This window comes from Bacillus sp. AR13-1 (genome assembly GCF_008042285.1).
GTDB classification, from domain to species: Bacteria; Bacillota; Bacilli; order Bacillales; family Bacillaceae_G; genus Bacillus_A; species Bacillus_A mycoides.
Window position 1 is genome coordinate 57,672 of sequence record NZ_QNUA01000043.1, and the last position, 92,586, is coordinate 150,257.

Sequence of the window (92,586 nt, forward strand, 5' to 3'; positions counted from 1 at the left end):
AAGTAACGAAGGCGTAACTCAATTTCATGAACAATTAATGGATGTTGTAAATGAACCTTCAGAAGAAATTGTGAAGGCAAATGGAATTCAATCGGTACTGCACAATTTAGAAAACGTAACAACTTCTATGTCGTACGCAGCGATGCAAACAGGAAATAGTGAAGAATGGGCAAGAAAAAAAGAGAAACTATTACAACTGTTTGAAAAGGGTATTGTCGTTGTGAAACATACAGAAGAGACGAAAGTAGCTAAAAAACAGCCTGTTGTGAAACAAGCTATTTCTGTAAAGAAAGAAGAAGTAGTTATAAAAAAAGAAAACCAGGAATCTGTACCATTTATTATTCAAAAAGTAATTCGGATGTTAGAACAAAACGATGTGGAACAATATTTCATTCATGCATATGCTGAAAAATTAAAAGTGAAGTTTGAGAATGCAACGATGATTACAGAAGAAGAAGTCATCGGATACATATTGGAAGATATGAGATCTCATTTTAATACTGAAAACGTATTTGAGAAAGAGGTACAAACAATTGCATTAATCGGTCCAACTGGCGTTGGAAAAACGACGACACTTGCGAAAATGGCATGGCAGTTTCACGGTAAGAAAAAAACGGTTGGTTTTATTACGACAGATCACTCTCGCATCGGGACAGTGCAGCAACTGCAAGATTACGTAAAAACAACTGGAGCAGAAGTTATCGCTGTGCGAGATGAACCCGCAATGGCAAGGGCACTTACTTATTTTAAAGAAGAAGCTCGCGTCGATTATATTTTAATAGATACAGCCGGTAAAAATTATCGTACGTCAGATACAGTTGAAGAAATGATTGAGACGATGGGGCAAGTAGAGCCAGATTATATTTGTTTAACGTTATCTGCTTCTATGAAAAGTAAAGATATGATTGAAATCATTACGAATTTTAAAGATATTCATATTGATGGAATCGTATTTACGAAATTTGATGAAACAGCGAGTAGTGGTGAATTGTTAAAAATTCCAGCAGTATCATCAGCACCAATTGTATTAATGACAGACGGACAAGACGTGAAGCAACATATACATATCGCTACAGCTGAACATTTAGCAAAACAAATGTTACAAACATCGTAAGAAAAGAGGTGAAGAATAAGGCGCTTGCCTTATTCAAACAAGTATGAACGGTCTTTATATAGGTTCTATGGGTATGATGAATTACATGCAGCATATTAATGTTCATTCGAATAACGTTGCAAATGCCCAAACGACAGGATTTAAAGCAGAAAACATGACGTCTAAAGTATTTGATGTGCAAGACACATATCGCCGCGGAGACGGAGCTACGACAAATATCGGTTCGGTCGATTACGCTGTCGTACCAGCTGCGACGCATGTGAACTTAGTACAAGGAAATATACAAATGACAAATAGTGCTACAGATTTCTTTTTAGACGACGGTGCGGCTGGCACATCATCATTTTTTGTTACATCTAAAAATGATGAAACATTTTTAACGAGAGACGGTAGCTTTACATTAAATAGTGATCGTTATTTACAAACAGCATCTGGTGCTTTCGTAATGGGTGAGAATAATGAACGTATTCGTATTCCAGAAGGAGCAAAGGTAGCTGTACAAGCAGACGGTACATTATACGATGAAGTAACACAAAATAATATTGCCCGTCTGCAAACGAAAACAGTAGACGTAGAAACGAACGCTCGCCTCGTACAACGTGAAAATAAAAGTTTTACACTAGCAGAAGGAAACGTTGCTGATTTACCGAATGGAACAGGGGCAGTACGTAATCATATGCTAGAAAATTCAAATGTGGATATGACGAAAGAAATGGCTGACCTTATGACGAATCAAAAAATGATTCAAGCATCGCAGCGCATCATGACTTCGTTTGATAAAATTTATGAAAAAGAAGCGAATGAAATATTGAGATAAAGGACTTCCAATTAGTGGTGGTCTTTTTTTTATCCCGCAAAAGCTCGATTGGTGAAGGCTAATAATCAGAGGATGGGAGCTCCTCCTCTGATTAAAGTTTCACTTTATTGTTGCTTTTATTATAGTTACACCATAAAATGATAATGATTATCAATATCATTTTATCTTTAATAAGAATAGAAGCTGTGAGGGTCGTATCATTTGTTTAACTAGGTAAATTAAAAATAAGGGGAAGGTGTGTACATATGTCTACAAAAAAACAGCTTTGCATTGGACTATGTTTGATTTCTAGAAAGAAAGAACAAGAGAGTATGTTTAATTCAGGGATAGATGAACAAGTAGAGTTGGCACTACAGGCAGAAAAGGCCAAGTTAGATTTTGTTTTTAAAGCGGATTATTTAGTGGCACATCCAGATTTAATTGCACGTAATAAGGGGAATGTAATTTTAGATCCAACACTATTGTTTACTGCTATTGCTTATGCAACAGAAAAAATTGGAGTCGTTACGACCGCTTCAACATCATTTTATCCACCATATATACTAGCGAGGCAACTACAATCTTTAAATTGGATTAGTAACGGCCGAGTAGGATGGAACATTGTCACATCAATTGATGGTGCTGAAAACTTTGGTGAGGCAGGGATGCCACCATCTGAGGAACGATACGCGAAAGCGACAGAATGTACAGAGTTAGTAAGAAAACTTTGGAGGAGTCATCCTTATGAAGTTTTGAAAGAAGACAATGCAGATGTAATTAGAGAGATGGTACAGCCAATTGAGCATCGTGGTGAGCATTTTGAGGTGAAAGGTCCACTTAATATCCCGCAACATATTTCTGGGGAAATGCCTTTATTTCAAGCGGGTGCTTCAGAGTCAGGCCGGAATTTCGCGGCTTCTGTTGCAGATGCGATTTTTGCCGCAATGCCAGATGTAGAATCAGGAATCGAACTTCGTCAAGATTTAAGAAGAAGAGCAGAAAAGCATGGCCGAAAGCAAGAGGATATACGTGTATTGCCTGGTTTATATTTCTTTATTGGTGATTCATATGAAGAAGCACTAGAAATGCACAGGCAAGCTCATCAACATCTTACAAAAGAGAAGAGGTACGCTTTACTTGAAATGGTTCTCGGGTTAGACGTTAGAGGGATACCGTTAGAAAGTAAGGTTACTGAACATATGCTACCAAGTAGAAATCAAGCTGTACGTAGTAAAACACATGCCGAATTATTACGGAATTTCATCATAAAAAATGAACCAACTGTTGAGCAAATACTAGAACGACCAGAAGTTGTTGGTTCTGCTCATTGGGTCGCTATAGGCACACCACAAGATGTTTGTAAGCAAATTATGGAAAGATTTGAGGCAGGGGCACTAGATGGATTTATTGCAATTCCAGGGGGACCTCCAAAATCATTGGATTTATTCTTTAGTGAAGTCATTCCTTTATTCGTGAGAGCAGGTGTATTTAGAGAAGAGTATACAGGTTCAACCTTACGTGAGCATTTGGAGGGTAATATATCAAATGCTCTACAGTTGAAATAATTCATTATGCACAAAAAGCCTTTCAAAAGAAGGCTTTTTATTTCGAATAAAAATTCGGAATTGTCAGTTGACTTATAGAGGCTTCTTTTTTATATTAGTAGGTATAGCAATAACTACTAATGGAAAGTGAAATCGTAGTTTTGAAATTAGAGCTATATAAATTGTGAGGGGTTACCGATGGATGAAATAATAAAGGAGTTACAAAAGTTAGGTTTTTCCCAGTATGAATGTAAAGCGTATATTGGTTTATTAAAACATTCCCCAGTAACAGGTTATGAAGTGAGTAAACAAACAGGCGTACCTCGTTCGATGATTTATGAAGTACTTGGCAAGTTGATGGATAAAGGAGCGGTGCATATCGTTCCTTCTGAACCAGTGAAATATGTACCAGTGCCAGCTACGGAATTAATGGATCGAATGCGAAAAGATTTTGAAAAGTCCTTTGAATTTCTAGACCGAAAATTAAATCGTTTAGAACAAGAGCGACAAATTGATGTAATTTCGCATATTCGCTCAAATGATCGTGTTTTGAAAGAAATATGCAATATAATTAATAGAGCAAAAGAAGAGTTATGGATTTCTGTATGGGAAGATCAAGTGCACGAGATTGAGCCATTCATTCATCAAAAGGAAGCGGAAGGCGTACATATTTTTTCGATTTTATTTGGTGCTCCAGAAACAAAAATAGGAGCGACATTTCACCATAATTATATGACACCTCACGTCGTTGAAAAGAGAATGGGTGGTCATTTAACTGTTATCGCGCGTGATGGGGAAGAAGTATTAATTGCTAACTTTTCAAATGATAGCACTTCATGGGCCGTTACAACGTATGATCCAGCTTTAGTTCTCGTCGCTACAGAATATGTTCGGCACGACATTATGGTGGAAGAGATTACGAAGGAGTTTGGAGCTGATAAATTAGATACATTATGGCGTGAAAACATAGATTTAGTTCATGTCGTAACAGGAAAACGTACTATAGAAGAAATGGAGGGAGATAATGGTGAATAAAGCTCAAGCACATATGACACTGCAGAGCGATGATTCATTTCAGCAAGGTGTAAAGGATTGTTTACCAACTGTATTTGGATATTTGAGCATCGGTATAGCGGCTGGTGTTATTGCGAAAACAGCAGGTTTCTCGATCATAGAAATTGCTTTTATGTCCACATTAATTTACGCAGGTTCTGCTCAGTTTATATTAGCGGGTATGTATGCAGCGGGTGCCCCAGCCTCGGCAATTATTTTTACTGTGTTCTTTGTTAATTTACGTCACTTATTAATGAGTGCTGCACTCGCACCTTACTTCACCAAGATACCTCTTTTTAAAAATTTAATAATTGGTTCGCAAATTACAGATGAAACTTTCGGCGTTGCAGTGCAACAAGCAGCACAAAAAGGCCATTTAGGCGAGAAATGGATGATGGGACTTAATGTAACAGCATATTTAAATTGGATTTTAGCTACAGTTCTCGGAGGGCTTTTTGGAGAGTGGATACCAGATCCTCATACGTACGGAATGGATTATGCGTTACCAGCGATGTTTATCGGATTATTTGTACTTCAGCTAATAAGTAGTAAACCGAAACTAGCCATTCATCTAAGTGTAGCAATTGTAGCGATTATTATCGCATACGTTTCACACTTATTTATGCCAGATAGTATAGCAGTTATTATCGCAACACTTTTAGCTGCGACAATCGGGGTGGTGATTGAAAAATGGAAGTAAGAGTGGACGTATTATTACTTTTACTAGCAGCCGGAGCTGTCACACTCGTACCACGTATTTTACCTCTTCTCGTATTTAGTAAACTACAAATTCCAGACTGGGGTTTAAAATGGTTAAATTACATACCAATTGCGATATTAGCAGCACTTTTAGCACAAGTATTATTTATGCATGAGACAGTGCAGTGGGATTATATCATTGCGGCAATTCCTACATTTTTCGTAGCGATATATACTCGTAGTTTATTAGGAACAGTATTAACAGGAGTCATTGTAATTATTTTGTTACGTTTATTTTTCTAAAAAGGATTCAGCTCATATAATAGCGAAAGGTGTAATAACATGAAATATATAGGGGTGGTGTTATGATACTTTTAACGATAGGCGCTATTTTATTAACGGTATTCATTTTCTTTATTATCGGTTTTATTACGTTTATGATGGTGGTTGATAAGGCGACACCTCAAATTTACTACACACCTTGTGAATCAGTAACAGTGAAATCTAAAGGTAAAAATAGAAGGAAGAAAAGTTGATGTTGGGCTTTTCTTCCTTTTATTTTTACATTCCCGAAAGAACTAACAACAATAATCCAAATAGAAAACTAATAGAAGAAAGGAAACCGATAGATATGGAAAAAATACGATTGTTCTTCCATTCGCGTGCGAAAATAATAAAGCCTAAAACGCAAAGGAAAAACCAAATAGGTAGAAATATAAATCGACTAACTTTCTCAGGTAGTAATGAATAAAAATTTGTTAAATATAATATCCAATTCGTAAAAAATAGAGCACATACGATGAATGATTGTGAGTATGGTAGGTTTAGAAAATTTCCTTTTTTAACTGTCATAAAAATGAGAGCTAATGCTGAAATGAAGGGTATTATTAGGAATATGAGTAAAAGTAATGTAAGTGACATATAAAACTCCTTTATCATATTATTTGCGTAAGAAACGAATCTATTAGGTTGTATGCTTGCTTTGTAGAGTGCTCGTTATATTTTTCAGTGTACGGATTTAAAAATCCATGTTCACCGTGTAGTTGATTTATTTCTAATAAAGGATTATTTTGTTGCTGCAATGTTTGGATTAAAGAGGATACTGAAAAACTAGCTTCTTGTTCAGGAAAAATAAGTAATGTAGCACATGTAGGTTTAATGTGAACATAGTCACGTATACGGGAACCGTAACATCCAATGATAAAATCTATTTTTGGATTGTTACTACAGAGCCAAGCGATGGTAGCCCCAACACTAAAGCCGATAAGTCCTATATGCGTGTAATCATTTGAAAGGGTAGAAATTACCTCATTAATTTGTTCTTTCCCATAATCAAATCCAATATGATTCATAAAATATTGATATGCTTTTTCTTCATCACTATAATGAAATGAATTTTGTAATTGTAGAAGGTTAGGACAGAATACATCTAATATAGATGTAGTGAAGTGATCTATAACATGATGCATATGATCATTCACACCGTATATTTCATGAACAACAACGAGAGCTAGTTTTTTCTTCATAGTTACAATGTACCTCTATGAAACTTATATTCTTTCTCAACAAGGCAGATGCGCAGGTGGAAGTTTTCATACCATTGCTCACGGCCTCTTGTTTTCGCTTCTTTATGTAAGGCGTTCTTTTTCCAATTTTCAATTGCTTCAAGTGACTCCCAATAAGAAATTGTAATGCCGAGTCCCGAATTATCACGTGCGCTTTCGACATCTAAAAATCCAGGTTGCTGTTTCGCAAGTTCCTCCATTTTTTCGGAAACGGTACTATAATCTGTTGTATCATTTGATAGATTTGAAGTGAATATAACTGCATAATAGGGCTTGTTTTTTTCTAAATCATATTTCATTATTTTTCCCCCTTAATGTATAGTGCGAATAATTAATTCATAGTTTGTATTTTAGCAGGTTAAAAAAAGAAGTAGAAGATTCTTATTTTTTTAGGTGTTGTAAAACAGAGGATAGAAGGGATTTATATTAAGTAATCTAAAGTAAGAAAAATGCCACTTCAAAAAAAAGAAGTGGCATTTTTTATATTTCCTCTAAGCTATTAACTGGAACCGTTAATTCGCGTTTTGGATTTGTTACTTCATATATGCGGGCGGTTTCGTTGCTTTCATCGACGTGTTGAATCATAACAGGCATGCCTTGAAAACTGACATTGGCTTCTTCAGATGACTCGGAAAGCTCTTTTGCGCGTTGTATATTCATTTATATTCCTCCCATCATTATTATCTTTGCAAAAAAGGAGGAATAATATACCATTTCGAGACATTTTTAAAGTTTTTGTATTATTTGTAATGTTTCTTTAATAAAAGAAGAAAAGATGGAATCCGGGTAGGATTGTATCTTTTGAGCGGCTTCTGTAGCTTCCTCCAGAGCCCTTTTTTTATCGTTAAGTTTTACATAACAAAGGGCACGATATGCACCTGCTGTTGTAAGCCACGCTTGATCAAGTGGATGGTTCATATAATCCGGCATGATATCACGTTGCAATGCTTGTAAAGCTTCCTCGTAACGTTTCAATCCGTATAAAGCTTTTCCTTTTTCAAGATAATACAATCCGTCGTCTTGAAAAAGTGGCTCATCTTTTAGTTTCTCTCGAAATTGTTCTAGATGTTTTAATGCGATTGTATATTCATTAGTAATCGTGTTGTAGTAGTAAGCTTTTAAAATATCAATAATCGCAATGGATAGAGTATCTTCTGTAAAAATGGCAAATTGCTCAGATTTTTTTATGTAATATAAATATTGTTCTTTATCAGCTGTAATGACTTTTTGGTAAGATAAAATCCGATAAAATTCGTCTGTTTTAAAATATACTTGATGCTTTTTTGAAAACTCGAGTGCCTCTAATATTGTTTTTTCACATGTTTCATAATCGCCGCATGCTAGTAAAATGATGGCTTCATATAAACATAACTCGATATGTATAATGAGATCCATTTCTAAATGTTTCTCCTCATAATCATTTCTAATACTAGCTATAAGTTGTAAACATTCACCATACTTTTTACGTGTGAATATCGTAAAGGATAATTTTAATTTTGTTTCCGTACTGTCCCGGTATAACGTATATTTTTCAAAAATAGAAGTAGCCTTTTCAACGTAATATTCAATGTTGTAATCTTTCATAATCGCCGCAGCTGTTACAAATTGTTTATATAAACGAGCGGTATTTAAAGTAGAAGGTAGCTCTTTTTGAACGATAGGTAGTAAAGTCTCATATACTTCATCACATTTATTTGCCTTTATTAGTTGTTCCATTTGTTGAATGATTTCTATAATTTCTACATCATCTTCTTCTAGTAAAAAACTCGTTTCGCATCCAAGTTTTTCAGCGATGTATTGTAATGTTTTCATGGAAGGTGTAGCTTTTCCATTTTCAATTTGACTTAACATACTTTTTGTCAGTTCTGAACCTGCTAATTCAGTTTGAGTAAGCTTTTTTTCTTTTCGTAACGTTTTAATTTTCTCGCCGAGAGTAGCCATCATATGCTCCTTTATAATCAAAAAGTTAAATATAATTAAACTTTTCGTTGTAAAAATTGGAAAGTTTTATATATAATAAGTTTAACACAATTTAACTTTTAAAGGGAGAGTGTCATAATGGGGGATGTAAGTATAGGTCAAAATGATTGGAAAAAGAAGATTGCAACGAGAAATATTATTTTAATGATGATTGGAAAAATGACGTCCTTGTTAGGGGCGGGTATTTATACGTTTGCAATGGGATTATACGTATTAAAGACAACTGGTTCAGGAATGGGGTTTGCAACTACTCTTATTTGCGGATCAATACCAAGAATGATCTGTGGCCCAATTGCAGGTGCTGTAGCTGACCGTGTGAACCGAAGATGGCTTGTAATTGGCACTGATTTATTAAGTAGCTTAACAATGCTTATCATGTTTAGTCTTGCTACTATATTTGGACCATCACTTCTGTTTATTTATGTATCAGCGGCATTATTATCAATTTGTGCAAGTTTTTATTCTGTTTCATTAACTTCGTCTATTCCTAATTTAGTAGATGAGGAGCGTATTCAAAAAGCGAGTGCTTTAAATCAGACGGCATCATCTTTATCGAATATTATAGCGCCGATTATTGGAGGAGTTGTATTTGGTTTCTTTTCAATCAAAACATTTTTCCTGTTAAATAGTATTACATTCTTTTTAGCAGTTATTGTACAATTATTCATCGTATTTGATTTATATAAAAAAGAATTGGCCGAAAGTAAAGAGCATTTCTTGACGAGTATAAAAGAAGGTTTTTCATATGTGAAACGACAGCATGAAATATATGGTTTAATGAAAATTGCAGTAGGGGTAAACTTTTTTGCGAGTGCACTTTTCGTTTCGCTTCCATATATTATTATTAAAAATTTGCATTTATCCTCGAAGCAACTCGGTGTTGTAGAGGGAATGTTAGCAGTCGGGATGCTAATTGGTGCAATTGTTTTATCAGTACGTAAAGAAGTGAATAATCCGTTTCGCTCTGTTTATATTGGACTGTTTTTATTTGCGGGCTTGAGTTTATGCACAGTCTTTCCGTTGTTAGTTATCATTCCGAAAGTAGCAAGTTTTATTTACTATATCACTTTTATGATTTTAACTGGTATATCAATGATGGTTGTAAATATCCCGATGCAAGTACATATGCAAAAGACGACAGATCCAAACTATTTAGGACGTGTATTCGGTCTACTTGAAACAATTTCTACTGCAATCGCACCGCTTGGAATGATTGTATATGGATTATTATTAGATATGTTACCGACTAGCATTGTTATGATGACATTAGGTGGAGGGTTATTATTAGTTGTATTAGTTGGAGTAAGAAAGCAAGTGGCGAAAAAGCAAGTGGATGTGTCGGCCTAAAAATAAGAAAGTAATAAAAAATTGACTGGAAATAATAAAAATGACCAAATTAGTATTTTAGTTTTTGAAACTCCTTTTCATGTATGTTACAGTAAAGTGAGCAGGCAAAGAAAAGGAGAAAACATCATGAGAAAATTAAGTTTTGTAATGCTTTTTCTGTTAGTCGTAATGACTGGATGTAGTAATTATGACACGTATATTGAAACAGGTATGCAATCATTGAAAAATGAAAAATATAGTGATGCGATTATGTGGTTTGAAAAAGCGGAAAAAGAGAAATCAGGAAATGAAGCGAAGGCATATAAAGAAGTCGCTCAGTTACTAGATCGCGGTGCGACAGCATTAAAAGACGGTAAGTATTTAGAAACGAAAGATATTGCAAATGAAGTGTTACAAAAGAAAAAAGATGATGCACTTGAAAAAGCTGTGACATCAAATGCAGAGAATATGCTTCAAAAAGCAAAAGATGTGGAAGAGAAAGTAAATGAAAGAGTAGCGAAACGAAAAAAGGTAAATGAAGAAGGAATCGATAAATTAATTAAAGCTGTTGATAGTATAGATGATGTAAAAGAAAAAGAGAAAAAAGTTTCAGAAGCATTAGATAAGGCTGAAGAGGCACAAGCAAAAATTGAGGATAAGAAAAACAAATAGAGTTATAGTTTAAAAGGCTGTCGTGTATAACGACAGCCTTTTAATTTTTTTCTGCAAAAGAAGTAATGCTATGTAGTAAAAAAGAAATTATTTTAGAATTCCATCTGTCCTCATGATGAATGGTATAAATATTACGCTGAAATTCAAAATCAGGGATCGGTATATAGCATAGCTCATTTCGTTGTACTTCTTGCTCAATAGCAAGTTTTGAAATAAAGGCAACGCCATTACCATATTTTAAAATTTGTTTCATCGTTTCTAATGAATCTAGTTCAATTTCTGATTGGAATGTAATGTTATGTGCTAACGTCCATTGTGTAAGTAAATCTCTCGTTGTAGATGGGTTACGATGCAATAATATACGTTCTTTTTCGATATCTTGTAATGATACATTTGTTCTTTTAGAAAGATGATGTTCTTTGGCAAAGGCAAGAACAAGTGTATCAGGCATTACATTCATTTGTTTTAGAAGTGGTTCGTCAAAAGGCGCCGCAGAAATTATCCCGAGATCAATTTCATGATTTTGTAGCATCGTTCGAATTTCAGGAGCTGTTTTTACTATGAGTGTTATTTTTATACTTGGAAATTCGCATTGAAATTGGTGAACAACTGCTGGTAAAAGATAAGTCGCTGGTACATAACTAGCACCAATTGTTATAGCGCCTTTATTAAAATCTTTAAACTCTTGCGTGACCCGCCTAGCTTCTTTCATAAGTGCATCTATTTTACAAGCATAATGATGCAATGCCTCGCCAGCTTCTGTTAAGAAATACCTTCCGGAACGTAATTCAAATAAAGGCACACCAAGTTCCTCTTCTAAGCTTTTTATATGAAACGTAATAGTAGGTTGTTTAACGCCAAGTTTTTCTGCAACAATAGTAAGCTTTTTGTATTTCTTAATAAGCACTACAATTTCTAATTTTAAGAGATTCATGATAAGTTGGCCCCTTTTTCTTCTAACTATAGAAAAAATCTATAGAAATAAATAGTTTATTAGAGATTTTTTAATTTAATCTTTACAGTACATTAACATTCAGTATAAAACTTCCAGATAGAATGAAAGCAGGTTAAGAATGAGGGGAGAGAGGTGAAACGATGGATATTAAAATTCATGGATTAGAAAAGGCATTTGGGAAAACACAGGCGTTAAAGCCGTTACAGATTGTAATGAAAAAAGGGGAATTCACCACACTTTTAGGACCTTCAGGATGCGGGAAAACGACTTTACTTAGAATGATTGCAGGGCTTGAGGAACCGGATAAAGGTGAAATATATTTTGGAGATAAGTGCATGTATTCTTCTGCTAAAAAGATAAAAACATCTCCTCATGAGCGGAATATCGGCATGGTATTTCAAGATTTTGCTTTATGGCCGCATATGACTGTATTTGAAAATGTTGCATTTGGTTTAAGGGCTACAAAGCAAACGAATCACTTAAGAGAAAAGGTAGAAGATGCGATAAAGCGAGTTCGTTTGCAAGGTATGGAGAAAAGATATCCGCATGAACTCTCAGGTGGACAGCAGCAACGTGTCGCATTTGCTAGAGCAATTGTAACGAAACCTCATTTTATTTTGTTCGATGAACCGTTAAGTGCACTCGATGCAATTTTGCGAGAAGAAATGCGATTAGAACTTATGGACATCGTTCATTCAATTGGTTTAACGGCATTGTATGTAACACATGATCAAACAGAAGCTATGTCAATGTCAGACCAAATTATTGTCATGAAGCAGGGTGAAGTATTACAAAAAGGAACACCAGAAGACATTTATGTGAAACCGTCTCATGAATTTGTTGCAAAATTTATTGGTAAGGCAAATTGGCTTGTAGAGGGGAAAAAAATGATTCGTCCAGAGCATGTGAGCTGGACAAAAAATGACTTGTGCGAAATGTATACAGGTGAAGTTCAGCACGTTACATATGTAGGAGAACGTTATGAAGTAAAAGTAAATATGGGGACACTCGGTGTATGGACAGCTTATCACAATAGTAAGCTAAGCGTTGGTAAACCGGTATCGTTATATGTACCAAAAAAATGTATTTATCATATAGGGGGAGAATCGTATGAAGAAATTCAGTTCGCTTAAGTCTTTATTTGTATGTACTTTACTATTTTCTGCTGTAGTAACAGGTTGTAGCTCAAAGACAGGCAGTGTAGATGCAAAAAATAAAAATGCTAATGAAAAGAAAATCGTTGTATATAGTGCAGGACCAAAAGGATTAGCAGAAAAAATTCAAAAGGACTTTGAAAAGAAAACAGGGATAAAAGTAGAAATGTTTCAAGGAACAACAGGTAAGATTTTAGCAAGAATGGAGGCTGAAAAGAAAAATCCAGTCGTTGACGTTGTCGTACTTGCTTCTTTACCAGCGATGGAAGGATTAAAAAAAGATGGGCAAACGTTAGCTTATAAAGAAGCAAAACAAGCTGATAAGCTTCGTTCTGAATGGTCGGATGATAAAGGACATTATTTTGGATATAGTGCTTCAGCATTAGGAATTGTGTATAACACAAAAAATGTGAAGACAGCACCTGAAGATTGGAGCGATATAACGAAAGGAGAATGGAAAGGGAAAGTGAATCTTCCAGATCCAGCACTTTCAGGTTCAGCTTTAGACTTTGTAACAGGATATGTGAAAAAGAATGGACAAGATGGATGGAATTTATTTGAACAGCTTAAGAAAAATGAAGTTACAGTAGCTGGGGCAAACCAAGAAGCGTTAGACCCAGTTGTAACAGGAGCGAAAGATATGGTAATCGCGGGTGTTGACTATATGACGTACAGTGCAAAAGCAAAGGGTGAACCGGTTGATATCGTATATCCAAAAAGCGGAACAGTCATTAGTCCACGTGCAGCAGGCATTATGAAGGATAGTAAAAATGTAGAAGGTGCAAAAGAGTTTATTGATTATTTATTATCAGATGATGTGCAAAAACAAGTTTCTAAAGCGTATTTGTTGCCAGGTAGAAAAGATATAAAAGCTGAAAATAGACCGAATGTAGAAGAGATTCCAGTATTAAATATTGATTGGAAAACAGTTGAGAAAGAACAAGATGAAATAGCAAAACAATTTAAGAAAGTATTTCAATAAGATGGTGATTACATGGTAAATCGATTCGTATCAGTAAGACAAGTTGGAATGACAGTAGCGTTGTTACTTGTGGCGATGTTAATCGTCATTCCGATTTTTCTCATTTTATTTTCTAGTGTATATGAAAATAGCAGTTGGAATTTTTTAAAGCCTTTTGAAGTCATGCAGAGTGGTGGATTAGCTGGAATTTTTCTAAATTCGATGCTTCTAGGTGTACTCGTTGTAATAGGAGCTACAATATTTGCGTTTCCATTGGCGTTCATTATGAGCAAAACAGATGTAGGAAAGTATAGTAAGTTAGATATTGTTTTTATGATCCCATTTATGACCCCGCCCTATATCGGATCGATGGGCTGGATTTTGTTCATGCAACCTAACGGTTATTTTGAACAATTTTTTCCGGCTTTAAAGCCGATTTCATCATCGTTTTTTAGTTTAGGCGGTATGGTTTTAATTATGAGTCTGCATTTATTCCCATTCCTTTACTTCATGTTGAAAAACACGTTACTTCAGATTGGGAGTAGTAAAGAAGAAGCTGCAGCAGTTCATGGTGGAAGTTTTTTCTATCGTTTAAGAAAAATAATACTACCGTTATTGTTATCAAGTTATGTAATGGGCGCTTTACTCATTTTCGTAAAGACGATTGCTGAATTTGGAACACCAGCTACATTCGGACGTAGAATAGGATTCCATGTGTTAACATCTGAGATTCATAAATTTATCTCTAGTTGGCCGATTGATTTTGGCAGTGCCACAGCATTATCTTCTTTATTACTTAGTGCGTGTATGCTCATTTGGTATATGCAAAATGTATTGAATCGAAAGTATACATATGCAATGGTTAGTGGAAAAGGTGTGAAATCTAAAAGGTATACTTTGTCTATATTTGCGCGCGTTATAGCATGGGTTTATGTAATTGGTTTACTAATAGTAGCAATTGGAATCCCATACTTTTCTATACTTATTGCTTCTTTGTCGAAGTTAAGAGGCGGTGGCTTACATTTTAATAACTTTACAACAAGCCATTATGAAGCATTATTTACAATTGGTTCTCCGGGATTAGAAGCTTTATGGAACAGTTTTCTTTTTTCACTCGTAACGGCGATTGTTGCTGTAATTATTGGCGTATTTTTGGCGCTTATGATTCGAAAGGGGAAAAAGTCCTCTGAAAAATGGCTTGATATGTGCGGCATGTTACCGAATATGGTACCAGGAATAGTGATGGTTGTAGGGCTTATTTTATTTTGGAATTCACCCTATATGCCTATGTCAATTTACAATACACCAGTCATGGTTATCGTAACGTATGTTGTTCTCTTTTTACCTTATACGGTGCAGTATGTAAAAGCATCGCTCGGACAAATTGATGATTCTCTTGTACAGGCAGGAAGTATTTTTTCCGGGAATTACATTTATATTTTTAGAAAAATAATATTGCCGCTTATTATTCCAGGAATTCTTGCTGGATGGGCGATGACATTTACGATTTCGATACGAGAGTTAGTAGCATCGCTTCTCGTACTACCTCCATCAGTAGAAACGTCAGCAACGTTTATTTTTGCTCAATTTGAACAAGGAGAAGTATCTATAGGAATGGCAATGGCTGTTGTTTCTGTTGGGCTTACAACAATGTGCTTATTACTTCTGCAACATATGGAGCAAAAACGAAAAGGGGTAGCATGATGAGGATGGAAGTATGGGGAGGAGCGGGAGAATACGGTCGTTCCTGCTATTTTGTAAAAAATAAAGAGACAAAAATAGTATTTGATTGTGGTATTAATCGATCATATGAGGATAGTTATCCCAAAATAGAAAGAGAAGTTGTTCCATTTTTGGATGCAGTATTTTTATCACATATTCATGAAGACCATACGATGGGTTTACCTTTATTGACGAAGTATGGATATAAGAAAAAAATTTGGACGACTCGTTATACGAAGGAGCAACTTCCAGCTTATTTTGAAAAATGGGGAAACTACAATCTTTCAAAAGGGTGGAATTTACCTTATAACGATCAAAATATTAAAGATTTAAATTATGTATGTATTGATGAGATTAGTAATCCAAATGAATGGATACAGATTACACCAACGTTGAGGTTTCAATGGGGGTATAGTGGGCATGTATTAGGAGCTGTTTGGTTTTTAGTGGATATGTGTAATACATACGTATTTTATTCTGGTGATTATTCAGCAGAATCTAATATACTACGAGCTAATTTACCTGAAAATTTGCGAAGCGATATAAAAATTGCAATTGTAGATGCCGCTTATCACACTGATGATGTTTCACAAAAGGAACGAGTGGACGAATTATGTGCAGAAATTGAACGAGTTGCGCACAATAAAGGAATGGCATTACTACCACTGCCTCCACTTGGTAGGGCGCAAGATATAGTATTGTATTTATATGAACGATATAAAGATTTTCCGCTTATAGTAGATAAAGAAATTTTGGTTGGTTTTGAAGAAATGTTCATATATAAAGATTGGCTAAAAAATAATGAAAAACTTGAACGAGTTGTGGAGAGTTTAAAAAGAAACATAATAGTTATGGATAATGACATTTGTATGCAAAATAGTTACGGAATAGTTGTAATGAGTGATGCGAATATGCAAACGAAACGAGCGCAGTTGTATTATGAACAACTTCGGCATAAAGAACGAAATTCCATTATCTTTACTGGACATATTGCTAAAGGAAGTTTTGCAGAAAAAGTTTTGAAGGAACGTGTAGGTAAAGAATGTAGGGTGAAGCGAGTTCCATATAAAGTTCATCAAAGTATAAGTGACGTTAAGGAAATGTTAAATACACTATTACCAGAACATACGGTGTTAGTACATGCTTTGAAAGAGGATACGGATCGATTGCAGGAAAAGCTTAGCATAGCAGGATATGAAAATGTATATTCGCTTACTATGGAACGTATAGAAGTAATTTAAAATGTAAAGGAGATCGGTATATGAAAAAAGTATTTGTATTCGTAAGTATTTTCTTTTGTTGTTTCCTTTATAACGTTAAGGAAGGTTTTGCTGCTAGTCCAATGAAACCTAGCTTTGAAGTGAAGTTATTATTAAAGCCAGAACAAGTATTAGGTTATAACAAAGAGATGAACCAAGAGGTACTAGAATATTTCCAGGCTGGTACAAATTATGAAAGAATACAAGTGCAATTTTTAGATACAGCGAATAAAAATTTAAGTAATGAAGGTTGGTTTGCGAGAATTCGAAAGAAAGAATTTAGTAAAGATTTTGAGCTAACATATAAAAAAAGATATCCTATTCCAAATGGTGTAATTCAAGATGCACTAGGAGTAGCTAAAAAAGATGGATTTGATAGTAAAACTGATAGTTATGAGGCGGAAATAGATTGGGGATTTGAGAAGAAAACATTAAGTATTTCAAATAAGAAAAGTTATAGTGCTAAAGGATATGGGATACTTGATTTACCAAATGAACAAGCTGCTCAAAATATGTTAATAGAAAAGTTACCAGGAAAAATGAACAAATGGTTGTATACGAATTGGGGAGAAGAGATGCTGAAGGATTCTCACATTTATGGTCCTGTATTAATGAAACGGTATACAGGTGAATTTGAAAATATAAAAACGAATATTGAAATTTGGCCATTAAGTAATACGGGGAAGATAGAAGATGACTTCGTAATAGAAGTGTCGTTTAAAACAAATGAGGAAAGTATCGCGACAAAACAAAGAGAATTATTAATGGCGAGTATAGAGAAAAAAGGATGGTTGTTACCGAAAGATAGTTTGAAGACAGAGCTTATTTTTCAGTAAATAGGAAAGAAGGAATCTATGTGCCATGGATTCCTTCTTCTAATATATGAGCATTAAGCTAAATCAGCTGACACGAACATATCATTATTTTGAAGGTTTTTAGAGCGTAAACTATAAGCAACTACCTTCTTTTTATGTTGTTTTACTACATCAACATGCTCTTCATGACTATAAATATAAAATGTAAAATCTTTTTTGCCACGTTTTGCATTGATAATTAAAGGAGTGCCTTCATTGTGTGGTGGTGCATAATAGCGATCTAAAAATAATCCTTCGTTAAAATCATGAATAATTTTGGATTTCTTTTCGCCTTCTAAGTTATTTCCATTGATTGTAACAGTCACATTCTCTTCTTCAAGTTGTGGATGTGTTTCGTACTTGCTAATAATGGATTCAATAGCAGAGTTAGGAAGGCTAGAAACAATAATTTTAAATGCCCCAAATACAACTAACATTACAATAAACCAAGTCGTCATAGTATTCATCCCCTTTATCCCACAGTAACGGTCCGTAAAATCCTGGTTGGTGCGGGCTAATAATCAGTGTGGGATAGATACCCCGTACTGACTAAAATTTCACTTTATCCTATTTAACAATATAACTCATGTGGTAATAGTACATATGGTGAAGTTTTGTATAATTTGTGAAAAATATGCCATTTTCACGAACGAAATATTAGAAAAATCAATTTTGTTACAAAAAGTTGAAATCGAAGTATTTTAAAAGAAAAAGGTTTATAATAAAAATATAACTAATAACAACATTACTAATTATAAGGAAGTGTAACTATGAGTACTGTAACAATCGTATATGGTATTATTCTTTCTACAATTATTGTTTTATTTATTGTCGGGGTATCGCGTTATATTCATAAGTGGAAAGAAGGAGTTGCGAAATTAAATCACATTGAAGAAGAACTTAGTGATTTAATGTTACATCATGGTAAGTAAAAAGTTTATTTTTTAACTAAATAATGTGAAAAAAATCACAAAACATGCTCTCATCATGAAGGCATGTTTTTTTGTTATGTTGTTAATAGGCACATTTATAAAATTTCCCCATACGATACAGTGTAAAATCAGAAATGTTCGGAGCGGGAAAGAGGGATTGAATGAGTAATTCAGGTTATGTTACAGATAATAAAAATTTAAAGAAAAGCTCAGGAACGCCAAATCTTTTCTTTGATTCGAGAAAAAATGTCTTTTTTAAAAGAGATGAGAAAAACGTTGCATATGAAGTTACCTCAACGCAGTTACCTGCGATGATAGGAGGGGCGTTTGTTGATTTGTTTATGGCAAAAGGGCATATGCGGGAACCACATTGGCATCCGAATGCGTGGGAATTAGATGTTGTTGTATCAGGAGAAGTAGTTACATCCATTTTAAATCCCGAAACGAATCAATTGCAAAATTATCATGTGAAAGCGGGGCAAACTGTCTTTATTCCAATGGGATGGTGGCATTGGATTACAGCGGTAACAGAAGAAGTACAATTACATTTGTTCTTTAATAACGATCAGTTTGAAACAGCAGAGGGATCAGACATACTTAGATTAACACCGCCAGAAGTATTTCAAGCTGCATACGGTGTAAGTGCAGAAAAATTAGGAAAGGACCTTTCGCCAATTAAGGAGTCAGTTGTAATTGGTCCTCCTAACTCAAATCGACTAAATAGAGTTAAAGAAAGTGACGACTCAAATATAGTTGTTACGTTAAATGGACAAATAACATCATGTGAAATAGAGTAACTCTTTCTTTTTTTAGGAAGAGTTACTCTATTTTGTATAATTTTGTATTTTTATTCGTTATAATTATTATATAGAAGGGAATTTATAGAGGGGGCATATTGTGAACATATTAAAGATTATAGGAATTGTTGCAGGAGTGATTGTAGTAGCTGTTATAGCTTTCTTTGTTATTATGAAGTACTATTTGTCAAAAGAAGATCCTGATTACGTATTAAACTACATAAAAGAACATAAAGGTGATGAAACATGTTCATTACTTATTAGAAAAAACGGTGAAGTAGTAACATCTGTAAATGAAAATAAAAAATTACCATTAGCAAGTACGGCAAAAATCGTAATAGCAGTTGAATTTGCTAAGCAAGTGTCAGAAGGAAAAATAAGTCGAGATGAACAAATTTCATTGCAGGATTTAGAAAAATATTATGTTAAAAACACTGATGGTGGAGCGCATCCTGACTGGTTAGAAGATTCAAAAGTGAGAGAGTTAGTGCAAAATGGACAGATTGCTTTAGAAGAAGTGGCTAAAGGGATGATTCATTATAGTTCTAATGCGAATACAACATATTTGTTAGATAAGCTTGGAATAGAAAGAGTAAATGATAGTTTAAAAGAGTTAGAACTTACTAGTCATGACAAGTTCTCTTCGTATACTGCTTCACTATATATGAGAGGGTATGTAGAAAAAGAGCTTAATGAGCCAGAAAATCAATCGTTAGAAATGATACGTAACATGTCTAATGATGAATATAATAAACACGTGTTACAAATACATGAATGGATGAAAGATGAAAGTGAATGGAAGAAACGTGATATACCATTAAAAATAGATATGGAATTCCAGCGTATTTGGTCAGATCGATTAGTGAGTGCAAATGCTAAAGATTATTTGAGTTTAATGGAAAAGATAAATAGTAGAAATTATTTTCCAAAATCAATGCAAGATGAAATTGATAATGTTTTTAAAGGAACAGTTGAAAATAGTAAGTTGGAATATGCTGGTCAAAAAGGTGGTTCTACCGCATTCGTATTGACAAAAAGTTTGTATACTACAGATAAGAAAGGGAATAAGGTAGAAGTTGTAATTATGTTTAACGATATAGAAGATCAAGTTGCATATCAAAAGCTGAGAAATAATATAGATTATTTTATTCAAGATGCTATAACAGATGAAGATTTCAGAAGAAAGTTATAATGGAATAATTTTATTATGTAAACAAAAGAGCGCTTTTTAAAAGGTGCTCTTTTCTATTCATGATACAGGATTTCCTATTTACTGCATGGAATATAGATTGAAACTAAGAAAGGAAGTTGAATAATGACTACAGTATATTTCGTTCGCCACGCTCACTCTACATATACAAAGGAAGAAAGGGAACGTCCCTTATCTGAAGAAGGAGAGATTGATGCAGGTAATGTAACAAGTTTGTTAAAGGATAAAAACATTGATGTTGTTATTTCTAGCCCGTATAAAAGGGCGATTCAAACCGTGCAAGGAATTGCGAATACATATAATTTATCAATACAACTGGAAGAAGATTTACGGGAAAGGTTATTAAGTAAAGAGCCAGTAACAGATTTTAACGATGCTATTCAGAAGGTATGGGAAGACTGGACTTTTGCATACGAATGCGGAGAATCAAATGATGTAGCGCAAAGACGCGCTGTAATATGTATGCAAAATATATTAAAAAAATATAAAGGTAAGAATATTGTAATAGGTACTCATGGGAATATTATGGTATTACTAATGAATTATTTTGATTCGAAATATGGTTTTCAGTTTTGGAAAACCCTTCATATGCCAGATGTGTATAAATTAACTTTTGATAATAATTGTTTCAGTTCTGCTGAAAGAATACAGTCTACAGATTATCAGATAAATAATTTGTAAAAGTTTATCAAAAAAAGAGGAAAGGGAGAAGGTATTGTAGAAGTATGACTTTGTAACATAAAAAATATTGGTTAAAGGAGGCTGTTTACATGTTTGAAAAAGAGAAAGAAGGGCTTATTGAAGTTCACAACGTATATGAAATCGCACCAGCAGATGGAGCAATTATAGGTATGGCAACGGAAGAAGAAATGGAGATTGCTGCTGAACTAGAGTTACAGTACTATGCCCATTCTCGTTTATTAGAAGCAAATATTCAGTTAGACGGTTCCTCCTATAAAGAGTTACTTCAGGAGTTCCAGGAGTACGAAAGAAAATCAATGAACTTTTGGAGAGCAATACATAAACGTTTAGCTGTGCCGTGGGCATGGGTACTACGTATTGATGTTGCGAACGGTCCTATATATGTAAGCAATGGGAGTTCGTATTATGAAGAAGTCGATGATGAAGAAGACTATGAATAGATAAGTAAGGAAGCAGCTTTAGTTGCTTCCTTTTTTTATTTACAATAAGTGAATGGCTTCAATGATAGCATCTGGACGATCGTTTTCTATCCCGTGACTAGCATGTTCAGCCAAAATGTATTGGCTGTTTATTGAGAGAGTTAATTGTTCACGAATAAGTTCTTGCCACATATCTTCAAGTTGTGTAGCTTCTTCTTTTGGCATACCGCCCTCAATCAATTGAGCAATAGAATATTGAGGATCTCTACCGATAACGATTAATGGTATTTCTAATGTTTTATGTTGTTTTTTTATTGAGCGAGCACAATTTTTCCACTCGGACAGTTCAGAAGCTGTCGCTTTATATAAGGAAGGAGATGTAGAAAATTTGATATGCTGTTTTGTTGTATTGACGAGCATAGGTTTTAGTTCAGTATAAAGCGCGTCTGCATCCATGTTGGAGTAGGTATGATATTTTTGTAGCCACATATCATCAGAATCAGTTTGATCAGAAACCGGTAAATGCAGTTCATCTAATCGGTGTAAGTTCATGGAAGTAGAATCAACTAAAAGAAGTGCTTGCAGCCTATCTTCATGTAACATTGCAAAATGTTGTGCGCATAAACCTCCATAGGAATGACCGATTAAAATGATTGGCTCATAAATATCTAGTTCATGTAGTAACATATGTAGTTCTTTTATAACTTGCATTGTTGTACGTCGATTAGTTCCTAGCTCACTTTTTCCGTAACCTGGGCGATGATATGAAATGACTGTGAATTTTTGTGAAAGCTTTTCTATAATAGGAAGCCAATCGTAAAATGAGCAGCCCATTCCTGTTTGAATGACTACAGTTTGTTTACTGTTACCTCTTATATATACTTCTACAGTTTGTCCAAATATCTCTACTGATCTATTAATAGTAATTCCCCCTAAGCTTGAAATATTTTTTGGCAAGTAAAGACGATACACCAGGCACATATGCCTAAGAGTATAGATGTACTAAGTGAAAAGGAGTTCTTTAAACCGATATAAACAATAAATAATAGTAGTGCGGATGCAGGAAATCCATATAATACGCCTAAAGCGAATTGACTTAATTCTTGTTTACTCCCACCTTCGAAAGAAATCCAAAATAGGCTTAGTAAACTAACGAGTGGAAGGGCAGCGATAAAGCCGCCTATCGTACTATAATGTTTAGCGACTTCAGTAATAACGCCGATAATAAGTGCCGAAACGATTACTTTAACGAGGAAATGCATATTTTGCCTCCTTCGCTAATAACGAAAAGGCTTTTTCAATTAATTGTTGTTCTTCTTTTGATAACTGTGATTCTAATATTTTTATCTTTTCTTTATCTAGTAAAGTATGCTTTTCTAATACTTCAATGCCTTCTTTCGTTAAAGTAAGGTTTACAACTCTTTCATCGTGCTTGTTTCTTTCTTTTATAATAAATCCTTTTTGAATAAGGCGCTTTACGTGTTCAGATGCTGTGTTATGAGAGAGACTAAGCTCAGTAGCAACTTTTCCAATTGTTATATCTTTCTCACGAGAAACGATTTGTAAAATACGAATAGCTTGGTGAGAAAGGTTGTCTTCATATTCATATCGTAAGTGATAATAAATACTTTCCCAATGTTGATTAATGTCTTTCATAATGATAAATCCTCCTATTTTTATATCGTATAGTAAGATATATTCGTTGATTCAGAAGTAAAATCCTTTTATTTTCATTAAAAATGTTGAAAAAGTTTATTTTTATTGAAATATAAGGTAATCTATGTGTAAAGGTATACATTTAGCAAGAGAGAGGATGATAGCTGTGAATACATTTAAATGGATTAGTCATGAAAAGATGTATGTAGATCAAATACATGTTGAAAAATGTGGTCCTCTTTCAGTCGGCGTATATGGAGGAAATCAAGAGAGTGATGCATATGAAAGAGGAGATGCAGTGCTAGCTTGGTGGGATCCGAAATTAGAATTTGAATTTGTTATGATTTTTGATACACATCATAAAACGAAAAATATACATTATATAATAGAAGCGATTTCAGAAAGAGAAGAAAAACTAAAAGAGTTATTTTCATACCCAATCCATTTAGCTTTTCATCATACACATATGTATTTATTAGCGTTATTTACAGATGAGCTCTTTATCGAGAAATGTGACCAAGATGATGAGGAACTTGCATGTTTAATTTGTTTACGAAAAGGCGAGTTCTTATATTGGCTATCAGTTGGTGATTGCTTCGCGTATTTATTCCATTCAGAGCAAACGAAAAATGGAAAAGGTAGGCTAAATAAGCGTAAGAACTATGAATACATAGGAAGAAAAAATGTTTTTGCAGCGAATACACCTTGTTTTACATCAGGGGTAAGGGGATTAGAAAAAGGTCAGAATCACATTGTAATGGCAACGGATGGTATTTTAGAGTGTGATAAACTAAAGTTTGATGATGATCAATCTTTAGTAGAAATATTACACGACGGATCTTGTTTACAGATTGAGCCTGTATTAACAAATGTACTTCAGTGGAAAGGTAGAGATTGTGCCACTATTATTGGATGGTCCATCGATACTGAAAATAGACAATGTGCCAATTAATAAATGAAAGAGAGTTCAAGGGTTTTTGTCCTTGAACTCTTTTTTGTTAAGCAATATGAATATGATACGTTTTTAACCATTCATTTACTTGTAGCATATACTCCATAGCACTTCTTGCTTCAAAATTGGTAATCTCTTTGTTACTTTGATCAGCAAGTGCAAGTAATATGGAATGGTTAATGAGTGAGAAAACAGGATTGTTTTTATTGCTGCACATATCAAGCGTTAAATTGCGGATTGTTTGTAAATAGTGTGGATCCTGTGAAGTAGGATAAGCGCTTTTTCTTCTATTTCGCACATCGTCAGGTAAAGCCGGTTTCAGTGCTCTACGTAAAATACCTTTTTCAATATTATCAATACTTTTGACGTTAAAAGGTACGTTCCATAAATATTCAACTAATCTATAATCACAAAACGGTACACGAACTTCAAATCCGACAGCCATACTCATACGGTCTTTACGGTCGAGTAAGAACGGAAGGAATCGTGTTAAAAATAAATAAAACATTTGACGTTGTTTCGCGGATTTTTTACTTTCACCTTCAAGAGTAGGTACTTCAAGAGCAGCCTCATGGAATCGTTTATTAATATACTGCTCAGGATTACATTGAGTTGTTACGTCGTTTAATAATAAAGAAGATGTGTTTTTCCAGTTTGTTAACCACGGAAACTTATCTACATATAATAGTTCTTCTTGATGAAACCAAGGATATCCCCCGAATACTTCATCAGCAGATTCCCCAGATAAAGCTACGGTTGCATCTTTTTTCATTTCGCAAAATAGTAAATAAAGTGAAGTTTCCATTTCGCCAGCACTGGGTAAATCTTTCGCGTGAAGGGGAACGAATAAGTGATTTGCTAACTCTTCAGCATTCACAATAATGTCATGATGCGATGTCCCTACATGTTCAGAAACGCGTTTTACCCAAGGAGCATCTAAACCAGTACGAGCAAATGTCAGCTCGAAATCTTTGGCGCTATTTACAAAGTCAACGGAATACGTATGAAGTGTTTTATTTTCCGCTGCAAATTCTTTCCCCGCTAGTGCAGTAATACCGCTAGAATCTAATCCTCCTGATAACATACAGACGAGGGGAACATCGGCAATTAATTGTCTTTTTACTGTATCTTGTAAGATAGATAGAATATGAGAAGATGTGTCTTGGATAGAGTCTGTATGGATCTTACTTTCTAAATTCCAATACTTCTTAACTACTTTTTTATCACGTGTGAATGTTATAGAATGTCCAGCACGAACTTCTTGAATATGTTTAAAGACGCCACATCCTGGAGTTCGAAATAAGCCTAATCCAAATATTTCATTTATTCCATCCGCATCAATTTCAGCAGGAACAGATGGATGAGCTAATAACGCTTTTATTTCAGATCCGAAAATAATACTGTCATTTCTTTCCGTATAAAAAAGTGGTTTTACACCTAAATGATCGCGTGCTAAAAATAATTGTTGCTTCTGATCATCCCATAAGGCGAAAGCGAAAATTCCGTTTAAATGTTGTACGCAGTCTTCTTTCCATTCTAAATAAGCATGTAGTAACACTTCTGTATCTGAATGAGTTTCAAATGCATGCCCACATTTTTGAAGCTGCTCTCTCAGCTCACGAAAATTATAAATTTCTCCATTATAAGTAAGAGCATACGTATAATCACAGGCACGGAATGTTTTTGGCTGCGTCCCGCCTTCTGGGTCAATAACAATTAAACGCCGGTGTGCAAAGGCCGCACGAGGAGAAAACCAAAATCCTTCAGCATCAGGACCACGATGCTGAATACTATTTGCCATCTTTTCTAAAATAACATGTTCATTTGAAAGATCTTTCTTCCAATCTACCCAACCTGTAATTCCACACATACAAATTTCATCTCCTAATTTAAAATTATAAAAGTAGATTAATTAAATGAAATGTACACTAGGTTAAAGAGTGTCTGCATAAATAGTGTACTACACTAATTGAATTACAGACTTGAGAAAATTTTCTTTGAATACATAGTTATGTGAGACAATAGCTAAGGGAAAGTATTCCATTACATACAAAAAATAAAAAAGATGAGAGAAAATATTTTTTTAGACGTTATATAGGGTGTAAAAGCTTTTACAAAAAAATAAGGGGAATCGCTACATGAAATCAAATGAGAAAAATTTTATAAAAAGATTACAACGGCAAAAAGAAGATGCGCTAGAATTTGTTGTCGATACATACTTACCGCTCATAAAGGGGATAACGCACAAAGTACTTCTTCCAGTTCAAAATGATGGATTGATAGAGGAATGTGTAAACGACATATTTCTTTCCATTTGGAATAACGCAAATAAGTTTCATGGAGAGCCGAGTGATTTTAAAAAATGGATTGCAGCGATTGCAAAGTTTAAGGCGATTGATTATTACCGGAAAGCGACTAGAACAGTAGAAATTATTTCAGATGAGTTTCATATTAGTACAGAAAAATCGGCAGAAGATGAATTAATCGTTATGGAAGATAGGGAAGAGTTATTGAAGCTTATTAATCAATTAGAACCGTTAGATCAAAAGGTGTTCATTATGAAATATCTTCTCGGTATGAAGACAGAGGAAATCGGTGACAAGTTAGGATTAACCAGGGCGGCGATCGATAATCGTGTGTACCGGGGAAAAAAGAAACTACAACAAAATGCTACGAATATTAGTTTTGGAGGTAGTGCAATATGAAAGACATTTATGAACTATTAAATGACATTGATATAGATGAAAAAGAACTTGAGGAAATTGAGGCTTCTGAAATTGAAAAAGAAAAAGTAAAACGTAATGTAAAACAATCGATACGTATGAAGAAAAAGATGAAAAGTTGGAAAAAGGGTGTCGCTGCTGCATCTATTTTAGTAGGATTATCAGTTGCAACGCTTGGTATCGGGTTTCCTACATATGCTGGAGGATTGCCAATTGTAGGTGATATATTCCGATTTTTAGATAATGGTAGAACAGGACTATATGAAAATTATAAAGCTGATGTAGAGAAGACAACGGAGCTTCATTATAATTATAAACAATACGCAATAGTACTAAATATGATAAAAGAAAGCAATGGAATTAAGATAACGATAAATGATGCGACTTTCGATGGGAAGACAGTATCGATAAACTATTCTATAGAAAGTAACAGAGATTTAGGCAAAAATCCAAGTACATTAGATTTTTTAACTATTAAAGGAGCAGGTGCCCAATCAGGAAGCAATAAAATTACTAAAGTCGCTGATAGAAAATATACAGGTGTAATAAAAACAAGTAGCGATCTAGTTAGTAGTAAAGAAACTACAGTGAACATTGAATGGAGTATAAAAAGTATAGATATTTTAGAAACAGAAGAAACGATAAAGGGGGATTGGAATTTTAAGATTAATCTAAGAGGAATAGAAAATAAAGAGCAATTGATTAGAGGTAGTACAGAAAAAGATGGTGTAAAAGTAAATATGGAGAGAATGGAAATAACACCAATGTCGTTTATTTTATACTACAACCAAGAAGTATCTCAAGAAATAAGGGGTGTATGGGATGGAGTGGATATCGATTTAGAAGTGAGGGATGATTTAGGTAATCAGTATTCTGGGGAAGGAAATGGAGGCTCAGGTGAGGATTCTTATAATTTTAATTGGAGTAAAACATTCCAACAACTCAATGAGAATGCAACCAAGCTAATAATAACGCCTCACGTTAATTTAAGAATTCACACTCCTGAAAATTATGGTTCGGTAACAATAGTTGGAGGACAAGTAAAGGAGAGTTTCGTGTCTCGAAAACTGGGTGGCAATAAGGGTATTGTGTTAGATGATATTGTCATTGATTTAAAGAAATAAATAAAGAGACTGCCTTAAATGAAGGCAGTCTCTTTTTCGTTAAAAACTAGTTACGAGTAACGCATGCGGATGCTGCGTTTTATACTCATCTTTCCACGGAATATTTAGTTGTTCCCACGATTCGCCGCTATCATTGGATTGAAAGACGCCATTATTATTTAAAGTGTAAAACGTATGTGGTTCTGCTGGATTTGTTGCAAACATTGAAATGACTGTACCAATTGCAGATGGTAGTCCTTGCTGCACTTGCTCGAACGGAGTATCTTTCGTTTTCCGATAAATATAAGATTCATAAGGAATACGGTGATGAGCAAGGTCGGCACTTGGTGCGGCAGAAACGAGAATTGTATCGCAATCAGCCGGATCGATAGCCATGCTGTATAAATAATGATGCTCAAGTCCGTCACTACATGAGATCCAGCTGTTTCCACTGTTATAACTTTCAAGATATGCACGATCAGGTCCGCCCATAAATCCGTCACCACATGATGCATAAAGGCGATTTGGAGCTTCAGGGTGCATAAGCAGTTGATGAGCATCAATAGGAGCACCGAACTTTTTATCAATCCATGTATGCCCTCTATCATTACTTTGAATAACAGCACCAGCTTCGATTGAAACATGGAGTGTATTTGGATTGTTTGGATCAACTGTAATCCAGCGTACGTGATGGGTAAAAGGTCTAGGCGGAAAAGCCCACGTATAGGAAGATAATAATGATTTCATATTTTTAAGTTCAGTCCACGTTTCACCACCATTTTCTGAACGGAATAAAGCACTAGGTTCTGTACCGACATAAACGACACCATATCCGTTAACTTGTTCATTAGGGCTTATCGTAATGGAAGTAATCGAAGAATGTAAAATACCATCCTCTTTAGGGAAATCAAAGTAACGATATGAATCTCCAATTGGTCTCCACGAATCCCCGCCATCGTCACTTAGCCATAAACCTCGTCCAAATGTGCCGCAATAAACACGATTTGTTTGGAATGGATCAACCACAATACAGGTAGGTTGCATATTTTGTAAATGATATGTGGTTTCATAGTTACCATATTGTTCTTTTACTACAACAAGTTCACGCTCCATGCAGAGAAATAGTCGTTTCAATTTTGTAGCCCCCTTAAAAATTCTTTCATTAGTAAACAATATGAAAATAAAAAAGAAGTAGTCTTGTTTTTAGTTGAGAAAAAGGACTTGTTTGAAAAGTAGCGAAGTTTGTATACAGAGGAAGCGGGATAAAGTGAAACTTTAATCAGTGGGGTATTGTTCATCTTCTACGGATTAGTAGCATTCACTATCGGGCGTTAATGGGGGATAAAGATAGGGAATGTGTTTCATACTAACATACAGATATTGCACTTAAAGGAGTATTTGTATGGGACACTCACATGATCACGGTCATTCAAAAAATAAAAAAGCGTTATTAATTGCCTTCTTATTAACAACAAGTTTTATGATTGCTGAAGTTATTGGCGGATTTGTAACAAATAGCTTAGCACTATTGTCTGACGCAGGGCATATGTTAAGTGATGCAGTATCCTTAGCTTTAAGTTTACTTGCGTTCAAGCTTGGGGAAAAAACGGCAACGGCCGCGAAAACATATGGGTATAAGTGAGTCGAAATGTTAGCAGCATTATGTAATGGTGTCGTTCTTATTGTCATTTCAGTATATATTTTTATTGAAGCAATTCGTCGTTTTAAGGAACCAGTTGAAATCGCTAGTAATGGAATGCTCATTATTGCTGTGCTTGGTCTGCTTATTAATATTGTATCAGCTTGGATATTAATGAGAGGCGGAGATGTGAAAGGTAATTTAAATTTAAGAAGTGCGTTCTTACATGTACTAGGCGATTTATTAGGTTCAGTTGGAGCGATTATTGCTGCGTTACTTATTAAATTTTTTGGATGGACTGCTGCAGATGCGGTTGCTAGTATTCTTGTGTCTATTTTAGTCATTATAAGTGGATGGCGTGTAACACGTGATACAGTTCATATATTAATGGAAGGTGCACCGCAGCACATAGATGCTGAAGAGGTGAAAAATACATTATTAAATATTACTATTGTAAAAGAAGTTCATGATTTACATATATGGTCTGTAACATCAGATTTTCAAGTATTAACTTGCCATCTTATTATCGAAGGTAATGAAACGCAAAGCGTATTGAAAGAAGCAACGGATGTATTAAAGGGGAAATTTCATGTAGAACATGTCACCATTCAAGTTGAAATAGAAGGTGAATTTAACCATAATGAGACAACTTGCAAAGTATGAAAGAAAAAGGGTATGAAAAAGTGTCATAACATTTTTCGCGTGGCATACATATATATAATGTGGCCACAAATACTTTGTAAGGTAAATATTTCATAAGATTACTTTACTTATTAAGAATCATCTTTTATAATCAAAAGTGGTAATTGATAAAGATTATCATTTTCAATGATCGTAGAAAGGAGTTTTTTAAAAGATGAGTAGTCAACTCCGTTTTGCTGTTGAAAATCGTAAGAGACATTTAATTGATGAGTTAATTGGAGCAGGGGTGTTTAAGATTCGCGACCGACAATTATACGAGCTGTCTTTAGAGGAATTGGAAAAAGAGTACGAGCATATTGAAGATTACGCAAATATTCAGGCATAGCATATAGATTATTAAAGAAGGAGCTGGTTACACTTTTGTGTAACCAGCTTTATTATTTCATAGAAATTATTTTTTGTATTTCTTTCATTGGACGGAGCCAGTTTTGAGACATCATTTGTTCCATTCGTTTTTCATCCTGTTTTTGTAGTGCTTGAATTATAGAGTGATGTTCTTTAATAGATTGACTTGCAGGCACGAAGTTTTGGAAAAATAAATATTCAAGGCGTAAAATGTGAAGTTGCATATTTTCTAGAAAAGGTTCAATATATCGGTTTTTAGCAATAGAAGTAATTGTATTGTGAAATCGTATATCTAGTTCTAAAGCTTTTTTTGAATCTTTTTCATGTATAGATTGTTGAAAAGCATCATTTATCTCGGAAAGTAGTTTAATATCAGCGTCTGTAACTTTTTGCAGTGCTTGCTTTCCTATAATTGAGTGAAGACCAGCTATCGTCTCATAAATGATAGATACGTCGTCTAACTTAATAGGCGCGATTTTCGTTTTTTGCCCAGGTACCATTTCAACTAATCCAGAAAGCTCTAAAATTTGTAAAGCTTCTCTAACAGGTGTTCTGCTTACTCCTAGTGCTTCTGCCAATTCCCCATCATTTATTTTTTCATCAGGTCGTAAAACACCTTCTATAATCCAATCTTGCAGTTGATTTAAAACGAGTGACTTTGCTGAAACTCTTCCTGGTTTTTTATAATTTTGAGGGACAGGCATAGTGAATTCAATCCTTTCATTGTATATGTTTCTTTTTCGTATTAACAAGCTTTAATTTTGGTTTTCCTTTATCCGGTTTTTGGCTTAATATGAGCACCATTACAATTACACAAAAAGCACCTAATAACTGAAAAGATTGAAACGGTACGTGCAAAATAAGCACAGAAGAAATAATAGCTGCGAGTGGTTCTGTACAGCCAAATAATGTTGTTTCTTTAGGCGTAAGGTATCTTATGCTATCTAAGTATAAATAAAATGCGATGAGTGTCCCGAAAATGACGACAAATGTAATGAGCGGGAGGGTACTTAGTTTTACATATTTCATAGTTGATAATAAAATGAATTCGTTTGTGGAAATAAAGTGTAAAATCGTTATGCCAATCCCCCCAATGATCATCCCCCATCCAACGATAACGGATGAAGACCACTTTTCTAACAATTCTTTTGAATACAAACTATAAAATGCAAGAGATAGTCCAGATAAAATGCCCCAAATGATAGCAGGTGTAGATACAGCTAAGTTATGAACAGAACCGTTTGTTAATAGGAGAAAGGTCCCTACTAATGAGAGGGTAATTGAAATATAATCAATTTTTGATGGACGAACGCTCCATTTGAAAAGTAAGTATACAGTGATAAATATAGGGGCTAAATATTGTAACAAAGTTGCAACAGCAGCGTTTCCTTCTTTAATAGAAGCGAAGTACGTGTACTGTACAGCAAGCATGCCTAAAAGACCGAACAAAATTATCTTATTTGCATCAGACTTTTGTTTCCAAATTCCAAATATTTCTTTTTTGTTCGCTCCGAATGATGACATAATGAGCAAAATAGCACCGGATATAAGCAAACGGATTGTAACTAACCATTCAGTAGAAACGTTTTCGTATTGAAAAAGTTGTTGCGCAGCTGTTCCGGACAATCCCCATAAACAAGCACCGATTATGACCATTATAATTCCTTTTAATCGATTTGGATCCATAAAATATATAGTCCTCCTTTCAAAAAAATATATATTAGATACAATATGCAATATATCACGAAATGGAGTGTTAATAAACTGAAATTTCTAATTAAAAATAAAATTGTTTAGTAAGAACGATCATCTTTTTTGTGTATAGTAAAATATCGTAGGGGAGAGTTATATGCTAGCAGGATTTTTGGTTTGTTTATTTGTTGGATTACTTATCATTTTTTTAGGCTATCAAATACATGTGAAAAAGAGATTGTTTTTGTTGGCAGGCTATCAGGAAGAAACGTTTGTTGGAGATAAAAATAAATTAGCGAAGCTTTCAGGTGTGTTTTCCTATATAGTCGGAGTTGCTACTATACTATTACCGTTTGGCTTAGAAAAAATAGGTGATGTAGTTGGTATCGTATATGCTATCTTAATTGTTTTAGGTACAATTGTGTTTCTTATTAAAGCAAATATGTTAAATAAGAGTACTACAAAGTGAAAAAGGCTCCATGCTACGGAAGCCTTTTTATTATGAAGTGAAAGTAAAAGCGGGAATAGGATCAACAAATGTATTTCAATCTTGTTTCATTTCTTTTTCTGTTAATAGAACGATTCATATCGATGCCGATAAATACAAGTTCAGTTATTTGATCTCCATATCGTTCATCCAAGTTTTTCAATGCTTCTGGTTCTAAGGAATGCTATTTCCACTTGTGAAAATAAGTAAAGTAGAGAAGATTAAGAAGCCAGCAAATCCATATGTATATGATGCTTTACCCCAGTAAGAATGGGGTAATTCTTCATCTTTTTATGAAATATAATCATAATCGCGGCGCCAAAAAAATAAAGATAAGAGTAATTTGGTTTGTTAAAAATATGTGTATAAGGAGATACGTGATGAACTGGGTTACTCATAAACCATCGTTTGAATTTGAAAATTTTAGTCCTATTATTCGGTCACAATCTGCGTGGAGTGGGCATTTAGATTTCGCATATGATTTAGTAAGATTTGAAGAACCAGCAACTTTAGTTGAGTTAGGTACGCATTTAGGTGCTTCCTTTTTTAGTTTTTGCCAGGGGGTAAAAGATGGTGGGTTAGCCACAAAATGTTTTGCTGTAGATACTTGGGCTGGAGATGGGCATACAGGTCCATATGGAGAAGGGGTTTTTCAAATAGTAGAAAAAGTGGTGAGGGATAACTACCTGAATATAGGGAATTTAATTCGGTCTACTTTTGATGATGCTCTGGATGAGTTTCAAGATGAAACGATAAATCTTTTGCATATTGATGGCTATCATACGTATGAAGCTGTTTCTCATGATTATAAAACATGGTTACCTAAAGTTGCGAAAAACGGTATTGTATTATTTCATGATATTGAAGTTAAAAACGGTGATTTCGGTGTGTATAAGTTTTGGGATGAGGTCAAGGTGAAATACCCTCATTTTCAGTTTGGGCATTCATATGGACTCGGAGTTTTATTTCCGAAAGGTTGTAGCGATAAGTTTTCGGAAATACTTAAAAATAAAGAAGAGATACAAAATATGTATAAATAAAAGAGGCGCATGCATCGATTAAATGATGTGTGCTCTTTTTTTATGTGGAAATATATTATTACATATGAGGTGAAAGCGGTAGTAAAAAGTTTTGTTGAGGCAAATATTAAAAAGGTTATTATGGGTTAATAATTAGTGGGGATGGATAAAACCCTCATTGATTAAAGTTTTATTTCATTAGGTGTTTTTATCTAAATAAATAAAAATACAACATTTTTTATATTTTTCATTGCGAAAAGCGCAATCTACTTTTACAATAGAAAGGGTTGTGAATATATTATACTGAAAAAATAAATCGAAATAATATGAAAATTTTGTTTTGTCTTCGCTAATTGTATACTACATACACGTAAGACTACATACATCATGTTATCGACTTGTAAGGAGAGAAAAAAATGAAAAGTGTAAGATTACCATCGATGCTAGAAATTATTATTCTTTTATGCCTATTTCTTGCTGTCGTCTTTTCCTTCCAAACGATTTTTGATCTCCCAATTCAATTAGCGCTATTTATTTCATGGTTTTTAGTTATTGCGCTTGGATTAAGATTAGGATTTCGTTATCAAGAATTGCAAGATGCAATTACGAAAGGGATTTCTAATGGATTAGAAGCAATTCTTATTTTAGTTGCAGTTGGGGCTTTAATTGGAACGTGGATTGCTGGTGGGGTTGTACCTACATTAATTTATTATGGATTAGAATTCATTCACCCTAGCATATTCTTATTGGCAACTTTAATTATTTGTTCAATCACTTCTATCGCGACAGGAACATCATGGGGAACAGTTGGAACTGCAGGTATTGCTATGATGGCGATAGGTGAAGGGCTTGGATTACCACTTCCGCTTGTTGCGGGTGCAGTCCTTTCAGGAGCTTATTTCGGAGACAAATTATCTCCACTTTCTGATAGCACAGTTCTTGCAGCTTCTATGGCGAAAGTAGATGTTATCGCTCACGTTCGAGCTATGCTCGTATTAGACGTTCCAGCTTATATTATTACCAGCATTATGTTTACTGTTGCTGGATGGATGTATGGCGGGGATAATGTAGATTTAAATAGAGTTGAGTTTTTAAAAGAATCTTTATTAAAGCACTTTGATATTAAAATATGGATGCTTGTTCCAGCGGTAATTGTTATTGTGCTATTGGCGATGAAGAAACCATCTATGCCAACAATTGCTATGGGAGCTTTAATCGGTGCAATTTGGGCAACACTTTTCCAAGGAATGAACTTTGGAGAGGCAATTGGAACAGCATATAACGGATTCTCAATTCAATCTGGTGTCGAGTTTGTCGATAAGTTATTAAACCGTGGTGGAATTAATGGTATGCTTGGTTCAGTAGCTGTTATTATTTTCGGATTAGGTTTTGGTGGATTACTTGAAAAGTTAGGTGTTCTAAAGGTAATCGTATCGAAATTTGAGAAGAAATTAAATTCTGCAGGTAATGTAACATTGTCTACATTAATCGTTGCATTTTTAGCTAACATATTTGGTTGTGCGATGTACGTATCACTTATTTTAACACCAAAAATTATGGAAGATAGCTATGATAAATTAAAAATAGATCGCCGCGTATTAGCACGTAACTCAGAAGTAGGTGGAACTTTGACTTCTGGTATGGTTCCATGGTCTGATAATGGTATTTTTATGGCTGGTATTTTAGGTGTATCAACATTATCATACGTTCCATTTATGTGGCTAAGCTTCGTATCACTCATTTTAGCAGTTATTTATGGATATACAGGCAAGTTCATTTGGTATGTAGATGATGCGGATAAAGGAAAGCAAGCATCATAAAAAAATTACCTTCTGCGGTGGCGGAAGGTAATTTTTTTTATATGTATTAATGAGAATTCTTATCATTTGATAGAAAGTCTGTTAAAATAAAAGATGTAGGTATTTTATTTTCAAGGGGATGAAAAAATGGAGTACAGAATTGAAAGAGATACATTAGGAGAAATGAAAGTTCCAGCTGATAAATTATGGGCAGCACAAACGCAGCGTAGTAAGGAAAATTTTCCGATTGGAACAGAGCATATGCCGCTTGAAATTGTAAAAGCATTTGCGATTTTAAAGAAGAGTGCAGCGCTTAGTAATCAAAAATTAGGAAAGCTATCAGAAGAGAAGACGCAAGCAATTGTGGAAGCTGCTGATGAAGTTATCGCAGAAAAATGGAATGAACATTTTCCACTTGTCGTATGGCAAACGGGTAGTGGTACACAATCGAATATGAATGTAAATGAAGTAATTGCAAACCGCGGTAATCAAATTTTGAAAGAAAAGGGATCTGACGTACATATTCATCCGAATGATGACGTGAACATGTCTCAAAGTTCAAATGATACGTTCCCAACAGCACTTCATGTAGCGTGTGTAATTGCGGTAGAAAACCATGTATTGCCAGCTATTACGAAATTAAAAGAAACATTAGCAGAAAAAGTAACTGCATTTGAACATATTATTAAAATCGGTCGTACGCATTTACAAGATGCAACACCTTTAACGTTAGGACAAGAAATTAGCGGATGGCACCGTATGCTTGAAAAAACAGAGCGTATGATTGCAGATAGCAATACATATATGAAAGAATTAGCAATTGGTGGTACTGCGGTTGGAACTGGAATTAATGCGCACCCTAAATTTGGTGAGATGGTAGCAGAAGAAATTAGTCTGTTTACAGGTAAACAATTTGTTTCTGCACCAAATAAATTCCATGCGTTAACGAGCCATGATGAAGTTGTATTTGCACATGGAGCATTAAAAGCATTAGCTGCTGATTTAATGAAGATAGCTAACGATGTGCGCTGGCTTGCAAGTGGTCCACGAAGTGGTCTTGGGGAAATTATTATCCCTGCAAATGAACCAGGAAGCTCTATTATGCCAGGTAAAGTAAATCCAACGCAAAGTGAAGCATTAACAATGGTTGTAGCACAAGTTATGGGGAATGACACAACAATCGGATTTGCTGCGAGCCAAGGTAATTTTGAGCTAAACGTATTCAAACCAGTTATTGCTTACAACTTCCTGCAATCTGCTCACTTATTAGCTGATGCAACCGTTTCGTTTAATGATAAATGTGCAGTTGGTATTGAAGCAGATGAAGAAGTAATTAATGAAAATGTAAATCGTTCATTAATGCTTGTAACAGCGCTAAACCCACATATCGGGTATGAAAATGCCGCGAAAATTGCAAAGCATGCCCATAAAGAAGGGTTAACTTTAAAAGAAGCAGCATTGCAATCTGGACTACTAACAGAAGAGCAATTTGATGAGATTGTAGATCCGAAAAAAATGATTGCTCCGAAAGAGTAATAGAAAAAGCCAAGGTTCTTAGTTTAGAATCTTGGCTTTTTTATCCCGCTATTTGCCGGGCAGTAAAACTCCTACCTCAAAATTCGGCTGAAGCAAAGAAGTTAGGTGGGAGCCCTGCTGCCCATAAACGCCCGATTGGTGAAGGCTAATAATCAGTGGGGGATGAACAAAACCTCCACTGATTAAAGTTTCACTTTATCGCATATTAATTTTTAATTCCTTGCGGAAAAGTAAATACACATAAAGGGTCATATTTTTTACTGATTTTTCTTAATTTGTTCGCATGTGTCCCGTAATAAGCGTTCATATAATCTTTCAAATCGCTGTATGGGAAATTGATGAATGAGCCTTCTGTTATAGATTCTATATAGTCAAATCGGCTTTCTAACCATTGGGAATTATCCTTTTTAACAATCGGATCTTCCCATATAGTTTGGATTCCTAGAATATAATGTGCATCGCGGTAATAAAAAGCGCTCGCATCTTTACCTACATCTTGAATTTTTCCTCCAAGGGGGTAGAGACTTATAGCTGCAAAAATACTACCGGAAGCTCTATCTTCAATAAGACTAATAATTTTTTCGATTTCTTCCTCGTTATATTGTTTATGAACGAACCGGCCTATAGATTTAAATTGTTCAGACGAGGGATATGAAGATTCTACAATGGCCATTGCTTCAAGAAAACTGATATATTGTAAATTCATCTTCACCCCGTTTATATTGAGTAAATCTTGTAGAATGAACGCTGCATCTTCTGGGGTACCGTAATATAAACCTCGTCCATATATTGCAAGTCCTTCCACAGCAGAGTTGTATATGCTCGCACCGATTGTCATCTTACTATTTAAATTTACTAGCCAGCTTTGCCATGTGTGAAGAAATTCCTTTTGGATGTCTACTGAAGCGTTAGGCCAATATAGTTCAACGAAAGTAACTTTATCAACTATTGGAGGGAGCTTAAAAGTTAGCGAAACAACGATGCCAAAATTTCCGCCACCTGCCCCGCGACAAGCCCAAAATAAGTCTTTATGGCAAGTTTCATTAGCTGTAATTACTTTACCTTTATAGTCAATTAATTCTAACTCTATTAAATTGTCACAACCAAGGCCGAAATACCTACTAGAATAGCCCCAACCGCCACCTAAAGTGTATCCACTTACTCCAACAGTTGGACAAGTTCCTCCTGGAAATGGATAACCTTTTGAAGAGATAAAGTCATAGATTTGTTTATTTTGAGCACCACCTTGAATGACTAATGTATTTTTATGTTCATTAAGCTGCATACAGTTCATTTTACTTATATCAATTACGAGGACATTGTTTCCGACAGAATATCCTTCGTAATGGTGTCCACCAGAACGAATGCGAATAGCAATTTCATTTTTTCTCGCCCAAATAATCGCATTACTAACATCCCATTTCGTAAAACAATAAATGATAGCTAAAGGAAACTTTTGAATAGCCCGATTCCATTCTTGTCTAGCTTCTTCGTACTCACAATCATATCTTGTAATAATTTCACCTGTTAATCCTTCATAACTTAACTCATACATAATAAGCACCTTTCATTCATTTTGTGTAGTAGTTTGTTTTTCTAGAAATAGTGTATGTTCGTATCGTTTGTTTGTGATGAAGGCGTAGTATCTTTATGTAATAAAAAATAGACTAACTATTGGGGAGTTAGCCTGAGGGGAGAATAAATATGTAAACGGCGGTTTTACTTGGGGAGGATATTCAATTCTTATATAGTTATCCTAATAGCATTGAACTGTCTCAAACAAAATTATTCATTTGAGGTGCTATTGATTATTTTCACATTTGGCCAGTTTTCTTTTAAGAGTGAAATGAATTTCTCCTCTTCTTGTGGTACGAAAGATGTTACTGAGTCGAATAAATTATAATGAACTTCTATTTGTTGTCTTGTCCAATTTTCTGAACGAAGCTTTTTACCAGAGTATTTAATGTGGCGTATATTTTCAAATGGAATTTCAGTACGGAGTATGAAACCATGTTTAACAATAAGGGCAGATTCCGTTATTTTGTAATGAGAAAAATAGAAAGAAGAGAGATTCACGATATTTAAGAGCATCATGAGAGTGAAAAAAATAGAATTCTCATTTTGAAAGAATAGAGAAATAAAAAAAACGACTAAAAATAATGAGATTAAAATGATATGAAATGGATTTTTTTTCGCTTTAAATTTCAAGTAAATCACCTCGGTATACCAGTCATTAAAATAATTAAATCACAATATTGTAATGAAACGTAAAAATATGCAACATTACATATTCTTACGTTTCATTATTCGTGTAAACTTTTTTTGATGGGGTAAATTTGAATGGAGTTTTCAAAAGTGGAGTTGCATAAAATGATTTGCAGAAAAAGTATTAAAGTAATAGTCATAATTAGTTGTATGATGATTAGTGGTTGTTCAAATAGATTCGTTGAGGATGGAAATCGAAAACATGTATTTGTAAAAGCAAGTAAAGTTTTAGTAGAGGTTGTTTATAAAATATATAAAAGGTAAAAAGTGTTTTCGTATATGGAAACACCTTTTTTGTAGTTAAAATTGAATGCTGAAGTTTTGGAATGTGTGAATGCCGGTTCCATGTTGAATTAGGTTTGTAGCACTTAAATATTGAACAGCATATTTCACATCTTAATAATAAGTGGTTTCTAAAAACACATTCGCTGTTTGTTGGGATAAGTCCTTTTTATAATGCATAAATAGATATTTTTATAAAAGTTTGTAAAATAGGTAAACGAAATATTGAATTGTTTGCTTTTGGTATGGTAAGATGATGGAGTGGTAATAAACGGTATCGTAATTTGTTTATGGTTTTAATAAACCCTTTGGAGGAATGTTTAGTATGAGTGATATTTCAGAGAAGTTTTGGGATGCGTCGATAGAGGAATTGAAGAAAGGGTATGTATTTGACGAGGAAGCAGAGGAGTATGTTTGTTTAGCTTGTGGAGAAACGTTTATTAAAGGGGTTATTTATCAAGAAAATCAAGTTTTGTATGAAGCAGAGAAGTTTGTACAGTTGCATATTCAAAATGAGCATACATCTATGTTTGAATATTTATTAAATCTTGATAAAAAGTTTACAGGCTTAACTGATTTGCAAAAGAAAATGGTTCAGTTTTTCCATATGGGACTTAACGATAAAGAGATTGTAAAAGAAATGGATGGCGGGAGCACATCGACGATTCGCAATCATCGATTTACATTGCGCGAGAAAATGAAGCAAGCGAAAGTATTTTTAGCGTTAATGGAATTGTCAGAAGAAAAATCAAAAGTTCAAACTAAATTTGTACCGATTCATAGAACAGCTACGATGGTGGATGATAGATACAATATTACAGAGGAAGAAAATGCTGAAGTTTTAACAGTGCATTTTACAGAAGGTTTGGATGGACCGCTTTCTAAATTTCCAAAAAAGCAAAAGCGTAAATTGATTATATTACGTCATTTAGTGAAGAAATTCGATAGTAATAAAAAGTATACTGAAAAAGAAGTGAATACAGTTTTAGAAAATATATATCCGGATTTTGTAACTTTGAGAAGATATTTAATCGAATATGGTTTTTTAGATAGAACAGCTGATGGAAGCCAATATTGGGTGAAGTTATAAGAATGAAGAGAAGAAAATGAATAGATGCACATAATAAAAACAACTATACAAAGAGATAGAGGATTACAGATATGAAAAATATGTTAAAGTTCTATGATGAATTTGAAAATAGTGAGTGGAAGAGGCAATTACTTTGACGAGCAAACAGTATAGAAATGGTTGGAGTAATTACAACTATTTGAGCACGGATTTAACTGTGCAGATTTTAAATAAAAGGAGAAATGAAATTTGAAACCACCTACAGATAACAATAAAGAAGGTGTAGAGTCACAGAAGTCAGAAACAGAACATAAGCCGATATGGAAATCGATGTCCATGTTTTTAGTGCCGTTACTTTTAAGTAATGTATTACAATCAGTTGGACAGTTATTTGGAATGGTAGTAGTAGGAAGATGGCTAGGCGTAAATGATCTAGCAGCTATATCGGCATTTTTCCCGTTATTTTTCCTACTCGTTTCATTTGTAATTGGAATTGGTTCCGGTAGTTCAATTTTAATTGGTCAGGCATTTGGTGCTAAAAATGAGGAGCGCTTAAAAGCTATCGTTGGTACGACGCTTACGTTTACTTTTATTATCGGAGTCGTGTTGGCGATAATAGGTAGTATTTTTGCGATGGATATTATGCGTCTTATGGGAACGCCAGAAAATATTATTGAAATAAGTGTGCATTACGCAAGAATTTTATTTATATCTATGCCAGTGTTATTCTTATATTTTGCATATACAACATTTATGAGAGGTACAGGAGATTCAAAAACGCCATTTTACTTTTTAATCGTAAGTACAGCGCTAAATATGATTTTATTACCAATTCTTATTTTTGGCTGGTTAGGAGCTCCGAAATTAGATGTTTACGGAGCAGCCTATGCTTCAGTTATATCTACAGTTATTACGTTTATTGTCATGCTAGTGTATTTAAAGAAGAAAAATCATCCACTACAATTAGACGGGACAGTAAGAAAATATCTTCGTATGGACTGGGAGTTATTAAAATTATTGTTACGCCTCGGTATTCCAGCGAGTATTAATATGATATTAGTTTCATTATCAGAGATCGCGGTAATCGCATTTGTAAATCGGTACGGTTCAGATGCAACAGCGGCGTATGGTGTTGTGAACCAAGTTGCAAGTTATGTACAAATGCCAGCGGTTAGCCTCGGCATTACCGTATCAATTTTTGCAGCGCAATCAATTGGTGCGAACCAATTTGATCGATTACAGAAAGTTGTTAAGGCCGGAATTATTATGAATTATATCATTGGTGGTGTATTAATATCTCTTATTTACTTGTTCTCAAGAGATATTTTAGCACTATTTTTAACAAGTCAAAATACAATTGACATTGCTCATAGTCTAATCATGATTACATTATGGAGCTACTTAATTTTCGGTCATGCACAAATTATTAGTGCGACAATGCGAGCAAGTGGTACTGTACTATGGCCAACTGTAATCAGTGTTGTATCAATTTGGCTTGTTGAAGTACCTGTGGCGTATTATCTTTCTTACCATACGAGCCTTGGAATAGAAGGGATATGGATTGGGTATCCAGCTGCATTCATTGTCAGCTTAATATTACAGTATGCATATTATAAGCTTTCATGGCAGAAGAAACGAATTACACGATTAGTGAGTTAAAAGATGAAAATGTCCCTAAGTCATTATACTTAGGGACATTTTTTTATGAATGCTTATAAATAACTTTTTAAAGTTATGTCAAAATGTTGTCTAATGAGTTCTCCATTATTCATATAAAACTCCCAAGCTGTATCTGGCTCACCGATAATTTCAAATGAACCTTCTGTAATATATAAAGCGCAATTATCTTCTAATGCAATACCTTCTATATTACCTTGGTGAGTTTGTAAAAACGTATGGAAGGCATTCATTCTATTTAATTGATTGTAATGGGGACAAAATCTTTTGTTAACAATACCCCAGCCACTACTTTCTATATAACCGGAACCTTCATAATCTGAACGAATGCTAGATGTGAACCAGCACATAGCACCGGCACTATATCCTGCAATAAGTGTTCCACGTTTTAAAGCAAATAGTAACTTTTCATCTAGTTTATGTTCTTTCCATTGTTCAAGCATGTGAACGTAATTTCCACCGCCAAGGTAAATTAAATCGGCAGAATGAATCATCTCATCTATTTCATATTTAGTAGGTGTTTCGGTTGAAATGCGTAAAATTTGAACCTCACAATGTAATTGCTTTTCAAATGTTGCTAAAAATAACTTTATATATCCTTCATCATCACGACTAGCTGTAGGAATGAATAATACTTTTGGGTATTGTTTATTCGTTAATTCTATAAGTCGTTCATTAATATGCAAGTGATTTGGATCTTGTAAATCACCGCCACCAATGACTGCTAATTTCATAGTAAAGCACCACCTAATAATATTTGTTATGTAAAAATTCGATAGTGGGGAGTTACATTCCTTCTGTGATTTAATGAATAAGGGGAAATAAAGTGAACAATATATTGAAATAGCATAAGGAGTCGATAGCTGTGGATAGAAAGGAATTAGAAGCAGTTTAGCCCGCTATTTGCGGGCAGTAAACTCCCGTCTCAAAATTCGATTGGAGCAAAGCAGTTAGGCGGGAGCCCTGCTGCCCGTAAACGCCCGATTGGTGTGGGCTAATAATCAATGGGGGATGAACACCCCCCATTGATTAAAGTTTCACTTTATTGATATATAATACTGGAAAATATTGTTTCAAAATATGGGAACAATATGTTTAAATGAATATAACGACGTACTAATGAATGTTGAAAGAGTATTTATATTTAAAAAGTACAGGGAATACCAAAAGTTTTACAAAAGTGTTTTTTACTTTTTATAGGAACTTATTTTATAATATAGTTAAATTATATTAATATATTTATTAGCGTAGACTAAAAAGAGGGAGCGTGAAAGAGTGGATTTTCGATTTGAGTTCGCAGCGAAGGTGAAAGAATATTTAGATGATGAAAAAGATGAAAAAATAATAAAAGATGGACACAGAGATATAATTTATAAATATTTATATCCGTTAGAGAGTGAAATTGGAATTTTTAAAAACCCTAACTTTACTTTTTTTGCATCAGGAAGACGTTCACATATAGTATTAGAAAATATTGAATTTAAAACAGCAGTAAACGTAGAAAGTAATATAATTGAAATTACAAAAATAGTGGATAATGTGGTGATTCCATTAGATACTATCGTAGCTAAAGATCGGGAATTATTTGCACTTGGGCGTAATGAGAAATTTAGTGTGCAAATATTAGAATATTATCTCTATGATACATTTGGAGAGAAGTTAGGTTTACAATGAATCGAACGTGGTACAGATAACTAATTAGTGGAGATTAGGATTCATTTAAGTATCAGTTAATATCATTTATGTTTGACCTTCTATATATTTTATACTACAATCTGTAGTGTGAAAGGGGCCATACGATGTTTACTCAAAACTACAAGTTAAATGAGCAAGGGTTAAATCACTTTTTCGGACCGCTTGAAGCGAAAATAATGGAAATTGTTTGGGCTACTGAGGGTATTACCATTAAAGATGTGCAACAGAGATTAAGTGAAGAATCCCCGGTGAATTTTAATACTGTAATGACAGTTATGAACAGATTAGTAGAGAAAGCACATTTAGAAAAGCATATTGTGAAAAGAAGTGGTATGTATCGTACTACACAAACGAAGGAAGAATTTTTATCTAATCAAACGAAGAAAATGACACAGGAATTAATGGGTGAATTTGGAGATCTTGTTGTGAACCATATGATAGATGAGTTAGAACAAGCTGATCCATCTTTAATAAAAAAATTAGAAGAGAAATTAAGTCGGCTAAAAAAAGAGGACGGATAAAATGAAGTGGCAAATGCGTAAAATCGTTTTGTTAGCAGTGACTATTAGTGTGCTTTTTTTAAGCATGTTAGTATACTACGTTACATACCCATTTCTTTTTCAAAATAAAGCATTTTTCCTTTCTCAATTTTGTTTATTTGAATTACAAAAACATATGAGGGAACTATCAATACTTCGTATAATGATAGCCGGATTACTGTTATTTACTGTAATCATTATGAGTAAAAGAATTTGGAAGCAATTTTTTTATAGTAAAAGATTGAAAAGAAATCTCGTGTCTATTACTAGAAAAGGAAAGCAAGTGTACGTATTATCAACGTTACAGATTACGGCATTTACAATTGGATTATTTCGACCGAAAATTGTCATTTCAGAAGGAATGTTTCAGGCATTTTCTGAGGAAGAAATTGATGCGATTGTATTACATGAGGAATATCATCAAAAAAATCGAGATCCATTAAAGTTATTTTTCTTTACATTGTTAGCTGAGGGAATGATGTATATTCCTATATTAAAAGGGATGTTGCAGCGTTATCATGTATATCAAGAGCTATCAGCAGATAAATATGCGATGCAAAAAATGAAATCTTCATTTGAGCTAGGTAGTGCATTATTAAAGTTAATTAAAATAAAGACGATGGAAAATCAATGTATTACAGCGTCGTTTGCGAAAACCGCAATTAATTTACGAATTGAGCAAGTGTTGAATGAGAAAGTTGTTAAGCTGAATATACCATTACATACAAATTCAGTATATGTAACGTTAGGGCTATTTTGTATGTCGATTGTACTTATTGTCGGAGAGTGCATATAGCCTCTTTTTTTAATAATTAACACTACGCATTGTAGTGTATTTAGGGGGAATAAAATGAATGCGGCGGATTTAACAATTTGGCTAGTAGTAGGGGCTGGGATACTTTCATTTATATCACCATGTTCTTTACCGCTATATCCATCTTATTTATCATATATTACAGGTGTGTCTATTCAAGATTTAAAAGAAAATCGTGGGATTATGCAAAAGTCAGCGATTATACATACAGTATTTTTTATGATCGGTTTCTCGGTTATATTTTATGCGTTAGGTTTATCGGTGAGTTGGATTGGGATTACTTTTTCATCTAATCAAAGATTGATTCAACAAATTGGTGGGGTTTTTATTGTTTTGATGGGGTTATTTATGACTGGATTGTTTCAGCCTAAGTGGCTTATGGCAGAGAAAAAAGTGCAGTATAGAAGTAAATCGACAGGATATATTCGCTCAGTTTTGGTCGGCATGACATATGCAGCAGGATGGACACCGTGTGTTGGTCCGATATTTTCTGCAGTGCTTATGCTCGGGGCGACCAATCCGGAAAGTGCGCTTCTTTATATTACGGCATATACTCTTGGCTTTGCAGTTCCGTTTTTCGTGATGGCATTTTTTATTGGAAAGGTAAAATGGATTGTTACTTATGCCAATGTCATGATGAAAATCGGCGGTGGAATGATGATTTTAACAGGGGTTTTATTATACACAAATCAAATGACGAAAATTACAGCGTTCTTTATTCGTCTATTCGGCGGATTTACGGGATTTTAGAAATGAGGAGGAAGAAAAGTGAAGAAACTAATTGCTATTATACTAGCTGGGGCACTAATTTGGGCCGGAGTTAACTTTTATAATACTAAGAAAGAAGAAAAAGAAAGAAAAGCGAAACAAGCGGAGTTACAAGAGAAGGAAGTATTACCACAAGTGGGATTTAAAGCGCCGAACATAACATTAAAAGGATTAGATGGGAAGCTTTATTCGTTAAATGATGCAAAGGGAAAACCATATGTTATTAATTTTTGGGCATCATGGTGTGGTCCATGTGAAATGGAGGCTCCTGATCTAGTTCGTTTGTATGATAAATATAAGGAGGATGTTGAAATCTTTGCGGTAAATGCAACAATCGGGGATCCAGTACAAGAAGCGAGCGCATTTGCAGATCGTCACGGATTTAAATTTCCTGTTCTATTAGATATGGACGGAGTAGCTGGAATAGATTATAAAGTATTTTCTTTACCAACGACATTTTTTGTTAATAAAGATGGAATTATTGTAGATCATGCACGAGGTGTATTACCTCCAGATCAATTAGAAGAGAAGTTTAAGAAAATAATTGAGAATTAAGAGGGGATTTCATAGTGATGGAGTGGATGGTGAGGTTACAACCCGTTTCTCTTATAATAGGAAGTTTATTTGGATTTACTCTAATGAAACTAAGGATGAAAAAGCAAAATATTCAATATGAAAAAATGATGGATGCAGTAACGAATGGCTTTCTTATCATTGTATTAGTATGGAAATTCGCACCGGCAATTTTAAATCCGGTATGGGCCATTGGGGCGCCAATGCCAGCATTATTAGCTGTAGGAAGTATTCAGCATATTATAGTAGGGTGCGTAATTGCGAGTATATATATTGTTTGGAAAAGTAAAAAAGAGCAATTTTCTCTTCGGATTTTACTTGATACATTACCTTTTGGATTTTGCGTGAGTATAATCTTTTATTTTATATTCCATCAAGAAGTAGGTGCACAAACGACACTGCCGTGGGGGATGAAAATATATGAATCAAAATTTTTGTATCATCCTATTTTCATGTATGAGATTATACTCGCACTCGGTATAATTGGCTCGTTATGGATTAAAAATGAAAGATTAGGAAATGGAAAGAATATAAGCTTTTTTCTAATTTGCGAGGGAATTGCTCATATCATTATTTCACTTATTAGTGAACAAAATTCGGTTTTAGTTGGTCTTTCAATACAGCAAATACTCAGTTTTTGTGTTATTAGTCTAGGGATTTTGTTCGTACCAAAAAAATAAAAGTAGCCATGCACGGAGAGCATCTATGCATGGCTATTTTTGTATCATCATATGAATTAAAAAATCGGCGGAGTAACAGAAAATAAAACAATCGCATTTTTCTCGAATTGATTTACCCATTTATGTTTTAAATAAGCTGGTATTTTTACGCTATCACCAGTTTCTAATGTGTATTCTTCTTCATTTAAGTGCAATGTGATTTTTCCGTCTAATACAAATGCTAATTCTTCACCTTTATGTTCTAGAACATTTTCTGATGAAGCAGTATTCGGTGGGATAGTCATAATTGCTGTTGCTAAATTTCCTGTGAAATCAGGTGATAACAATTCATATGATAAATTATCGATAATCATTTTTTTTCTTTTATGAGAACGTACAATTAAATCGTCTGTATTATTTTCTTCAAGTAAAAAACTAAATGTTGGAACATCAAGAGCTTTTGCAAGTACCTTTAATGTTTGAATAGAAGGGTTAGCAGAACCACGTTCAATTTGACTAAGCATTGATGGTGTGATTTCGGCCATCTTTGCTAATTCTTTACTAGTTAATCCTTTTTCTTTTCTTTGTTTTTCAATCTTTTTACCAATATCTATATTTTCCATAATAAATGCTCCTTAATAATTATTAAATTATATTTAAATAAATTAAATTTAAATTAACTAAAATGAATTATTTATGTTAAACTATATTAAAATTAATTTAATTATAATTTATTATATGGCTATCTACAAGGATATGAGGAGGAAGAGGAATGAAGGAGATAGAGGCATTAAAAGAGCAATATCCACTAGTAAATAACTTAATCGCAACAGAAGAAGTATTTTGGATAAACCCGAATATGGAAAAGTATGAAACAGCAATAAAAAATTCGCCACTTAATGAAGAACATGTAAAAGACGCGGAAGAGAGATTAAAGCGTTTTGCACCATATATTGCGAAAGTATTTCCTGAAACGAAGGAAACAGGCGGTATTATAGAATCACCTTTAGTGAAAATACCTTCTATGAAACAATCTTTAGAGAAAAGTTATGGGCAACCTATTTTAGGGGGATTACTATTAAAATGTGATAGCGGGCTTCCGATATCAGGATCAATAAAAGCTAGAGGCGGAATATACGAAGTGCTGAAACATGCAGAGCAACTGGCACTTCAGTATGGAATGTTAACAGGGAAAGATGATTATTCAATTTTAGATAGTGATAGATTTAGAGGTTTTTTTGCGAAGTATTCAATTGCAGTAGGTTCTACTGGCAATTTAGGGCTTAGCATCGGTATTATGAGTGCGAAATTAGGTTTTAATGTGACTGTTCATATGTCGGCAGACGCAAAAGAATGGAAAAAAGATTTATTAAGAAGTAAAGGTGTAAACGTTATTGAATATGAAGCTGATTATAGTAAAGCAGTAGAAGAAGGAAGACTGCAAGCAGATGCAGATCCTAGCTGTTATTTTGTTGATGATGAAAACTCACATGATTTATTTTTAGGATACGCAGTAGCAGCATCACGTTTACAAAAACAATTAGAAGAGTTAGAAATTGTAGTAGATGAAGAGCACCCTTTATTCGTTTATCTTCCGTGCGGGGTAGGTGGCGGGCCTGGCGGAGTAGCATTTGGTTTAAAGTTATTGTACAAAGACAATGTGCACTGTTTCTTTGCGGAGCCTACGCACTCTCCGTGTATGTTACTCGGTTTAATGACAGGGCTTCACGATAAAATTGCCGTTCAAGATATCGGGATTGACAATGTAACTGATGCGGATGGGCTTGCAGTAGGAAGACCATCTGGATTTGTCGGTAAAACGATGGAACCATTTTTGAGTGGAAATTATACAGTAAGTGATGAAGAGTTATATAGATTATTAAAAGAACTGGCTGATACTGAAAATATTTATTTAGAGCCTTCTGCATTAGCGGGTATGATAGGGCCGTTGAATGTATGTAAAGCTGAAAATGAGTATTTACAAAAACAACAGTTAACAGAGAAGGTGAAGAAAGGTACTCATATTGTGTGGGGAACTGGTGGGAGTATGGTTCCGGAAGACGTGATGAATGGGTATTATAAGAAAGGTTTGGAATTAACGTGTAAATAAAAATGAGGCTATTTACAGCCTCATTTTTTTCATGTACATAAAATTCTTTGTTATTTTCGCACTAGTTCTTTATAGTATAGATATAAAGGATTGCTAATATCGAATAAAAATAACAAAAAGCTTTATTTTACATAATAAGAGGATGTGTATACGATGTCATTACAGACTAAATATATAGCGGGTATTTCGCTTGGGGTTATGGGCGTAGGTTTTGCGGCTTCCATCCCTTTTCAAGGAACGGTAGCTGGGGAGATTATTCAAGGGGGATTTGAAGCTGGGTTAGTTGGTGGACTTGCAGATTGGTTTGCGGTTACAGCTTTATTCCGTCATCCGTTGGGAATTCCAATTCCACATACAGCATTATTACCTAAAAATCGGAAACGGGTAACAAAGGGTCTCGTTTCTACGTTAGAAAATGAATGGCTGACGAAAGAAAGTATTACAAGTAAAGTAAAAGAAATGCAGCTAGCACAAATGGTACTGCAAATTGCTGAGAAAGAGTTACAGTCTGACGCTGTGAAAAAAGGAATTGTAACAATTGCTGAGAAAGCGATTCTTCAAATAGATACAGAAAAATTAGCAGTTATTATTGAAAAAGAATTAAAAACGTATTTGCATACAATTAACACAAGTAACATATTACAAGTTCTCGTGGATCAATTAGTAGTGCAAGAATATGATGAAAAAACACTTGATTACATATTAGTAAAAGTGAAAGATTGGACGGCTCAAGATGAAGCACGTTATCAGCTCGGAAGCTTAGGTATGAAGGCGATGGAAAACATAAAAGTAGATGGATTCCTGCAGTTTACTTTGAAATCATTTATGAATATTGTAGATGAAGATAAAATCGGCGGCATTTTGCAGAAGTTTATCATTAGTAATATTAACAGCTTACAAGATGCAGATAATAGCACAAGACAACTTATATTAGCGAAAATTCGTCAAGAGATTATAAATGTAAAAGAAAATGAATCTTTATTACAGGAATTAGAGAAGTGGAAAGAAAAATGGATTGCAAATTGGGATGCTACAGACAAAATAAAAGAAATGCTAGAGCAAGTACAGAGTAGGGCAGTTACCTTTGTGAAGAATGAAGAATTTGCTGATAAATATGTTGTTCCATTCTTACAAACACAAATGAATAAAATAAAAGAAGACGAACTGACTGTTCAAAAAATAGAAGATTGGTTACAAAAACAAGTTGTTACTATTGTTGAAAAGAATCATTCGAAAATTGGAAAGCTTGTGCAAGAAAACCTTGATAAGTTAGATGATAAAACATTAATCGAAATGATTGAAAATAATGTCGGTAAAGATTTGCAGTGGATTCGTGTGAACGGGGCTGTTTGTGGTTTTATGATTGGATTAATTTTAGAAGGAATAAAAGCGATTATATGAGAAAAACCTTCCACAATTGTGGAAGGTTTCTTATTTTTCGATAACGCTCATATTTAAATTATAAGCTTTCTCAATATTTAATTTGTACGTTCCATTTCCTGTTTTTATCGAGTTTTTATACCAATGTTCTTGCCCATTTAATTCTGGATTTTCTTCTGAAGAATTATTTTCTTTTTTCGCTAAATCTTCTACTTGTTCCCAAGGTGTGTTTCCGTGAGTTTCTTTTTGATTTGTTACGGCTGTTAAAGAAACATCACTTTCTTTAGTTAAATGAACAGATACGTTTGAACTGTTTTGTACAAACCAATTATTTTGTAATTGACCTGGATAAAGAGATAGTTCGTTATTCGAAGCGCGGATCTCTACATTTTTATTTTGCGGAAGAACGAGTGTTTGTTTCATCTGTGGTGCGAAGTTAAAAAACGTATGCTGAACCGGTAATGGTTTTAACGTTATATACATCGTTTCTCCAGCCGTTTGAACTGAAAGGAAATCCTCTTGTTTTAAATTAGGTTTTTCATTTGCCTTTGTCGTCATTTCATATGTTCCAAAAAGATGAATTTGATTTGTATTATTTCCCTCTATCGTTAGAGGGTGATGCCCCGCATCCACTACGATTTTTTTGATAGATTCAGGTATATCAAGTTGTCCGTCTGGAATATTACTCGTTTGCCTAGTTGTGTTAATAGAATGACGAACTTCTTCTAGTAATCCAGTTGATAATAAACAGTAAAAAGCAATTCCAACGCTTCCTAAAACTCCAATAAAGAAAATACTAAAAATATCATATTTAATAAATGATTGTTCCTTCTTAGAAAATAGAAGGTATAGTAAAATTTCAGCGCCAAGTATAATAAGTAAAACAGGCCACCATGCTGTTAATGTATCCAATACTTGAGTGCCTTTCATAACTGAAAATAGTAAGAAACAACCTAATGTAATAATGGAAAGCCCCATTGAGAATGTTCCAACGCGCCATGTTCTCATTCGTTTGTACCACCTTTGTTTTCTTTATTTCCAAGTAACAATTTAAAGCCGCCACCAATTAAAAGGAGAGCAACGATAGATGTTTGGAAATAGCGATAATATAGTTCGCTAAGATGAATATTAAATATAGTTACAAAATAATCATTCAAAATAGGAAGGACTGTTTGATCTAATAAATAATAACCACCGAGTGTAATTAAACCGATACCGATCCATCTTTGATGATTTATAAAATAGTCGATGATAGGTTCGTCATGTACGCGTTCTTTTCCGTATTTGGCTGTTTGCTGTAATGTGTCAAAAAAGCTATAAAACCAAATGATTGGTACTAAAAATAAAAACGCAGAGAGTCTTAATAAATCGAGTAAATAAATGGATAGTAAAAAGGCTGCCATAAGCTGAAGACCACGGCGTTGTAAGCCTAAATACATATGTCCTGCTCCAGGGAACATCGCTAAAATAGAAGCAAATGTTTTACTTTTCTTTCCTTGTTCTCGGTGCTCTTCAAAGTCTTCAAAAATAGTACGATCAACTAATTGCTCGCCACGTTCTTTTTTCTGTAGTTGCTGAACAACATCGAAGAAATTATAAATCCATAAAACAGGTAACGTAATAAGGAAGATAAGGAAACTTCCTTGAGATGTTAAGAGTGCAACGAATATAATCATACTTCCGATTCCTGTGCAAGCGACTAAAAATGTAAGTCCGCGTTGCATAAGTCCTAATTGAAAATGACCAAGCCCAGGAATGATTGATAGAAGAATGATATAAAATCGTTCGCTTTCTTTAGAGGACTCTGTAAATTCTCCGGCTGCTTGTTTTTTCGATTGATTAATAATAGTGATAACTAAATCTAATAAATTGATCGCCCATAACACGACTAGTAAAAATAGAGAAAGAAAAGCAATATCACGCGCTCCTAATGCTATTGTACAAAATGCTGCAAAGATAAATAGAAATAAAGCCCCTCCGCTATATAAAATAAATCGTCCGAATTTCTTTAAATATAAATGTCCAAGCCCAGGAATTAGCCCTAATACAAGTGCTAAAAAGGGATTTTTATTCATGCTTTGAACCTCCGTCCTTTTTTGATGTGTCTACCGATTTGTTTACAATTTGTTGTGAGATAGAAGACTCGTTATGTTTTGAAGATTTCTCGAAATTTGATGTCGCTGTGAAAATATACTGGAATAAACCACTTACCATAAAAATAATTGTAGCCGCAGTCGCAATTATGTAGTGAATAATTGTGCGCTTTAGTGAGTTTGTTTTTATATTTTCATTAGGCTGTAACGTTTCAAAATTAATTTGCGTCATAACTTCGTTCGTAAATGAATCATCATTTATCATTGGAAGGTTTTCGTGTTGTTCATCAATACTTTCCATATAAAGTGCTAAACAATGATCACATTCATAAAGATGTTCTTCCATAGATTCACGTTCATTGTTTGATATAACATCTAATGTATAATTGCGCCAATCTTCTTTTGAATAATGCATCATAGAAACTCTTCCTCCTTCCAATGTTTTTTAATCCATTTTCTTGCCCGATACAGTTTCATTTCGACTGTTTTCACTTCAATATTTTCTTGCAAAGCAATTTCTTGATAACTTTTTTCTTCTAAGTAATGTGCGAGAACGACGTCACGGTAATTGTCGGGAAGTTCTCGCAGTTTTTGAGCAATGAGTAATTTTTGCTCTTTCGTCAATAATAAAGCCTCGATATTATGAGAGGCTTTTATATTTTCCGCAGTTTCTTTACATAAGGAGAGTTCTTCGTTTTCTCTAGCTTTTTTTCTCTTATAATCAATAGCGTGATTGGTGGCAATACGTGCCATCCACGTTTTTAATCCGCGAAATTGATAATTTTGGAGAGAGGCGTGAATTTTTACGAATACTTCTTGTGTAACATCTTTAGCATCTTCTTCATGTCTTAAAATGGAAAAGATAACTTGAAAAATATAATGACGATATGTTTGTACAAGGATACGAAAAGCATGTTCGCTTCCTTGCTGTGCTTTTGCAACTAATTGTTTTTCCTCAATCGGTCTCTCCCTCCTTTTTGACGCATTCTATTATATAGACGTAAGAAATGATAAGTCACCCTACACATGTTATAAAAAAAGAATAATATATTTTTAGCAGGAGGGCTATATGAAAAAGGTGTGAAAAAATGGTAAAGAGAAGTATATAATGAGCAAAGAGGAAATGCTACATGGAGAAAGGATGTGAATGTTAGTAGGATAAGGTCCATACTAACAAACATGAAAATTAAAATATTAATAGCCGATGATAATTCTTTTATTAGAGAAGGTATGAAAATTATTTTAAATACATATGAAGAGTTTGAAGTATTAGATACCGTAAATGATGGAAAAGAAGCTGTAGCGTATTGTAAAAAGTATGAAGTTGATATTGCGCTTTTAGATGTTCGTATGCCAAACATGAACGGGGTAGAGGCGACGAAGTTAATTTGTGAAGAGACAAAAACGAAGCCTCTCATTTTAACGACGTTTGATGATGATGAATATATTTTGGATGCAGTAAAAAACGGAGCGAAAGGTTATTTATTAAAAAATAATGATCCGGAGCGGATTCGTGATGCGATAAAAGGAGTTTATAACGGTCAAACTGTTATGCAAGATGTAGTGCTTGATAAAATTAAGTCTAATTTAATGGAAAGTAAAGAGGAAGAATCTAAAATTGATAAGAGCCTTTTCACAGAAAGAGAGCTTAGTATTATCGCATTAATTGCGAAAGGTTTCTCAAATAAAGAAATTTCGAAGCAACTTTTCATATCTGAAGGAACGATTGCAAATTATATTACATCAGTTTTAGGGAAAACTGGACTAGAACATCGCACACAAATTGCGATTTATTACTTAACAGGGAAAGTAGATTAATGTTATGGAATTTTGGTTAACTGTAAGTAAACTTATTGTCTTTTTATATATAGTGTTTAGCTACATTCATTTAAATGTTACGAACTTACCGTGGATTATACTTACTTTGCTTTTATATCTTTCTGTCAATGTGTTGATCTCTATATTTAAAAAAGATACGTACAAAAACATATTAACTTGTGTGTCAATTGGCGTAGTTATGTTATTTACATGGAAGGTTCATCCGTTTTTTATTTTGTTTTTACCTTTGAACTTATATGAAATTGCAAATTATTACATAAAAAAGAAATGGTTAATCTTTTTCATTATGATTCTTCCTATTATTTTTATAGGTGAAGGTATTCAAATGACGTATGGACTGATTAGTGCATTTTGTTTTTTTTCCTTAACGATAGCTCATCGCTATATAGCACGATTATTAAAACTAGAAATGCAAAATGATAAAATGAGAAAAGACATACAAAGACTTACGAAAAGCTTAAATGAAAATAAAGATTACATAAGGCAATCTGAATACACATTTAAATTAGAGGAAAGAAATCGACTATCTCAAGAAATTCATGATAAAATCGGTCACTCAATGACAGGTGCACTAATTCAAATGGAAGCAGCAAAGAGATTAATGGAAATAGATAAAGAAAAATCTGCGGAGTTATTACAAAATGCCATTCATATTTCAAAAGATGGAATTGAAAGCATTCGGATTACATTAAAAAATATGAAGCCATCAACTGAGCAAATTGGCATTCATCGTATGAAATTATTCATAGAGGAATTTGCCGGTAAGCATGATATGAATATTCCTTTCGTTTATAAAGGTAACTTAGATATGATTTCTCCCATTCAGTGGAAAATTATCGGTGAAAACGTTACAGAGGCGTTAACAAATGCGATGAAATATGCTGATGCGACAGTCATTTCAATCGATATTCATGTACTGAACAAGATGGTGAAAGTACAAGTGAAGGATAATGGTAAAGGCGCAGCTCTTGTTAAGAAAGGCCTCGGTATTATGGGGATGGAGGAGCGAACAGCATCAGTAAACGGAAAAATTATTGTAGATGGAACAAGTGGTTTTTCAGTAACGATGTTGTTGCCGATATGAGGGATGAATCATCTCATATGAAAAAAGTGAATAATCTCATGTGAAAAGAGTGAACTTCTGCACTGAGCAGGTTCATTCTTTTTGTTTATAATAAAAGCAGAGAAACCGAAATAGGGGTGAAATGATGAACACATTGGAAATTAAAAATTTAACGAAAAAATTTGGTGATTTCATCGCGGTAGATAATATGTCTTTATCTATTAAAGAAGGAGAAATATTTGGCTTTTTAGGTTCGAATGGTGCTGGTAAGAGTACAACGATTAATATGATTGCTGGTTTGTTAAGAAGTAATGAAGGTGAAATTAGCATATTAGGAAAAAATATAAAGAAACATAATCGATTTGCGAAAATGAATATTGGTATCGTTCCGCAAGATATTGCGATTTATGAAGAGTTAACTGCCTATGAAAATGTGAAATTCTTTGCTGGATTGTATGGATTACGAGGAGCCGAGCTAAAAGCGAGAGTAGAGGAAGCACTTCAATTTGTAGGCCTTAGTGATAAACATAAAAGTTACCCAAAAAACTTTTCTGGCGGGATGAAACGAAGACTGAATATCGCTTGTGCAATCGCACATAGACCGAAGTTAATTATTATGGATGAACCGACAGTTGGAATTGATCCGCAGTCAAGGAACTACATTCTTCAGTCTGTCCGAAAATTAAATGAAATGGGAAGTACGATTATTTATACGAGTCACTACATGGAAGAAGTAGAAGAGATTTGTACGAAAATAGCAATTGTCGATCACGGTAAAGTAATTGCAGAAGGAACGAAAGAACAGTTAAAAGCGATTATTACAGATACGAAAGATATTTGGATTGAAGTAAAGTCAGTAGAAAACTTAGATGTAGAAAATTTAAAAGAGATAAATGGTGTGAAAGCTGTTCAAATTGAAGAGAACGTAATCAAGGTAAACTCGGATGCAGGATTAAATAATTTAAATAAAATTATTCAGCATTTCATTAATCATGACATTGAAATTCGTTCGTTAGAGGAGCAGGCTCCAAACTTAGAAACAGTATTTCTTACGTTAACTGGAAGAAACTTACGAGATAAATAAAGGTAAATGAAGAAAAGGTAAAGGGAGGTTCATCAATTGAACATCTTTAACATTGCAGTGATGCACATTAAAAGAGATTTCAGGGACGTAAGAACTTTAGTTTTTATGTTAGCATTTCCGATTGTGCTTATGCTTGTATTAGGAACAGCGTTAAGTAACGCATTTAATAGCGATAGTCAAGCGATTAAGGATATACAAGTGCTATATAAAGATGAAGCGAGTAGCACGTTTTCTCAATCGTTTGAAGCGTTTACGAAAGAAGTCGATAAATCAGGTATTCATTTAAAAAAAGTTTCCGAAGGTATAGATGGGAAAGAAGAAGTGAAGCAAAATAAATATGCTGCTTATGTAGAGTTAAATAAAGATGGTGCAAAATTTTATGGAAGTGACAAAAGTAGTATTGAGGGAAGTATTGTGGAAGGCATGCTTACAACATTTGTTGATAAGTACAACGTAGCGGCCGAAGTTGCAAAAGTAGATCCGAGTAAGGTTAGCGCAGTTATTTCAAACGGAAATCATAATGATTATATTAAAGAAACATCTTTACAAGCTGCTAAAAAACCAGGTTCTATGGATTACTATGCGGTTGTAATGACGACGATGATTGCACTGTACGCTGCAATGGGGGCGAGTTTTTTAATTCGAGGAGAACGAATACGTAAAACAGGAGATCGTTTAATTGCAGCACCTATAAGTAAAGCTGAGATTTTCGTTGGGAAAGTGCTCGGTAGTCTTGTAGCGAATGCACTTTGTCTATTACTCGTCGTTTTATTTAGTAAATTTGTTTTTCAAGCGAATTGGGGCGACCATATTGGAATCATATTTATTATTTTACTAACAGAAGTCTTTCTAGCAATTAGCTTCGGTTTAGGAATCGGATATATTACAAAAACAGGTGAGGCATCTAGAGCGATTATTATGGTTGTTGTGCAACTAGCGTCTATTTTTGGTGGTGCGTATTTCGTAGTGGAAGAAAATTCCGTTACGAATTTATCACCATTAACGTGGGCAAACACAGCTATTATGAAAATTATTTATGCAAATGATGTAGGAGCGGCACTGCCGGTAATATCTTTAAATCTTGGGATTTCAGCAATCTTCTTATTAATTGCGATTATTGCATTACGTAGACGGGAGGGGCTATAGTATGAAAGATATTTTATGGCTCATACAAAAAACGTTATCTGTGCTTCTGAAAAATAAAAAGGGGTTACTCATTATTATTAGCTTGCCGATAATAGGAACGCTCATTTCTTTTTCGATATATGGGAATGTAGGGCAAGGAACGTTAAATATTGGGGTTATAAATAAAGAAAATCAACCTATCGCAAATGATACAGTGAAATTTTTAGAAGGACTCAATCATGTAAATGTTAGTAAAATTAAGGAATCTGAAGTGGAAGATAAACTCACTTCAAAAAAACTTGATGGTGTTATTACATTACAGTCTGGTTTTTCTGAAAGTGTTCGAGAAGGGAAACCGAGTCATATTGAGATTTCATCGATTAAAGGCGATCAAGTAACAGGATTTATAAAATCGTATTTATATAACTATGTTGATAACATCGCTGCGATTAGTAAAGTGGCAGGGGCCGATCAAAGTACGTTTAATAGTATGTACGCGGGTTATCAAAAAAGTTCATTTAAAGTAAAGTCTGAGACACTTGAAGATACTTCAAAAAATAAAGATATGACAAATCAAACGATGGGTTATCTTATTATGTTTATGTTATTTTCAGCAGTGAACTTATCAGGATTTATTTTAAAAGAAAAAGAGAACAGAACGTATTTTAGATTATTATCAACGCCGATTGACGGAAAGAAATTTATATTATCTAATGTCGCAGTAAATATGATGATATTAACAGTACAAATTGTAATTGCAGTATTCTTTATGACGAATGTTTTTCACACAACTATAAATATGCCTTTCATAGTTATGATTGGTGTGCTTATGATATTCGCTTTAATTGCAATTGGTTTATCATTAGTCATTGTGTCTTTTTCAAAAAGTTCAACTGCTTCAAATGCAATGCAAAATATAGTAATAGTACCAACATGTTTACTTGCTGGATGTTATTTCCCGTACGACATTATGCCGAAAGCAGTACAAAAAGTAGCTGATTTCCTTCCGCAGCGTTGGTTACTAGATACGATTTCAAAACTACAGCAAGGCATTCCATTTTCTGAGTTGTATTTAAATATTTTAATTTTATTCGCTTTCGCGATAGCATTCTTCTTAATTGCTATTTATAAGTTTGGAAGAAATAATGATGCGAGGAACTTTGTTTAATGAAAAAGGGTGTGGCGTAAATGCCACGCCTTTTTTGTTCGTAATTAAAAGTAAGGAATACATTTCGTATGAAAAAGTAATTTAATGAAACACTACGAAATAGTAAGTAATATGATCGGAAGGAAATCCAAATGATTAAAAAGATATTGCGAGTTACTTCTATTATTATTGCTATTTTCGTTGTTATTTTAATTTGGATGCATATTGACGTTACGCTCGGAAGGAAAATGGAAGCCGGGAAAAACATGCCGACAGAGTATGCGCCTCATTATAGTGACTTTCAATTATATGTGGAAGGGAAGTCGTTTTATAAACAGTTATTTACTGATATAAGTGAAGCGAAGCGATCTATTTACACTTATTTTTATATTTTATCGGATGATAAAAGTAGCCATACTTTTTTAAACTTATTAAAGGAGAAGGCGAAAGAAGGAGTAAACGTATATTTATCGGTTGATCGCATTAATGATTTATCATTTGAAAGAAAGATGAAAAATGAATTGCGGGAAAGTGGTGTACATTTTACATATAGTAGAAAACCTGAATTGCCATTCGGATTTTATTCACTTCACCATCGTAATCATCGTCGTATTACGACAATTGATGGGGAGATTGGCTATACGGGTGGCTTTAATATGGGGGATGAGTACTTAGGGAAAGATAAGCGATTTGGATATTGGCGTGACTATCATGTGCGGCTTAGAGGAGAAGGAGCAAAAGATTTAGAAGAGCAATTCGCTTTAGATTGGAAACGAGATACGAAAGAACATATAAAAAGAAGTACGAATAAAGCGAGTAAAGGGAATACATTACATACGATGGTTAGCTACAATGGACATCACGTCGCTGAAAAATATATAAAGTTAATAAAACAAGCGAAGCATTCGATTGTAATTACAACGCCTTATTTTATAGCGAAAAATAAAGAATTAATGAATGCTTTAATTGGGGCGCAAAAGCGTGGTGTTACAGTGAAAATACTTTGGTCATATAAACCAGATATTCCTCTCATTAAAGAGGCGGCGTATCCTTACATACGTCAAGCTGTTAAAAGTGGGATTACTGTATATGGCTATAAAAAAGGGATGTTTCATGGGAAGTTAATGCTGATTGATAATGAATTAACCGTTATTGGTACAACAAACTTTACTGCGCGTAGCTTCTATATAAATGATGAGATGAATTTGTATATTCATGGTGGTCCTATCGTAGCGCAAGTAAATAAGGCGTTAATAGAGGATTTTAATGATTCGAAAGAAATGACGAAAGAGTTTTTTGATAACTTATCTTTTTGGGAGCGTTGTAAGGAGAAGTTGGCGGGATTAGTTGATTTTTATTTATAATAATTAAGGAAGAAAGGGTGTCTATAAAGGACACCCTTTTTTGATGGGAATAACTATTATTCATGCACAAGCATCGAAACATCATCATTAATCAACGTCCCAACATGTTCACCTAAACAAATTCTTTTCATAACGCCAGGCTCATCAAAGTTAAAGACGTGTGCCGGTAAATTATAATCTCGAGCAAGCAATAAAGCTGCTTGATCCATTACTTGTATGTTTTGCCTAACAATATCGTTATAGTTCAGTTTACTGTACATTTTCGCTGATTTATTATGTTTTGGATCACTTGTAAAGACACCGTCTACCCCTTGTTTTGCGACTAAAATGGCGTCGCTATTCATTTCAATGGCTCTTTGTACACTTGGGTAATCTGTTGTAACGAATGGTTGCCCGTTACCACCACCGAATATGACAACATAACCGTTATCTAAATGATGTACTGCACGTAGGCGAATATATGGCTCAGCTACTGCATTAAAAGGGATGGAAGTCATAACGCGTACTTCTCTATCTGTTTTACTTGTTAAAACGCCGCGAAGCATTAAGCTGTTAATAATCGTACCTAGCGTACCGATATTATCAGCTTCTACACGATCAATTCCCCATTCTTCAGCTAGATGACCTCTGAAAATGTTACCGCCGCCGATGACAATGGATACTTCGATATCTAGGTCAATAATGGATATTATTTCGTTTGCGATATGTTCTAATCGTTTGGAGTTAAAGCTATTTCCAGATTGATCAGCAAGTGCGCCGCCACTTAGTTTAATTAAGACGCGTTTATATGGTTTCATAACAATTCCCCCTATATAGATTGCAATAAAAAAGGAACAAAGGCTAATGCCTTTGTTCCTTCGTAAGAAAATGAAATAGAAAAGAAATAGATATGATGAACTTCTTCACGTGATTTTTCATAACATCCACTCCTTTTCATCCCCATTTATTTAGAATACGTATATCTTTTAGATTATACGAAATAATCTGATGTTTTATCAAGGTTATTTTATTTCTTTTTTATAAAAAAGTGTCAATGAATATTATAAGAAATAAATTTGAATTTTTTGTGACAAACTTGTAGGTTTTTGTATGATTTTGTAGGTTGGCTTATATGATGTGTGAGTAGCTTTTATAAATTCAAATTGAAAGCGTTCGCATGAAGGGGATGAACATAAATGAAAAAATTCGGATTGGCAACACAAATTTTTGTCGCGCTTGTTTTAGGGATTGTAGTAGGGGCAGTCTTTTATGGCAATAAAACGGCGATTTCTTATATCACACCAATTGGGGATATATTTATTCACTTAATTAAGATGATTGTAGTACCGATTGTTATTTCAGCATTAATTGTTGCGGTAGCTGGTGTAGGAGATATGAAAAAGCTTGGGAAACTGGGCGGTAAGACAATTCTTTATTTCGAAATTATTACGACGATTGCTATTTTAATGGGATTACTTGCAGCGAATATATTCCAACCAGGTACTGGCGTTGATATGAGTAATTTACAGCAAAGTGATATTTCTTCTTATAAACAAACAGCAGATGCAACAGAGAAGAAAGGCTTTGCAGAAACGATTGTTCATATTGTACCGAAAAATATATTTGAGTCTATTACACAAGGTGACTTATTACCGATTATATTCTTCTCAGTACTATTCGGTTTAGGAGTTGCAGCAATCGGTGAAAAGGGAAAGCCTGTTTTTAACTTTTTTGAAGGTGTGCTCGAAGCGATGTTCTGGGTTACGAATCAAGTGATGAAATTCGCACCATTTGGTGTATTCGCATTAATTGCTGTTACGGTTGCAAAATTTGGTGTAGCAACACTACTTCCTTTAGGAAAACTAGTGCTAGCTGTATACGTAACTGTTATACTATTCGTTGTGATTGTATTAGGTATTAATGCGCGAATGGTTGGAGTAAATATTTTTACATTAATGAAAATTTTAAAAGAAGAACTTATTCTTTCATTTACGACAGCAAGTTCAGAAGCTGTTTTACCTAATATAATGAGAAAAATGGAAGAGTTCGGTTGTCCAAAGGCAGTTGCCTCTTTCGTAATTCCGACAGGTTATACATTTAACTTGACTGGATCGGCTATTTATCAAGCGTTAGCGGCATTGTTTGTTGCACAAATGTACGGTGTACACATGTCACTGACGGAGCAAATAACGCTATTATTCGTTCTCATGTTAACATCCAAAGGTATGGCGGGAGTTCCGGGTGCATCATTCGTTGTTGTATTAGCGACGTTAGGATCAATGGGCTTACCGCTAGAAGGCATCGCATTAATTGCGGGAATTGACCGCATTTTAGATATGATTCGCTCAGCTGTCAATGTATTAGGAAATGCATTAGCTGCCATTGTTATGTCGAAGTGGGAAGGCGAATTCGATGATGAGAAAGCAAAACAATATGTAGAAACGGTCAAACAAACAAAAGCAGCGTAAGAGATTGTTAAGGAGTGAGTAATCATGGCAACATTAACTGAAGTTAAAAATGGAGTACGAATTGAAAAAGATTTTTTAGGTGAAAAAGAAGTACCAAATTACGCGTACTACGGTGTACAAACAATGCGTGCAGTGGAGAATTTCCCGATTACAGGATACAAAGTCCATGAAGGTTTAATTAAAGCGTTAGCAATTGTAAAAAAAGCGGCAGCACTTGCTAATGCAGATGTAGGAAGATTGGAATTGAAAAAGGGTGGTGCTATCGCAGAAGCATCACAAGAAATCCTTGAGGGGAAATGGCATGATCATTTCATCGTTGATCCAATTCAAGGTGGTGCAGGAACTTCAATGAATATGAACGCAAATGAAGTCATTGCCAATCGTGCCCTTGAATTATTAGGAATGGAAAAGGGAGACTATGATTATATTAGTCCAAACAGTCATGTAAATATGGCACAATCAACAAACGATGCATTCCCAACAGCGATTCATATTGCAACATTAAATGCATTAGAAGGCTTATTACAAACAATGGGTTATATGCATGATGTATTTGAATTAAAAGCAGAACAGTTCGATCATGTTATTAAAATGGGTCGTACACATTTACAAGATGCTGTGCCAATTCGTCTTGGACAAGAATTTAAAGCATACTCCCGCGTACTTGAACGTGACATGAAACGTATCAAGCAATCACGTCAACATTTATATGAAGTAAATATGGGAGCAACTGCAGTTGGTACAGGCTTAAATGCAGATCCAGAATATATTGAAGCAGTTGTAAAACATTTAGCTACAATTAGTGAACTACCACTTGTTGGTGCAGAAGATTTAGTAGATGCAACTCAAAATACGGATGCGTACACTGAAGTATCTGCAGCACTTAAAGTATGTATGATGAACATGTCTAAAATTGCGAACGACCTTCGTCTAATGGCATCAGGTCCACGCGTTGGATTAGCGGAAATTATGCTACCAGCTCGTCAACCAGGTTCATCTATTATGCCAGGGAAAGTAAACCCTGTTATGCCAGAAGTAATTAATCAAATTGCGTTCCAAGTAATTGGTAACGACCATACAATTTGCCTTGCTTCAGAAGCAGGACAATTAGAATTAAATGTTATGGAACCAGTACTTGTTTTCAACTTACTTCAATCTATTAGCATTATGAATAACGGTTTCCGTGCCTTTACAGATAATTGCTTAAAAGGAATTGAAGCGAATGAAGATCGCTTAAAAGAGTACGTTGAGAAGAGTGTAGGAATTATTACAGCCGTGAACCCTCATATCGGCTATGAAGCAGCAGCTCGCGTTGCGAAAGAAGCAATTGCGACAGGGCAATCCGTTCGAGAACTATGTGTGAAAAATGGTGTATTGTCACAAGAAGAATTAGAGTTAATTCTAGATCCATTCGAAATGACACACCCAGGGATTGCAGGAGCAACTCTTTTAAAGAAAAATTAAAAGAAGAGGGGGACAATCCCCTCTTTTTTGTTTACAATATAGAAATGCTATATATGAATAGAGGTAGGGATGTTATGAGTAAGTTTACAGTGGCTTCTAATGGTGCATTAGAAACAACATTAAGAGGAGCAGAAGTATTATCAACACCACTTTTAAATAAAGGGGTAGCTTTCACACAAGAGGAAAGAGAAGAGTTAGGTTTAAAAGGGTTATTACCGCCAGCGGTTTTAACGTTAGAAGAACAAGCACGCCGAGCGTATGAACAATTTAGTTCTCAGCCGGATGATTTATTAAAGAATGTATACTTAACAGCGTTACATGATCGAAATGAAGTGTTATTTTATCGTATTTTAACAGAGCATTTACGTGAAATGTTACCGATTGTATATACACCAACTGTAGGTGTAGCAATTCAAAGATATAGTCATGAATACCGTAAACCACGTGGCATTTATTTATCAATTAACGATCCATCAGGTATTGAAGATGCATTTGCAAATATCGGTGCAACAGCTGAAAACATTGATTTAGTCGTTGTAACGGATGGAGAAGGTATATTAGGAATCGGTGATTGGGGTGTTGGTGGAATTAACATCGCAATCGGGAAATTGGCTGTATATACGGCCGCAGTTGGAATCGATCCTAGCCGTGTATTACCCGTAATTTTAGATGTAGGTACAAATCGTGAGGAATTATTAAACAATCCATTTTATATTGGAAATCGTCACCCTCGTATAACAGGTGGAGCTTACGATGAATTTATTGATACGTTTGTTCAAGCGGTAAATAAACAATTCCCGAAAGCACTTCTACATTGGGAAGACTTCAGTTCTCGAAATGCACGAAAAATTTTAGATAAATATCGTCATGACGTTTGTACATTTAATGATGATATTCAAGGTACAGGGGCAGTTTCACTTGCTGCTGTATTATCGGCAGTAAAAGCTTCTGGTGTACCGTTAAGTGAACACCGTGTAGTTGTGTTTGGTGCTGGTACGGCTGGAATCGGTATCGCAGATCAAGTAAGAGATGCAATGGTTCGTGTCGGCTTATCAGACGAAGAATCACATAATCGTTTCTGGTGTATTGACCGTAATGGGTTGGTTACAGATAATATGGAAGATCTTCTTGATTTCCAAATTCCATATGCAAGAAAAGAAGCTGAAGTAAGTGATTGGAAACAAAATGATGCTATCGGACTTGCTGAAGTTGTGAAACATGTAAAACCGACAATTTTAATTGGTACATCTACTGTTGCAGGCGCATTTAAAGAGGAAATTATTAAAGAAATGGCTTCTCACGTAGAAAGACCAATCATTTTACCAATGTCGAATCCAACGCCACTTGCTGAAGCGAAACCAGCAGATTTAATCGAGTGGACAGAAGGAAAAGCATTAGTTGCAACAGGAAGTCCGTTTGAACCGGTTACATATAACGGTGTAACGTATGTGATTGGACAGTCAAATAACGCACTTATTTTCCCAGGACTAGGTCTTGGTACAATTGTTGTTCGTGCAAGCGTCATGACGGATGGAATGTTCGCAGCAGCAGCAGAAGCAGTTGCAAGTATGGTAGATACAAGTCAGCCAGGAGCGCCTATTTTGCCAGAAGTTGAAGAGTTACGTAATATCTCTGAACTGGTTGCGATTGAAGTAGCGAAAGTTGCAGTTGCAGAAGGTGTTGCTAGAGAGAACTTAAGTGATGACGATATTAAGATTGCCGTAAAAGAAGCAATATGGGAACCGGAGTATCGCCAAATAAAAGCGGTAGAAAAGGTTAGAATATAGAAATAAAGCCCGTTTATAATTATAAGCGGGCTTTCACTTTTACAATTGAAAAAAGCATAGGAAGTGGCACCTTTGAATTGGAATCAATTATGGAAGAAAGATATGTATCTTTTAATTATATTAATGGTTGTTGTTCCGATTGCTGGAGAGCTGAATTTTCATCCTTTTAATGATATGTTTCGTGTTAGTTTCGGGACACCGCTTTTCTTCTTTTTATTACTATTTTTAAGAAGAGTGCCAGCAGCAGCTGCAGGTATTCTTGTAGGTATATCTGTAGTCTTATTTCGTGTATGTCTTGACTGGGTATTGCAAGGGTCATTTCATATGACAGAATCATTTTATTTGCGCTATCCCGTTTTCTTTTATTATTTTATATATGGAAGTCTTTTTTCGCTTTGTAGGGTGAATAAGTTTCATCAGAAGCCAATTGTGATAGGATGTCTTGGAATTACAATTGAAATTATCGCAAGTATGTCTGAACTTGCGTTTTATCATATGTTAGTGCTGGGGACAACGATAACAGTTTCTGAAGTGAATAAACTAATTATTATTGCTATTTTCCGTAGTTTCTTTGCACTTGGTTTTTTAAATATGATGAATTTATATGAAACAAAATTAAAAGAATCACAAGTTCGAAAAGAAAATGAAAATATGTTAATGTACCTCTCTAATTTATATGTGGAATCTGTCCATTTGAAAAAAACGTTACAAAATGCCGAGTTAATTACACAAGAAGCATATCAACTATATCGAAACTTACAAGCGAACGATGATTTAAATAGCAAAACAGCATTAAAAATAGCAGGAGAAGTGCACGAAATCAAAAAGGATAATCAAAGAATTTTTGCAGGACTATCTAAACTGTTATTAGATAAAAATGTGGCTGAGTATGTAGAAGGACATGAATTAGCGGAAATGATTGTAAGAATTAATGAGAAGTATGCTGAAATGTTAGAAAAAGATATACGTTTTTCGGAACATATAGAAGGTGAGCATGCAGAATATCATGTGTACACGGTCTTATCCATTTTTAATAACTTAGTTGCAAATGCAGTTGAAGCAATTGAGGGTAGAGGTCTCATTATTATTAAGCTATATAAACGAGATAAACATATATTCTTTGAAGTAATTGACGATGGTCCTGGTATTGCACAGAAGTATAAGAAATTAGTATTTAAGCCAGGATTTACTTCAAAGTATGATCAAGCGGGAACACCTTCAACAGGTATTGGACTTTCTTACATAAACGAAATGGTAACAGAGCTAGGTGGAGAAGTGAGATTAGAAGACCGAGAAACTGGCGGAGGGTGTAAGTTTATCGTTTGTTTACCGGAGTGCAGTTTAAAGCGGGAAGGAGAATAAAGTTGTTTTATTATATCGTAGATGATGATGAAGTTTTCCGCTCCATGCTTTCACAAATTATTGAAGATGGCGATCTTGGGGAAGTAATTGGAGAGTCGGAAGATGGAGCTTTTATTGAAGCGGATCAATTAAATTTTAAAAAAGTAGATATTTTATTTATTGATTTATTAATGCCAATGCGAGATGGGATTGAAACAGTTCGCCATATTGCATCCTCTTTTACAGGGAAAATCATTATGATTTCTCAAGTTGAATCGAAACAGCTTATTGGTGAGGCGTATACACTTGGTGTTGAATATTATATTACAAAACCATTAAATAAAATTGAGGTTGTATCTGTTGTACGTAAAGTAATGGAACGTATTCGTTTAGAGCGCTCTATACATGATATTCAAAAATCATTGAATAACGTTTTTAAGTGGGAACAGCCGCAAGTTCGAAATGAGCCAATGCAGGAAGGAAAAAGAATAGCAGATTCAGGGCGCTATTTATTATCAGAACTCGGTATTGCGGGAGAGAATGGAAGTAAAGATTTACTTAGTATGTTGGAATATTTATATGGACAAGAAAAAGAGCAAACGTTTGAATTTGGATTTCCTGCGCTAAAAGATATCTTTCACCATATAACTATAAGAAAATTAGAGAATATAGCTTCAGATGCAGATATAGATAAGGAGAGAAAAGCATCTGAACAAAGGGTACGTAGAGCGATTTATCAATCGTTAAATCACTTAGCTTCCCTTGGATTAACAGACTTTTCAAATCCGAAATTTGAAAGCTATGCTCCGAAATTTTTTGATTTCACTGTAGTTAGAAAACGGATGACAGAAATGACAAAAGAAGAAGTAGCAACTTCTGGACATACGCGAATTAATACGAAAAAGTTTATTCAAGTGTTGTATTTTGAGGCGAAACGGTTGATGGAGATAGAATGAAAAGAGATAAGTGTTTCAGATTGTAGACAAAGTCTTGTTCAAGTGACATTGAGTTTCTTGGTGCTTAACATGCTTTTGACTCTCTTTTTTAATTAGAGTTGGAATAGAAACAAAAAATAAATATAATATTGTTAATGCACCAACGGGGAGGAGGACAGGACATGAATAAAGAAGAAAAGGTCATAGTGGGTTTCAGGGACTTATATAATAAGATTGTTTGGCTTAATAAGGATAAGATGGAAGAAAGTCTTAAGGGTTATAATTCTTCTGAAGTACATTGTATCGAATACATTGAAAAAAATGTAGATTCTAACGTGACAAAACTTGCGGAGTCCTTTTATATGACTCGCGGTGCCATAAGTAGAATAACTAAAAAACTTATAAAAAAAGGCCTTATCGAAAGTTATCAGAAGTCGGATAATAAGAAAGAAATCTATTTTAGGCTTACTGAACAAGGGAAAGTAATTTATAAAATACATGAGGATCTGCACAAAGAGTTTGAAGAACGGGATAAAGTTGTGTTTGATCAAGTAACCGAGGAAGAATTTGATAGTATACTTAGCTTCGTGGAAAAGTATAGTAGACATTTGGATACAGAAATAAAGAAACAAGGTGTACATATTAAGTCGTAATCTATTCAAAAAATAAAAATGAAACGGCAGGCAGTCCAAGGATGGACCGCCTTTTTTATTGTTGTAATTTTGTTGACAAGGAAACAAAATGGAGTTATTGTTTTGTTGATAAGGAAACAAAAATAACTGTTGGGGAGAGAATGAAAATGTCCAAATTCAGATCACATAATGAACATAATACGGAACGAGTCATAGATAAACACGCCTTACTATTCGGTCTCATCTCTGTGTTTCTTTGCGGAATAGGATTCAGCATTATAATACCTGTCGTTCCATTTTTAGTGCAGCCATATACAAGTAATTCGGCAGAACAAGCGGTCGTCGTTACGCTATTAACTTCTGTTTATGCAGTCTGCGTATTTTTTGCGGCTCCCGCACTTGGAGCTTTGAGTGATAAATATGGTCGTCGTCCATTACTTTTAGTATGCCTTTTCGGTTCCGCAATCGGGTACTTAGTTTTTGGCATAGGAGGAGCTCTATGGATACTATTTGCTGGGCGCATAATAGAAGGTATAACAGGAGGGAGCATAAGCACTATCTTCGCATATTTTGCAGATATTATTCCTCCAGAACAAAGAACGAAATACTTCGGATGGGTAAGTGCGGTTGTAGGAGTAGGCACTGTAATTGGACCAACTATAGGTGGATATCTTGCCAAGTTTGGTTATTCTGTACCTATGTATTTTGGAGCAATAATAACTTTATTAAATGTTGTTTATGGAATCTTATATATGCCTGAGAGCCTTGACAAAAATAATAGATTGAAAGAGATTACCTTTGTAAGATTGAATCCATTTACACAGCTTGCAAATATACTTTCCATGAAAAATTTAAAATGGCTACTTGTCTCAGCATTCTTACTTTGGATACCAAATGGATCTTTACAGGCAATTTTTTCACAATTTACAATGGATACTTTTAGTTGGAAGCCTGCGTTAATCGGACTTATGTTTTCAATTATGGGATTTCAAGATATCATTTCACAAAGTTTCATAATGCCAAAACTTTTGACAAAACTTACTGATAAACAGATAGCAATTCTCGGAATGGTTTCGGAGATTATAGGTTATAGTCTTATTGCAGCATCAGCTTTGTTCTCATTTTATCCGTTTCTTATCGCTGGAATGTTTATATTTGGTTTTGGTGATTCCATCTTTGGACCTTCATTCAATGGGATGCTCTCGAAGTCTGTCGATTCTAGTGAACAAGGAAGGATTCAAGGCGGTAGTCAATCTGTTCAAGCTTTAGCAAGAATGATTGGGCCGATCATTGGAGGGCAAATTTATGTTTCACTTGGGCATGCCGCACCTGCTTGTATGGGGATCATCCTTATAGTAGCCGCAATAACAGTCTTATATAAGGGCACGCATGAAAATATGTAAATTACGTACTTTATCCTCCTTTTATAGACAGTAAGCCCCTTGTATCAAAATTTGCACATCCATCTCAATGGTGTGTGTGAAAAACTTTTATTACTCTTCTTCATAAAATTATATCTTTTAAATTATTGATGCGATAGTCGGTAAAACTTTTACATGAATAATGTAGAAGATATTTAAATACTACGCTGGAAGCTTTCAGAATCGCCTGCATAATAGGCAGTTTTAACAAGTACTGAAACTCTATTTGCTTACAGTCTGAGGTGTTTATAAATAAGTATCTTTTTTGTTAAACCAACATTTTATATTTTCTCGTGAAGCATGTAAAATGTTAAGTAAGAGAAAATGGTTTTACAGTAAGGAAGTGTCAAAAAATGAGTTTTACATTAAATAAATCGATTATTAAAGAAGTATGCGGAGAGACCTCATATAAAAGAGGTGAAGCTTATTATAAATCAAATAAAGTAATAATAAATCATTATGACGAAAATAAAGAAATTTGCGAGGCAACGGTAAAAGGGAATGAAGATTTTCATGTTACAGTAGAAAAAGCTAAAAAAGGTGATGTTGTTGCGAAATGTAGTTGTCCTTCATTAGCGTCTTTTCAAACGTACTGTCAACATGTTGCGGCAGTATTGATACAAATAAATTATAATCAGCAAACCGGTGGAATGGTGCCTATTAGTAGCGGAAACATGATCGGAAATGAACAATTAACAAGCGGGATGTTTCATTTATTTGCAGAAAAACCATTAAGACCAAAAAGTAAACAACACCGTTTTGATACACGTGAAATACTTCATGTTGAATTTATATGTACGCCAGTAGTTACGAAAAATGGTGGGGCACTGCTAGGTATTCAGTTTAAACTCGCCAAGATGTATTTTGTAAATCATATTAGAGAATTTCTTTCCAATGTGGAGAAAAGAGAGTCCTATAATTGTTCGAATGAATTTACATATACACCGGATGTACATAGCTTTAAGCGAGAAACGGATGCGATTATTCAGCAGCTCATTAAAATTTATCATAATGAAAAAATGTATGAGGATACACTGGAAGTACATGCAAAACAAGATGATAGTATGATTTTAATACCGCCAGCTTCATGGAAGGATATGCTATCTTTACTTTCTAAAGTTGAGTTTGTGGGACTTAATCAAGAGGGAAAATCTTTTCACGGTTTACAAATTTCAAAAGGGCTACTTCCTTTACATTTTGAGTTTAATAAAGGGAGTAACGGTGGGTTTAGACTTTATATTGACGGCTTACAACAAGTAGAAGTAATGGATACGTATAGTTATGCTCTATTTGGAGGGAAACTGTATCAGTTGAACGCTGAGGATTGTAAGCGGCTTATCGAATTACAAAAAATGATGAATCGTTCTAGTAGTAACCAATTGTATATTCCAGCAGATAAGATGGAGCACTTTGTAGCAAAAGTTGTACCAGGGTTAATGAAGCTAGGAACTGTGCGAATAGATGAGGTAGTATCAGATTGTGTGGAAACGCCTTCGCTAAAAGCAAAATTGTATTTAGATCGAGTGAAAAATCGTTTGTTAGCAGGTCTCGAATTTCATTATGGAAACGTCGTGATTAATCCGTTAGAAGAGGATGGGCAGCCATCTGTTTTTAATCGTGATGAGAAAAAGGAAAAAGAGATTTTAGAAATTATGAGTGAAAGTGCCTTTGCGAAAACGGAAGGCGGTTATTTTATGCATAATGAAGAAGCTGAGTATAACTTTTTATATCATGCTGTTCCAACGTTAAAAGGTTTAGTTGATATTTATGCGACGTCAGCAATCAAATTACGAATTCATAAGGGAGACACAGCTCCTCTTATAAGAGTTAGAAGGAAAGAGAGAATTGATTGGTTATCATTCCGCTTTGATATAAAAGGTATTCCAGAGGCAGAAATTAAAGGGGTATTAGTCGCTCTTGAGGAGAAACGAAAATATTATCGTTTAGCAAGTGGTGCTCTACTATCACTTGAGAGTAAAGAGTTTAATGATATTAATCAGTTTATAAAAGAATCTAGTATTCGAAAAGAATTTTTAAAGGGCGAAGAAATAGATGTCCCTCTTATTCGTAGTGTGAAATGGATGAATTCACTGCAAGAAGGAAACGTATTAAGTTTAGATGAGTCTGTTCAAGAATTGGTAGAGAACATTCAAAACCCTAAAAAGCTGAAGTTTGCGGTGCCAAGTGGCTTAGATGCGATAATGAGAGAGTATCAAACATACGGATTCCAGTGGATGAAAGCACTTGCCTACTATCGTTTTGGCGGCATTTTAGCTGATGATATGGGACTGGGGAAAACGTTGCAAAGTATTGCTTTTATAGACTCTGTTTTGCCGGAAATTCGAGAGAAGAAACTGCCTATATTAGTTGTTTCTCCGTCGTCCCTCGTTTACAACTGGCTTAGCGAGTTGAAAAAATTCGCTCCACATATTAGAGCAGTTATTGCCGATGGAAATCAAGCAGAGCGCCGAAAAATTTTAAAAGATATAACGAAATTTGATGTTGTCATTACGTCATATCCTTTACTGAGAAGAGATATAAGGTTATATGAGCAGCCATTTCATACGCTATTTCTTGATGAAGCACAAGCATTTAAAAATCATACGACGCAAACTGCAAGAGCGGTAAAAACAGTGCAGGCGGAGTACCGTTTTGGATTAACAGGAACACCTGTAGAAAATTCATTAGAAGAGCTATGGTCTATCTTCCACGTCGTCTTCCCAGAATTATTACCGGGAAGAAAAGAGTTCGGTGATTTAAGACGTGAAGATATTGCGAAGCGGGTAAAACCTTTCGTGTTAAGAAGGTTAAAGGGTGATGTATTACACGAACTCCCAGAAAAAATTGAGCACTTACAATCATCAGAACTTTTACCAGATCAAAAGAGGATTTACGCAGCTTATTTAGCAAAGTTAAGAGAAGAAACGTTAAAACATTTGGATAAAGATACGTTACGTAAAAATAAAATTCGGGTTTTAGCTGGTTTAACGAGACTACGGCAAATTTGTTGTCATCCTGCTTTGTTTGTTGATGACTATAAAGGTAGTTCAGCTAAATTTGATCAGCTGCTAGAAATTTTGGAGGAATGCAGAAGTACAGGGAAGAGAATTCTTATCTTTTCCCAATTTACGAAGATGCTTTCGATAATCGGACGTGAATTAAATCGTCAAGCAGTTCCATACTTTTATTTAGACGGGAGTACACCAGCGCAAGAACGTGTAGAGCTATGCAATCGGTTTAACGAAGGAGAAGGGGATCTATTTCTTATTTCGTTAAAAGCTGGTGGCACAGGACTAAATTTAACAGGTGCAGATACAGTTATATTGTACGACTTGTGGTGGAATCCAGCTGTTGAACAACAAGCTGCGGATAGAGCGTATCGAATGGGACAAAAAAATACAGTGCAAGTGATTAAGTTAGTAGCACATGGAACAATTGAAGAAAAAATGCACGAGTTACAAGAGAGTAAGAAAAATTTAATCGCTGAAATTATCGAACCTGGAGAAGAGAAGTTATCTTCTATTACGGAGGAAGAAATCCGCGATATTCTTATGATTTAATATGGAAAAAGCTATGCTTTCATAGAGATGAAAGCATAGCTTTTTTGTTGTAATAATTATATTTTGTTTTGTACAAAGTAAAGAGATAAAGTGAAACTTTAAATAGTGGGAGTTGTTCGTCTCCCACTATTTATTTTATTTCTTTGTACCTTTACTTTTGTATGGTTTTGCAGCTTTCTTTTTCGCACTTGATTGCCAACGGTTCCATCCTTTACTTCCTGTACCTTGTCCTACACCTTTTTTCGGTTTTGCTTTCGTTTTACTCATATGATCACTCCGTTATATAAAAAATCTGATTTGATAATAGCCAATGTTTTAGAAAAATACTATCGATAAATGACTATGCTTGCTTTAAATAAAAACAAACTGCTTGAATGCTATAGTATATCATGAAATTGCGAGTAAACTGAAAGGAATTATAAAGAAAATGAAAATAATAAGAAATACTGCGGATTCTATATTTCGAACAATCACACTAGTTGTTGTATATATGTTAGTTTCAATTAGTGAAATGTTTTTTGGATTGAAGAGACAAAGGAAATAAAAATGTTATATTAAGAACAATCGGTAAAGGCATAAAATAAAGAATTGAAAATTTTTTTGAAACTTTTTGTTGACTTTATCGATTTTTTGTATAGAATAATCATTAATAAAATGTTTCAGAGATGTGACAATAAAACGACTATGAAAGGACGAGTAGTAGTAGGATGTAGTTTAAGCGAGTCAGGGGCGGTGTGAGCCTGATACGAAGCCTATTATGAAGAACCTCCTGGAGTCGCTAACCGAAATCCTTTATAGGAAAGTAGACTTAGCCGGGAACTTCGCCGTTACAAGAAGAACAGTATCGAGATTTTTTAATCTCCGTACTGTATAAGTGAGCAACCTCTGTTGCTAATTTGGGTGGTACCGCGGAACCAAAGTCTTTCGTCCCAGTTTTTTGGGAAAGAAGGGCTTTTTTTGTTGGCTTCTTTTCACAACATCCAAACATTTTAGGAGGAAACCACCATGTATCAATCATTAATGACAGTAAGAGAGACTCAAATCGCAATTAAGGAAGTTAAAACATTTTTCGAGGATCAATTAGCAAAGCGCCTTGAACTATTCCGCGTATCTGCACCATTATTCGTAACGAAGAAATCAGGATTAAACGATCACTTAAACGGTGTAGAACGTCCAATTGAATTTGATATGTTACATTCAGGAGAAGAATTAGAAATTGTACATTCACTAGCGAAGTGGAAAAGATTCGCATTACATGAATACGGATATGAAGCTGGTGAAGGTTTATATACAAACATGAACGCGATTCGTCGTGATGAAGAACTTGATGCAACGCATTCCATTTATGTTGACCAATGGGATTGGGAAAAAATCGTTCAAAAAGAATGGCGTACTATCGATTACTTACAAAAAACAGTACAAACAATTTATGGAATATTCAAAGAATTGGAAGATCACTTATTTGAAAAGTATCCGTTCCTTGGAAAGTATTTACCAGAAGAAATTGTTTTCATTACTTCTCAAGAACTGGAAGATAAATATCCAGAATTAACACCGAAAGATCGTGAACATGCAATTGCGAAAGAACACGGTGCAGTCTTTATTATTGGAATTGGTGATGCACTCCGTTCAGGTGAAAAGCACGATGGACGCGCGTCCGATTATGATGATTGGAAATTAAACGGTGACATTTTATTCTGGCACCCAGTACTACAAGCTTCGTTCGAATTATCATCAATGGGAATTCGTGTTGATAGTAAAGCACTTGATGAGCAATTAACGAAAACTGGTGAAGACTTCAAACGTGAGTATGATTTCCATAAAGGTATTTTAGAAGACGTACTACCATTAACAATTGGTGGTGGTATCGGCCAATCAAGAATGTGTATGTACTTCTTACGTAAAGCACATATCGGTGAAGTTCAATCTTCTGTATGGCCTGATGATTTACGTGAAGCTTGCAAGAAAGAAAACATTCATTTGTTTTAATAGAAGTGAGAGAGAATAGCTCAAACATAGAGCTATTCTTTCTTTTTTATTTTGTAAACGAATAGTTTACAGTGAGTTTTACTAATGGTTTCTTTTTCGTCTCCTTTTATCCTTTTCGGCAAGAAGACTCCATCTGATTTGTGTTACGGGTGAAACCCAACAATTCAGGTGGAGATGAATTGCCGTCAGTCAATAGGCTGAACTCTTTTGTTTCGTTCATAACAATTTTTTGATGGGGAACATTCGTTTCTTTTTGTCTTACGATATAATCTGTAGTAGATAAGGAGGGAATATATCGTAAGACAACGAAATTGGATAATAATCATTCGGTTACTTGAGCAAAAAGGAATTAAGATGAAGACCATGTTCACATTTAGTTCCGTTTAGTTCCAAATATTGATTTGTCAAAAGTAATTAACAGTTACAAAAGTGTTAGTTCTCGTTTCGTGAAACGAGATTTCCTAAGATAAAACATTATCTTAGGAAAGAAATAATTTTAATGAACTCTCTGAGAAAGGTGGTGAAAACAATGACTAAAAAGAGAGCAGTGAAAGTATTACGTAAACAAAAAAAAAGAGAAAACATGCAACGATTCACGCAGAAACAGAATATCGGACGAGCTTGTCTCACAGCTAAAGAATTTCGCTTACTGCAACGCATGTCACATAGTTCTAAAGCATTGCGAAATGTTGGATTGTACACGATTAAACAAAGTTATTTGAATAATAACAAGATGGCTACTGTAAAAGAAGTGGACACTGCCATGCAAACCGATATGAACTACTGGGGTATTCAATCAAACTCTGTTCAAGCGATTCGTAGAGCCTTATTTACAGAAGTGAAGAGCTTTTTTAAAGCAATGGAACAGTGGAAGAAAAAACCTGAAACCTTCACAGGTCGTCCTAAGTTTCCGAATTATTCCCGTTCCACTGACAAACGAATCATTGAAATCTATCAAGTTCCAAAAGTTGATAATAACGGGTATTGGATGATTCCGATGAATGTTGCATTCAGAAAAAAATTCGGTTCCATTAAAATACGTATGCCTAAAAACTTAAGAAATAAAAAAATCTCCTACATTGAGATTGTACCGAAGCAAAAAGGTCGGTTCTTTGAGGTGCATTACACATATGAAATGCACGTTTCTCAAATGAAGAAACAACCCACGACTATTAGTAAAGCTTTGAGTTGCGATTTAGGTGTAGACAGATTATTAAGTTGCGTAACAAATACAGGTGATGCATTTTTAATTGATGGAAAAAAATTAAAATCCATTAACCAGTACTTCAATAAAATGATACGTAATCTACAACTGAAAAACATGGGAAATGGACTTTCTAAACGAGTTGTAACGAACAAAATGGCTGCACTTTGGCATAAACGGGAAAGACAAATAAATGGTTACATTTCACAAACTGTAGGCTTGTTGTTCGAAAAAGTGAAAGCATTCAACATAGATACTGTTGTCGTAGGGTATAACGCTGGTTGGAAACAAAAATCTGATATGGGAAAAAAGAATAATCAAAAATTTGTTCAAATCCCATTTCATAAACTGATTGCAGCAATTGAGAATAAATGTATAAAAGAAGGCATCCGATTTTTAAAACAAGAAGAAAGCTATACTTCAAAAGCTAGTTTTCTTGATAAAGATAGGGTTCCAGTTTGGGATAAGGATGATAGGAAGCATTATCGCTTTAGTGGCAAACGGATCACTCGTGGTCTGTACCAAAGTAAAGCAGGGAAATGTATTCATGCTGATATTAATGGTGCATTGAATACATTGGAAAAATCGAGAGTTGTAGAATTGGATGACAATCTCAAAGTGAAAACGCCGATTCTATTAGAAGTGCAAAAACGTAAGGCTGTTGCTTCGTGCATAGCTTAGTGGGTGCGTCAACCATCCATGTGTACTCGACTTGTCGGGGCTTGTAGCACACGCCGGAGTCATCTGAGTGGTGGCTTCTTCCACAAGGAAGAATTGCTCTTTTTCGAAAGGGTGGTGCAAGTGGGGAAACGATTGTTCGTTTCTAGTACCAACCAAAAAGATACTTGGGGTGTTACTGTAAGGTGGCATGAATTCTAGAGCGTCAAACTATCTAGCGATAGACGAAAAGACCTAGAGTTCTAACTCAAGCCCCCACTGAAACGTTTCAACTCAGTGGGGGTAGTTGACATTGGATTTGGTTTGCTAATTATAATTGCATTCATTGATTATGAAAAAATACAGGTGGTTGTATTAGGAGTTGCACTATTCATGATGGTATTTTACTCGGATGTGAAGAAAGTTATTTTGAATGAATATAGAGCGTTTTTTCATGGGAAAGAGCGATAAGATATAAAATGAGAAGAGTCAGTTATATTTCCTAGGAAAGGATAAAATGAATAATTAAATTATTTTATAATGATTTTGGGATGTTGATAATATGTTAAAGAACGATTTGGATAGAGTCTTGAAATCTATGTGTAAAATGAAAATACATTTTTAAAAGCTCAAACAAGCATAACCACGTTCTAAAGTTAGGACGTGGTTAAAAATATGGTTTAATTGATAATGAAATTCTGTTTGGCAAAGCCAATAACTTTTTATAAAAAATTACTTAATTATTTGTTACCGATTTCTTCCGCCAAACCGATTAGAATTCCTTCGGTTCCACGAATGTAGCAGAGTCGATACGAGTTCTCATACTGAACTACTTCTCCAACGAGCTGAGCACCATGCTTAGTAAGTCTGGATACCATTTCGTCAATGTCCTCGACGGTGAACATGACGCGCAGATAACCGAGGGCGTTTACAGGAGCTGTCCGGTGATCTGCTATAGTAGGTGGGGTGAGAAATCGCGAAAGTTCAATTCGGCTGTGACCATCTGGCGTAACCATCATAGCAATCTCTACGCACTGAGAACCGAGTCCAGTTACGCGACCAGCCCATTCACCTTCAACAGTAGCTCGCCCTTCGAGATTCAAGCCAATCTCCTCGAAGAAAGAGATTGCGTTATCAAGAGATTCTACAACGATGCTGATATTGTCCATTCTTAGTAATTTGTTTTTTGTCATTGTCTTTATCTCCTTATATGTATAAATTTATTATCTAATTATCCTCATAATTATACTAGAATCTCTTCTAAACAAAAAACACCTTGTCACAGTGTAGGAAAATGTGACAAGGTGTTTTCGGGTATGTCATGTAACAACTTATTAACAAAAAACACTTCGTAAACTTTCTACTATCGAAATATACGCGAACTTTATTTCGTGAATACTATCATTTCAAGTAGTTTCAAGAATTTGATACTGTAGTTGCTATTTGATAAAAGAACTTCGACTTCCCCGCAAAATATTCCCACCCTATTTCTATTTATATAGGAAGGAAATAGATTAATATAATTTATTGTAAGTTTTACCGGCGGAAATTAGCTCATTTGCACTAAAGGCTCAATTTTCGCCATAAATGATTGATGAAGTGCTTCAACACCCGTTACTAAATGAAGACGGTCAATAACGACAGATACTTTAATTTCTGATGTACTTACCATTTTAATATGAATATCTTCTTCTTTTAAAGTAGTGAACATATTCGCAGCAACTCCTGGGTTAGATACCATACCAGATCCTACAATTGATACTTTTGCTAAATGATTTTCATGTTCTACAGATTCATAGTGAAGTGCTTCTTGATTTTGTTCCAATACTTCTAATGTTTCTCTTAAATCATTAGAATGGATTGAGAAGGAGAGGTGAACAGTTCCTTCATTTGTAATACTTTGAATAATAATATCTACATTAATATGTGCTGCTGCTAATGTAGAGAAAACTGTTGAAAGTGCACCTTGTTCTAACCCTTTAATTGTGACACGTGTAATATTATCCTCAAATGCAATACCTTTAACGATTGATTGTTGTTCCATGTTACATTCTCCCCTTACAATTGTTCCGTTTTCTTGTTCCATACTTGAGCGAACTTCTAAAATTACATTATGATTTTTAGCAAATTCAACAGCGCGTGGGTGTAATACGCCAGCACCGAGGTTGGCAAGCTCTAACATTTCGTCATAAGAAATTTCATCTAATTTATAAGCATCTTGTACAACTCGTGGATCAGTCGTATATACGCCGGTCACATCCGTATAAATATCACATTTTTTTGCTTTTAATGCAGCAGCTAATGCGACAGCAGTCGTATCGGAGCCACCACGACCAAGTGTGGTAATTTCATTTTCTTCACTTATTCCTTGGAAACCAGCTACTATAACAATCGTGCCTTCAGTAAGGTAAGACTGAATACGAGTGGTGTTAATGTCAGTAATCCGTGCACTACTATGTACAGATTCTGTCGTAATACCAGCTTGCCATCCTGTTAATGAAATTGCGTTATAACCTTTTGTTTGTAGTGCCATTGTTAATAATGAAATGGTTACTTGTTCTCCTGTAGATAGGAGCATATCCATTTCACGTTTACTTGGATTTTCAGTAATAGCGTTAGCAAGTGCTACAAGCTTATCCGTACTTTTTCCCATTGCTGAAACGACAGAGACAATACTATGTCCTCGTTCATATTCTTCAATAATTAAATTTGCTACATGTTGAATGCGTTCGACGCTTCCGACAGAAGTACCGCCAAATTTTTGTACAATCGTTTCCATTACGAATTCCTTCTTTCGTCCATTTTTAAGAATAGGTTAGGACATATACAAATCCCAATATTCCTGTAGTTACCAGAGAGAAAAACAAAAAACACCATCTCAAATAAGTGAGGATGGTGCTGTTACAGGAAAAGGGAAACAGAAAACGGAGCTAATAAAAAAACCGCCAAAAAAGGAATATCATAAAAATGATATCTCTTTTTTGTAGATAGCTCTTCATACGTACACGTCTGTACATATGACAGTTCTGTTTCTATTCGAAAACAGCCCCAATTGATAAATGCAGAGAAATTTATCAATTTCGGCAACACTTCCTTTCCTCTAAAATCATAGACATCTCTGTGTCTCCTTTAGAATACTTATAAGCGTTGCAACCTCTATCTCACGTTTTAGGCGAGAGTGTATGATTTATGAAGTTGTTGGTAACATTTGTTTTATAATAATTTAAATTTTTCAGGGAATCAAGTGTTTTTTGTATTTTTTTGAAATTCTATCTTTTTATTAAATTAGTTTGTGAAAAATGTAGCAAAATCGATTCATTGCATGTACATTGAAAATATAGCGCATGGGAGGTGGAAGGATGGGGAAGAAAAAGCCTATTTATGTAGCCACAGAAATGAACACAACAATGGAGAAACTATGGGCATATACACAAGAGCCTGATATACATACAGAGTGGGATGCTCGTTTTACTGAGATTTCGTATTTAGAAAAAAAAGAGGGAGAACCACAGAAGTTTTTATATAAAACAAAGATCGGATTTGGACTTGAAATAGCCGGAGAAGGGGAATCGATAGGTGAAATAAGAAAAGAAACTGGAGAACGCATTTCCTCTTTAAAATTTTGGACAGACAATCAATTATCACTTATACAAATAGGGCGTGGTTATTGGAAGTATACACCGAATGAAGAACATATTCATTTTGAAACGCAATATGATTATGATACGAGATTTGGTCGTATAGGAAATGTGATAGATTTATATGTTTTTCGTCCACTATTAGGTTGGGCGACAGCATGGAGTTTTGATGCTTTAAAATTATGGTTAGAAAAGGGACTTCATCCTAAGTTGCTAATTAGAAGAACGATGACGTATTGGCTAGTTTGCTTTTTATTTGCTTTCGTATGGTTATATCAAGGGATTGTACCGAAATTGATGTTTACTCATTCAGAAGAAGTAAAGATGCTTTCTGCACTAATCGGATCGAATGAAAGTAGTATTTTTATACTTAAAATAGTTGGATTTTTAGAAATAATATGGGGTGTTATGTGGCTATTGCCACTTCAAAAGCGAAAACTATTTATATTGCATATTATATTGTTGATAGTTTTAACATTAGCGGCAGGATCGACGAATATCGCTAGTTTTACGCAACCGTTTAATCCGATTACATTAAATTTTCTTCTAATAGGGTTATCGATTGTCGGTTATATAAATAGCACTAATTTGCCAAGCGCAAAAAATTGCAAGAGGAAGAGAAAGGGATAAGTATATGGTTAATATTTATGAAAGATTATTAGGGGATTCTTATAAAAGGCTTCATCCAAAATTGCAGGAACGATATGCGATAACAAAGGAAAATAGCTTTATTGGGGAAGGGGAAATGGATGAAATTTATGGAGGATCTTTTTTCGTTAAATTAATATTAAAAATTACATCGAAGTTTCGAATGTTTTTCTCTGAGCGAGGGCAAAAAGTTCCGTTTGTGATACATAATACCGCTGAGCGAGATGAACATGGAAATGAGTTTGTACGGTGGAATCGTACTTTTTATTTTCATAATAAGAAAAGATATTTTAACGCTGTTATGAAGTTGGATGAAGAGAATAATGAAATTGTAGATTATTTTGGTGAGCCACATTTACTCGTTTCTACATTGAATTTTTATATTGATGAAAAAGGCGGGATGCATATTTCTTCAAAGAAACAATGGTTTTTTATGTTTGGAAGAAAAATCCCGTTACCAAAATTTTTATATGGAGAGGCAAAAATTGTTGAAAGTTATGATGATGCACTGCAATGTTTTCGAATTCATGTACAAGTACGGAATCCGTTAATTGGTTCGTTATTTTCATATAAGGGAACATTTGTGGAAAGGGAATAAACGATATGAAAAATATACTATTTGGGCTTGCTTGCTATATTATTTTTCTAATATGTGAGTGGTCAAATGTAAACCCAGTTGAAGCAATTATTTTATTATCTATTTTGTTATTTATACCGATGTCTTTTTGTATTATTGACAAGAAAAAAAGAAATGGATCGTATGTATTATTTTATAAATTTGTATCGTTTTTATATCCAATCGCAGCAATCAGTGCAATGCTAGCTTTCGTAACAAATCACTATTTCTTTGCGCTACTTTGGTTTGCATATACAGGAATCGTTGCGTTATTTGGTGTAAGTAGATTGTTAGAAAGAGGATGGAAACCGATAGAAGAGACGGCTATCGATAGTGCGTTTATTTATTTGTTTTTAGGTGGTTTTTGGTTTTTTGCTTCAGTAGCAAAGGTTTCGATTATGCACTTTAGTTCTGACATTGTTTTACTTACAGCGGCACACTTTCATTATTCGGCATTTTTATTGCCGTTATCAGCTGGTTTACTTGGAAGAAAAAGAGAACGGGGAAGTAAGTTATATGACTCTATTATGTTTATCATCGTCATTTCTCCAATGACAGTTGCAATAGGAATTACGTATTCGAGGGTATTTGAATTTTTTGCAGTGTTCATATATTTATGTGCCATTTATGGATATGGGATTTACGTATGGAGAACGAAATTCAATGCTATAAGTGCAAAGATTCTCCTTACTCTTTCATCCAGTACACTTATGGTAACAATAATGTTTTCACTCATATATTCATACGGAAATTTCAAACAAGTAATGACGATTACAATTGCACAAATGGTCTGGATTCACGGTGTTGTAAATGGAATTGGAGTAGCGTTACCAGCTTTTCTTGGTTGGATGATTGAAAAGAGTACTCCGAATTATAAATATTACGGGAAAACAATGAGCAGGTTAAGAGGAAATGCGACAGTTGGTGAAGCATTTTTACATAACAGAAATTTAATAGATAGCAAGGAATACAAAGGTTTAGTTGATAAAATGAATGATTTTCATAGTGAGGCATTTGACATGACGAAGATTCCTTTAAGTATTATTCGTTTTTATGAAAATACAAAAGAGTATGAGTTACAATCGCATATTAAATGGACTCGTTGGTTCCGCCCGGTTGCATTTTGTTATGAGAAAATGAGTAAGCGTGTAGGACAAATACATTTAGGAATGGGCGGCAAGTGGGAAACGATGCATGGCTCTATCATTGGGATAATAGATGAGAAGGATGGAAGAGAGAATGTAAGGGCTTGGCTAAGAAAAAATGAAGCAGGAGAGTCTGTTTTTGTAGCCCTCTATTCAAAGCATGCATACAAGAACGAGACATATATGAATATCGCATTGCCTTTACCATATTCGAATATGACTGGTATTTTGAAGTTGTACAATGATACGAACCAGTTAATGATTACAAGTAAGCTAAGAGAGCGTCGTAAGGGAGATGAAGGGATATACTTACATACCCGCTTCTTTACAATACGCTTACCATTAGCAGAGACTTTTATTATTAAAGAGAGAAAGGATCAAATATTAGAAGCTAATCATAGAATGTGGATATTTGGAGTTAATTTTTTAGAAATTGATTATGAGATTAAGAAAATAGAGGGAAAGTAAGAAAAGCTTGGAGAGATTCCAAGCTTTTTTACGTATGGGTAATTGTCATAGCAACTTGTTTATCCAAGTCTTGGTCCCAAACACGCTGAATTTCAAACGTACCTTTTTCAAAAAATAATGGGAATCTCTCTTTAAACCAATCTTGCATAGGAAGATTGAGTGCTGTATCAATTGGCACCCATAATAATTCGCCTTCAGGAGGATTCAAAAGGAGTTCACCTTCAAATGAATCTGTCCAATAGTTAAATACCATATATCGAACATTTTCTTTCGGATTTACGTATTCATCTAATCCCTTAAAAGTTAAATTTGAAACAAGTAATCCAGTTTCTTCTTTTACTTCTCGTTTAGCAGCTTGAACGATACTTTCTGGAAAATCTACTTTACCGCCAGGAGCGATGTAACCAGGGAAGCCTAGATGATCCGGCCGTTGTATTAGTAATACTTCGTTATTATGTTGAATCATACACATTGTATAAATGCGGTGTTCGACGCTTTTCCAATTCGTGCTCATACGAATCTCTCCTCTTATAAAGTGAAACTTTAATCAGTGGGGGGTTCTTCATCTCCCACTGATTATTAGCCCTCACCAATCGGGCTTTTACGGGCAGTTGATCACCCACCTAACTTCTTTGCTTTCGCTGAATTTTGAGGTGGGGGTCTTACTGCCCGTTAATGCGGGATGAAATGAGTCTCTTATAGTTTAACTATAGTTATTTGTTCCAAAAAATACAATAATAAGACAAAATTATACAAAATGCAATTGACTATTACTAATTTTCAGAACTATAATTAGTCTGTTATATAAAAACATTGTACTTGAGAGGGGAATATATTCTATGAAAAATAGAATAATCGCAGCAGCAGTAATCGCAGCTAGTATATTATCTTATTCATCTAGTAGTTTCGCACAAATAAAAACGTTTCCAGATGTCCAAGCAGGGCACTGGGCAGAAGATTCTATTAACTACTTAGCAGAAAAAGGCGCAGTTACAGGTAACGAGAAAGGAATGTTCGAGCCTGGAAAAGAGATCACTCGTGCAGAAGCAGCTACAATGATGGCTAAAATCTTAAACTTACCATTCGATAAAGATGCTAAACCATCTTTCGGTGACTCTCAAAACGGATGGTATACCCCATACATCGCAGCTGTAGAAAAAGCTGGTGTTGTTAAAGGGAAAGGCCCAGGCGTATTTGATCCAACTGGGAAAATTGACCGGGTTTCAATGGCCTCTCTTATTGTAGAAGCTTACAAATTAGATTCTAAAGTAAATGGTACTCCAGCAACTAAATTCAGTGATTTAGAAAAAAGCTGGGGGAAAGCAAAAGCTAACATTCTAGTTGAATTAGGGATTTCTGTTGGTACTGGTGATAAATGGGAGCCTGAAAAAATTCTAACTAAAGCAGAGGCAGCTCAATTTATTAAAAAGGCAGATTCTCTTAAAATAGGTAACCCTTTAGTAGAAAAGGTAGTTATTATTGATCCTGGTCATGGAGGATTTGATCCAGGGAATCCAGGGCAAGGTGTAGAGGAAAGTGAAATTGTATTTGATATATCTTTAAGATTACAGCAATTGTTAGAAAAAAATACACCTTTAAAAGCTTTGTTAACACGTGAAGAGAACGGAAATCCAGGAAGTAACAAGAATGAGTCTCTTGTGAATCGAGTGAAATTTGGTCAAGAGAACAATGCAGATATATTTGTAAGCATTCATGCAAACTCTTCTCAAAATCATGATGGTTATGGAACGGAAACATATTATTATAAAAAATCCAAGCGTGGAGAAGAGACACAGATTGAAAAGGATAGCGAAGTATTAGCGAAAAAAATTCAAAAGCGAGTAGTAGAGGCATTACATACAAGAGATAGAGATATAAAAGATGATCATTCGTTTTATGTAGTAAATAAAAATACAGTACCAGCAGTTTTAACAGAGCTTGCCTTTATTGATAATAATATAGATAATGGCAAATTAGCTACTGAATCAGGAAGACAAATTGCTGCAGAGGCAGTTTATGCTGGGATTTTAGATTATTATGAGTGGAAAGGTTTCGATGTTTCAAAATATCGTTTAGCTAAATAAAAAATATTAATTGTTAAGTCCATCATCTATATAGAGATGATGGACTTTTTATATGAGTTTATATAATTTTGTATCAAAATAAAAAGATATATCGTATTATGCTGATTATAAATAAAATAATGGTAGATTAGTTTATTTGTATCACGTATACTTTTACTGTTGACTAATTAAGAGTTTGTTAGTTTAATAGGGAAAATTTTATTGAAAAGGGAGGCAAGTTAACACGGGACAAGCATATACATAACGTGTTAAAAAAATATGAAAAAAGTTATTTCTAATGTGTTAGCAGTGACAGTCGCACTTCAAGTAGTGATGGCTCCGGCAACTTCATTTGCAGCTGAAAAGGAATTTCCAGACGTTCCGAAAGATCATTGGTCGTATAAAGCAATTACTAATTTAACGTCAAAAGAAATTATTGCAGGATATGATAATGGTAAGTTTGGATTCGGAGATGTTGTAAATCGTGAGCAAGTAGCCGCATTAATATATCGTGCATTAAAACTAGAAGCAAAAAGCGAATATAAAAATCCATACTCTGATATTAGCGAAGGAACGACAATGTTCCAAAAAGAAATTTTAGCTTTAACAGATATGGGGATTTTCGTAGGTGATGGTAAAGGAACATTTAGACCGAAAGAATCTTTAACTCGTGCTGAAATGGCTGTAATTTTACAGAAAGCCTTTAAACTAAAAGTAAAAGCTAAGCATACATTTAATGATGTTCCGAAAGATCATTGGGCAAATGATGCGATTAGTGCATTAGAGTCTAACGGCGTTGCTGCAGGTAATGGAGCAGGTGCATTTAATCCAACTAGTGTTTTAACACGTGAAGAATATGCACAATTTTTATTTAATGCCATGGCATCATATATCGATTTAGATGTAACATTACCTTCTAATGTAACAGCTCAAGAGATTGATAATTATATTAAAAGATATCATCCCGATAGTCCGCTTGTTGGAGTTGGACAAGACTTTATTAAAGCGCAAAACGAGTATGGCGTGAACTCTTTATATTTAGCAGCACATGCAATCTTAGAGTCTGGATACGGGAAATCAGAAATTGCATATCGCAAACATAATTTATTTGGACTACGAGCGTATGATTGGGACCCATTCGCACATGCAAAATATTTACCATCTTATGGATTAAGTATTTCATACAATGCTGATTATGTGAGAAAGAATTACTTAGAACAAGGTGCTAAGTATTTCAAAGGTTACACATTACCTGCGATGAATGTAATGTATTCAACTGATAAAGAATGGGCTGGCAAAATTGCTAATATTATGGAGCGTATTAAGCCTTTCAATAACAAAGATTATCAAAATGTAAAACGATTACCGAAAAACCCTAATACATTAAATGTAGATGCATTAGGCGAAACAATTCCATATAAAGATTATGCAAAAGACGCAAAAACTACTGTTCAGTCGGTAGGATCTTACTATCAAGTTCCATTCCCGTTTAACAACCCAATTAAGAGTGTACCAAACGTTACACAAAATGAAGTTGGAAAACTAGAAAATGGTACAAAAGTAAACGTATATCGTGAAGATCCAAATGGCTGGGTAGAATTCTCACTTGAAAATGCTCCAGAAAAATATTGGACATTGAAGAAGAACTTAAAATTATAAAGTGGAAAGGTGTTTTCATATGTGAAAACACCTTTTTTATTTATATTCAACACGTAATATTTGTAGATTCATTATGATTGTCTTTTTTATATTTTTACCAATAATTTAACAGTTCATATATAATTAAAGGTAATAAAGATTGAATTTTCTGTGTTTAATCTTAGGTATTAACTTAATTTGAAAAGAGGAGAGAGATATGCAAGGAGAAATACCAACAGAGAAAAATTTAGGTTATGTCGGTAAATTATTATTGCCAGTTAAAGTGTCACCACACTTCAAGTTTTTATGGATTGGACAATTACTTTCGACTTTAGGTAGTTCGATAACGATGGTTATTCTGCCAGTCGTTGTATATTCATTAACTGGTTCAACAGTTGTAATGGGAATGACTATGGCAATGTACATGCTTCCTAATATTCTTGCGTTACCGTTTGCTGGATTAGTCGTGGATCGAATTGACCGGGTGAAATTGATGTTATTTACAGATATAATCCGCTGCATATTAATGCTCTTATTTGCAACACTTATATTTATGGACGTTTTAACAATTCCACTTCTATATGTACTCGTAGCGTTATATGGACTTATGGAAGGGATATTTCAGCCGGCGTATTCAGCTGTAAGAGCAAAAGTATTTGTACCGGAAATTCGAAATGCAGCTAATGCATTAACGCAAATGAGTAATCAAGGAATACGACTAATTGGACCGGCTCTTGGAGGATTGATCGTTTCAGTTGCATCCGCCGGAATAGGATTTGGTTTGGATGCAGTAACATATTTGCTATCATTTTTATGTTTATTATTTTTAAGAGAACTAAAGTTTAATAAAGTACAGAAATTTGAAAGAAATAAAATCAATTACAAAAAAGATTTTATGGAAGGGATTCTTGTTCTAAAGAGTCATCCATGGTTGTGGATTACCATTCTAGTCTTTTCTTTCGTTAATATTTGTTATGCTGGCGTAATCGTTGTATTAATTCCATGGTTGTTTAATGTTCATCATCATTTTGAAGCTTACGTGTATGGCTTAGGTATGGCTGCTTCTGGTGCTGGAGCTGTAATTGCAGCACTAATTTTTGGTGGGAGGCAGCGGTGGCATAAGAGAGGATTACTTGCGTATGGTGGTGTTTTAATTAGTGGAATGGCGTTATTAATTATGCCTTTCGTTTCTTGGGCACCGGCCTTAATTGGATTAATGGCAATTGAAGGATTCGGTATTATGATATTTGGGCTTATTTGGGAAACAAGTTTACAAGAGCTTGTACCAGAAGAAGCTTTTGGAAGAGTGGCAAGTCTTGATATGTTAGGCTCATTTGCTTTATTACCATTAGGGTATGTGGTGGTAGGCTGGTTAGCTACTGTAATAGGTGGAAAGATAACAATTATAATGCTAGCTATTTTAGTACTCATAACAATTGGAATGGCATTGTCTGTACCAAGTATTCGGCGGTTCGATTGATTATGTAGGCAAAAAGGGGGGATGGTATATCACTATAGAAAACCTACATGATTTAGTAGTACATGAGTTGGGATGTAAATACGTTTTGGGAGAAAAGGTATTTGAAGCAAGGAATTTCACGGTGTATATTGCTACTCCTATAGAAAATAAAATGACATATAATCGACTCATCTTAATTAAGCATTTGTCTAATGAAGAGCCTTCCATACATGTTTGGGACAAAAAAATCTGTGTAGACGCTACAAAAATACATATTGCAAAAGAAGTGACAGAAGCAATTCAATCGGGTTTTGTAAATAAAGAGTAAGCCCTAATCAAATTAGGACTTACTCTTCATTAAACACAAATGTTTGCTTCATTTTTTTACTCTCATGTACTGGATGACCGTTGTAAGAGAAATTCTTTTCTTCCCAAGTAATGACAACTTTAAAATTATGGCTATTAAAGTCTAATGGGAATACCATGTAGTCAAAGCTTGTATGACTTTTTGAAACGTTGTTATTAGATGAAGTAGGATTAAAGGTAGCTTTAGATGTAGGTGTGTTATCAAGTATTTCCACCGATACATTTGCAACATCATTACCAATATTTTTTAAGAGTAAACTATACGTATCATATACACCTTGTTTTGGCTGCACGGCTTGCTTGTTTGAGTTATGAGATTTGTCAATTTCGATATACCACTGTTTAGACTTTGACGCAACTGGTAGTGATTGAAATGTGTATGCACTAGCTTGTATTGGTAGTGCTAAGCATATAAGCGTAAAGAGAGTTATTATTTTTCGTTTCATTTTGAAAAACCCCCATTCTTTAACAAAGTTATTTGTTATTATTCGCTCTGTTTGAGAAAATATACCATATAATGTAAGGGGGTAGGGGATGAGTCTCGGCTTAGGAATCATTATAGTATTCGCTACGGTTATATTTGGCACGTTTGCTTAATAGCTGGTATATACGCGATCCATATGCTGGCTGATACACACCAAATTCAGTCAGAGTGAATTGTAAGGGAGAACATTATATTGAAAGTACTAGTGAGCACGGGGAGTAGTATTTTTCTACAATTTTTATTTTTGTATATATTTATTTCGGGTATTTTACTGGAAGTTAACCCTTGGTATGCGGTAGTTTTATATACAAGCATTGCGATGCTAAGTCTATTTCTTGCGATATATTCAATTATTAGCTCTATAAGGAAGAGTTCGACTGCTATCTTTCTTACAATACTGGTTGGAGTTGAAACGTCGTTATTTGCAATATAAATTATCGGCTTTACAGTGTTTGCTTATTTTTTACCGGAAGCCGGTATTCCACCGGTAATTAGTTTGTAGTATAAGTGGATGTGTCAAAAGATAAATGCCATTAAAGTGATATATTAAGGGGAATTAGATAAGGAAGCTGTGTAGAGATTTTTCTACACAGCATTTTTTGTGTCTAGCGTTCAATTACATATGTTTGTTGGTATGTATATATCGCCTGTGTATCAATTTATTTGAAGATGGAGAGTTCCACGTATGAATCAAAAGAATGTTAATATGAAAAAATTACCAATAAATATGTTAAAATAACATTGTCATATAACAAGGGGGATTCGTTTGATGGAAAAAGAGCATCTTGCTAAAGTAGATTTAACGAAAAGAATTGAATCAAAATCTAAGTACAATAAGAAACTTGAAAAATATCAAATGCGCTTATTGGCACTACAGCAAATATTAAAAGAAGAGAAAATAGCCGTTATGATGATTATGGAAGGTTGGGATGCGGCAGGTAAAGGCGGAGCAATTAAGCGAGTGACTGAACATCTTGATCCACGCGGATTCCAAGTAAATCCAATTGGAGCGCCTGCTCCTCATGAAAAACGGTATCATTATTTGCAACGTTTTTGGCGGAAACTGCCTCAGTACGGGCAAATTACTATATTCGACCGTTCATCGTATGGGCGTGTATTAGTTGAACGTGTTGAAGGCTTTGCTACAAACGAAGAGTGGACGAGAGCGTATGATGAAATTAATGATTTCGAAAAACTATTAACAGATGATCATTACATAATAGGAAAGTTTTTCTATCATATTAGTAAAGATGAGCAGTTAAAGAGATTTACAGAAAGAGAGAACAACCCTCTTAAAAGGTGGAAAATTACAGATGAAGACTGGCGAAATCGTGAAAAATGGGATGAGTATGTCGAAGCAATAGAAGACATGTTTGAAAATACAAATAAGCCGAATGCAAAATGGCATATTATCGCGAGTAATGATAAATTATACGCCCGTTTGAAAACATTGAAAGTAATTATTTCATTAATTGAGGATTATTTCTTAGAGCATAATATAGAATTACCTTCTTATTATAATGAAATAAAAGAAGGAAAGAAAAAGAAAATTGAATCTGTGCAAGATGCAGGAGTCAAATAGTAAAAAGGTTTGTATAGGAAATATGGAGGGAAGCTGTCTTGTAATTTGGTAAACCCAAATTACAAGACAGCTTTTTTAGTTAGAAACATTTTACAATTCATAGAATAAGGTATATAATCAATAATCATA

General features: G+C 34.5%; 92 protein-coding genes, 5 pseudogenes, 1 riboswitch and 1 other annotated feature (1 of these 99 cut by a window edge). Of the genes and pseudogenes, 68 read left to right on the forward strand and 29 right to left on the reverse strand.

The window, feature by feature from the left end; translation table 11 throughout:
* From flhF to DN408_RS26650, 7 genes are all read left to right on the forward strand, one after another.
* Nucleotides 1–1,114: the 3' portion of a flagellar biosynthesis GTPase FlhF gene (gene flhF / locus DN408_RS26620; RefSeq protein WP_147740448.1), read on the forward strand. 197 nt of this gene lie to the left of the window's left edge; the window shows 1,114 of its 1,311 coding nt (coding positions 198–1,311); its start codon lies beyond the left edge, outside the window; its stop codon occupies nt 1,112–1,114.
* 43 nt (nt 1,115–1,157) lie between these two features.
* Nucleotides 1,158–1,931: a flagellar basal-body rod protein FlgG gene (locus DN408_RS26625; RefSeq protein WP_078178236.1), complete on the forward strand. Its 774-nt coding sequence runs from the start codon at nt 1,158–1,160 to the stop codon at nt 1,929–1,931.
* A gap of 245 nt (nt 1,932–2,176) precedes the next feature.
* Nucleotides 2,177–3,475, forward strand: coding sequence for an NtaA/DmoA family FMN-dependent monooxygenase (locus DN408_RS26630; RefSeq protein WP_147740449.1), 1,299 nt, complete (start codon nt 2,177–2,179; stop codon nt 3,473–3,475).
* A gap of 177 nt (nt 3,476–3,652) precedes the next feature.
* Nucleotides 3,653–4,489 (forward strand): TrmB family transcriptional regulator, encoded by an 837-nt coding sequence (locus tag DN408_RS26635; RefSeq protein WP_078178234.1) that lies wholly within the window; start codon nt 3,653–3,655, stop codon nt 4,487–4,489.
* Nucleotides 4,479–5,207: an AzlC family ABC transporter permease gene (locus tag DN408_RS26640; protein ID WP_002126646.1), complete on the forward strand. Its 729-nt coding sequence runs from the start codon at nt 4,479–4,481 to the stop codon at nt 5,205–5,207. The genes DN408_RS26635 and DN408_RS26640 overlap by 11 nt, the downstream gene beginning before the upstream one ends.
* Nucleotides 5,198–5,509: an AzlD domain-containing protein gene (locus DN408_RS26645; RefSeq protein ID WP_002168712.1), complete on the forward strand. Its 312-nt coding sequence runs from the start codon at nt 5,198–5,200 to the stop codon at nt 5,507–5,509. The genes DN408_RS26640 and DN408_RS26645 overlap by 10 nt, the downstream gene beginning before the upstream one ends.
* 62 nt (nt 5,510–5,571) lie before the next feature.
* Complete coding sequence (locus DN408_RS26650) at nt 5,572–5,742, forward strand: DUF3951 domain-containing protein (protein WP_002135439.1); 171 nt, start codon at nt 5,572–5,574, stop codon at nt 5,740–5,742.
* A gap of 25 nt (nt 5,743–5,767) precedes the next feature.
* Here DN408_RS26650 and DN408_RS26655 read toward each other — a convergent pair whose 3' ends face one another.
* The 5 genes from DN408_RS26655 to DN408_RS26675 all read right to left on the reverse strand — a co-directional run bounded on the left by DN408_RS26655 (nt 5,768) and on the right by DN408_RS26675 (nt 8,712).
* Nucleotides 5,768–6,127, reverse strand: coding sequence for a hypothetical protein (locus DN408_RS26655; protein ID WP_078178232.1), 360 nt, complete (start codon nt 6,125–6,127; stop codon nt 5,768–5,770).
* Between the two features lie 14 nt (nt 6,128–6,141).
* Complete coding sequence (locus DN408_RS26660; protein ID WP_078178231.1) at nt 6,142–6,732, reverse strand: dienelactone hydrolase family protein; 591 nt, start codon at nt 6,730–6,732, stop codon at nt 6,142–6,144.
* Nucleotides 6,733–6,734: 2 nt separating this feature from the next.
* Complete coding sequence (locus DN408_RS26665; protein ID WP_147740450.1) at nt 6,735–7,070, reverse strand: antibiotic biosynthesis monooxygenase family protein; 336 nt, start codon at nt 7,068–7,070, stop codon at nt 6,735–6,737.
* A 181-nt stretch (nt 7,071–7,251) separates the two neighbouring features.
* Complete coding sequence (locus DN408_RS26670) at nt 7,252–7,431, reverse strand: H-type small acid-soluble spore protein (RefSeq protein WP_001025736.1); 180 nt, start codon at nt 7,429–7,431, stop codon at nt 7,252–7,254.
* 66 nt (nt 7,432–7,497) lie between these two features.
* Complete coding sequence (locus DN408_RS26675; RefSeq protein ID WP_078178229.1) at nt 7,498–8,712, reverse strand: helix-turn-helix domain-containing protein; 1,215 nt, start codon at nt 8,710–8,712, stop codon at nt 7,498–7,500.
* 117 nt (nt 8,713–8,829) lie between these two features.
* On the opposite strand from DN408_RS26675, the gene DN408_RS26680 reads away from it, so the two are divergent.
* Both DN408_RS26680 and DN408_RS26685 read left to right on the forward strand, forming a co-directional pair.
* Nucleotides 8,830–10,098 (forward strand): MFS transporter, encoded by a 1,269-nt coding sequence (locus DN408_RS26680; protein ID WP_078178228.1) that lies wholly within the window; start codon nt 8,830–8,832, stop codon nt 10,096–10,098.
* A 126-nt stretch (nt 10,099–10,224) separates the two neighbouring features.
* Complete coding sequence (locus DN408_RS26685; protein ID WP_002086429.1) at nt 10,225–10,749, forward strand: outer membrane protein assembly factor BamD; 525 nt, start codon at nt 10,225–10,227, stop codon at nt 10,747–10,749.
* Between the two features lie 40 nt (nt 10,750–10,789).
* Here DN408_RS26685 and DN408_RS26690 read toward each other — a convergent pair whose 3' ends face one another.
* The gene (locus tag DN408_RS26690) at nt 10,790–11,683 is read right to left on the reverse strand and encodes a LysR family transcriptional regulator (RefSeq protein ID WP_078178227.1); all 894 of its coding nucleotides are present in this window, start codon (nt 11,681–11,683) and stop codon (nt 10,790–10,792) included.
* A 161-nt stretch (nt 11,684–11,844) separates the two neighbouring features.
* Here DN408_RS26690 and DN408_RS26695 point away from each other — a divergent pair, with 161 nt between their 5' ends.
* From DN408_RS26695 to DN408_RS26715, 5 genes are read left to right on the forward strand one after another with little or no spacing between them, the layout of a single operon-like run.
* Nucleotides 11,845–12,837 carry an ABC transporter ATP-binding protein gene (locus DN408_RS26695; protein WP_078178226.1) on the forward strand — a complete coding sequence of 331 codons (993 nt, stop codon included), beginning with the start codon at nt 11,845–11,847 and terminating at the stop codon, nt 12,835–12,837.
* Nucleotides 12,815–13,840: an ABC transporter substrate-binding protein gene (locus DN408_RS26700; RefSeq protein WP_002086426.1), complete on the forward strand. Its 1,026-nt coding sequence runs from the start codon at nt 12,815–12,817 to the stop codon at nt 13,838–13,840. Before DN408_RS26695 ends, DN408_RS26700 begins: the two co-directional genes overlap by 23 nt.
* Nucleotides 13,841–13,852: 12 nt before the next feature.
* Nucleotides 13,853–15,523, forward strand: a complete 1,671-nt coding sequence (locus DN408_RS26705) for an ABC transporter permease (RefSeq protein ID WP_002126665.1) — start codon at nt 13,853–13,855, stop codon at nt 15,521–15,523.
* Nucleotides 15,520–16,782 (forward strand): MBL fold metallo-hydrolase, encoded by a 1,263-nt coding sequence (locus DN408_RS26710; RefSeq protein ID WP_078178225.1) that lies wholly within the window; start codon nt 15,520–15,522, stop codon nt 16,780–16,782. The genes DN408_RS26705 and DN408_RS26710 overlap by 4 nt, the downstream gene beginning before the upstream one ends.
* Before the next feature lie 20 nt (nt 16,783–16,802).
* Nucleotides 16,803–17,636 carry a hypothetical protein gene (locus DN408_RS26715; protein WP_078178224.1) on the forward strand — a complete coding sequence of 278 codons (834 nt, stop codon included), beginning with the start codon at nt 16,803–16,805 and terminating at the stop codon, nt 17,634–17,636.
* A 53-nt stretch (nt 17,637–17,689) separates the two neighbouring features.
* Here DN408_RS26715 and DN408_RS26720 read toward each other — a convergent pair whose 3' ends face one another.
* The gene (locus tag DN408_RS26720) at nt 17,690–18,112 is read right to left on the reverse strand and encodes a YfmQ family protein (protein WP_002011948.1); all 423 of its coding nucleotides are present in this window, start codon (nt 18,110–18,112) and stop codon (nt 17,690–17,692) included.
* A gap of 130 nt (nt 18,113–18,242) precedes the next feature.
* Between DN408_RS26720 and DN408_RS26725 the strand changes: the two genes are divergently transcribed.
* The 6 genes from DN408_RS26725 (at nt 18,243) to DN408_RS26750 (ending at nt 21,735) form a co-directional block, all read left to right on the forward strand.
* Nucleotides 18,243–18,359 carry a hypothetical protein gene (locus DN408_RS26725; protein WP_002011946.1) on the forward strand — a complete coding sequence of 39 codons (117 nt, stop codon included), beginning with the start codon at nt 18,243–18,245 and terminating at the stop codon, nt 18,357–18,359.
* A gap of 65 nt (nt 18,360–18,424) precedes the next feature.
* Nucleotides 18,425–18,586: a hypothetical protein gene (locus DN408_RS26730; protein WP_000109008.1), complete on the forward strand. Its 162-nt coding sequence runs from the start codon at nt 18,425–18,427 to the stop codon at nt 18,584–18,586.
* A 161-nt stretch (nt 18,587–18,747) separates the two neighbouring features.
* Nucleotides 18,748–19,383 carry a cupin domain-containing protein gene (locus tag DN408_RS26735; protein ID WP_078178223.1) on the forward strand — a complete coding sequence of 212 codons (636 nt, stop codon included), beginning with the start codon at nt 18,748–18,750 and terminating at the stop codon, nt 19,381–19,383.
* A gap of 100 nt (nt 19,384–19,483) precedes the next feature.
* Complete coding sequence (locus DN408_RS26740) at nt 19,484–20,575, forward strand: serine hydrolase (protein WP_078178301.1); 1,092 nt, start codon at nt 19,484–19,486, stop codon at nt 20,573–20,575.
* Between the two features lie 123 nt (nt 20,576–20,698).
* On the forward strand, nt 20,699–21,274 hold the full coding sequence (locus DN408_RS26745; RefSeq protein ID WP_078178300.1) for a histidine phosphatase family protein: 576 nt from the start codon (nt 20,699–20,701) through the stop codon (nt 21,272–21,274).
* Nucleotides 21,275–21,363: 89 nt separating this feature from the next.
* Complete coding sequence (locus DN408_RS26750; protein ID WP_000461762.1) at nt 21,364–21,735, forward strand: hypothetical protein; 372 nt, start codon at nt 21,364–21,366, stop codon at nt 21,733–21,735.
* Nucleotides 21,736–21,774: 39 nt separating this feature from the next.
* On the opposite strand, the gene DN408_RS26755 is transcribed toward DN408_RS26750, so the two are convergent.
* From DN408_RS26755 to DN408_RS26765, 3 genes are read right to left on the reverse strand one after another with little or no spacing between them, the layout of a single operon-like run.
* Nucleotides 21,775–22,695, reverse strand: a complete 921-nt coding sequence (locus DN408_RS26755) for an alpha/beta fold hydrolase (RefSeq protein ID WP_147740451.1) — start codon at nt 22,693–22,695, stop codon at nt 21,775–21,777.
* Nucleotides 22,647–22,976 (reverse strand): DUF3147 family protein, encoded by a 330-nt coding sequence (locus DN408_RS26760; RefSeq protein WP_033708963.1) that lies wholly within the window; start codon nt 22,974–22,976, stop codon nt 22,647–22,649. Before DN408_RS26760 ends, DN408_RS26755 begins: the two co-directional genes overlap by 49 nt.
* Complete coding sequence (locus DN408_RS26765) at nt 22,960–23,370, reverse strand: MarR family winged helix-turn-helix transcriptional regulator (RefSeq protein WP_002030991.1); 411 nt, start codon at nt 23,368–23,370, stop codon at nt 22,960–22,962. Before DN408_RS26765 ends, DN408_RS26760 begins: the two co-directional genes overlap by 17 nt.
* A gap of 124 nt (nt 23,371–23,494) precedes the next feature.
* On the opposite strand from DN408_RS26765, the gene DN408_RS26770 reads away from it, so the two are divergent.
* The gene (locus tag DN408_RS26770; RefSeq protein ID WP_002012083.1) at nt 23,495–24,322 is read left to right on the forward strand and encodes a PP2C family serine/threonine-protein phosphatase; all 828 of its coding nucleotides are present in this window, start codon (nt 23,495–23,497) and stop codon (nt 24,320–24,322) included.
* A gap of 46 nt (nt 24,323–24,368) precedes the next feature.
* Here DN408_RS26770 and asnB read toward each other — a convergent pair whose 3' ends face one another.
* Nucleotides 24,369–26,192 (reverse strand): asparagine synthase (glutamine-hydrolyzing), encoded by a 1,824-nt coding sequence (gene asnB / locus DN408_RS26775; protein WP_147740452.1) that lies wholly within the window; start codon nt 26,190–26,192, stop codon nt 24,369–24,371.
* 268 nt (nt 26,193–26,460) lie between these two features.
* Between asnB and DN408_RS26780 the strand changes: the two genes are divergently transcribed.
* Together DN408_RS26780 and DN408_RS26785 are read left to right on the forward strand one after the other, a co-directional pair.
* Nucleotides 26,461–27,027 carry a sigma-70 family RNA polymerase sigma factor gene (locus tag DN408_RS26780; RefSeq protein WP_078178297.1) on the forward strand — a complete coding sequence of 189 codons (567 nt, stop codon included), beginning with the start codon at nt 26,461–26,463 and terminating at the stop codon, nt 27,025–27,027.
* Complete coding sequence (locus DN408_RS26785; RefSeq protein WP_002126679.1) at nt 27,024–28,169, forward strand: DUF4179 domain-containing protein; 1,146 nt, start codon at nt 27,024–27,026, stop codon at nt 28,167–28,169. Before DN408_RS26780 ends, DN408_RS26785 begins: the two co-directional genes overlap by 4 nt.
* 39 nt (nt 28,170–28,208) lie before the next feature.
* On the opposite strand, the gene DN408_RS26790 is transcribed toward DN408_RS26785, so the two are convergent.
* Nucleotides 28,209–29,282 (reverse strand): WD40/YVTN/BNR-like repeat-containing protein, encoded by a 1,074-nt coding sequence (locus DN408_RS26790; RefSeq protein WP_078178296.1) that lies wholly within the window; start codon nt 29,280–29,282, stop codon nt 28,209–28,211.
* Nucleotides 29,283–29,550: 268 nt separating this feature from the next.
* Here DN408_RS26790 and DN408_RS26795 point away from each other — a divergent pair.
* Nucleotides 29,551–30,450, forward strand: a pseudogene (locus DN408_RS26795) (cation diffusion facilitator family transporter).
* A 193-nt stretch (nt 30,451–30,643) separates the two neighbouring features.
* Complete coding sequence (gene fbpA / locus DN408_RS26800; protein ID WP_002012091.1) at nt 30,644–30,814, forward strand: Fur-regulated basic protein FbpA; 171 nt, start codon at nt 30,644–30,646, stop codon at nt 30,812–30,814.
* A gap of 52 nt (nt 30,815–30,866) precedes the next feature.
* On the opposite strand, the gene DN408_RS26805 is transcribed toward fbpA, so the two are convergent.
* Nucleotides 30,867–31,538: a GntR family transcriptional regulator gene (locus tag DN408_RS26805; RefSeq protein ID WP_002030983.1), complete on the reverse strand. Its 672-nt coding sequence runs from the start codon at nt 31,536–31,538 to the stop codon at nt 30,867–30,869.
* 16 nt (nt 31,539–31,554) lie between these two features.
* Nucleotides 31,555–32,520: a DMT family transporter gene (locus DN408_RS26810; protein WP_078178295.1), complete on the reverse strand. Its 966-nt coding sequence runs from the start codon at nt 32,518–32,520 to the stop codon at nt 31,555–31,557.
* Between the two features lie 163 nt (nt 32,521–32,683).
* Here DN408_RS26810 and DN408_RS26815 point away from each other — a divergent pair, with 163 nt between their 5' ends.
* Nucleotides 32,684–32,995 carry a DUF3784 domain-containing protein gene (locus DN408_RS26815; RefSeq protein WP_002064702.1) on the forward strand — a complete coding sequence of 104 codons (312 nt, stop codon included), beginning with the start codon at nt 32,684–32,686 and terminating at the stop codon, nt 32,993–32,995.
* 75 nt (nt 32,996–33,070) lie between these two features.
* On the opposite strand, the pseudogene DN408_RS26820 reads toward DN408_RS26815, so the two are convergent.
* Nucleotides 33,071–33,188: pseudogene (locus tag DN408_RS26820) on the reverse strand (GTP-binding protein); the annotation flags it as partial.
* A gap of 3 nt (nt 33,189–33,191) precedes the next feature.
* On the opposite strand from DN408_RS26820, the pseudogene DN408_RS32355 reads away from it, so the two are divergent.
* The 4 genes and pseudogenes from DN408_RS32355 to fumC all read left to right on the forward strand — a co-directional run.
* Nucleotides 33,192–33,281: pseudogene (locus DN408_RS32355) on the forward strand (TIGR03943 family putative permease subunit); the annotation flags it as partial.
* Nucleotides 33,282–33,393: 112 nt separating this feature from the next.
* A complete protein-coding gene (locus tag DN408_RS26825) occupies nt 33,394–34,053 on the forward strand; it encodes a class I SAM-dependent methyltransferase (protein WP_002030981.1) in 660 nt (219 codons plus the stop codon).
* A gap of 395 nt (nt 34,054–34,448) precedes the next feature.
* Nucleotides 34,449–35,852 carry a Na+/H+ antiporter NhaC gene (gene nhaC / locus DN408_RS26830; RefSeq protein ID WP_002126686.1) on the forward strand — a complete coding sequence of 468 codons (1,404 nt, stop codon included), beginning with the start codon at nt 34,449–34,451 and terminating at the stop codon, nt 35,850–35,852.
* A 126-nt stretch (nt 35,853–35,978) separates the two neighbouring features.
* Nucleotides 35,979–37,367 (forward strand): class II fumarate hydratase, encoded by a 1,389-nt coding sequence (gene fumC, locus DN408_RS26835; RefSeq protein ID WP_002035171.1) that lies wholly within the window; start codon nt 35,979–35,981, stop codon nt 37,365–37,367.
* A gap of 205 nt (nt 37,368–37,572) precedes the next feature.
* Here fumC and DN408_RS26840 read toward each other — a convergent pair whose 3' ends face one another.
* Entirely contained in the window at nt 37,573–38,922 is a 1,350-nt protein-coding gene (locus DN408_RS26840; RefSeq protein ID WP_033733870.1) for an FAD-binding oxidoreductase, read from the reverse strand.
* Nucleotides 38,923–39,152: 230 nt separating this feature from the next.
* On the reverse strand, nt 39,153–39,575 hold the full coding sequence (locus tag DN408_RS26845) for a PH domain-containing protein (RefSeq protein WP_002126689.1): 423 nt from the start codon (nt 39,573–39,575) through the stop codon (nt 39,153–39,155).
* 132 nt (nt 39,576–39,707) lie between these two features.
* Between DN408_RS26845 and DN408_RS26850 the strand changes: the two genes are divergently transcribed.
* From DN408_RS26850 to DN408_RS26860, 3 genes are all read left to right on the forward strand, one after another.
* Nucleotides 39,708–39,896: a hypothetical protein gene (locus DN408_RS26850; RefSeq protein ID WP_012260704.1), complete on the forward strand. Its 189-nt coding sequence runs from the start codon at nt 39,708–39,710 to the stop codon at nt 39,894–39,896.
* Nucleotides 39,897–40,239: 343 nt separating this feature from the next.
* Nucleotides 40,240–41,004 (forward strand): DUF2087 domain-containing protein, encoded by a 765-nt coding sequence (locus DN408_RS26855; protein WP_002126691.1) that lies wholly within the window; start codon nt 40,240–40,242, stop codon nt 41,002–41,004.
* A 228-nt stretch (nt 41,005–41,232) separates the two neighbouring features.
* Entirely contained in the window at nt 41,233–42,642 is a 1,410-nt protein-coding gene (locus DN408_RS26860) for an MATE family efflux transporter (protein WP_002086395.1), read from the forward strand.
* A gap of 53 nt (nt 42,643–42,695) precedes the next feature.
* Here the strand turns inward: DN408_RS26860 and DN408_RS26865 are convergent, their stop codons facing one another.
* Nucleotides 42,696–43,394, reverse strand: coding sequence for a peptidase E (locus DN408_RS26865; RefSeq protein ID WP_002031081.1), 699 nt, complete (start codon nt 43,392–43,394; stop codon nt 42,696–42,698).
* A 541-nt stretch (nt 43,395–43,935) separates the two neighbouring features.
* Here DN408_RS26865 and DN408_RS26870 point away from each other — a divergent pair.
* From DN408_RS26870 to DN408_RS26895, 6 genes are all read left to right on the forward strand, one after another.
* Complete coding sequence (locus DN408_RS26870; RefSeq protein WP_078178294.1) at nt 43,936–44,334, forward strand: DUF3942 family protein; 399 nt, start codon at nt 43,936–43,938, stop codon at nt 44,332–44,334.
* A 125-nt stretch (nt 44,335–44,459) separates the two neighbouring features.
* The gene (locus tag DN408_RS26875; protein WP_078178293.1) at nt 44,460–44,876 is read left to right on the forward strand and encodes a BlaI/MecI/CopY family transcriptional regulator; all 417 of its coding nucleotides are present in this window, start codon (nt 44,460–44,462) and stop codon (nt 44,874–44,876) included.
* Nucleotide 44,877: 1 nt separating this feature from the next.
* Complete coding sequence (locus tag DN408_RS26880) at nt 44,878–45,690, forward strand: M56 family metallopeptidase (protein ID WP_002126694.1); 813 nt, start codon at nt 44,878–44,880, stop codon at nt 45,688–45,690.
* A gap of 54 nt (nt 45,691–45,744) precedes the next feature.
* Complete coding sequence (gene ccdA / locus DN408_RS26885; protein ID WP_002031088.1) at nt 45,745–46,458, forward strand: cytochrome c-type biogenesis protein CcdA; 714 nt, start codon at nt 45,745–45,747, stop codon at nt 46,456–46,458.
* Between the two features lie 18 nt (nt 46,459–46,476).
* Complete coding sequence (locus DN408_RS26890) at nt 46,477–47,031, forward strand: TlpA family protein disulfide reductase (RefSeq protein ID WP_002031090.1); 555 nt, start codon at nt 46,477–46,479, stop codon at nt 47,029–47,031.
* Nucleotides 47,032–47,048: 17 nt separating this feature from the next.
* Nucleotides 47,049–47,729, forward strand: a complete 681-nt coding sequence (locus tag DN408_RS26895; protein ID WP_003188684.1) for a prolipoprotein diacylglyceryl transferase family protein — start codon at nt 47,049–47,051, stop codon at nt 47,727–47,729.
* A 56-nt stretch (nt 47,730–47,785) separates the two neighbouring features.
* Here the strand turns inward: DN408_RS26895 and DN408_RS26900 are convergent, their stop codons facing one another.
* Nucleotides 47,786–48,331, reverse strand: a complete 546-nt coding sequence (locus DN408_RS26900; RefSeq protein WP_002012259.1) for a helix-turn-helix domain-containing protein — start codon at nt 48,329–48,331, stop codon at nt 47,786–47,788.
* A gap of 149 nt (nt 48,332–48,480) precedes the next feature.
* Here DN408_RS26900 and DN408_RS26905 point away from each other — a divergent pair, with 149 nt between their 5' ends.
* Together DN408_RS26905 and DN408_RS26910 are read left to right on the forward strand one after the other, a co-directional pair.
* Nucleotides 48,481–49,818 carry a D-serine ammonia-lyase gene (locus DN408_RS26905; RefSeq protein WP_050000190.1) on the forward strand — a complete coding sequence of 446 codons (1,338 nt, stop codon included), beginning with the start codon at nt 48,481–48,483 and terminating at the stop codon, nt 49,816–49,818.
* 153 nt (nt 49,819–49,971) lie between these two features.
* Nucleotides 49,972–51,219: a DUF445 domain-containing protein gene (locus DN408_RS26910; RefSeq protein ID WP_002086386.1), complete on the forward strand. Its 1,248-nt coding sequence runs from the start codon at nt 49,972–49,974 to the stop codon at nt 51,217–51,219.
* A gap of 30 nt (nt 51,220–51,249) precedes the next feature.
* Here the strand turns inward: DN408_RS26910 and exsE are convergent, their stop codons facing one another.
* Genes exsE through DN408_RS26930 form a run of 4 tightly spaced genes read right to left on the reverse strand, consistent with a single transcriptional unit; the run spans nt 51,250 to nt 54,251 of the window.
* Entirely contained in the window at nt 51,250–52,206 is a 957-nt protein-coding gene (exsE, locus tag DN408_RS26915; RefSeq protein ID WP_078178292.1) for an exosporium protein ExsE, read from the reverse strand.
* Nucleotides 52,203–53,273, reverse strand: coding sequence for a hypothetical protein (locus DN408_RS26920; RefSeq protein WP_002126704.1), 1,071 nt, complete (start codon nt 53,271–53,273; stop codon nt 52,203–52,205). The genes exsE and DN408_RS26920 overlap by 4 nt, the downstream gene beginning before the upstream one ends.
* On the reverse strand, nt 53,266–53,709 hold the full coding sequence (locus DN408_RS26925; RefSeq protein WP_002126705.1) for a hypothetical protein: 444 nt from the start codon (nt 53,707–53,709) through the stop codon (nt 53,266–53,268). The genes DN408_RS26920 and DN408_RS26925 overlap by 8 nt, the downstream gene beginning before the upstream one ends.
* Nucleotides 53,706–54,251 carry an RNA polymerase sigma factor gene (locus tag DN408_RS26930; RefSeq protein WP_309439211.1) on the reverse strand — a complete coding sequence of 182 codons (546 nt, stop codon included), beginning with the start codon at nt 54,249–54,251 and terminating at the stop codon, nt 53,706–53,708. The genes DN408_RS26925 and DN408_RS26930 overlap by 4 nt, the downstream gene beginning before the upstream one ends.
* A gap of 219 nt (nt 54,252–54,470) precedes the next feature.
* Here DN408_RS26930 and DN408_RS26940 point away from each other — a divergent pair, with 219 nt between their 5' ends.
* From DN408_RS26940 to cls, 6 genes are all read left to right on the forward strand, one after another.
* A complete protein-coding gene (locus DN408_RS26940) occupies nt 54,471–55,109 on the forward strand; it encodes a response regulator transcription factor (protein WP_002012250.1) in 639 nt (212 codons plus the stop codon).
* 4 nt (nt 55,110–55,113) lie between these two features.
* Entirely contained in the window at nt 55,114–56,214 is a 1,101-nt protein-coding gene (locus DN408_RS26945) for a sensor histidine kinase (protein ID WP_002126710.1), read from the forward strand.
* 124 nt (nt 56,215–56,338) lie between these two features.
* Nucleotides 56,339–57,277 carry an ABC transporter ATP-binding protein gene (locus DN408_RS26950; protein WP_002086377.1) on the forward strand — a complete coding sequence of 313 codons (939 nt, stop codon included), beginning with the start codon at nt 56,339–56,341 and terminating at the stop codon, nt 57,275–57,277.
* A gap of 36 nt (nt 57,278–57,313) precedes the next feature.
* Nucleotides 57,314–58,423, forward strand: a complete 1,110-nt coding sequence (locus DN408_RS26955) for an ABC transporter permease (protein WP_078178291.1) — start codon at nt 57,314–57,316, stop codon at nt 58,421–58,423.
* Between the two features lies 1 nt (nt 58,424).
* Nucleotides 58,425–59,570 (forward strand): ABC transporter permease, encoded by a 1,146-nt coding sequence (locus DN408_RS26960; RefSeq protein WP_002031112.1) that lies wholly within the window; start codon nt 58,425–58,427, stop codon nt 59,568–59,570.
* A 131-nt stretch (nt 59,571–59,701) separates the two neighbouring features.
* On the forward strand, nt 59,702–60,913 hold the full coding sequence (gene cls, locus DN408_RS26965; RefSeq protein WP_002168683.1) for a cardiolipin synthase: 1,212 nt from the start codon (nt 59,702–59,704) through the stop codon (nt 60,911–60,913).
* 56 nt (nt 60,914–60,969) lie between these two features.
* Here the strand turns inward: cls and pyrH are convergent, their stop codons facing one another.
* On the reverse strand, nt 60,970–61,710 hold the full coding sequence (gene pyrH, locus DN408_RS26970) for a UMP kinase (RefSeq protein ID WP_002168682.1): 741 nt from the start codon (nt 61,708–61,710) through the stop codon (nt 60,970–60,972).
* A 378-nt stretch (nt 61,711–62,088) separates the two neighbouring features.
* Between pyrH and DN408_RS26975 the strand changes: the two genes are divergently transcribed.
* The 8 genes from DN408_RS26975 (at nt 62,089) to DN408_RS27010 (ending at nt 74,500) form a co-directional block, all read left to right on the forward strand.
* Nucleotides 62,089–63,360, forward strand: coding sequence for a cation:dicarboxylate symporter family transporter (locus tag DN408_RS26975; protein WP_002086365.1), 1,272 nt, complete (start codon nt 62,089–62,091; stop codon nt 63,358–63,360).
* A gap of 24 nt (nt 63,361–63,384) precedes the next feature.
* On the forward strand, nt 63,385–64,824 hold the full coding sequence (gene aspA / locus DN408_RS26980) for an aspartate ammonia-lyase (protein WP_002012229.1): 1,440 nt from the start codon (nt 63,385–63,387) through the stop codon (nt 64,822–64,824).
* A 74-nt stretch (nt 64,825–64,898) separates the two neighbouring features.
* Nucleotides 64,899–66,611 (forward strand): oxaloacetate-decarboxylating malate dehydrogenase, encoded by a 1,713-nt coding sequence (gene malS, locus DN408_RS26985; RefSeq protein WP_050000287.1) that lies wholly within the window; start codon nt 64,899–64,901, stop codon nt 66,609–66,611.
* A 63-nt stretch (nt 66,612–66,674) separates the two neighbouring features.
* Nucleotides 66,675–67,973, forward strand: a complete 1,299-nt coding sequence (locus DN408_RS26990; RefSeq protein WP_002012226.1) for a sensor histidine kinase — start codon at nt 66,675–66,677, stop codon at nt 67,971–67,973.
* Between the two features lie 2 nt (nt 67,974–67,975).
* Entirely contained in the window at nt 67,976–68,908 is a 933-nt protein-coding gene (locus tag DN408_RS26995; RefSeq protein ID WP_016126761.1) for a response regulator, read from the forward strand.
* 161 nt (nt 68,909–69,069) lie between these two features.
* Entirely contained in the window at nt 69,070–69,540 is a 471-nt protein-coding gene (locus DN408_RS27000) for a MarR family transcriptional regulator (RefSeq protein WP_078178290.1), read from the forward strand.
* A 146-nt stretch (nt 69,541–69,686) separates the two neighbouring features.
* Nucleotides 69,687–70,922, forward strand: a complete 1,236-nt coding sequence (locus tag DN408_RS27005; protein WP_033730545.1) for an MFS transporter — start codon at nt 69,687–69,689, stop codon at nt 70,920–70,922.
* A 371-nt stretch (nt 70,923–71,293) separates the two neighbouring features.
* Nucleotides 71,294–74,500, forward strand: a complete 3,207-nt coding sequence (locus tag DN408_RS27010; protein ID WP_078178289.1) for a DEAD/DEAH box helicase — start codon at nt 71,294–71,296, stop codon at nt 74,498–74,500.
* Nucleotides 74,501–74,635: 135 nt separating this feature from the next.
* Here the strand turns inward: DN408_RS27010 and DN408_RS27015 are convergent, their stop codons facing one another.
* On the reverse strand, nt 74,636–74,767 hold the full coding sequence (locus DN408_RS27015; protein ID WP_000047589.1) for a DUF3934 family protein: 132 nt from the start codon (nt 74,765–74,767) through the stop codon (nt 74,636–74,638).
* A 408-nt stretch (nt 74,768–75,175) separates the two neighbouring features.
* Nucleotides 75,176–75,435, forward strand: a binding site (T-box leader).
* 70 nt (nt 75,436–75,505) lie between these two features.
* Here DN408_RS27015 and asnA point away from each other — a divergent pair.
* The 4 genes and pseudogenes from asnA to DN408_RS31650 all read left to right on the forward strand — a co-directional run bounded on the left by asnA (nt 75,506) and on the right by DN408_RS31650 (nt 78,821).
* Nucleotides 75,506–76,489 (forward strand): aspartate--ammonia ligase, encoded by a 984-nt coding sequence (gene asnA / locus DN408_RS27020; RefSeq protein ID WP_002126735.1) that lies wholly within the window; start codon nt 75,506–75,508, stop codon nt 76,487–76,489.
* 353 nt (nt 76,490–76,842) lie between these two features.
* Nucleotides 76,843–76,997: pseudogene (locus DN408_RS32645) on the forward strand (transposase); the annotation flags it as partial.
* 21 nt (nt 76,998–77,018) lie between these two features.
* Nucleotides 77,019–78,374 (forward strand): RNA-guided endonuclease TnpB family protein, encoded by a 1,356-nt coding sequence (locus tag DN408_RS27035; RefSeq protein ID WP_078178302.1) that lies wholly within the window; start codon nt 77,019–77,021, stop codon nt 78,372–78,374.
* 273 nt (nt 78,375–78,647) lie between these two features.
* Nucleotides 78,648–78,821, forward strand: coding sequence for a hypothetical protein (locus DN408_RS31650; RefSeq protein ID WP_002012220.1), 174 nt, complete (start codon nt 78,648–78,650; stop codon nt 78,819–78,821).
* A 269-nt stretch (nt 78,822–79,090) separates the two neighbouring features.
* Here the strand turns inward: DN408_RS31650 and DN408_RS27045 are convergent, their stop codons facing one another.
* Both DN408_RS27045 and DN408_RS27050 read right to left on the reverse strand, forming a co-directional pair.
* The gene (locus tag DN408_RS27045) at nt 79,091–79,543 is read right to left on the reverse strand and encodes a VOC family protein (RefSeq protein ID WP_002126736.1); all 453 of its coding nucleotides are present in this window, start codon (nt 79,541–79,543) and stop codon (nt 79,091–79,093) included.
* Nucleotides 79,544–79,899: 356 nt separating this feature from the next.
* Nucleotides 79,900–81,129: an aspartate kinase gene (locus DN408_RS27050; protein WP_078178846.1), complete on the reverse strand. Its 1,230-nt coding sequence runs from the start codon at nt 81,127–81,129 to the stop codon at nt 79,900–79,902.
* A 201-nt stretch (nt 81,130–81,330) separates the two neighbouring features.
* Nucleotides 81,331–81,517: riboswitch (Lysine riboswitch) on the reverse strand.
* Nucleotides 81,518–81,709: 192 nt separating this feature from the next.
* On the opposite strand from DN408_RS27050, the gene DN408_RS27060 reads away from it, so the two are divergent.
* From DN408_RS27060 to DN408_RS27070, 3 genes are read left to right on the forward strand one after another with little or no spacing between them, the layout of a single operon-like run.
* Nucleotides 81,710–82,618, forward strand: coding sequence for a DoxX-like family protein (locus tag DN408_RS27060; RefSeq protein WP_144512451.1), 909 nt, complete (start codon nt 81,710–81,712; stop codon nt 82,616–82,618).
* A gap of 4 nt (nt 82,619–82,622) precedes the next feature.
* Entirely contained in the window at nt 82,623–83,234 is a 612-nt protein-coding gene (locus tag DN408_RS27065) for a DUF4166 domain-containing protein (protein ID WP_078178844.1), read from the forward strand.
* A gap of 5 nt (nt 83,235–83,239) precedes the next feature.
* Entirely contained in the window at nt 83,240–84,865 is a 1,626-nt protein-coding gene (locus DN408_RS27070; protein ID WP_147740453.1) for a YndJ family protein, read from the forward strand.
* A 28-nt stretch (nt 84,866–84,893) separates the two neighbouring features.
* On the opposite strand, the gene DN408_RS27075 is transcribed toward DN408_RS27070, so the two are convergent.
* A complete protein-coding gene (locus tag DN408_RS27075) occupies nt 84,894–85,379 on the reverse strand; it encodes an 8-oxo-dGTP diphosphatase (protein WP_002135545.1) in 486 nt (161 codons plus the stop codon).
* 325 nt (nt 85,380–85,704) lie between these two features.
* Here DN408_RS27075 and DN408_RS27080 point away from each other — a divergent pair, with 325 nt between their 5' ends.
* The 4 genes from DN408_RS27080 to DN408_RS27095 all read left to right on the forward strand — a co-directional run bounded on the left by DN408_RS27080 (nt 85,705) and on the right by DN408_RS27095 (nt 90,353).
* Nucleotides 85,705–86,949, forward strand: a complete 1,245-nt coding sequence (locus tag DN408_RS27080; protein ID WP_002012211.1) for an N-acetylmuramoyl-L-alanine amidase — start codon at nt 85,705–85,707, stop codon at nt 86,947–86,949.
* Between the two features lie 258 nt (nt 86,950–87,207).
* Complete coding sequence (locus DN408_RS27085) at nt 87,208–88,587, forward strand: S-layer homology domain-containing protein (protein ID WP_002012210.1); 1,380 nt, start codon at nt 87,208–87,210, stop codon at nt 88,585–88,587.
* Nucleotides 88,588–88,783: 196 nt separating this feature from the next.
* Nucleotides 88,784–90,046, forward strand: a complete 1,263-nt coding sequence (locus tag DN408_RS27090) for an MFS transporter (protein WP_002186165.1) — start codon at nt 88,784–88,786, stop codon at nt 90,044–90,046.
* A gap of 28 nt (nt 90,047–90,074) precedes the next feature.
* Entirely contained in the window at nt 90,075–90,353 is a 279-nt protein-coding gene (locus DN408_RS27095) for a hypothetical protein (RefSeq protein ID WP_033730396.1), read from the forward strand.
* A 19-nt stretch (nt 90,354–90,372) separates the two neighbouring features.
* Here DN408_RS27095 and DN408_RS27100 read toward each other — a convergent pair whose 3' ends face one another.
* The gene (locus tag DN408_RS27100) at nt 90,373–90,837 is read right to left on the reverse strand and encodes a hypothetical protein (protein ID WP_147740454.1); all 465 of its coding nucleotides are present in this window, start codon (nt 90,835–90,837) and stop codon (nt 90,373–90,375) included.
* Nucleotides 90,838–91,068: 231 nt separating this feature from the next.
* Between DN408_RS27100 and DN408_RS27105 the strand changes: the two are divergent.
* Both DN408_RS27105 and DN408_RS27110 read left to right on the forward strand, forming a co-directional pair.
* Nucleotides 91,069–91,377 (forward strand): annotated as a pseudogene (locus tag DN408_RS27105) (alpha/beta hydrolase).
* 267 nt (nt 91,378–91,644) lie between these two features.
* Nucleotides 91,645–92,457 carry a polyphosphate kinase 2 family protein gene (locus tag DN408_RS27110; RefSeq protein WP_147740455.1) on the forward strand — a complete coding sequence of 271 codons (813 nt, stop codon included), beginning with the start codon at nt 91,645–91,647 and terminating at the stop codon, nt 92,455–92,457.
* The last annotated feature ends 129 nt before the right edge of the window (nt 92,458–92,586 follow it).

Excerpts from the sequence above, each read along its gene's own strand:
- DN408_RS26625 (WP_078178236.1), top strand. The coding sequence starts at position 1,158 with ATGAACGGTCTTTATATAGGTTCTATGGGTATGATGAATTACATGCAG.
- DN408_RS26630 (WP_147740449.1), top strand. The coding sequence starts at position 2,177 with ATGTCTACAAAAAAACAGCTTTGCATTGGACTATGTTTGATTTCTAGA.
- DN408_RS26635 (WP_078178234.1), top strand. The coding sequence starts at position 3,653 with ATGGATGAAATAATAAAGGAGTTACAAAAGTTAGGTTTTTCCCAGTAT.
- DN408_RS26640 (WP_002126646.1), top strand. The coding sequence starts at position 4,479 with ATGGTGAATAAAGCTCAAGCACATATGACACTGCAGAGCGATGATTCA.
- DN408_RS26645 (WP_002168712.1), top strand. The coding sequence starts at position 5,198 with ATGGAAGTAAGAGTGGACGTATTATTACTTTTACTAGCAGCCGGAGCT.
- DN408_RS26650 (WP_002135439.1), top strand. The coding sequence starts at position 5,572 with ATGATACTTTTAACGATAGGCGCTATTTTATTAACGGTATTCATTTTC.
- DN408_RS26655 (WP_078178232.1), bottom strand. The coding sequence starts at position 6,127 with ATGTCACTTACATTACTTTTACTCATATTCCTAATAATACCCTTCATT.
- DN408_RS26660 (WP_078178231.1), bottom strand. The coding sequence starts at position 6,732 with ATGAAGAAAAAACTAGCTCTCGTTGTTGTTCATGAAATATACGGTGTG.
- DN408_RS26665 (WP_147740450.1), bottom strand. The coding sequence starts at position 7,070 with ATGAAATATGATTTAGAAAAAAACAAGCCCTATTATGCAGTTATATTC.
- DN408_RS26670 (WP_001025736.1), bottom strand. The coding sequence starts at position 7,431 with ATGAATATACAACGCGCAAAAGAGCTTTCCGAGTCATCTGAAGAAGCC.
- DN408_RS26675 (WP_078178229.1), bottom strand. The coding sequence starts at position 8,712 with ATGGCTACTCTCGGCGAGAAAATTAAAACGTTACGAAAAGAAAAAAAG.
- DN408_RS26680 (WP_078178228.1), top strand. The coding sequence starts at position 8,830 with ATGGGGGATGTAAGTATAGGTCAAAATGATTGGAAAAAGAAGATTGCA.
- DN408_RS26685 (WP_002086429.1), top strand. The coding sequence starts at position 10,225 with ATGAGAAAATTAAGTTTTGTAATGCTTTTTCTGTTAGTCGTAATGACT.
- DN408_RS26690 (WP_078178227.1), bottom strand. The coding sequence starts at position 11,683 with ATGAATCTCTTAAAATTAGAAATTGTAGTGCTTATTAAGAAATACAAA.
- DN408_RS26695 (WP_078178226.1), top strand. The coding sequence starts at position 11,845 with ATGGATATTAAAATTCATGGATTAGAAAAGGCATTTGGGAAAACACAG.
- DN408_RS26700 (WP_002086426.1), top strand. The coding sequence starts at position 12,815 with ATGAAGAAATTCAGTTCGCTTAAGTCTTTATTTGTATGTACTTTACTA.
- DN408_RS26705 (WP_002126665.1), top strand. The coding sequence starts at position 13,853 with ATGGTAAATCGATTCGTATCAGTAAGACAAGTTGGAATGACAGTAGCG.
- DN408_RS26710 (WP_078178225.1), top strand. The coding sequence starts at position 15,520 with ATGATGAGGATGGAAGTATGGGGAGGAGCGGGAGAATACGGTCGTTCC.
- DN408_RS26715 (WP_078178224.1), top strand. The coding sequence starts at position 16,803 with ATGAAAAAAGTATTTGTATTCGTAAGTATTTTCTTTTGTTGTTTCCTT.
- DN408_RS26720 (WP_002011948.1), bottom strand. The coding sequence starts at position 18,112 with ATGACGACTTGGTTTATTGTAATGTTAGTTGTATTTGGGGCATTTAAA.
- DN408_RS26730 (WP_000109008.1), top strand. The coding sequence starts at position 18,425 with ATGAGTACTGTAACAATCGTATATGGTATTATTCTTTCTACAATTATT.
- DN408_RS26735 (WP_078178223.1), top strand. The coding sequence starts at position 18,748 with ATGAGTAATTCAGGTTATGTTACAGATAATAAAAATTTAAAGAAAAGC.
- DN408_RS26745 (WP_078178300.1), top strand. The coding sequence starts at position 20,699 with ATGACTACAGTATATTTCGTTCGCCACGCTCACTCTACATATACAAAG.
- DN408_RS26750 (WP_000461762.1), top strand. The coding sequence starts at position 21,364 with ATGTTTGAAAAAGAGAAAGAAGGGCTTATTGAAGTTCACAACGTATAT.
- DN408_RS26755 (WP_147740451.1), bottom strand. The coding sequence starts at position 22,695 with ATGTGCCTGGTGTATCGTCTTTACTTGCCAAAAAATATTTCAAGCTTA.
- DN408_RS26760 (WP_033708963.1), bottom strand. The coding sequence starts at position 22,976 with ATGCATTTCCTCGTTAAAGTAATCGTTTCGGCACTTATTATCGGCGTT.
- DN408_RS26765 (WP_002030991.1), bottom strand. The coding sequence starts at position 23,370 with ATGAAAGACATTAATCAACATTGGGAAAGTATTTATTATCACTTACGA.
- DN408_RS26770 (WP_002012083.1), top strand. The coding sequence starts at position 23,495 with ATGTGTAAAGGTATACATTTAGCAAGAGAGAGGATGATAGCTGTGAAT.
- asnB (WP_147740452.1), bottom strand. The coding sequence starts at position 26,192 with ATGTGTGGAATTACAGGTTGGGTAGATTGGAAGAAAGATCTTTCAAAT.
- DN408_RS26780 (WP_078178297.1), top strand. The coding sequence starts at position 26,461 with ATGAAATCAAATGAGAAAAATTTTATAAAAAGATTACAACGGCAAAAA.
- DN408_RS26785 (WP_002126679.1), top strand. The coding sequence starts at position 27,024 with ATGAAAGACATTTATGAACTATTAAATGACATTGATATAGATGAAAAA.
- fbpA (WP_002012091.1), top strand. The coding sequence starts at position 30,644 with ATGAGTAGTCAACTCCGTTTTGCTGTTGAAAATCGTAAGAGACATTTA.
- DN408_RS26805 (WP_002030983.1), bottom strand. The coding sequence starts at position 31,538 with ATGCCTGTCCCTCAAAATTATAAAAAACCAGGAAGAGTTTCAGCAAAG.
- DN408_RS26810 (WP_078178295.1), bottom strand. The coding sequence starts at position 32,520 with ATGGATCCAAATCGATTAAAAGGAATTATAATGGTCATAATCGGTGCT.
- DN408_RS26815 (WP_002064702.1), top strand. The coding sequence starts at position 32,684 with ATGCTAGCAGGATTTTTGGTTTGTTTATTTGTTGGATTACTTATCATT.
- DN408_RS26825 (WP_002030981.1), top strand. The coding sequence starts at position 33,394 with ATGAACTGGGTTACTCATAAACCATCGTTTGAATTTGAAAATTTTAGT.
- nhaC (WP_002126686.1), top strand. The coding sequence starts at position 34,449 with ATGAAAAGTGTAAGATTACCATCGATGCTAGAAATTATTATTCTTTTA.
- fumC (WP_002035171.1), top strand. The coding sequence starts at position 35,979 with ATGGAGTACAGAATTGAAAGAGATACATTAGGAGAAATGAAAGTTCCA.
- DN408_RS26840 (WP_033733870.1), bottom strand. The coding sequence starts at position 38,922 with ATGTATGAGTTAAGTTATGAAGGATTAACAGGTGAAATTATTACAAGA.
- DN408_RS26850 (WP_012260704.1), top strand. The coding sequence starts at position 39,708 with ATGGAGTTTTCAAAAGTGGAGTTGCATAAAATGATTTGCAGAAAAAGT.
- DN408_RS26855 (WP_002126691.1), top strand. The coding sequence starts at position 40,240 with ATGAGTGATATTTCAGAGAAGTTTTGGGATGCGTCGATAGAGGAATTG.
- DN408_RS26865 (WP_002031081.1), bottom strand. The coding sequence starts at position 43,394 with ATGAAATTAGCAGTCATTGGTGGCGGTGATTTACAAGATCCAAATCAC.
- DN408_RS26875 (WP_078178293.1), top strand. The coding sequence starts at position 44,460 with ATGTTTACTCAAAACTACAAGTTAAATGAGCAAGGGTTAAATCACTTT.
- DN408_RS26880 (WP_002126694.1), top strand. The coding sequence starts at position 44,878 with ATGAAGTGGCAAATGCGTAAAATCGTTTTGTTAGCAGTGACTATTAGT.
- ccdA (WP_002031088.1), top strand. The coding sequence starts at position 45,745 with ATGAATGCGGCGGATTTAACAATTTGGCTAGTAGTAGGGGCTGGGATA.
- DN408_RS26895 (WP_003188684.1), top strand. The coding sequence starts at position 47,049 with ATGGAGTGGATGGTGAGGTTACAACCCGTTTCTCTTATAATAGGAAGT.
- DN408_RS26900 (WP_002012259.1), bottom strand. The coding sequence starts at position 48,331 with ATGGAAAATATAGATATTGGTAAAAAGATTGAAAAACAAAGAAAAGAA.
- DN408_RS26905 (WP_050000190.1), top strand. The coding sequence starts at position 48,481 with ATGAAGGAGATAGAGGCATTAAAAGAGCAATATCCACTAGTAAATAAC.
- DN408_RS26910 (WP_002086386.1), top strand. The coding sequence starts at position 49,972 with ATGTCATTACAGACTAAATATATAGCGGGTATTTCGCTTGGGGTTATG.
- exsE (WP_078178292.1), bottom strand. The coding sequence starts at position 52,206 with ATGAGAACATGGCGCGTTGGAACATTCTCAATGGGGCTTTCCATTATT.
- DN408_RS26920 (WP_002126704.1), bottom strand. The coding sequence starts at position 53,273 with ATGAATAAAAATCCCTTTTTAGCACTTGTATTAGGGCTAATTCCTGGG.
- DN408_RS26925 (WP_002126705.1), bottom strand. The coding sequence starts at position 53,709 with ATGATGCATTATTCAAAAGAAGATTGGCGCAATTATACATTAGATGTT.
- DN408_RS26940 (WP_002012250.1), top strand. The coding sequence starts at position 54,471 with ATGAAAATTAAAATATTAATAGCCGATGATAATTCTTTTATTAGAGAA.
- DN408_RS26945 (WP_002126710.1), top strand. The coding sequence starts at position 55,114 with ATGGAATTTTGGTTAACTGTAAGTAAACTTATTGTCTTTTTATATATA.
- DN408_RS26950 (WP_002086377.1), top strand. The coding sequence starts at position 56,339 with ATGAACACATTGGAAATTAAAAATTTAACGAAAAAATTTGGTGATTTC.
- DN408_RS26960 (WP_002031112.1), top strand. The coding sequence starts at position 58,425 with ATGAAAGATATTTTATGGCTCATACAAAAAACGTTATCTGTGCTTCTG.
- cls (WP_002168683.1), top strand. The coding sequence starts at position 59,702 with ATGATTAAAAAGATATTGCGAGTTACTTCTATTATTATTGCTATTTTC.
- pyrH (WP_002168682.1), bottom strand. The coding sequence starts at position 61,710 with ATGAAACCATATAAACGCGTCTTAATTAAACTAAGTGGCGGCGCACTT.
- DN408_RS26975 (WP_002086365.1), top strand. The coding sequence starts at position 62,089 with ATGAAAAAATTCGGATTGGCAACACAAATTTTTGTCGCGCTTGTTTTA.
- aspA (WP_002012229.1), top strand. The coding sequence starts at position 63,385 with ATGGCAACATTAACTGAAGTTAAAAATGGAGTACGAATTGAAAAAGAT.
- malS (WP_050000287.1), top strand. The coding sequence starts at position 64,899 with ATGAGTAAGTTTACAGTGGCTTCTAATGGTGCATTAGAAACAACATTA.
- DN408_RS27000 (WP_078178290.1), top strand. The coding sequence starts at position 69,070 with ATGAATAAAGAAGAAAAGGTCATAGTGGGTTTCAGGGACTTATATAAT.
- DN408_RS27005 (WP_033730545.1), top strand. The coding sequence starts at position 69,687 with ATGTCCAAATTCAGATCACATAATGAACATAATACGGAACGAGTCATA.
- DN408_RS27010 (WP_078178289.1), top strand. The coding sequence starts at position 71,294 with ATGAGTTTTACATTAAATAAATCGATTATTAAAGAAGTATGCGGAGAG.
- DN408_RS27015 (WP_000047589.1), bottom strand. The coding sequence starts at position 74,767 with ATGAGTAAAACGAAAGCAAAACCGAAAAAAGGTGTAGGACAAGGTACA.
- asnA (WP_002126735.1), top strand. The coding sequence starts at position 75,506 with ATGTATCAATCATTAATGACAGTAAGAGAGACTCAAATCGCAATTAAG.
- DN408_RS27035 (WP_078178302.1), top strand. The coding sequence starts at position 77,019 with ATGACTAAAAAGAGAGCAGTGAAAGTATTACGTAAACAAAAAAAAAGA.
- DN408_RS27045 (WP_002126736.1), bottom strand. The coding sequence starts at position 79,543 with ATGACAAAAAACAAATTACTAAGAATGGACAATATCAGCATCGTTGTA.
- DN408_RS27050 (WP_078178846.1), bottom strand. The coding sequence starts at position 81,129 with ATGGAAACGATTGTACAAAAATTTGGCGGTACTTCTGTCGGAAGCGTC.
- DN408_RS27060 (WP_144512451.1), top strand. The coding sequence starts at position 81,710 with ATGGGGAAGAAAAAGCCTATTTATGTAGCCACAGAAATGAACACAACA.
- DN408_RS27065 (WP_078178844.1), top strand. The coding sequence starts at position 82,623 with ATGGTTAATATTTATGAAAGATTATTAGGGGATTCTTATAAAAGGCTT.
- DN408_RS27070 (WP_147740453.1), top strand. The coding sequence starts at position 83,240 with ATGAAAAATATACTATTTGGGCTTGCTTGCTATATTATTTTTCTAATA.
- DN408_RS27075 (WP_002135545.1), bottom strand. The coding sequence starts at position 85,379 with ATGAGCACGAATTGGAAAAGCGTCGAACACCGCATTTATACAATGTGT.
- DN408_RS27080 (WP_002012211.1), top strand. The coding sequence starts at position 85,705 with ATGAAAAATAGAATAATCGCAGCAGCAGTAATCGCAGCTAGTATATTA.
- DN408_RS27085 (WP_002012210.1), top strand. The coding sequence starts at position 87,208 with ATGAAAAAAGTTATTTCTAATGTGTTAGCAGTGACAGTCGCACTTCAA.
- DN408_RS27090 (WP_002186165.1), top strand. The coding sequence starts at position 88,784 with ATGCAAGGAGAAATACCAACAGAGAAAAATTTAGGTTATGTCGGTAAA.
- DN408_RS27100 (WP_147740454.1), bottom strand. The coding sequence starts at position 90,837 with ATGAAACGAAAAATAATAACTCTCTTTACGCTTATATGCTTAGCACTA.
- DN408_RS27110 (WP_147740455.1), top strand. The coding sequence starts at position 91,645 with ATGGAAAAAGAGCATCTTGCTAAAGTAGATTTAACGAAAAGAATTGAA.